Here is a 115,343-nt window from a genome sequence, read left to right as displayed (position 1 = left end):
GCAGCCTCGCCTCGCAATCGCGCGTCTACGCGCTGCCCGCCGGCAGTTTGAAGGCCGGGCGCAACGTCATCACCGTCAACGACGACGACGTCTACGCCTATGGCGGAATGACCGGCCCCGCGGATGCGATGCGGCTGTCGTTCGCCGACGGAACGAGCGTGCCGCTCGGCACCGGCTGGCGCTATGCGATCGCCAAGCGCCTCGCAGGCGCTGCACCGCGCGTACCGTGGGACGACATCAACGGCGCCGGCACGCTCTACAACGCGATGATCGCGCCGCTTGACGCCACGAAATTCGCCGGCATGGCCTGGTATCAGGGCGAGTCCGACACCGGCATCCCCGGTTACGATCGCCGGATGACGGCATTAATCGCCGACTGGCGCCGGCGTTTCGGCACACCCAAGACCGGCTTCGCGATCGTCCAGCTCGCCAATTACGGCAGCCCGGCGATTGCCCCGAGCGAAAGCGGCTGGGGCGACGTCCGCGATGCGCAGCGACGCGTAGCGGCGGCGGACCCGCATGCCGGCATCGCCGTCGCGCTCGATCTCGGCGATGCGCTCGACATCCATCCGGGCGAGAAGCACGAGGTCGGGCAGAGGCTCGCCCGGGTCATGCGCGCGGCGGTGTACGGCGAGAAGATCGCGCCCTCCGGCCCGGCGGTCGCCGATGCGCGGCGTGACCCGGATGGCAGCGTCGCGGTCCGGTTCAGCGGCGTCACGGGCGCATTGCACGCCCGCAGCTCTGCGCAGGCGATCGGCTTCGAGCTTTGCGGCCCCGCGGTCGGCACCTGCCGCTATGCCGCCGGCCGGATTTCTGGATCGACCGTAACCCTGCCGAGCGATGGCCAACCCGTAACACGCGTCCGCTACGCCTGGGCCGATGCGCCTGCGACTAATCTCGCCGACGACGCACCACTGCCGGTCGGTACGTTCGAAGTGCCGGTCTCGCCGGCTCGATAAGCCCCGAACGGGCGTAAAGAATAAAATTGGCAGCTCGCGCGTGCCGCAAATGGGGGGATAATGACGATGCGCAGGACCATGAAGGCGAGAGCGCTCGCGACGGTAGGGCTCGCGCTCGCATTTTCGCCGGCGCTCGCCCGCGAGCCTGCGGCCCCCCCAAGCCAGCAGACCGCAAGCGACCCCGCCGAGCAGATGGCCCGCGCCATCGTTGCGCGGATGACCCTCGACGAGAAGCTGCCACAGTTGCTCAACGTCGCGCCCGCCATCCCGCGGCTCGGCGTACCCGCGTATAACTGGTGGACGGAGTCGCTGCACGGCGCGCTCGGCCCGCTCGCGACCACCAATTTCCCCGAGCCGATCGGCCTTGCCGCGACCTTCGACGGTCCGATCGTCCACGATGTCGCGGGCGCGATCAGCAAAGAGGTGCGCGGGCTGCACACGCTTGGCCGCGAGACCGGCAGGAACGGGCATATCGGCACCGGGCTCGACACCTGGTCGCCCAACATCAACATCTTCCGCGATCCGCGCTGGGGCCGCGGGCAGGAGACGTATGGCGAGGATCCGTTCCTGACCGCGGCGATGGGCGTCGCCTTCGTCCGCGGGATGCAGGGTCCCAACCCCGATCGCCCGCAGGTGATCGCCACGCCCAAGCATTTCGCGGTGCACAGTGGCCCCGAGGGCACGCGGCATTCCGCCAACGTCTTCGTTTCCGCGCACGACCTGGAGGACACCTACCTCCCCGCCTTCCGCGCCGCCTTGGTCGACGGACGCGCGGCATCGGTGATGTGCGCCTACAACCGCATTGATGGTCAGCCCGCCTGCGCCAGCGACCTGCTGTTGAAGGAGCATCTGCGCGAGGCGTGGGGCTTCAAGGGCTATGTCGTGTCCGACTGCGATGCGGTGAAGGACATCGCCGACAACCATAAATACGCCCCCGACAGCGCCTCCGCGGTCGCTGCCGCGATGCGCGCAGGCGTCGACAACGAGTGCAACGGCGAGACGCTGGGTGATACTGCGGGCCTGGAGACCCGGTATCGCGAGGCACTCAGCCGCGACCTGATCACCGAGGCGGACGTCGATCGAAGCCTCGTCCGCCTGTTCGCCGCACGCTACCGGACCGGCGATCTTCCGGGGCTTGCCGGCGCACCCAAGGCACTGCCGACCAGCGTGGTCGGTGCTCCCGAGCATCGGCGGCTGGCGCTGGTTGCGGCCGAGCGATCGATGGTGCTGCTGAAGAACAACGGCGTCCTGCCGCTCAAGCCCGGCGTGAAGCTCGCCGTGATCGGCCCGCTCGGCGATGCGACGCGGGTGCTGCGCGGCAATTACTCGTCGCCACTGTCCGGCCAGCCGGTATCGATGCTGGAGGGTCTGAAAACCGCGCTCGGTGCCAGCCAGGTCACGCTCGTGCCGTTCGGGGAGTCCGTCACGGACGGCGACCGCGTGCCGACCTCCGCTTTGCTCACCCCCGACGGCAAGCCCGGCCTGCTCGCGCGCTATTTCAATCCGACGACGCCGATGCCCGCACAATACGCACCCGGCACGCGCGAGAAGCTGGTCGCTGCGGCCAAGTATCAGACCCAGCCGGTGGTCACCCGCATCGAGCCCGACGTCGGCGACCGCAACCTCGATCTCGCGCGCGTGACCGACGTCCACCGCACCGAATGGACCGGCTTCCTGGTGCCACCCGAAAGCGGCACCTACCGCGTCGGGCTGTCGGGTTCAGGCGGGACGCTGACGCTCGACGGCAAGATGATTTCCGACCGGCGCAAGGCGCGCTGGAACGACCTGCCCGGCATGACGACGCTGAAACTCGAAGGCGGCAGACGTTATGCGATCCGCGCCGAGGGCAGCGGGATCGACCTGGTATGGAAGCGCGTGTCGGATGCGCCCTCGGCCGAGCTTCGTCGCGCGGCTGCCGCCGCCGACGTGCTGGTCGCGGTCGTCGGCCTCACTTCCGATCTCGAAGCGGAGGAGACCGGCGTGACGGTGCCGGGCTTCTCGGGCGGCGACAAGACCACGCTGGACTTGCCCGCAGACCAGATCGCGATGCTCGAACAGGCCAAGGCCAGCGGCAAGCCGATCGTGCTGGTCGCGATGAATAGCAGCCCGATCAACCTTGCCTGGGCGAAGGACAACGCCGCCGCGGTACTGGAGGCCTGGTATCCGGGCGAGACCGGCGGCACGGCCGCTGCCAATATCCTTACCGGCCGCACCAACCCGTCGGGACGCCTGCCGCTCACCTTCTACCGCAGCGTCGCGGACCTGCCGCCGTTCGGCGATTACGCGATGAAGGGCCGCACCTATCGCTACTTTGCGGGCACGCCGGTCTATCCGTTCGGCCACGGGCTCAGCTACACACGGTTCGGCTATACGACGCCGACCGTGACGCCCGCACGCGACGGCGCGGAGGCCGGCATCCGTGTTACCACGCGACTGACCAATCAGGGCGATCGGCCGGGCGAAGAGGTGGCGCAACTTTACCTGAACTTCCCCAATCGGCCGGGCACGCCGCGGATCGCACTGCGCGGCTTCCAGCGTGTCGCGCTGCGTCCCGGCGAGACGCGCACCGTCACCTTCGACCTGTCGCCGCGCGATCTGAGTTCGGTGGCCGTCGATGGCACGCGCTCGGTCGCGGCGGGCAACTACCGCGTCACCGTGGGCTCGGGCCAGCCGGGAACCGGCGCGCCGGTCCAATCCGCGCGCTTCACCGCCCGCCAGTCGAAGGAATTGCCGAAGTGAAGCGTATGCCATGGATGATGATCGGCGTGGCGCTGGCCGCCCTGTGCGGTCCGCTCGCAGCCGCAACAGCAGCCGCCGCGGACCCACTGACGCCGACCGGCAAGTGGAGCGCCAACACCGACGGCTCCGCACCGGTGCCGCCGATGGGCTGGAACTCGTGGAACGCCTTCAACAGCGACGTCGACGAGGAGAAGGTGTTCGCCTCCGCACAGGCGCTGGTCGATACCAAGCTGCGCGACATCGGCTATCGCTACGTCAACATCGACGATGGCTGGTGGCTCAAGCGTCGCCAGCCCGACGGGCGGTTGCTGATCCGCACCAGCCATTTCCCGTCGGCTGCGACCGGCGCGAACACCAGCTTCCGCCCGCTCACCGACCGGCTGCACGCGATGGGGCTGAAAGCCGGCATCTATTCCGACATCGGCCGCAACAGCTGCGGCCAGATCTACACCCCCGATTTCAAGAACCAGCCCGAGGGCAGCGTCGCGGAGCGCGAGGTCGGGTTGTACGGCCATGTCGACCAGGACATCGCACTGTTCTTCGCCGAATGGAATTTCGACTTCATCAAGGTCGATGGCTGCGGCGCGCGCGGCCTTCCGGCTGACGCACCGCGGGTGAAGTCGGGTCTCTATCGCGCACTGACGCCGCTGGTCGACATGCAGTCGCTCGGCGGATCGGACGTCGCGGGCATCCGCGGCCTCTACGAACAGGTCCACACTGCGCTGCACACGCACGCCGGCGATCGCCCCTACGTCTATTCGCTGTGCCTGTGGGGCGCGGGCGACGTACGTGCGTGGGGCAAGGACGTCGGTAACACATCGCGTACCAGCGACGATATCCAGCCGGTCTGGCCGCGGATGCTCACCAACCTCGACACCGTCACGCACCGCGCGCTCTATGCGCATCCGGGATCGTGGAACGACCCCGACATGCTGTTCGTCGGCACCGGCGATTTCGACGCGGCGCATCTGACCGAGGCGCGGTCGCACTTCTCGCTATGGGCGATGGTCAATTCGCCGCTGATCATCGGCTACGACCTGCGCAAGCTTACGCCGGAACTGCTCGCGATCTTCGGCAACGCGGACATCGTCGCGCTGAACCAGGATCCGGCCGGCAACCAGGCGGTGCTCGCCTATGATTCCGGCGAGGTGCAGACCTTCGTCAAGACGCTCGCCGACGGCAACAAGGGCGTCGCGCTGTTCAACCGTACCGCCTCGCCCGCCAAGGCCGTGCTGACCGCCGAACAGCTCAAGATGCTGCCGACAGCCGACATCCGCCTGAAGGACCTCTGGACGAAGAAGGACCAGAGTTTTCGCAAGGAGGTGGCGGTGACGCTAGCGCCGCACGAAACGCTGATCTTCCGCGCGACCGGCACGCGGCGCCTGCCGGGCGGGCTGTACCTTTCGGAGCAGACCGGCCGCGTCAATCCGGCCGCCGACGGCGTGGTGGTGCCGCAGCCCGATCCGACGATCTACCAGTCGATCACGCCGTGGACGGGCACGCGAGGCCCCGGCGAGCACCCACAATATGGCGGCTGGGGCGGCGCCGAAGCCGACCGCGCGCCGTATGGCAAGCTGCTCCGGGTGGCCGGCACCGACTTCGACACCGGGATCGGCGTCCTGGCGAACTCCCGCCTCGAAGTCCGCAACCAGGGTTACGCTCGGTTCGCGGCCAACGTCGGCATCAACGATTCCGGCCAGCCACGCTCGGGCACGACCGTGTTCGAGGTCTGGGGCGACGGTCGCCTGCTCGCAAAATCGCGCCCGATGGCGTTCGGCGAGGCCGCCGTGCCGCTGGAGGCGAGGGTCGCGGGGGTGCGGATCGTGGAGTTGGTGGCGCGGGGGAGTGGCTCGGCTGCAAATGCTGCGACGCCGCAACCTGTGACTTGGGCGGAAGCCGCGCTCTACAAATAGTGACGGACTGGCCATCCCCCTCTTCCGTTCGCCCTGAGCGTAGTCGAAGGGTACCCCTCGACCTTGCGTACACGCCTGTTGAGAGCGGTGCTTCGACTACGCTCAGCACGAACGGAAAGGTTTGAAAACGACGCTAACGCACCCGTTCTGGCTTGGCCGGCGGCAAGGCCGACAGCGTAAACCGGTCGATATCCAGCCACCCCCGGCTCTCTGTCGGCGCGTAGCAAAACAGCGCGAGTTGCTCACCCTGAAACGTCCCCGTCCGCCAAGCGAACGCCAGCGGGAATTCGCCCCCGAGCCCGGTCCAGCGCCGCCCGTCCACACTATACGCCACCCGCGCAAGATCCGTCGTGAAGTCCATATCGGTCCGTAACCACAGCGCATCAGCCTTCGCGAGCGGCGCAGTGGCGCGAACCTCCGTCCGCGCACCATCGACCGTATCTTCGGTCACCTCCATCGCCAGCGTTGCCTTGCCACCCGGCGCGCCCTGCACCGTGATATTCCCGCTGAACTGCCCAAACGTCCCGAACCCGCAACGATCCCCCGCCGCCAGGTGGCGAATGTCGAGCTTCACCTCGCCCCGGCTCGCCGGCCCCTGTCCCTTCTGCACCAGCGTGTTGCGCGCGCTCCAGAAGCCGGTCGCGACCGTCGGTTTCAACCGCAACCACCCCGGTCGCTCGGTCAGCGACCAGCGCGAAGGCTCCGGATTGTGGTTCCACTGCCACTGCAATCCGAGCGTCCGCTTGCCGAAATCATCCGACGTCGCTGGCTCCGTAAAGGCGCCGCCGGGGATCGGCTTGGCCGCACGCCGCGGCACGCGACCGGGCGCCTCGCGCATGCCCCATACAGGCCAGTCATCCTGCCAGAACACCGGGCTGAGGTTCGTCATCCGCCCGATCGCGCCGCTATCCTCCATCACGAAACCGAACCAGCGGCCATCGGGCAGGTCGACCAGCGCACCCTGATGCCCCCCGGTCTTGTCGTCGATCTGGTCGCGCGTTTCCCACGGCCCGAACAGGCTGCGCGACCGCGACACGCTGAGCGCAAGCCGCGGCGGCAGCGCGTTGAACATGTAATAATACGCACCGCGCCGGATGATCTTCGACCCTTCCGCGCCCTTGATGTAATGCACTTTCTGCGACGCGGTGACGTGCGCCAGATCCTTGTCCAGCGTCAGCAGCGTGATCGTGCCGTCCGCGGTACTCGCGGTCGTCAGATACGCGCGCCCGTCCGGTTCGATGAACAGCCCCGGATCGAACGCCTCGCGCTCCAGTTCGTGAAAGCGCCACGGCCCGCGCACGTCCTTCGCGTACCAGATCCGCGTCTTCTGTCCGACCGGCGTATTGGCGAGATAATAGGTGCCCGCGTGGTAGCGTAAGGATGAGGCGTAGAGCCCGTGCCGGTACGCGTTGCCGCCCTTCAGATCATATTCGGGCTTGCCCTCCAGCCGATCGACGAGATGCGAGGCAAGCGTCCAGTTCACCAGATCGCGGCTGTGCAGGATCGTAATCCCGGGCGTATTCGCGAACGTCGTCGTCGCGAAATAATAGTCGCTGCCGACGCGGATGATGTCGGGGTCAGGATAATCCGCGAACAGTACCGGATTGCGAAAAGTCCCGTCGCCCCGGTCCGACCGCCACACCTGCGCCGATGCTACCGTCGCCATCAACTCCAGCGCGACCGCCAACGCGAGCCTCATTTGCCGGACGCCAAGGCGCGCGAGAAGAACGGCATCATCTTGTCCTGCACGCGCCCTGCGACGCCGCTGGTATGATCGCCCGGATACACCTCGAAGCTGTTGGCGATGCCGTAGCTATCAAGTGCCGCGTGGAGCTTGCCGGCATCGTCCTTCAGCCCGTCCCGATCACCGACGTCGATCCCGATCGCCGCATAACGCCGCAGATTGCCGACATATTGGTCGAGCATCGCCAGCGGCGCATTGGCGGCCCAGCGCGCCAGCACGTCGGGCTGCGGCACGCCGTCCTTGACCGGCAGATCGAGATACAGCGGCGGTGCCTTCGGGTTGGGCGACCACGCCGCCGCCGTCGCGAGTTGCGCGCGCTGCCCCCACGACAAGGTCGCGCTGTCCGCCGGCGAGCGCAGCGCGCGGATCGCCGCCTCGGTCGCCGCATCCGGCGTGCCGAGCGCGCGGGTCGAGAGGCAACACGGGCTCATCATGTAGAGCGCGCCGAACGTTTCGGGATGCTTCATGCCGATCCGCGCCGTGCCGTAACCGCCCATCGAATGCCCCGCGAGCCCGCGGCTGCGACGGTCCGCGATCGTCCGGTAATGGCCGTCGACATAGCCGACGAGATCGCGCGCGACGAACGTCTCGAAATCGCCGACCGTCACCGAACTCGAATAGAAGGACCCGTTATGCGCGGTCTTGCTGTCGGGCAGCACCACGATCATCTCGCGAGCACCCTTGGCGAACGCGCCCTCGATCGTCTGCGGCACGTGGATCTCGCCGATCCACTGTTCGACGCCGATCGAATAGCCGTGCAGCGCATAGACTACCGGATAGCGCCGCTTCGGATTGGCGCGATAGCTCGGTGGCAGGACCACCAGTACCGCGCGATCCGGGCTGTCACCTTCAAGATTACCCTCGATCGCGGGCGAGTGGACGGTAATGCGCTCGATCGTCACCGGCCGCGCACCCGCGACGGGCGGCGGTCCCGGCGTCTTGACCTGCGCCGAAGCGGGGCCGGTCGATAGCATCGCCAACGCGGTGCCGAGTGCGACGAAAACTCTGTTCACGGACATCCCCTTTTGCGTGTTCACCCGCACCTAGAACTCGACCAGCGCGACGCCTTGGCGCGGCAAGGACAGGTTGAGCCTGCCGTCTTTCAGGCGCACGTCTTGGGGCACCAGCATCGACGCACGCTTGAGCGCCGCGATCTGCGCGACAGTCGGCTTGGCTGGAGAGCCCATCGCCTGCCAAGCGCCGAATGCGTTGGCGTGCGCAGGATCGACGCGCCACATTCGCCCGGCAGCAGCGGGCGCTACCCCGGAAACGCGAAGGTCGATCCGCGCGTCGGGGCCCGGCACATCGTCGTCGTGGTAATTCCACAGCAGCACTTGGGCCCGCTGGTCGGCACCCCGCGTCGCGATCACGCCCACGTCGGCCGGTCCGCGCACACCGTCGCGCAGCACCGCATCGAGCGGTATCTGGCCATCACTGCTCGCCGCAACGCTGTCGGAACCTAGCCGCGCGAACAGCCGAAACACGTTCATCACGGCAAGATCGACACCGTTGGTGGCGAGCTGGCGATACCCAGCGAACCAGGGCTGGCCGACGAAGGTGTACGACCAGGACAGCGCGCCCTCCAGCCGGGTCCCGCGCCGCTGCGCCAGTTCCCACAGCCGCGCATAGCTGGCGGCGGTGTAGCTCGCGTACAGCGGCCCGTTGCGATACGCATTGGCGGGCCCCGGACATGCCGCGCACCCTTCCGGATCATTCTCGCCGATCACCACCGGCTTGCCGGCGAGCGCGGGTACCGCCGCGAACTTGCCGAACGCCTCATCGGCGGTGCGCAACTGGTTGGCGATCCCCATGCGGACATGACCGTCGACCAGCACAGGCTGACCCTTGGCATGAAACGACAGGAAGTCGGTCGGCGTACCGGTGCGACCGGTCGCGTAATTCGTGCCGGTCACGACGTGCTTCAGGAACCCGTCCATGAAGCTGCCTCCGGACCCGGCAAGATCCGGGCCGCCGACCCGCGCCGTCGGCAAGGCGCGGCGGATCGCGTCGACCGTGACGTCGTGCAGCCGGTAGAATTCCTCGGGACCCGCGCTCCAGTAGAAGCTGAGGTTCGGTTCGTTCCAGGTCTGGAAATACCAGCGCTCCACCTCGGCACGGCCGTATCGCTCCACATTATGCTGCGTCCAGCGATAGACGAGGTCCGCCCACCGGCGCTGATCACGTGGCGGATAGGTCCAACCGGCAGTCTTTCCCTTGTCGTCCACCCCCGGTGCCCAGGGCAGGCGATACGGCGTCCCATTAGGCGCGGCGCTCAGCGCCTCGGGCATGAAGCCGATCTCGAGATACGGGTGGATGCCGGCCGCGCGATACGTGTCGATGATCCGGTCGACGATCGTCCAGTCGTACACCGGCTGGCCGTCGCGCTCGGTATAGGCGTTCGTACTGCCCCATTTGAAATCAGGCGTGCCGTCGCCGGTGGTGAGCAGGTTATGCGCGCGGAAATATACGTTGTCGGGCCGCAACCGCCCCAGTTCGACGAGCAGCCGCCGCCCCTCCGACAAGGTCGCGTAATTGGGCTCGTCCGCACCGAAGAAGCGCCAGATCGGCGGCAACGGCGTGGTGACGCGCGCGGCGTCCACGGTGACATGCACGATCCGAGCCGCCGTGGGATCGGGCGGAGCCGCGCCTGATGATCCCGCAATCAGGAGCGCCATAGCCGCCGTGGCCATCATCGCACGTCGCGTCATGTCCGCACCATTCCTTCTCCGCTAAGACGGACGATCTTGCCCGGCACCAGATCGATCTCGACGCGCCGCGTACCCAGCCGGATCACGCGACGCCCCGATATCTCGCCACGGACCACCGCCTCGACCAGTTCGCCGCCTTGCCAGCGCAGATCGACCGAACACCTACCCCGCGCGCGCAGCCCGGTGACCGACCCCGCAGGCCATGCTCTCGGCAGTGCCGGCAACAGCAGGATCTCATCGCCCCGGCTCTGCATCAGCATCTCGGCGATAGCGCGCGTACCGCCGAAATTGCCATCGATCTGGAACGGCGGATGCGCGTCGAACAGATTGGGATAGGTCCGCTCGGGCCCCAGCAGGAAGGCGATTATACGGTGCGCGTGGTCGCCGTCGCGCAGCCGCGCCCACAGGTTCGCACGCCAAGCGGTCGCCCAGCCGGTGGATTCGTCGCCGCGCAGTTCGAGCGAACGCCGCGCCGCCTGCGCCAGTGCGGGCGTCCGGTCGAGATCGATCTGGTCGCTCGGGAACAGCCCATACAAATGCGAAACGTGGCGGTGATGCGGCTCGGGCGCAGCCGCGTCCCAGTCGCTTTGCCACTCCTGAAGCTGACCCTGAGCGCCCACGTGATCGGGTGCGAGCCGAGCACGCGCCGCCGCCACCTCCGCTGCAAACGGCGCATCGATCCTCAGCAAAGCCGCCGCCTGCCCGACCTGATCGAACAGATCGCGCAGGATCTGCATGTCCATTGCCGGCCCCGCGCAGATCGATGCGCCCGCCGGATGGATGTTCTCGGGCGACAGCGACGGGTTGGTCACCAGCGCACCGGTCGCCGGATCGGTCTGGAGCGTGTCGAGAAAGAACAACGCCGCCCCGCGCATCAGCGGATAGACTGACCGCAGATAGGCGAGGTCGCGCCCGTAATCGTAGCGATCCCACAAATGCGTGCACAACCACGCGCCGCCGGTAGGCCACAGCCCCTATTGCGCCCCGTCGATCGGCGCCGTCGCGCGCCACAGATCGGTGTTGTGATGACACACCCACCCGCGCGCACCGTACATTTTCCGCGCGGTCCGCGTCCCCGTTTCCGCCAGTTCGCGCACCATCTGCACCAGCGGCGTGGTGCACTCGGCCAGCGCCGTTACCTCCGCCGGCCAGTAATTCATCTCGGTATTGATGTTGACCGTGTATTTGGATTCCCACGGCGGCTTGATCGCGTCGTTCCAGATGCCCTGAAGGTTCGCGGGCTGCGTACCCGGCCGCGACGACGCGATCAGCAGATACCGGCCGTAATCGAAATACAGCGTCGCCAAAGCGGGATCGTCACCAGCGCGATTGGCACGTACCCGCTCGTCGGTAGGCTTGTCGGCCGCCGCCGTACGCCCGAGATCGAGCGTGACCCGACGGAACAGCGCGCGGTGCGCGGCGCTCGTCTCGGCACGGATACGATCGATGCCGCGCCGGCTGGCACGATCAAGCGTGGCAAGCGTCGCGGCTTCCGGGTTGCCGCTCACGTCGTCGAACCGGCGATAGCTGGTCGCCATCGCCACCAACACAGTGATCGCGCGTGCCCCCGTAACGCGAACCCGGCTTCCATCATTCGAGACGACACCGCCCACCGTCGAGACCCGCGCCCGCGCCGCAAAGCGCAGCTGTCCCGCAATTCCCGCCCGCTCGCCATTATGTCCGGCCAGCGTCACCGTCGCACCGTCGATCGAGACGATGGCGCCAATCTGCGGGGATTGGAGCCCCACCAGCAGGTCGAACGGCCGATCGCCGACCAAATGCACCGCGATCACCTGATCCCCCGGCGACGCGAACACGTCGCGACGAAACCGCGTGCCGCCCATCGTGAAACTGGTGGTCGCAACCGCCGCGTCAAGATCGAGCTGCCGGACATAGTCGCCGACGGCACCCGACACGCCGGGCATCTCCAGCAGCAGGTCGCCAACCGGCTGATACGCCATCTGCGTCTTGGGCAGTCCCATGACCTGCGCGTTCGCCAGCGCCTGCGCCTCCGCAAACTTGCCCGCGTCAATCAACCGCCGGACCTCGGGCAGTGCCGCGTGCGCTGCCGGGTTGACCGGATCATACGGCCCGCCCGTCCACAAGGTATCCTCATTCAGTTGCAACCGCTCGCTCGCGGTCCCACCGAACACCATCGCGCCGAGCCGGCCATTGCCGACCGGTAACGCCTCCGTCCAGGCAACCGCCGGCTGCCGATACCAGAGCCGAGGACCATCCGCCGGTGCCGCCGCCCACGCCTGTCCCGTCGCAGACCCGGCAAGGGCAGCGACGGCGACCGCCGCTGCCCCTTCCAGCATGTCGCGCCGCGTGGGTTCGACGGTCATCGCCCGATCAGCGCAGGTCGAGCACCAGAACGGACTTAGCCGGCACCGTGAGCGTCAGATTACCACCCGTCACCTGCGCGCCCGTGAACGGCTGCGGCACGACCGTGTCCGGCGCGTCGAAGCTGTTATGCGCGTCCATCGCCGTACCGGTGATGATCCGTCCGCTCGCCTGCGTCGCCTGCAATCCGGCGAGCGATACCGACACCGGCATCGCGCGGTTCGGATCGAGGTTGACGAGCGCGACATGCACCTGCCCCGCCGTGTCGCGCACCGCGGACGCACTGACCGCAGGCACCGCCACCTCGTCCTTGTGATACCAGGGCGAGGTCACCTGGATCGGCAACGACGTCGCGCCCTGCCACGGCTTGTAGAGGTCGAACACCCAGTAGGTCGGCGTCTTCACCATCCGCGCGCCGTCGGTGAGCAGCATCGCCTGCAACACGTTCACCATCTGCGCGATCGCCGCCATCTTCACCCGGTCTGCATGGTGCGCGAAGATATTGAGGTTGAGCCCCGCGACAACCGCATCGCGCAACGAATTCTGCTGCTCCAGAAAACCTGGATTGCTGCCCGGGGTCGGATCGTACCACGTGCCCCATTCGTCGACCGCGAGCATCACGCGCTTGGCGGGGTCGTATTTGTCCATGATCGCCGAATGCTTGGTGATGAACTCCTCCATCTCCAGCGTGTGCGACATGGTGCTCGCCCATTCGCGCTCCGGGAAGCCGATCGCCGCGCCCTTGTCCTTCCAGTCCTTGTCGCGCGGCCGCGTATAGTAGTGCAGCGCAAGCCCATCGATATTCTTGCCCGCGATCCGCATCATCGCCTCGGTCCACTCGTAGTTCGAGTCGCTCGGGCCGCTGGCGATCTTCAGCATCGTGCCGTTCGCGGACTTGGCGAACTGCGCATAACGGTTGGTCAGGTCGGCGGCATATTCGGCGCGCATGTTGCCGCCACAGCCCCATAGCTCGTTGCCGATGCCGAGATACTGGATCTTCCACGGCGCGGCATGGCCGTTGCGCTCGCGTTCCTTCGCCAGCACGGTCGTGCCCTTCGCCGCGGTCATGTACTCGACCCATTGCGCGGTCTCGGCGGGCGGTGCACTGCCGACGTTGGCGGAGACGTAGGTGCTCGCGCCGAGACGGTCCATCAGCCCGAAATATTCATGCGTGCCGAAGCTGTTATCCTCGTTGACGCCGCCCCAGTTGGTGTTGACCTTGGTCGGGCGGCTCTTGGTCGCGCCGATACCGTCCCTCCAATGATATTCGTCCGCGAAGCACCCACCGGGCCAGCGCACCATCGGCACGTTGATCGCCTTCAGCGCGTCCAGAACGTCACGGCGATAGCCGCCGTCATTGGGAATGCGCGAATTCTTGCCGACCCAGATCCCGCCATAGATGCCGTGTCCGAGATGCTCGGCGAACTGCCCGAACACGTCGCGGTGGACGACCGGACCCGGCTTGTCCGCCTGCAACGTCGCGGTCACGGTCGGTGCCGCCGTATCCTGCGCAACGGCCGGCGTCGCGAAGCCAGCACCCGCCAGCATCAGCGGCGCGAACGTCAGCGCCGCGAGCGCGCGCTTGAGGCCGCGCGTCTGGCCGGAACCCGACTGTGAAGTGCGTTGCGTGAACAGGTCCATACTCTCCCTTTCGGCCACCATGAGGCAGCCCCATCTTTTCGATACTTGTAGGAGTAGTTCAATCTCGGCCGGCGTCAACGTCGGCCGAGATCGACTACGGTCGCTTGAAGGTCCAGCGTCCGGCGGGGCTGGCCGGATCGAACTTGGCTAGCGTCGGCGTGCTGGCGCCGATCGCGACCAGCGCCAGACCTGCACGCCCACCCGGTACGGACTTCGGCATGATCCGATAGGTACCGTCGGTCAGCTGATCGATCCGCCACAATTGCTCGGTCGCGCCCGTTAATGCGGGCACGGTCTCGACCTCGCCCTGCCCGGTCGCCGCAAGCACCCGCGTCGTCCCAGCGATCATGATCGTGTAATAGGGCGCACCGAAATACCCGCCGGCCCCGGCCGCAGGCGCGATCGTCCACAATTGGTGTGGCCGGTTCATATAGTCGGCAAGATCGACGAGGATGCGGCCCTGCGGCCAGCCCGCCGAATCCTGTGCCAATGTCTGGTCGGGGATCGGGCTGACCGGGTCGGTCGGCTTGGCCATGAAGCTGCGGCGGGGGTCGAACGCGATCCTTACGACATCGGTCGCGAGGCCGAGCGCATAGCCGCTGCGTTCGGAGGCGACTTCATAGGTGCCGGGGACGACGTTCTCGCCCGCGACCGGCCAGCCGTCGGTCCAGCGGAGCGGTTCGATCCCCAGCACGCTGCGGCCGCTGCGATCCATGTCCGCCTCATAGTGCATCGAGAATTTCTCGACGCCGCCATCCAGCTCGATCAGCCCGAAATGACCGGGGCCGATGTTGCGGCCGCGGGCGCTCACGACCAGCTTGCCACCGCCCCGGAGCAGCGGCGTCCCCATGTGATCGACATACGGCCCGAGCGGGCTGCGCGATCGGCCGACGCGGATATGGTAGGTCGAATTGGGGCCGTCGCAGCAGGTCCCGTGCGTGCCGAGCAGGTAATACCAGCCGTCGCGGTGCATCATCGCGGTGGCTTCCATGTCGATCGCGACATCGACCGGCTGGTTGCCCGCGACCCGCAAGCCCGTCTTTGGATCGAGTTCGATGATGCGGATCGGCCCGAAATAGGTGCCGTAAGTCAGCCACAGACGGCCATCGACGTACAGGAATGCAGGGTCGATCGCGTCGACCGTCTCCACCCCGTCGCTCGACGCGACCACGCCGACGTCGTGATATTTGAACCGCGGCGATTTCGGATCTAGCGACAGCGTCCACATGATCTTGACCTGGCTCGCATGCCCGCCGGACATCCCGCCGCCACCGACCGCATAGGCGACGTAATAGCGTTCGCCGATCTTGATGACGTCGGGCGCGACACCGCCGCCGGGACGCTCCGGCCCGCTCCGCCAAGTCCAGCCGTCGTCGGAAACAAGCCCGCCGCCGCGCGTGCCGAACGTGTAATATTTGCCGTCGGACTCGGTGACCGTCGACGGGTCGTGGATGAACGTCTCGCCCTGCAACTGCGCGACGGCGGGCGACGCTCCGGCAGCAAGAAACACGGACAGCCCGAGAGTGGCGGCGGCAATACGCGTCATGAGGGTCTCCATGCTAGCGGACATCGGTCTTGAGATCGGTGATCGGTCGGCCACCCTCGTCGACGAAGCGCACACAGAAATCGCTCAGGCCGGGACCGTTGATCACTGCACCGCGCAAGACGTTGCGGCCCTTGCGCAGGGTCACGCGGTCCGACAGCACGTCGTCCATCACCATGCGGCGATCGTTGAACAGCCCGGCCGTCTCCTTGCCGTTCAGCCACCAGATCGACGCCGAATTCGACCCGACCGCCAGCCGCACGTCACGCATTTCGCGCGGGCTGTCGACGATCGTCACCGCCCAGAAGATCACGCCATAAGTCGGCTTGCCGAGGCCCTTGGCGAAGCTGAACAGCTTGACATTGAGCGCGCCTGAATCGAGCGCGTGCCAGCGTAGCGGTTGAGTTGCTTTCACCACCTGCCCGTCGCGCGGGATCGCGGTGAACTGGCCGGGGAAATACTGCGTGGTCAGAGCCTGCCGGACATACGTGGCGGTGAAGCCCGTATTGCTGCGGTTGGGCTTGTCGATCGGCTCGAGCAACAGCCAGCGGCGCAGGAACCCGTCACTGTCTGGCGTGGTAGCCCCTTGCGTCACCGGCTTGAAATACGGCGCGAGACCCGGCGCCGTCGCCGCATCCTGTCCGTTCGCGCCGGACGAAATTCCGGCCAGCGCCCCAAGCACCAACCCGATCGCCCTAACCCTCGTGAAGCGCGTCATACCCGTCTCCCCTGCATCCTATTCATCGCCGCACGAGCATGTCGTTCGCATCGAGCCAGTGCATGAAATCCTCGAACCAGCCGGTGCTGGTCGTGCCCTTCTTGCCGAGGCCAAAGCCGTGGCCGCCCGCCTGGTAAAGGTGGAACTCGACCGGCTTCCCGGCCTTCTGCCAGGACTCGATCAGGCCGAATCCCTTGTTCGCGAACAGCGGATCGTCGGCGGCGAGCACCGCGAACAGCGGCGGCGCGGCGGCCGGCACTTTCACCGCTTCCATCGATCCATAGATCGGCGCGATGAAGGCCAGATGCGTGTCGGGCGCAGCCAGCGCGGTCGCCATCGTCGTCATAGCGCCCGCCGAAAAACCGATCATCCCGACACGGGCGGGGTCAACCTTCCACTCGGTCGCGCGCGCCCTCACCAAAGCGACCGCAGCCCGCGCATCGGCGATCTGGTCGCCGAGCCCCGCGATTGCCTCGTCCGGCCTCATCCGTCGCTGCGGCTGCGCGGCACCGGCGAACATCGCCGTGACCGACCGCTCGAACCCGCCCATGTCCGCCGGCGTAGGCTTCAGCCGATATTTCAGCACGAACGCGGCGATGCCCCGGTCGGCGAGCGCCTTCGCCACGCGCCAGCCCTCATTCTCCATCGACAGCATCAGGAAGCCGCCACCCGGCGCGACGATCACCGCCGCCCCCGTTGCTTTGGCCGGATCGGGGAGGAACGGCGTCAGCGTCGCGGTCGTGACGTTGCGCGTCATCGCGACGCCGTACTGATTGAACCACGCCTCGGGCGCGACCTGCCCCTTCACACCACCCGTGTTGAGCGGGATCGCGGTTGGCTCGGCTGGAGACGCTGTGGCGGTCATCCGAGCGTCCTGTGCGAACGCAGGCGTCGCCAACGCCAGCGCGCTCGCAAATAACCCAAACCCGATCGACCAACGCATCGCCTTCTCCCCCTTGTTGTCCGTCAAACCAACGCTCACGACAGCAGGATACGACGCGCTGCGCCCTCGGGATCGTCGACCATGCGGCTCGTCGTATCGAAGACCATCGTCTGGCAGCGCTGCGGATCGGTCGGCGTCCAGCTCAGCCCCGACTGGCTTGGATTACCGGTCCGCGCGAAGTTCGCCCACGCGGTCGACATGGTCTGCGCGACGCGCTGCGCTTCGGGCGTATTGCCCGTGCCCTGATCGCAGAGCGCGGTGTTGTCGAAGCAGAAGGCGAGGTCGGCGGTGTGCCACGCGCCGGCCACGCCACCCAATTGCGGCGACTGCCACTGGAACAGATATTGGTACACCGGCGCGCCGTGCTGCGCATGTTTCAGCCGCACCATGTCCTGCACGCGGTTGCGGTTCTGCAGCCCCTGCACGCCGTACGCCAACGTCCGCACCGCCTTTTCAGGGTGCGCCTGTTTCATTGCCGCAATCAGCCGCCCCGCCTTGTCGCCACCGATCTGCGTGGTGAGATCGGTCCGCCACTGCGTCTCGCTCGGGTTATAGCCCCAGCGCATGCCCTCTTCACTGACGTTGCCGATCATCACCGGCACGTCGCGCGATACGTCGGGCGCGACGTCCGAGTACGAGCCGACGTCGATCACCTTGCCGTCGAGCGTCGGGTTCCAGCCCACGCGCGGCGTCAGCGAAGGGCCCATCGGCCCGCGCGGACCGTTGATCTCGGTCGCGACCTTGTTGCCTGCCTCGAACAGCGGCTTCCACGCGATCCGCTGGAGTGCGCCGATATCCTTCGGCCCGATGTTCAGTTCACGCAGCACGCGCCGCGAGAAATCGCGCGACTGTTCGGCGGTCGGCAGCGAGCCACCGCCACCCCGACTGCACCGCCGCGCGGTGGATCAGGCCCTTGCCGGTCGCCATGCCCAGCAACGTCGTCACCTTCGATCCGCCGCCCGACTGGCCGTAGATCATCACCGTGTCGGGATCGCCGCCGAACCGCGCGATGTTCTCATGCACCCAGCGCAACGCCGCGACGCAATCGGTCATGCTGACGTTGACCGACTCGTCATACGCCGCGCCGCCGACCTCGGTCAGGTCGAGGAACCCCAGCACGTTCAGCCGGTGGTTGATCGACACCTGCACCACGTCGTGATGCCGCGCCATCTGCGCGCCGTCGTGCGAAGCGAGTTCGTACGACGATCCGAACGCGAACCCGCCGCCGTGGAAATACACCATCACCGGCCGCTTGCCGGACAGCGACGGCGTCCAGACGTTCAGCTTGAGCATGTCCTCGCCAATGAACCCGTCGGTCCATTGCTGGAGGAACGTATGCTCGACCGCACTGAAATCGTGGAGCGTCTGCGGGCAATTCGCGCCATAGGAGAGCGTGTCGCGCGTTTCGGTCCAGCGCTGCGGCGGCTTGGCCGGCAGCCAGCGATTCTCGCCGCCGGTATCCGCACCGTAGGGAACGCCTTTGAACGTGTAGACGCCGTCCGAGACATAGCCGCGAACCGGCCCGTATTGCGTGCGCGCGATCGCCGATTGCGGCGTGGAACAAGTCCCGATGCCGGTGCGCGATGCGGATGACGCAGGAGCAGCACGCGCGCTACCGATCGCGGGCAGCATCAGCCCCGCTCCGGTGGCGATGGATGCAAGCATCGCACGACGACGATCGACGGTTGGCCCGGTCATCCTCTTCTCCCTATCGGACTGCGTGCAGGCTGTTCTCCGACGTTCCGAAACCGGATTCATCGAGTGCCCTTTGCGTCCTTGTATGAGTATTACGGTGATACCGCTACCCTGTCCATACGGGAACGGCGGCAACGGGTGGCGTCTGCCATTGTTAGCGCTATAGTCGCGGGAATAGCAGGCGAATCCAACGCTGCATGACGATACCGGAGAGGAAAAACCATGGCGGCCAAATCCGCATTCTGCCTGATCGCAACCCTGCTCGCGAGCGCCGCACCCGTGATCGCTCAGACAAACCCGCGCGCCGCGCCGACCGACCTGACGCTCAACGCCGCCGGGTATTACGAGGCGCCGGCTGCCAACGTGCTGGTCTTTTCCAACTGGTATGACGGTCTGTTCGCCGACTCGAAGATCAGCGGCGTGGAGATCATTCAGCAGGGCGAACGGATCGCCACCAATGGCGACGTCCGTCTTTCCTCGACACCCGGCCAATGGGACGCAATCGGACGCCTTATCGATCGCAAGGTCGACGCCACGACCGGTGCGATCACCGTCACGCTCGAATATCCCGATTACAAATGGCGCTACCGCGTCCGCTCGGAAAAGCGCGGCGGCGCGGTTGCCGTGTCGGTGATCCTCGACCAACCCGTGCCGGCCGCGCTCGCCGGCAAGGCCGGGTTCAATCTCGAATTCCTTCCCGCCGCCTATTTTCACCACAGCTTCATGGCGGACGGCGTCAGTGGTGCGTTCCCGGTCTATCCGGCCGATGCCATGATCCAGACGCCGCAGCGCAACGCGGCGAGCGGTCGCGCCGAGGGTCCCGGTGCAGAACCGACCGCGATCGCCAAGGGCAGCCGCTTCGTACTCGCACCCGAGGATCCGGCACGCCGCGTGACGATCCGCTCCACCGCCGAAGTGCAGCTGTTCGATGGTCGCAACCAGGCGCAGAATGGCTGGTTCGTGCTCCGCTCGATGCTGCCGGCCGGACGCACCGGCACCGTCCTCGAATGGACGATCCAGCCGAACAGCGTACCGGGCTGGCTTCGTGCCCCCGTGATCGCGCATTCGCAGCTCGGCTACACACCGGATGCGCGGAAGGTCGCGACGATCGAACTCGACCGCAACGATCGCCGCGCGCTGCCCGCGCGCCTCCTGCGCGTCGGCGAGGACGGCAGCATGACGCCAATGCCGACCGCCCCCGCCAAGCGCTGGGGCGACTATCTCCGCTACAGCTATCTGCAACTCGATTTCAGCGCGGTCCGCCAGCCCGGCACCTATGTGCTCGAATACGGCGCCACGCGCACCGCGCCCTTCCGGATCGCCGCCAATGCCTATGCCGGCGCCTGGCACCCGACGCTCGACGTCTATTTTCCGGTCGCGATGGACCATATGTTCGTCAACGAGGGCTACCGCGTCTGGCACGGCGACGCGCACCGCGACGATGCGCGTCAGGCGCCGGTGAACCACGAACATATCGATCTCTACGCGCAGGGGCCGACCACCGACACGAAGTTCAAGCCGGGCGAGCATATCCCCGGCCTCGCCGTCGGCGGCTGGTTCGACGCAGGCGACTACGACATCCGCACCCAGTCGCAATATCAGGTGATCCGCTCGCTGGTCGACAGCTGGGAGCGCTGGCACCCGATGCGCGACACCACCGCGATCGACTGGACGCGGCGCAAGACCGAAATGCACGTTCCCGACGGCACGCCCGATCTCGTCCAGCAGATCCGCCACGGCACGCTGCAACTCGTCGCGCAGTTCGATGCGGTCGGCCATGCGATCCACGGCATCGTCGAGCCCGATGTCGCGCAATACACGCATCTCGGCGACGGCTCGACCAAGACCGACGGCCTGGTCTACGACGCCGCCCTGAAGCTTGGTGAGGAAAAGAACGGACGCAGCGGGATGCCCGACGACCGCTGGGCGTTCACGACCAAGGCGTCGGCGCTGAACTACGGCTCGATCGCAGGGCTTGCGGCGGCATCGCGCGCGCTTGCGGAGGCCGATCCGGCACTGTCGAAGAAGGCGTTGGGGATCGCGACGCGGACCTGGGCCGAGGAACAGTCGCACGCGCCCGATACGTACCAGCACGGCAACACCACGGGCGGACCGCTGGATGCGGAGCGCTTCTCCGCTGCGGTCGAACTGCTGCGGACGACGCGTGACCCTCGCTACGTCACCGCGGTCCAGTCGCTTTGGCCGGCGATGGAAAAGACCTTCGCCTTCAATCTGCGTGATGCGGTGGCGGCGATCCCGTTCATGCCACCAGCTTACCGTGCAGCCATGGTCCCGGCGGTGCGCGCCTATGCCACCGCCACCGAGACTGCGGCCAAAGCCAATCCGTTCGGCGTGCCGATTACGACCGGCGGCTGGGCGGGCAGCGGCACCGTGCTCGGCACTGCGCTGAATGCGTACACGCTACACAAGGCGTTCCCGGAGATCATGCCCGCCGACGAGGTGTTCCGCGGACTCGAGTTCCTGGTCGGCCACCATCCCGGATCCGACATATCGTTCGTCTCCGCCGTCGGCACCGTCTCGAAGGAAGTCGCCTACGGCAACAACCGCGCCGACTTCTCGTTCATCGCCGGCGGCGTCGTCCCGGGCGTGCTGATCATCAAGCCGGACTTCCCCGAAAACCATGAGGACTGGCCCTTCTTCTGGGGTGAGAACGAATATGTCATACCCGAAGGCGCGATGTGGATCGAACTCGCGCAGGCCGCGCAGGAGCTTGCCGCGACGGCTGGGTCCAAGCCAACCCAGACAGCGAGCGCAACCAAGTGAGAATTGCCATGAAAATCCAGACGTTCGCACTGCTCGCCGGGCTCGCCTCAGGAACGCCCGCCTTCGCCAGCGACGCACCGCGGTTCAGCAGCTTCAGCTATGACGGCCAAACGCAGGAAAAGGTCGCCGTCGGCCCCGGCCAATATCGCAACCCGATCCTGTCGGGCTATTATCCCGACCCGTCGGTGACGCGCGTCGGCGACGACTATTACCTCGTCCTGTCCTCGTTCGCGCATTACCCCGGCCTGCCGATCTTCCGGTCGAAGGACCTGGTGAACTGGACGCAGATCGGCAACGCGATCGACCGGCCGGAGCAGCTCGACTTCACCGGCATGCGGACGTCGCAGGCGGTATTCGCACCCGACATCTCGTTCCACGACGGCGTGTTCTACATCGTCAACACCTGCGTCGAGTGCAAAGGCAATTTCGTCATCACCGCGAAGGACCCGGCGGGGCCGTGGTCGAACCCGATTTGGCTGCCGTTCGAAGGCATCGACCCGTCCATCTACTGGGAAGGCGAGAAGGCCTATATCGTCAACAACCGCGCGCCCGCCGAGCCGCCGCGCTATGAGGGTCACCGTGCGATCTGGATCCAGGAATACGACTGGCGCGCGGGGAAAATGGTCGGGGAGAGCACGCAGCTGATCAACGGCGGCGTGGACATCTCGAAGAAGCCGGTCTGGATCGAGGGCCCGCACATCTTCCGCAAGGACGGCTATTATTACCTGACCGCAGCCGAGGGCGGCACCAGCGTCAACCATTCGCAGGTCGCACTACGCTCGAAGTCACTCCGGGGGCCTTATATCCCGTTCGCCGGCAATCCGATCCTGACGCAGCGCGATCTCGATCCTGCGCGTCCCAACCCGATCACGTCGACCGGCCATGCCAAGCTGGTCCAGACGCCAGAACGGCGACTGGTACGCGACCTTCCTCGGCGTCCGTCCGTACGAGGGCGACTATTACAACATCGGCCGCGAAACGTTCTTGTTACCGGTAACATGGAAGGATGGCTGGCCGATCATCCTGCCGAAGGACCAGCCCGTCCCGTTCGCCGCCACGAAGCCGAAACTACCCGCAAGCCCGCCGAGCCGGATCCCGACCAGCGGCGATTTCCGTTATGTCGACAGCTTCGACGGCAGCAAACTGGCGATGCAATGGGTCGGCGTGCGCACGCCCAAGGCGCCCTTCTATCGGCTCGAAGGCGGTGACCTGGTCCTCGATCGTGGCGGACGTATCGGCGACCTGTCGCGCGTGCCTTCGTTCGTCGGACGGCGGCAGCAACATCACGTCGTCACCATGTCGACGACGGTCCGCTTCGCCCCCGACACCGATGGCGATCGCGCAGGCTTGGTCGCAATGCAGAGCGACGCCAACTTCCTGTTTTTCGGCATTACCCGGGTCGCCGGCAAGCCCGTCGTCGCACTTTATACCACCGACAAGGGCACGGAACGGTTGGTCGCCTCGGCACCCGTCACGGGCTCGGGTCCCGTCACGCTGACGATCCGTGCGGACGGGGGCACGATGGCGTTCGACTATGACGGTGCCGGCGACGGTGCGGGCGACAGTGCCGGCAGCAAGCGCACGCTGGCGCGCGACGTCGATGCCCGCTTCCTCAGCACCAAGACCGCTGGCGGCTTCGTCGGCACGCTGGTCGGTCCCTATGCGTGGATGAAATGAGCCACCCGGGCACGAAACACGGCGCATCCGACCGGGTGTTGTCGACAGTCGCATGCGCCGCGTGCTAAGTGTTGACACGTTTCCTACGGTAGCGCTACCGGGGCACATAGACGTTCGACACCACATCAGATGGTGAACATTAGGAAGGACCACGCACCGATGCGTTTTAGCCTCGCGCCCACGCTCGTCATTGCCGCACTTGCCGCAACGGGGACGATCGCCCTCGCCCAGACCAATGGCGCCAACGCCCCGTCCAAACCTGCGGCGAAACCGGCATCCGCCGGCAAGGAACCGCGCAGCCCCGACGGCAAGCGCTATCTGTCGCAGCCCCTGGTCACCAGCATCTACACCGCCGATCCGTCGGCGCATGTCTTCAACGGCAAGATCTACGTCTATCCGAGCCACGACATCGACGTGACGATCGCCGACGACGATCTCGGCAACCAATATGCGATGCGCGACTACCGCGTGCTGTCGATGGATCGCATCGGCGGCCCGGTGAAAATCAACGACGTCGCGCTCGACGTGAAGGACGTGCCCTGGGCGTCGCAGCAGATGTGGGCCCCCGACGCCGCGTACAAGAACGGGACCTATTATCTGTATTTCCCGGCGCGCGACAAACAGCTCGACAAGAACGGCCTCGGCACGTTCCGCATCGGCGTCGCCACCTCGAAGAGCCCGGTTGGCCCGTTCAAGGCCGATCCGAAGCCGATCGAGGGCAGCTTCTCGATGGACCCCGCGGTGTTCACCGACGCGAACGGCGCCAGCTACATGTATTTCGGCGGCATCTGGGGTGGCCAGCTCCAGCGCTGGAAGGACGGCAAGTTCGACCCCAACGGCTCGGACACCGATCTCGGCAAGGACGACCAGCCCGCGCTATCGGGCAAGATCGCCCGCATGAACCCCGACATGAAGAGCTTCGCCGAGACCCCGCGCGACGTCCAGATTCTCGACGAGGCCGGCAAGCCCGTGCTGGGCGGCGATCATGAACGGCGCTTTTTCGAGGCATCCTGGGTCTTCAAGCGCGGCGGCAAATATTACTACACCTACTCGACCGGCGACACGCACTTCCTGAACTATGCGACCGGCGACAACCCCTATGGTCCGTTCACGTACAAGGGGCATATCCTCAAGCCGGTACAGGGCTGGACGAGCCACCATTCGATCATCGAATGGAACAAGAGATGGTGGCTGTTCTATGCGGATACGCAGATGAGCAACAAGAACCACCTGCGCAACGTCAAGGTGACCGAACTGAAGTTTGCCGCCGACGGATCGATCCCGACCATCGATCCGTTCGTCAACTGATGTTCCTGGGAATCGATATCGGCACCTCGGGTGTCAAGGCCGTGGTGCTCGACGAGCATGGCAGCGTGGTGGGCCAAGGCACCGCCGCGCTGACCGTGCAGCGGCCGCATCCGCTCTGGTCCGAACAGGATCCCGATGCGTGGTGGAAGGCGACGATCGCCGCCGTCCAGGCGATCGACCCAAGCGTCCGCCGCTCCGTGCGCGGCGTCGGGCTCGCCGGTCAGATGCACGGCGCGACGTTGCTCGACGCCGACGACCGTCCGCTGCGCCCCGCGATCCTGTGGAACGACGGCCGCTGCTTTGCCGAATGCGAGGCACTGGAGCGCGCCGTCCCCGACCTGCGTAAGATCTCGGGCAACATCGCGATGCCCGGCTTCACCGCACCGAAACTGCTCTGGGTGCGCGAGCATGAGCCGGAGGTTTTCGCGAAGATCGCCACGGTGCTGCTGCCCAAGGACTATGTGCGGCTGCTGATGACCGGCGACAAGGCGTCCGACCTGTCGGACAGCGCCGGCACGCTGTGGCTCGACGTAGGCGGCCGCTGCTGGAGCGACGAGATCCTCGCCGCCTGCGGACTGACGCAGGCACAGATGCCGGCCCTGTTCGAAGGGTCGGCGATCACCGGCACGCTCACGGCCGAGGTCGCCGAACTTTGGGGCGTGCCGCAGGTTCCGGTCGCGGCAGGCGGCAGCGACAATGCGGCGGGTGCCGTCGGCGTCGGCGTCGTTAAGGACGGCGATGCGCTGCTGTCGCTCGGCACGTCGGGCGTCATCTTCGTTGCCACCAACGACTTCCGCCCCAACCCCGCGCGCGCGGTCCACGCCTTCTGTCACGCGCTTCCCGGCATGTGGCACCAGATGTCGGTCCACCTTTCGGCCGCATCGTGCATCGACTGGGTCGCGCGGATCACCGGAGCCGCCGGTGCCGCCGACCTGTTCGCGCGTGCCGAGGCTGCCGGTCCCGCCAGTGGCCCCGAGATTTTCCTCCCCTATCTCTCGGGCGAACGCACGCCGCACAACGATGCGGAGGTTCGCGGCGCGTTCCTGCGCCTCGACAACGACACCGACGCCCGCCGCCTCTCGCAGGCGGTGCTGGAGGGCGTAGCATTCGCGCTCGCCGACGGTCTCGACGTGTTGCGTGAGGCCGGTACGACGGTCGAACGCCTCGCGGTGATCGGCGGCGGTGCCCGCTCGCGCTATTGGGGCCAGGTGATCGCCGCCGCGATGGAGGTCGAACTCGTCTACCTTCAGGGCGGCGAAGTCGGCCCCGCGCTCGGTGCCGCCCGCCTTGCCCAGCTCGGCGTCGACGGCGGCGACCCCGCCGACATCTGCGTCGCGCCTCCCGTCTCGCACACCATCGTCCCCGACCCTGCCCTCGTCTCGGCGCTCGCCGAAAAGAAGGCCGCGTTCCGCCAAGCCTATTCCCGCATCACCCCCAAATCGTAGGAATCCCGATGTCCGACTTCTTCGCCGATATCCCCCAGATCAAATATGAGGGCCCCGACAGCACCAACGAGCTGGCGTACCGGTTCTACGACAAGGACAAGATGGTCCTCGGCAAGCGCATGGAGGATCACCTCCGCTTCGCCGCATGCTTCTGGCACACCTTCTGCTGGCCCGGCTCCGATGTGTTCGGCGGCGGCACGTTCGATCGTCCGTGGCACCGTGGCGCCAACGACAGCGCCGCCGCGGCGATGAAGCGCGAGGTCGCGTTCGAGTTCTTCAAGACGCTCGACGTGCCCTATTACTGCTTCCACGACGTCGACGTGATGGCCGACGCCAACGACATCACCGAGCATCGCAAGTTCTTTGCCGAAGCCGTCGATCATCTCGAACAGCTCCAGGCTGCATCGGGCCGCAAGCTCCTCTGGGGCACCGCCAACCTGTTCAGCCACCCGCGCTTCGCCGCCGGTGGCGCGACCAACCCCGATCCGGAAGTGTTCGCGTTCGGCGCGATGCAGGTCCGCGATGCGCTCGAGGCGACGCATCGTCTCGGCGGCCAGAACTACGTGCTCTGGGGCGGTCGCGAGGGTTACGAGACGCTGCTCAACACCGACATGAAGCGCGAGCTCGACAATTTCGGCCGCTTCCTGAGCCTCGTCGTCGAGCACAAGCACAAGATCGGCTTCACCGGCACGATCCTGATCGAGCCGAAGCCATTCGAGCCGACCAAGCACCAGTACGACTTCGACACCGCGACGGTGTACGGCTTCCTCAAGCGCTATGGCCTGGAGAACGAGGTCAAGGTCAACATCGAGGCGAACCATGCGACGCTCGCCAGCCACACGTTCGAGCATGAGATCGCGACCGCTGCGGCGCTCGGCATCTTCGGTTCGATCGACGCCAACCGCGGCGATCCACAGAACGGCTGGGATACCGATCAATTCCCGAATTCGGTCGAGGAACTGACGCTCGCCAATCTCGAGATCATTCGCGCAGGCGGGTTCACCACCGGCGGCTTCAACTTCGACGCCAAGGTTCGGCGTCAGAGCATGGACCCGGCCGACCTGTTCTACGGTCATGTCGGCGCGATCGACGTCGTCGCGAAGGGCCTGCTCAACGCGGCCAAGCTGATCGAAGACGGCCGCATCGATGCGATCAAGACCAAGCGCTATGCTGGTTGGGACGGCGAATTCGGTGGCGCAATCGGCGGGCTCGACCTTGCCGGCATCGCCGACCTCGCGATCGAGCGCGGCATCGATCCGAAGCCGGTCTCGGGCCAGCAGGAGCGGATCGAGAACCTCATCAACCGCGTCCTCTAATCGACGACCGCCCGATCCTGCGCTCCGGCGCGGGATCGGGCGTTTCCGACATCGGCACGCGTGCCGGCTACCGGCACTTGCAGAGCGATGTATCATTTGCTCACGGATTTAGGTCCCCTGATCGACCGCAGCTGTATTGTGATGCCGAGAGCAATGACTGGCCAGCCGCGCTTTATAGACCGCAGCGGCGTCGGGCCGAAAGGCAAGCAACCCTAACGATCACGGCCGCTGCCGCACGCGACATTCCTTTCCGCGCATCGTTTGCAACCCGTATCGGGGCGTTCCGAGCCCCAGGACCGAAAATCTCTTATCGTCTCGCGATTGTCACGCGGCTATCACCTTGCGATGGGAGCTTGCCAATGACGAACATCAATCCGGACCAGACGAGCACGTCGTCGGATACGCCCGCGGAATCGGCTCCTGCGACACAGTCGGATGCCGCCACCCCTTCGGATACCCCACCTTCGGATAGCCTACCTGTGGATACCCCGCCGGCTCCTCGCCTGCCGCGCGGTACGGGGCGACGCCTGCACGGTGCGATCGCGCACAAGCTGGGCACAGCGATCCTGTCGGGCGAATATCTGCCTGGCGACACGTTGTCGGGCGAAGTCGCGTTTTCGGAGGCGCTGGACGTGTCGCGGAGCGCCTACCGCGAGGCGGTACAGGTGCTGATGGCAAAGGGATTGGTCGAAAGTCGACCGAAAACCGGCACCCGAGTCCTGCCCCGCAGCCGCTGGAATCTGCTCGATCCCGACGTGCTCGCCTGGGCCTTTGCCGGCGAACCGGACATCGACTTCGTCCGCGGACTGTTCGAGTTGCGCGCCATCGTCGAGCCTGCCGCCGCAGCGTTGGCCGCCGAGCGTCGCGATCGTGCCGACCTGACCGTGATGAAGGAATCGCTCGCCGCGATGCGCCGCCATACGCTGGCCACCGAAGCCGGCCGCGCCGCCGACCGCGAGTTCCACAACGCGGTGTTGCAGGCGACTCGTAACGATGCGCTCGTCGTCCTCAGCGCGAGCATCGGCGCGGCGGTAAGCTGGACGACTCAGTTCAAGCAACGCACCCGTTCGTTGCCGCGCAACCCGATCCCCGATCACGTCCGCGTCTACGAGGCGATCGCCGCGGGCGATCCCGTCGCCGCCAACGCAGCGATGCGCAAGCTCGTGGACTTGGCGCTCGACGATACGCAAGTGGCGATGACGCGGTAGGCTTGGCTCTATGCCGTGGTCACACCGCACCCCGGCCGTGTGCGATACCCGTTTCCAGCCCGCGCAGTTCCGCCAGCCCGCGCAGCCGCCCGATCAGCGAATAGCCGGGGTTGGTGCGCTTGTTGAGGTCGTCCACCATCTGGTGGCCGTGATCGGGACGCATTGGCAGCGATCGCCCGGTGCGCGCCTGCAGCGCAACCAGCTCCGCCATGATCGCGGGCATGTTCGCATCGCCCTCCAGATGTGCCGCCTCGTAAAACGCGCCACCGGGCTCGCGCTGCACCGACCGCAGATGCACGAAGCCGATACGCTCGCCGAGCCGGCGGACCATCCCGGGCAGGTCGTTGTCCGCGCGCACGCCGAACGATCCGCTGCAAAAGCACAGCCCGTTGGCGGCCGACGGCACGGCGGCGAACAGCGCGCTCACGTCCGCCTCGGTGCTGACCACGCGTGGCAGGCCAAAGATCGGGAACGGCGGATCGTCGGGATGCACCACCAGCCGAATGCCCTCGGCCTCCGCGACCGGACACACCGCCTCCAGGAACGCGACGTGGTTCGCGCGCAACTGGCCTGCGTCGATGTCGGCATAGGTTCCGATCTGTTCGAGCAACTGTGGTGAGCTGAAGCTCTCCTCGCTCCCCGGCAGGCCGGCGATGATCGTCCGCTCCAGCGTCGCGCGCGCTGCGTTGTCCATCGCCGCGAACCGCTTGGCCGCGATCGCGACGACATCGGGCGCGTAATCCCGCTCGGCACCTGGGCGGCGCAGGATGTGGATGTCATAGGCCGCCAGCGCATGCAGCTCGAACCGCAGCGCCCGCGCACCGTCCGGCAACGCCCAGCTCAAATCGGTCCGCGTCCAGTCGAGCAACGGCATGAAATTATAGGTCACCACCTCGATGCCCTGACCCGCCAGATTCCGCAGGCTGGCGACATAGGCCTCGATCAGCCGATCCCAGTCGCCCGAGCGCCGCTTCAGGTCCTCGACGACCGGCAGGCTCTCGACCACCTTCCAGTCTAGCCCGGTCTCCTCGATCATGACGCGCCGCGCGGCGATGGCGTCTGCGGTCCAGACATCGCCATTGGCGACCTCGTGCAGCGCCGTGACGATCCCGGTCGCGCCGGCCTGGCGGATGGCGTTGAGCGGCACCGGGTCGTTCGGGCCAAACCAGCGCATGGTCTGGGTCATCTTCATCAACCGGTCATCCCCGTTTTAGCGCGGCGGTGCGGCCACGTGCTTTCAGTATCGATAGCAACGATCGAATTGGTCTGACAACCTAGAAGCGCCCGGTTTGCCGGTCCGGGTGCTGAATCGTTCAGGCGCTCGGCGGCCCACCGTAACGCTGACGAGTCGTCGCCAGCGCCAACCGCGCCTGCTCCATCGCCATCTCCTCGGTCTTGAACAGCAAATGGTCCATCACCGACGTCAGGTGCGCGCGCATCGCGCCACGCGCCGCCGCCGCGTCGCGCGCACGCAAAGCGTCAACGATTGCAGCATGTTCGGCGACGACCGGCCGCACCTTGGCGTTGCGCGCCTTGGCGTGGAGAAGCGCGCATTCGGGCGAGGTCGAGCGCAGATGCCACAGGTCCTCGATCGTCCGGACGACCCCGGCATTCCGCGTCGCCTTGGCGATCGCCATGTGGAAATCGCGATCCGCGTTCTCCGTCACCTCGGCGAGCAAATTCTCGGTGGTCATCGCTTCGACCAGTCCGTCGAGCAGTTCGATCTCGGCGTCGGTGACCTGTACCGCTGCGAGCGCCGCGGCCTCGCCTTCGAACATGATCCGCGCTTCGGTCAGTTCGAACGCGGTGATCGCGAACCCCGGCTCCTCGCCCTGCCCCGGCAATCGACAGACATAGGCCCCGGAGCCAACCCGAACCTCGATAAAACCCTGCACTTCCAGCGCGATGAGCGCTTCCCGCACGGCCGGCCGACTGGCGCCGTACTCGATCGCCAGTTCGCGTTCGGCGGGCAACCGATCACCTATTGCGTAGGTGCCCGCGACCAGTTCCTCGAACAGCCGCCGCGCCAACCGCTGGTACAAGCGATCGTTCGCGGGCGCGTCGTATCTACCGACCACGAACAACGCATTCTGGGAGGCGGGCTGGGATGCGGGCTTTGCCACTGGACTTACCAATCTAATGTCTGCGTATTGATGCTACTACGCACACGCCGGGAGGGAAACGGGTATCGACGATTAAGTTGCGGTGCCCCTCCCCCGGCAGGTCGCATCATACGGCGGGAACCGGCCCGAGATAGGACGGCGGTACCGGTATGGTGGCAAGTACCAGCTTCTGTAGCACCATGTTGTCGTCGAGCCGCCATATCTTGATCGTGTGACGCCCCGCAGCGATGCTGCCCAGGCCGACCGACATAGCTACGCCATTGTCGCGCACCGCATCCGCCCATCGCGCCTTGCCGGCATTGTCCGTATCGCCGCCGGTAGGCTCCAGCGCGGCACGCACGACCTGGACGGCACCGCCGTCGATCGACACGCCGATCCGCGACCCTTCATGGCCGAACGTGTCGAGCGTCGGGACGAGGTACAGCGTCGCCGTCGCCGGCCCCGCCTTCGCCACGGTGACGTCGTATTCCAGGCAGACGCCGTCCTCTGCCCGCGTTGCCGGTCGCCCCTGCGGCATCGCGATCATCGCGCCCGCGGTACGGCCGAGATGCGGGATCGTCGTCCAGCGCAACCCCTTGCCGTCGCGCGCACGACTGAACGCCGGTGCTTCGAGGGCAACGATACCCGCCTGCGTCGCGGGCGTCGGAACGAAGACCGGCTGCTGCCGGCGCTTTGCTTCGGGCGTATCTGCGCCGATACGGACGATGCTCGGCATGGTCTGTTTGGTGGGATCGTTCCAGATGACATAGCTCATATGGACCTGCCCCATCATGCCGTCCCACTTGCCGCCGTTGATACTATGGTACCGCTGCGTCAGTTCGCCATCGCGACGGAACGCAGTTTCGACTTGGTCGGCGAAGTAATTGGCGCGCGCGTCGTTCTTGGACGCCAGCCGCCGGTTCCACGCCGTGCCGTAATACATGCGGTACAGGTTCGCGACCGCCGCCACGGGAAACTCGATCAGCTGATAATAGGCGTCCCGCTGATCCGGCCGCAGCGTGGCGCGAACCGTGAGCATCCGTGCCTCCAGCGCGTCCCACTGCGCAACCATCGTACCGAACTCGCCGCCATCGAGGCCCTTGGGCGTGACACCGCCCAGCGGGAAACTGTCCTGGTCGATCAGCTCCGGCTTTCGGCGTGCGACATACTGACTGTACTGCGTGACGATCTCGCCGATCGCGCGCGCCTGTTCGGGCCCGAACGTCGCCGTCGCCCATGCGCGCGGATAGTCGGCAACCGCCGCCGGAGTCATCGCGTCAGGGTTCCAGGCCTGCGCCAGGAAGAAGCCGAGCGGATACTCCATCGGCTTGATATCGCCGACGTTGACGATCCAGATCTGCGCCGCACCCCGCCTGTACGCCAGGTCCATCTGCTGCCAGGTCTTCTCGATCTGGTTGGTATTGAGCCATTTGTAGTTGCGCGGCGCGCCGACGTAATCGAAGTGGTAATAGATGCCGTACCCACCTTTGCGCGGCGGTGCGGCGGGATCGGGCAAGCGCCTGATCTGGCCCCAATTATCGTCCGAGAACAGCAACGTGACGTCGTCCGGCACCTTCATGCCGTGATCGTAATAATCCTGCACTTCCTTGTAGAGCGCCCAGACCTGCGGCGTCTCGCTCGCGGGTTTGCCGGTGACGTCGGCGATGATCTTGCGCTGTTCCGCGACGACGCGTTCCAGCAGCCCGGTCGCGGTTCCCTCGGCCATCGCCTCGTCGCCGTCACCGCGCATACCGACGGTCACCACCGAATCGTAATGCCGGCCGCCGCCCTTGGCCATCATGCGCTCGATCCCGCCGCGCCAGAATTTCCGCAAATTGGCGCCGTTCTTGTCGTAATCCCATGCGCCCCCGGTCACGCCCTGGTCCGCATGCCGGTGCCATTCGGCCTGTGCGCGCAGCATCGGCTCGTGGTGAGAATTGCCCATCACGACGCCCATCGCGTCGGCCAGCACCATGCTCTTGGGATCGTCGTCGGCGAACGCCTTGCCCCACATCGCGGGCCACAGATAATTGCCCTTCATCCGCAGCAGCAGTTCGAAGACGTGCACGTACATCGCCGCGTTCACACCGCCGAACGCCTTCTTCGCCCAGCCGCTCAGGCACGGATCCTCGTCGTTGATGAAGAACCCGCGATAGCGGACCTTGGGCTGGTCGCGCCTGGAGCCGGCCGGGATCAGCACGTCGCGCTGGCGACGGACGGGCACGTCCGCGAACCAGTGCCAGGGCGAAACGCCGATGCGCTCGGATACGTCATAGGTGCCGAACACCGCGCCGCGCCGGTCCGACCCGACGATCACCAGCGCACGCGCCACGCCCGGCATCGGATCGTCGACGACGATCTGGCGAAACGCCTCCCATTCGCCGCGCAGGTCGGCCGCGGCGATCTTGCCCGCCGCGATAAGGCGATCGATCACGGCGCTGTGCCCCAGCACGCCGATGATCACCACCGGCCCCTGCACAACGCCGCTCGCGCCATCGATCAGTCGCGCCGAGGCACCACTGACCCGCTCCAGATCCTTGGCGAAATTGGTCGCGACGTGCCGGACCGCGCTGTCGGCGTCGGCATCGATCAGGACGGCGGCAGGAATAGCCTTCGCGATCAGGGGAAACGCAGTCCGCGGGTCGGGCGCCGTGCGCGGGTCGGCACCGAACAGCGGCGCGGGTAGAGTCGCAAGCGCAGCGCCACAGGCGGCACCGCCCATCAGCGTGCGGCGTGATACGGCGTGTGACATCGTCGTCTCTCCTGTGCTTGCAGCTTGCGAGCCACCCTAGGGTAAAGCTGCCCGGCTATGTTCGCCGACTCTGCGCCGGGGGTCGACCGCATCATATGCGACGCCATCGGCTCTCGTTCGAAGTCGAATAGTATCGTTGTATCGACTTGCCCGATCGTCACCGGGTACCGCCAAGTCGATTGACGTCGACCGCGACAGCTATCGTCCGCACGGTGGCGGGATCGGCTGGGTGCCTTACCGTGATTGCGGTTCGGCCTGCGTGGGCGTGCCCCAACCGGTCACGCCCACGTCTTCGCCCGATGCCGGCAGTGCGATCGCATCACGACCGCACTGCCGCGCCATACTAGAAGGTACCGCGCAGACCCACGAGGAACTGGCGACCCGGCTTGTACTGGGTAAAGGTCGCGTTCTCGAACTGGAAGTACGAGCGCAGCGTCGCGTCGGTGAAGTTCGCGACGTTGATCGTCAGCTGCGGTGCGCCGGCCAGACCGAAGATCTTGTCCAGGTCGAACGAGGACGAGAAATCGTACGTCGTATAATCCGTGCCGAACAATGCCGCCGCCGGAATGCCGTTCTGCGCTGCGCCGCTGTTCTGCGACCCTTCGCGCGAGGTGGTCGACACCCGCAGCATCACGCCGTGCTTTTCGTAATAGCCGGTGATGTTGTAGGTGAACGGTGCCACGCCGAACGCGGTTGCCGCACCCTTGCTGGTCTGATCGACGACCGTCGCATTGGCGTTGAAGCCGAACCCGGTGATGCCGATATTCTTGGTCAGGAAGTCGAGCGGCTGGACCCACTGGAATTCGAGCCCGTTGATGGTCAGCTTGTCGGGCACGTTGACCTGCGACGTGACTTGAACCTGCGCAGCGCTAGGTCCGCCACGCGAGTTGAGCGCGATCTGCTGCGTCGGGTTCAGCGTGTCGTAGGTGATGCCGTATTGCGCCAGCTCCCCGAACGCCACGGTGTTGATCGCGGTGTTCGTAAAGCCCTTGATCGACTTGCGGAACGCATTGAAGCTCACCACGCCTTCGCGGCCGGTATAATATTCGAAGCCCAGATCGATGTTCGTCGACATGTACGGCTCGAGCGCCGGGTTGCCGATCGACGCCTGATCCGCCGATGGCGCACCGAAGTTCACGCCCGGCAACTGCGCCGACGGATCGGGACGGGTCATCGTACGCGACCCGGCGACGCGGACCACTGCGTGCTCGCTGACGTCGTATGCGAACGTCGCCGCCGGCAGCCACTTCGAATAGACGTTGCGCGTCGACACGATGCTGACGAGGTTCGGATAGCGGCTGCCATCCGGCAGCGCGATGCCGGTCGCCGTCGTATTGCGGGGATCGGGCAACGAGACGCGACCCGTGATCGTCTGGATCGTGTTGACGTAGCGCATGCCGACGTTGAACCGCAGCATGTTGCCGCCGAGGTTCTGCTCGCCGTTGACCGTGGCGAACGCGGACTTCACCACTTCGCGGATCCCGCCGCCGCTTGCACCCGTGGTCGAAGCACCGCTCTCCGGCGAGGTGTCATGATAGAAATCATAATTGGTTGCGGCCGCGAACTTCGGCCAGTCGACGGTCACGAAGCCAGCCGGCCCCGGCGTCAGATAGCTCGGCGCCGCCGCATTGGGAACGAGCGAACCACCATAGGACGCTGGTCCGGCCATGCCGGCGGTCGATCCGGTGCCATAACCCGGATAGGTCGGGTAGCCTGCCGGTATCACGCCTGGAGCGTTCAGGCCTTCGCAGGGCGGCTGCGAATTCGGCGAGGGGACGAACACGCTGGGATTATTGCCGCAGACCGCATTCTGGTACGCCTGGCTGTTGTCGGTGCTGCTGATCCGACGCGACACGTCGTCGAACGCGCCGCCGATCTTCAGGTTGAGCGCGGTATTGCCCCAGGTCAGGTCGCCGCGTGCGCCCTTGCTCTTGTTGAGGCGCCGTTCGTCCGAGATGTTGACGCGGCTGCCCGCGTTCCAGCCGAAGTTCGCCGGGTCGTTCAGGTCCAGCGCGCTCTGGATCGTCGGGATGCCACTACCGTCGTTGGAATAGGTGACCGTGTTGCCGACGCCCAGCGGGGTCGTCATGCCGACCGACGGGTTCTCGCGGTGGAAGGTCGAGCGCGCGTAGTTACCCTGCAGGTTCAGCTTGAGCGTGTCGGAAATCTCCCACTCGCCGCCGGGGTTGACGCTGAACAGCTTCGTCGTCTCGGTATAGGGGCGGAATTCGTTGAAGAACTGCGCGTTGGCAAACGTACCGCCGGTGACGACGCAGCCGATCGTGCAATCCGCCTTGTCGAACGTCAGGTTGGTCGGGATGACCGCGCCGTTACGGACGATCCACGCCATGTTCTCGCGCGTCAGTTCGTTCTTCTTATAGCCGTACAGGCCATCCACGTAGAAATGCAGCGTGTCGGTCGGCTGCCACTCGGCGCTGACGATCGCGTTGATACGATCGCGCGGACCGCGAATGCTCGTGAAGCGCCCGAGCCGCGGCAGCAACGCATTGTCGATCTGCTGGATCGTCGCACCGGGATTGTTGGCGAGCAGGAACGCGCTGGTGATCGGCGTACCCGCCACCAGGCCCGCACCGGCGCCGACCGGCACCACGGCCGGGATCGTCCAGTTGCCGCCACCCGTCGTGTTGCAGCCCGAGGCAGCGCCGCACTGCGCCGCCGTCAGGGCTGGATTGGTATAGCCAATCGTCTCGAACCCACGCGTGTCGGTGAACAGGCGCTGGGCGGACACACCCGCCAGGATACCGACCTTGTCGCCACGCCAGCTGCCGATCAGCGAGCCGCGGGCACCGATCCGGTCTTCCGGCGACTGCTTCGTGCCCTGGACGTTATACGCCAGGAACGAGGTCGAGCGATCGAACGGCCGTGCCGAGCGGAGATCGATGTTACCGGCCGCACCACCTTCGAGAAGGTCGGCGGTATAGCTCTTATTGACCGTCAGCTTGGTGAACAGGTCGGTCGGGAAGAAGCTGAGATCGACCGAACGATCGGTGCCCTGCGCGTCGGTCGCGCCCGACGACGCCACTGCGATCGTCGCGCCGTTGAGCGTGACGTTCGTGAAGTTCGACCCCAGACCGCGGATCGCGACGTTCGTGCCTTCGCCGGTCACGTCGCGCGTGATCGTGATGCCGGGGATGCGGTTGAAGGATTCGGCGATGTTCGTATCGGGGAACTTGCCGATGTCTTCCGCGAAGATGGAATCGGTAAAGCCGGTCGACGCGCGCTTGGCGTTCGTCGACTTGGCGAGGCTCGAACGATAGCCGGTGACGACGATGTCGCCGGTATCGGCTGCGTCGATCGTGCCTGGGGTCTGGTCCGAATCCGGCAGGGCTGCGGCCGGCGAAGCGGGAGGAGCGGGAGGAGCGGCGGGATCAGCGGTGGCGGGGGCAGCCGTGGCGGGCGCAGCACTCTGCGGCGCGGCTGGTGCCGGGTCCTGCGTCGGCGGAATGGTTTGCGCTGCGGCCATGGTCGCGGACAGCGCTACCATCGTCGTCGCGCACAGAAGCGCAGCGCGCGTAAGACGAGGGGCCATTTTGAAAGGCGTCATGTTCAGGATCCTCTTGGAACCTCGCTGTCCGACTGGCGGCAGGAAGCGTCTCGTTGTTATGAATGCTTGAAGAAAGTCAGGTGTCAGGCGCTAGGTACTGCGCGAAGCAGTCCACAATCTCGACCGACCGGCCGATGGGCATGCGACATCAATAGCGTTAAAAGCCATCCCCGTTCCCCGTCACGCCTGTCTGATGCAGGTCAATTGATAGCGCTATCTCGCCGCTATTGGTCAGCGAGTCAACCCTGTTCGGTTAGGCCAATTTTGGTTACAACGTTCCGATGAAGCCGTGGTTTTGGTCTTTCGGCTATGATCGCGGAACGTTCTCGGTCGATACAGCCATCGTATCGACGCCCTCGGTAGCGCAAACTGCGAGCTCTTTCAGATGCTTAGGACAGTAGCACCGTGCTGGATCATCACGCCCCAGACTGCCGTACTTGGGAAGAACCGCATCACCGGGCAGGCCCCCGCGTGTCTGTCCACCGGAGATCACAGCCCGCAAAAGGCCAAGTCCTGGCAATCGATACAGAGAGTTCGTCGATCCTTCCCCCGCATTTCGCCGAACAGCGGGCAACGAACTCCACCGCAGAACGCGCACGCCTTGGCTATAATCGATTGTCGCGTCGTCGAACCTGGGATGAGTGGTGGCATCCACGTTTGGAAAGGTGAGTAAATGCGTCCCAATCTTCCTAAATATTGTACGGCAGCCCTGATCATCGTCGGCGCGACCGGCCTCGGCGGCTGCGCGACGAAGGGTTTCGTCCGCGAGCAGATCGCAACCGTGAATACCCGCATCGACGGCATGGACGGCCGGTTGCGCACCGTCGAAGGCACCTCCGGCCAGGCTCTCGCCCAGGCTCAAGCTGCCGCTGGTCAGGCCCAGCAGAACGGCCAGCGCATCGACCAGATCAACGGTCGCGTCGACGGCATGGAACAGCAGATGCAGCAGCGCCAGCGTAAGCCCCGCGGCTAAGCCCCGCGGCAATACATAGCGTTTACGCATTTCGATTGGCTGGCCGGACAACTCTGCTGAACAAGACCGCGATCATTCACCGGCCGTGCCGCCGTCACTTGCGCATGGGCACGGTCGCGGCATTGGCGTTAGGATTGCTCGCGCCGCAGCCAAGTCTGGCCACGCCTACGAATGCGCAGACGCGTGCCAAGTCGACCGTGCCTGCGCGCGCAGCTTCGAAAGCTTCCGCGCGCAAAGGCTCACCGGCGCGCAAACGCAAGACACCGGCGGCCGCGACCGTACGTCCGCCCGTAATCTCGGCCGCGGACGCCGCCGAGATTCTCGAACCCGTGCGATCGGAAGCGGCCAGCCGTATGATCGCATGGGTCGCGGCCGCGCACGACAATGGTGCGCTTCCCTATATCGTCATCGACAAACAGGCCGCGGCGCTTCTTCTCTTCAATGCGAAGGGCGACTTTCTGGGGCAGACACCCGTGCTGCTCGGCGTGGGCATCGGCGACGATTCGACCCCGGGCATCGGCGCCAAGAGCCTGGCGGAGATCGGACCGGCCGAGCGGACCACGCCGGCGGGTCGCTACATCGCCAAGTTCGGTCGTGCGGTAGGGCGCCAGCGCGTTCTATGGGTCGACTATACCAACTCGGTCGCGATCCATGCGGTGATCACCACCAACAAGGCCGAGCATCGTGTCCAGCGACTGCTCTCCCCGACACCGGACGACAACCGGATCAGCTTCGGCTGCATCAATGTCGGCACGAGTTTCTACAGCAAGAAGCTGCGCCCGCTGTTCCAGAAAAAGGGCGGCATGGTCTACATCCTGCCCGACACCAAATCGCTCGACGACGTGTTCCCACGTGTACGCCTGCTGCCGTATCTCCAAACGGTCGCGAGCAGATAGACCGATCCGCTGCTGCCGGTTCCGAAACCGGTAACGGATTTCGCGCGCATACCGACCTGAAGGGGGAAGCTTATGATGATGTTGATGGCCGCGCTACTCGCCGCAGCGGACCGGCCCGTCGTGGTGAGTTCCGTGACGACCGCGCAACTGCTTGAGCTGTGTCGTGGCAAGGATACGGATCCCACACCAAATTTCTGCACCGGCTATATCATCGCGGCATTCGACACCTTGTCGCTGTCCGGTCAGATCTGCCCGTCACAGACCCGCGCCTCCAACATCGAAGTGGTATCCTCCACGCGCAAATATCTGCGCAAACGTGCCAAGCCGACGGGCACCGGCGCGCCCTCGTTCGTCGTGCGCGATGCCCTGCAACAGGCCTTTCCCTGCAAGCGTAAATAGCACGCGCTTTTCGAAGACACGCGCTTTTCGAAGAATTGCCGACGTTGTTCGGCGGACGCTCGGGTATCATAGGGATCGTCGAGTGTTCGTTCGATGAAGCGGCAGGTTTATAAGTTGGTCGGGCCGCCCGCGTTGAAAACTCGTATCCGGTGACCATCACGATGGGCCATTCTCGCTACCTACAGCCAAGCGCTATTCGCCGCCGTTTCGATAGCCAGTCCTCGGCAGGTTTAATGCCGATCGACGCCGCGGGATCGGCTTTACGATGAGTATCTTCATCACCTTGCTGGCTTTCCCCGGTAGTCAGTCCTTAAAGGTCGAAGCCAAGTTGGGCGCCCTCGCCGACTCGTTCATCCTCGGCTACGCACTGCTTCGCAGCGCAAGGTCCGGCCGGACGCAGGCTGATCCCGGCCTCTGAACAACGGCCCGACATTGTTTCGATACTGGATACGGAGAACAAATTTTGAGGGCTGCCACTTTGCCTGCGCCGATCCGCGCATTGCCTTGGTCGATGCTCGTGACGGTAATGGCGATCACCACATTTGGTCTGGTGACGCTTTACTCGGCTGCCGGAGGGCATCTTTCGCCCTGGGCGACGAACCAGGCGGTGCGTTTTGCGGTGCTGTTCGCAGGGATGCTCGTGCTCTCGCGCGTTTCCGTCGCGACGTGGAAGCGCCATGCCTACACCTTCTACGCCGTCACGCTCGCGTTGCTCCTGCTCGTCGAATTGTTCGGGCATATCGGCATGGGTGCCCAACGCTGGATCGATCTGGGCATCATCCGCCTGCAGCCCTCCGAGTTCATGAAGCTCGCGGTCGTGCTGAGCGTGGCCCGCTTCTACGACACGGTACCGCCCGGTTTCATCAGCCGCCCCGGCGTATTGATCATCCCGGTTGCACTGGTCGCGGTTCCGGCCGGGCTGGTGATGCTGCAACCCGATCTCGGTACGGCGATGATGATCACCATCGCCGGGACGACGATGATCTTCCTCGCGGGTACGAAAATGCGGTGGTTTATCGGCGCCGGCGCGATCGTAGGCGCCCTGCTGCCGGTCGCATGGGGCTTGCTCCACGACTACCAGAAGAACCGCATCTTGATCTTTATGGATCCGGAGAGCGATCCGCTCGGCACAGGCTACCATTTGTCGCAGTCCAAGATCGCGATCGGATCCGGAGGCGTTTTCGGCAAGGGATTCCTCCAGGGCACGCAAAGCCACCTCGAATATCTGCCCGAAACGCATACCGACTTCATCTTCTCGACGATGATGGAGGAATGGGGGATGATGGGCGGCTTGTTCGTCCTTTTGGCCTATGGCTACCTCGTCAGGTGGGCCTTGAACCTGGGGTTCGACGGCAAGTCGATGTTTGCGCGTCTGGTCGCCGCCGGTCTTGCGATGACGCTGTTTCTGTACGTCAGCATCAACATCGCGATGGTCATGGGTCTGGCACCGGTCGTCGGTATCCCGCTGCCGCTGCTATCCTATGGCGGGTCGGCGATGATGACCGTCCTGATCCTGCTCGGGATACTCATGTCGATCCACCGGGAGCGGTTCCAGACACGCCATATCGGGGGGCTGTGACCCCGCCGAATGTCACCGCCTTGAGAGCCGCCCCCCGACCGGCCGACAGAGCTTCACAGCGGCGTCCCGGCGATGCAAGAGACGGCATGCACACCGACGATGCAGACACGGTGCACTATCGCCTGCGCCGCCAGAGCCGAACCCCGGCGTGGCTGGCCTTGTCCTGGCGGGCGCTGGTCGCGCTGGCGCTGATCGGCATCGCGCTCGCGGTCCACTGGTTCGATCGCGATGGCCTGCGGCAGAACTCGGGCGCGCCCGTGACGTTCGCCGACATCCTGTATTTCACGATGATTACCGTGACGACGGTCGGCTACGGCGACATCGTGCCTGTGACGCAGCAGGCGCGGATGTTCGATACCTTCGTCGTGACGCCGATCCGGCTCTTCGTATGGCTCATCTTTCTGGGAACCGCGTATGATTTTCTGCTCAAGGGCGTCTGGGAGAAATGGCGTATGTCGGTGATCCAGCGGCACCTCGAAGGCCATGTCGTCGTCGCCGGTTTCGGCACGAGCGGGTCCGAGGCGGTGAGCGAACTCATCCGTCGCGGTGCCGATCCGGGCACGATCGTGGTCGTCGACGAGCGCGCCGCGGCGTTACGCACGGCAGAGAGTTGCGGCACGACGGTGATGGAGGGGAACGCCACGCGCAACGCAGCGCTTGAGGCGGCCCGTCTTTCCAAGGCCCGCGCGCTCATCGTCTCCGCCGGTCGCGACGATACCTCGATCCTGATCGTGCTGACGGCGCGGCGGATCGCACCCGATCTACCGATCAGCGTGGTGATCCGATCGGAGGACAATGAAGCGATCGCGCATCAGGCCGGCGCCAACGTGGTCATCAACCCGGCCAGCTTTGCCGGTCTCCTGCTCGCCGGCTCCACGCACGGCGCGCATACCGCCGAATACATGGCCGATCTTGCCGCGTCCGGCGGGCGTGTCGTCCTGCGCGAACGCGAAGTCTCTGCGGACGAAGTGGGCAAGCCGCTCGCCGACATCGCCACCGGGCTCGGTCACCGCATCTATCGCGGGCATCAGGACTTTTGCTTCTGGGAACCCGAGGCCGCCCGACTGGAAGCGGGCGACATCATCGTCGAGGTCGTTCCCCGCACTGACGCCAGGAACTAACGCCCTCCGTTGAGGACAGGGCCTTCCTCGAGAAGCGATGACATCACAGCGCTGGTACAAGCATACCCGCGTCGAACCGGGTAGCCGAACGGCACTCCCGCCCCTTCACGATACGAGAAGGCACCAGGCTAGCCATCGCGATTATATCCGTTATGCTGGATATATGGATAACGATTCGGCAATCGCCGCGCTGGGTGCGCTCGCACAAGGCACGCGTCTCGACGTGTTCCGGCTACTCGTTCGCCACGAACCGGACGGACTGGCAGCAGGCGAAATCGCCCGCCAGCTCGACGTACCCCAGAACACGATGTCCGCGCACCTCGGTATCCTGTCTCGTGCCGGCATCGTCCGCTTCGAACGGCATAGCCGCTCGGTCATCTACCGCGCCGATATGAGCGGCCTGCGCGCGCTGACGCTGTTCCTGGTCAAGGATTGCTGCGCAGGCTCTCCCGAACTGTGCGCGCCGCTGCTCGCCGAACTCACCCCCTGCTGCTGAAAGGACGCGCAATGACCACCGAGAGCACGGCCGTCGATATGGTGATCTATCACAACCCCGAATGCGGCACGTCGCGCAACACGCTGGCGATGATCCGCAATGCCGGCATCGAGCCGCACGTCGTCGAATATCTGAAGACGCCGCCCTCGCGCGCGCTGCTGGTCGAACTGATCGACCGCGCCGGGATCACGCCCCGCAACCTTCTGCGCGAGAAGGGAACGCCCTTCGCAGACCTCGACCTTGGTGACGTTTCGCTCTCCGACGACGCACTCCTCGACGCGATGATGGCGCATCCGATCCTCATCAACCGCCCGCTCGTCGTCTCGCCGCTCGGCGTGAAGCTGTGCCGGCCATCCGAAGCCGTGCTCGATCTGCTGCCCGATCCGCAACAGGGCGCGTTTGCCAAGGAAGACGGCGAAAAGGTCGTGGACGCCTCGGGCCAGCGCATCGCCTGATGCTGCTCGCGCTTGCCATCTTCATCGTCACGATCGCGCTCGTCATCTGGCAGCCCAAGGGGCTCGGCATCGGGTGGAGCGCTCTGGGCGGCGCTGCGATCGCGCTGCTCGTCGGGGTCGTCTCGCTCTCCGACGTGCCGGTGGTGTGGGGCATCGTCTGGAATGCGACTGCGACCTTCGTCGCGATCATCATCGTCAGCCTGTTGCTCGACGAAGCCGGGTTCTTCGAATGGGCGGCGCTCCACGTCGCGCGCTGGGGCAACGGGCATGGCCGCCGGCTGTTCGTCCTGATCGTCCTGCTCGGCGCGGCGGTGTCGGCGCTGTTCGCCAACGACGGCGCAGCGCTGATCCTGACGCCGATCGTCATCGCGATGCTGCGCGCGCTGGGATACAAGGACAAGGCTACGCTGGCGTTCGTGATGGCTGCGGGGTTCATCGCCGATACCGCCAGCCTGCCCCTGATCGTGTCCAACCTCGTCAACATCGTGTCGGCCGACTTCTTCCAGATCGGTTTCGCCGAGTATGCGTCGGTGATGGTGCCGGTCGATCTGGCGTCGATCGCCACGACGCTGGTCGTGCTGCTGCTGTTCTTCCGCCGCGACATACCGACCAGTTATGACGTGGCGCAGCTCCGTGCGCCTGCGGAAGCGATCCGCGATCCTGCCACGTTCAAGGCGGGATGGGTCGTCCTCGCCCTGCTGCTCGCCGGTTTCTTTCTGCTCGAACCCATCGGCGTACCGGTCAGCGCCGTCGCCGCCGGCGGCGCAGTCCTCCTGCTGGTCATCGCCGCGCGCGGCCATGTCATCCAGACGCGCAAGGTACTGGCCGGCGCGCCGTGGCAAGTCGTGATCTTCTCGCTCGGTATGTACCTGGTCGTCTATGGCCTGCGGAATGCCGGGCTTACCGATTACCTTGCCGCCCTGCTCGATCGCACCGCGCAAGGCGGTGTATGGGGCGCGGCGTTCGGTACCGGCATCATCGCCGCGCTGCTGTCGTCGGTGATGAACAACATGCCGACCGTCCTGGTCGGCGCGCTGTCGATCGATGCGACGCATGCGACGGGCGCGGTCAGGGAAGCGATGATCTACGCCAACGTGATCGGTTGCGACCTCGGGCCGAAGATCACGCCGATCGGCTCGCTCGCGACGCTGCTGTGGCTGCACGTCCTCGGGCAAAAGGGCATCCGCATCGGCTGGGGTTATTACTTCAAGGTCGGTGCGACGCTGACGATCCCCGTACTGCTGGTGACGCTCGCGGCACTCGCGATCAGGATCGGCATGGCGTGACGGCACTCGTATATCTGGCGGCTGCGCTCGCGGAAATTGCAGGCTGCTTTGCCTTTTGGGCTTGGTTGCGGCTGGACAGATCGCCTCTGTGGCTAGCGCCGGGCGTTGTTTCGCTGATGCTGTTCGCTTGGCTGCTGACGCGTGTCGACAGCGACGCAGCGGGGCGGGCCTATGCTGCCTATGGCGGCGTCTACATCTACGCATCGCTGATCTGGCTCTGGGCCGTCGAAGGGGTGAGGCCGGATCGCTGGGACGCTGGCGGAGCGGCACTCTGCCTGATCGGTACCTGTATCATTCTACTTGGCCCAAGGACTGCCTGATGCCGCTCCGCACGCTATCCGATCCCGATTATCTGCCAGCGCTCGATCGACGCTATGCGCTCGGGCGGCCTGCCCTCGGGCTTGGCCCCGGTGATCCACCCCCGCGCATCCTGCTGCTCTACGGCTCCTTGCGCGAACGATCCTATTCGCGCCTGTGCGTCGAGGAAGCCGCTCGCCTGCTGCAATTCTTCGGCTGCGAGACGCGCATTTTCGACCCCGCCACGCTGCCGCTCCCCGACCAGGTGACCGCGGACGACCACCCGGCCGTCCACGAGTTGCGCGAACTGTCGATGTGGTCTGAGGGGCATGTGTGGTGCAGCCCCGAGCGGCATGGCCAGATTACCGGCATCATGAAGCTGCAAGTCGATCACCTGCCGCTGTCCCTGGGCGGAATGCGCCCGACGCAGGGGCGCACGCTCGCGGTCATGCAGGTGTCGGCCGGATCGCAGTCGTTCAACAGCGTCAACACGCTGCGCGTGCTGGGCCGCTGGATGCGGATGGTCACGATCCCCAATCAGTCGAGCGTCGCCAAGGCGTTCGACGAATTCGACGACGCCGGTCGGATGAAACCATCCAGCTATTATGACCGGATCGTCGATGTGATGGAGGAACTGGTCCGCTTCACGGTCCTGCTGCGACCGCACACCGCGCAACTCGTCGATCGCTACTCCGAGCGCAAGGAAGCGAAGACCCCGATCAACCCGGTCGACCTGTAGGTTGCAGGCGCGCCAAACCGGCGAGGCTTGGATTGGCGAACGCTAAGCTTCGCCGAATATCTCTCTCTGGGACTTGTCCAGTTCCTCGGCATAGCGTCGCCGGACATAGGATTCCGACAAGATCCCGAGCACCTTGCCGTCTGCGCCGACGACGGCCATTTCGTCTGCACCCGCGGCATCGAAAATAGCCATCACCGCCTTGATGTCGGCGTCGGGCGACAGCACCTGCTCCCGGTGGATCGCGAGCGTGCCGACGGCGTCGGTCGATGTAACCCCCTCGGCGAAGGCGCTGGCGGTCTGGACTATGCCGGCATAGCGATCCTGATCGTCGACCACGACGACCCGGCTGGTCGACCCCAGCGGAAACAGGCGGCGAAACTCGGCAACGGTGATCCGCCCGGGCGTTGCCCGTTCGACCTTCCGCATCATCCGTCCAGCCGTCAGCGTCCGAACCCAACCGACATCGCGCGCGCTCTTGATCGTTTCGCCACGAAGGTGAAGCCGCCATGTCGAGAACGAATATCCGAACGTCTCGCGGACGATGGTCGAGGACACCAGCGCGGCCGCGATCGTCGCGCCGGCAAGCGAGAAGTCGTGCGTCGCCTCGAGAACCAGCATGGCCATCGTCATCGGCCCGCCGACGACTGCGACGGCCAACGCCGCCATCCCTACCAGCGCCGCATTCTCGGGATCGATCACCGATTGTCCCGCGATCCAACCCAATCCACCCGCGTAGAGCTGGCCCAGCAGACTGCCCAGGAACAACGACGCGAAGAACAGGCCGCCTCGGAACCCGAAGCCGAGCGACACCACCGACGCGGCGCTCTTCACGATGAAGATGGCGGCAAGGACCGTGAGGGGCACGCCATATTCCAGGTCGAGGTGAAGCGCGGCGTGCCCCGCCGACAGAACCTGCGGCGTCAGCCAGGCCATGGGGATCAGCAGAGCGCCCCCGACGACCGGTCGCCACGACGTGCGGAGCGGCAGGCGGCGTGTCAGCGCCTCGACCTCGGCGACAGCGCGCATCAGCAGGATTCCGGTCCCCGCGGCGATCGCGCCCAACCCGGCATAGATCAGGTAATGATGCGTCTGCACCTGCTCGGCGATGGTGACATCGACCAGATACGGCTGCGCTCCGAATAGCTGGGCGACGAGCACGCCCGACAGCGATGCCGCGGCGACGGGCGCGATCGCGGCCGGTGTGTACGCACCGATGACGATCTCGAACGCATAGAATGCGCCTGCCAGCGGTGCACCGAACGCGCCCGCGATGGCGGCGCCCGTGCCTGCGCCGACCAGGACCCGCAGGTCGGCGCGCCGAAGCCTGAACCACCCGCCCGCGATCGAGGCGACGACCCCGCCGAGCTGCGCATAGGCCGCTTCGAGTCCGACCGACGCGCCAAACCCATTCGAGATGATCGTCTGTCCGGAGATGACGAGGCTGTCGCTCCACGACATGCGACCGCCGTGCAGCGCATTGGCTTCGACGGCATCGACCATATGTCGTACCCGCGCCTTCGTGATCCAGGAGAAGAGTGCCAGCACGAGCCCGCCGATCGGCAAGGCGATCAGCGCCAGCAACGGGACCGCCGGTGTCGCGCTAAGCCGCTGGCCGCTCGGCAGGGCGAACAGCAGATGTTGCATCGTCCGCGCAACCACGCCCTGCACGACGCTCAGCAAACCCGCAGCACCACCGATCGCGACGGCCAGCAGGATCAGGACCGCTTCGCTCGCGCGCAGGCGCTGGCGCACCCATGACGTGGCCGACCGTATGGCCCCGACGCCCCCGCTCACGCGCCCGTGGTCCGACACACGGCGCCGCGCTTCATTCGGGATCGCGCAGGCACGCGACGATGGGCACTGGGAGGGAGACAGGAGAGCAAGGCACGCGCATGCCGCCGGTTAAACCCAAGACCCCCTCCCGGCTATACCGATCTCGGCGGTAGCACATTGCGACTGCTATCATCACTGCGCCGAGCCGAGCGTGCCGCGGGGCGAAGGCGATGCGATCCGGTTCCGCTTCGGGAACGATCCGTTACAAGACATGAAAAGGGAAGCCTCGTTGCCATTCGAATTTCTGTCTCGTCGTATCCGCATCGTTGCCGGTCTGTCCGTCCTTGCGGCCTGCGTTCCTACGGCCTGCGTTCCTGCGGGACGACAGCCCGTGCCGCCCGCGCGGGTGCCGATCACCGTGCAGACGACGACACCCGCCCGAACGCCGCCAAGGCCGGTGCCGATGCCGGTGCGCGCCCAGCCATCGGCCGACCTGCTCAACGCCGTTCAGGCGCTGGGCGCCAGCTTCAAGGGCGACGCCGGCATCAGCGTCCGCGATATCGACGAGGGTTGGGTCGTTGCCTGGGAAGGCGATAGTCCCCGCCCGCAACAGAGCGTGAGCAAGTTCTGGGTCGCCATCGCGGTCATGGATGCGGTCGATCGCGGCCGGTTGTCGCTCAGCGATCCGGTGACGGTCACGCGATCCGATCTCACGTTGTTCCACCAACCCATCCGGGCGCTCGTCGGGAAAGACGGGTACAGGACGACGATCGGCGAGTTGCTGCGCGGCGCGATGACGCGCAGCGACAACACCTGCAACGACGTGCTTCTCTGGCGCGTCGGTGGCCCCGCCGCCATCAACCGCATGCTAAGCGAAAAGGGTGTCGCGGGCGTCAAGTTCGGCCCCGGAGAACGGCAGTTGCAGGCCCGTACCGCCGGGTTGGAATGGCGGCCGGAATGGGCGGGTGGCTGGGGATTCCTTCAGGCCCGTGCAGCCATGACCTACGAAGCGCGCGACAAGGCACTGCGCCGCTATCTCGCCGATCCGATCGACGGTGCCTCCGCCAATGGTGTGACGCTCGGGCTGTCCCTTCTCGCACAGGGCAAGCTCTTGAGCGCGCGCTCGACCGCGTCGCTGCTGACGTTGATGCGGTCCAGCAAGACCGGCCCGCTTCGCCTCAAGTCCGGTCTTCGGCCCGGTTGGACGCTCGCGCACAAGACGGGAACCGGCCAGGACCTCGGCACTCTATCGACCGGCTATAATGACGTAGGGTTGCTCGTCGCCCCTGACGGTCATCGCTATGCGGTCTCCGTGATGATCGCGAGCACCCGTCAACCGATTCCGGTACGCATGCGACTGATGGGCGATGTCACCCGTGCCGTCATAGCCGCGGCTGACCGGTAACAGGAGGCGCCGTCGGCCTGCCTGTCCTGAAACAGCCGATGCTTAGCGATCGGCAACCCGCGCGGTCGTGACGTCCCAGGTCGCCAGCGTCTTGCCCGTCACGGGATTGTCGATCGCCACATGGTCCATCGCGATGGCGACGATGCAGATCGGGCGTTGCTCGGCCCCGGCCGGCTGGCGGCAAGAAACCGGACCCTGCCCCGGTATGTCGGCGATCCGACCGTCGATCCGCAGCTGAAACCCTCGTTCGGCACGAACCTCTTCGGGTGCCATGCGGACGACCGTTTCATACGGCTTGCCGTTCCGCTGGCCCTGTCGCGCACCATCGCCGTCGAAGAACTGGGCGATCGCCAGCGTCTGCCCCGGCAGCGTCACGGGGTCCGCTCCAGCTGGCGCCGGACTGTCCTGCGCCGCAGGGCACGTCTCGCTGGCCGTCCAGGGTCGTGGGATCCAGAACCCCTCGACGACATTCCCGCCGGCATCCCCAGCGACATTCCCGCCGATCGCTTGGTCCGGAGCATCCAGGATATCGGCTCTGGTCCAGGCTACGGGGGAGACGTGCACGCGGAGGACCTTCGCCCCCTCGTCATAGCGCCACCGCATGGCGGCATCGCTTCCAGCCTCGGTCGGCCCCTGACACCCGAACGGCAGCCGCAATTCGAAGCGCTGTCCTGCGGCATCGCCTATCGTCTTGGGCAAGGCTTGCCCCGCCGCGACCGCATCTGCAGCCTGTGCGGCCAACGCGATCAGATCGGCACGGGTCATTACCGCGTTTCCTGGCGTGGAGGGGGCGGCTGGTGTCCGCGTATCGGCAGGAGCCGCCGCTATAGGTTTTGCGGCAACGCGCTCCACACTGCGCGGGGACGTCCCCCGCCCGATCAAAAACCCGGTTCCGCCGACCGCTAAAGCCGCTGCAATACCGCCAGCCAGGGCAAGACGACTTTTCCGCAAGGTTGGCTCGTTCATTCCGCACCGATAGCAAAACCAGTCAAATTCGCATACCCGGTGGCTATGACTACGCTCCCTACCGCGATGTCCATGTTGCTCGGCTGTTGCATCGTCCCCCGCCTGGTCCCTTGCATCGTCCCCGGCATCGTACCTGCCCCGCAGATGCAAGCATGACGATCGATCAAGTCCTGACGCTCGTCGTTCTGGTCGTGGTCGTCGCGGCGCTGATCTGGGACAAGGTTCGCTCGGACGTCGTAGCGCTAAGCGGGGCCGCCGTGCTCCTGATCACCGGGGTCGTCCGTCCGATCGAGGTGCAGGGCGCCTTTGCGAGTCCTGCGATCATCGCGCTCGCCTCGTTGTTCGTCATTGCCTACGCACTCGAACTGTCAGGCCTGCTCGATCGGGCGATCGAAGCCGCGGTAAAGATGTGCAAGCGACTGGGATCGATCGGCATATGGCTGATGCTGGGCGCGATCGGTGTGGTGTCCTGCTTTCTCAACAGCACGCCCATCGTGGTTCTCGGCGCACCGGTCGTGCGCGACGTCGCCACCGCGTTGAAGCTGCCACCCAAACGCTATTTGATGCCGCTGTCGTATATCACGGTCCTGACCGGCTGCTGCACCTTGATCGGCACGTCCACCAACCTGCTGGTCGATGACATGGCGCGCGTCGCGGGGCAGCCGCGCTTCGGCATGTTCGAAATCACGCCTGTCGGACTGCCGATGGCACTCGCCGGCGCGATCTACCTTTTCCTGTTCAGCGGCAAACTGATGCGCGGGAGCATCTCCGATCCGGCCCCCGTCACGGCCGCACGCGAGATCGAGATCGAGGTGCCGGGCGCGCAGATCGGGGACTCGTCGCTGTTCGAAAAGCACCGTCCGTTCCAACCCGTAAAGGCGGCCATCGCCTTCGCCGTGTTCGTCGCTGCGATCGCCGTCGCGGCAGCGGGGATCGCACCGATTGCCGCGTCTGCCTTTGCAGGGGCCGTGCTGCTGATCCTGTTGCGCGTCATCACCGCGGACGAGGCCTATGGCGGCCTGCGCCCGCAGATCCTTATCCTCATCGCCGGCATGGTCGTGATCGGCATGGCGATGGAACAAAGCGGTCTCGCAGCCGAGGCGACCGGCGCTCTCGTCGGATCGATGCAGGAGTTTGGCCCGCTGACCGCGCTGATCGTGCTCTACGGCATCACCATGGTGCTGACCGAATTGCTGTCGAATGCCACGGTCGCCGTACTGGTCACACCGATCGCGGTCGCCCTGGCGGAAAGCCTGGGCGTAAGCCCAAGGCCGTTCCTGGTCGCGGTCATGATGGCAGGCAGTGCCGCCTTCGCAACGCCGTTCGGCTATCAGACGAACGTGATCGTCTACCAAGATGGGCGGCTACCGCTACATGGACTTCGTAAAGGTCGGCCTACCCCTCAATCTCATCACCTATGCCGTCGCCATCCTGGCGATCCAGACCTTCTTCCCGTTTTGATCGAAGCAGATCGTAACGTGGTGAAGGATCGGGTACATCTTTAACGTCGACGACGCTCCCATCGGCGCGCCGAACATGCCAACCGCCGAGCTTTCACGAACCCCAGTTCGGCTTCGATCACCAAAATCCGGTCAGCCTCGATAATGCCATAGAGCGCCAACGCCCCCGCGCTCGGGAACACCCGCCTCGGCATGATATAGCGATAGGTCCAATCAGCGACCCGCCAGAGTGACCAGCGTTGCCCGGAACCGAGCCACACCCCCGTCATCAAGGCACCGCGACGCCCGACCGACGAATGAAATCTGAAGACGTCTTGTCCGCCTGAAACCACGGTGCTTGGACGAGGCATGCGAGGCGGCGTCAAACCTCCAAATTTAACAACGTCTTTTTTGGTCGGTTAACATAGTAAATGGCGGACGGATTATCCGCCCATTCCCTCGTTCAAAATCACTATTGATGATCGGTAGCGCTTCGCACTTCGCCCATCTTCCGTTCGAAATAGAAGGACGTTCGACCGATAACGCGCGCGATGGTGAAGACGACCTCAATCGAGATAACGTAAAATGCGAACATCGCACCGCCGCGAACGATGGCGCTAACCAATGTGGGCAGCTTCGACGTGCCAAGCCAATTCACATACGCTTCGACCGGCTGAAGGTCGCGAAGAAATCCCGGTACTTCCGGCGTTGGCAAAAGTAGCCCCGTCGCAACGATGATCGAAGTGACGGCGATCAAATTGAAGTAGGATACGTTGTAGAATAATTCGTGATACAGGTCGCGTAGGCGCTTTGAACGAAGCTTCGCCTCAATCGACGTGCCTTCCGGCGTTTCTTTCTCGCGGTTTCCGAGCAAAAAGAACATCACGTTGACGGTGAAACCGAGCAAAATGGACTGAACCGCCAGTACGCCAGCGAGAAGGTTGTCGGAAACTTTCGGGCACACGATAGCGGCAATGATCGAAACAGCGCACACGACGACGTAGCGCGGCGCTTGACTTTTTCTCTCCCGAGAATTGAAGTCATAAAACGTCGCGTCGTTATTACGTACAATGCGTCGTACGTTAAACATTCTCGCTTTTTTCGATGATCTGCTTTTCCAATAGCTTGAGCGTAGCTACCTTGCTCTTTTCCCGGTCAGGATGGCCTTTAACGTAGTCTTCGATTTCAAGTTGAAAACGCGTAGCAAAATGCCCCGCTTCAATAATATTGATCGTGCGGTTTTTGCCGTTCACTGTCGCTATGACAGTGCAATCTTCAATATCATCATCACTTATATCGAGTAATTCATTTCCAGAAAGCATATCCGCGATTGCTTGCTTCAGCACCGCATCCGACTGGCCAAGTTTAGCTAGCAACTTAGTGGAAACAGTCGTATTAAATTCTTCGTCTTTACTGGAGCTTTGCCTGAAGGACATAGCGCCGCGTTGACCGAACTTCGGAACGTCGGTTATTTCCGTAGGCTTGCGCGAAAAGTTGACCCGAATTTCCTTCGGCCTCGCACCCTTGTAGGACGTAGCGTCGTGCCTAAAAGAATGTGATACGGCGCCATCGGGCAAAAAGTCCCGAAGGGTGCGGTATAACGCGCTGTAACCGCCGAACTGACCAAGGTACTGACTGCCGATGTAGATGCGCCCGCTTTCCGACAGGTAGGCGAGGAAAAAGAATGGCCGAAGGCTCACGCTGCTATGGGGGACTTCGCCAACGTCAGTGTTGTCGTAGGAATGGCCGGAATAGAGCGAACGAAATCGACCAAAGACGGTTCGCTCGTTGACCTGCTCGCACTTCTCAACCGGGGCGTTGATCGTCGTCCTCAGGTTCTTGCATGTCACATCATCGGTCAAATCAATGTCGGGCTGGGCTACAAGATGCTCGCAGAACGATTTGAACTGCTCGTCGGTAAATGGCACGACTTCAGGCGCAACGCCTTCGGCGCGCTTCTCCCTCACGAGGTAATGAAAGCTGACCGTCGCTTCCTCACGCTTTCTTTTCGCCAACTTTCACCCCCTCACCAAATGACCGTCGCACAGCCCTAGGCTAACAGCCTATCGTAATGAGAATTGTATGCGAAGCGCGACGTTAATTGGCGACGCCCACACTGAGACCGCCGATATTTTCGACGTAGCATCGGCCGCAGATCAAGCCCAGCCTATAGCCGATCTCGCGAGGGGCAAATGTGGGACAGCAAGTGCCGTTCCCAGATTTCGCTTTGTTTTCATTTATTTTAAGAGGCTATTGGCGGAGACGGAGGGATTCGAACCCTCGGTACCAGTAAACCCGGTACGGCGGTTTAGCAAACCGCTGGTTTCAGCCACTCACCCACGTCTCCGGCTGCAGCAGATGCGGGGCTATAGCGAGGGTCGGCGCGAGGGGCAACGCCTGTAATCGCGTCCGGCGCTTTATTCGCGCCCGCCTGTATCGCAGTTCTGCCCGACGCGCTCCCGCCCCCGTCACACCCCGCGCCGCGCCCACGGCTCATCTAACGTCCGCCAACCCGTTCACCGCGAATTCGCCCGAATTCGACAGGCTCGGCGCGTTCGTTCATTGCGCGGCAAGCCCGACGCTGGTTAACTCGGGCCTCAGGGGTTAACTCGTGGCTCAGCGGTTGACCGCCCTGCTTCGGGGCGCCTCCCGTGTTTTCGACGAGTTTGGGGATCGACATGCGTAGCTTCTGGCTTGGCCTAGGTGCCATTGCGACTGCCCTCTGCGGGAGTGCCGTGGGTGGCGCGGCGCGTGCGTCGGCGCAGGTGCAGACGATCGACCCCAACCAGGCGATCGACGGGGATCTGTCCCCGCAGGCGTATTCCGCCCCGCCGCGCGCGCAGACGAACACCCAGCCGTCGCGCCCCGCCTATCCGGAGACGCCGGTCCAGGATGCGGCGCCCCCGCCCCCCGCCGCCACGACCAACACACCGACGCCCGAGACGCGGGCCGAGGCGACCATGCAGGCGGCGGACACGTACCAGCGCGACGATCTGCTCGCGGCTGGCGAAGGCGTGTTCGGCAAGGGCGCAGCGGGGCTTGGCGGCATTCTCGAGAACATCCTCAAGGACCAGGGCCAGCCCAACGCCTACATCGCCGGCCGCGAAGCCTCGGGCGCGTTCGTGCTCGGCGTCCGCTATGGCTCTGGGATCATGAGCCACAAGGTCGAGGGGCAACAGCCGGTCTATTGGACCGGGCCGTCGGTCGGTTTCGACATCGGCGGCGACGCGAACAAGGTCTTCGTGCTGGTCTACAACCTCTACGACACCGAGGAACTCTACAAACGCTTCCCCGCGGTAGAGGGCCGCCTGTACCTGGTCGGCGGTTTCGCCGCGACCTATCTCCGCCGCGGCAACGTCGTCCTTATCCCGATCCGGTTGGGCGTGGGCTGGCGCGCAGGCGTGAACGTTGGGTATATGAATATTACGCATAAATCGAGGTGGTTGCCGTTTTAGGCGCAGTCGGGCAGCCGGCCACGCCCGGCTGACTCCGACAAGCCCGGCCGGCGGGCTTCAGCCCGTCCGACGACGTGGGCTTCGCCCACGGCGCGCGCCCAAACCGCAACTCCAGCGTATACCCCCACCCTCAAAAACCCAGCACAAAAGTTGACGCCCCCACCCCAACCGCTACCCCCGGCAAATGGCAAAACCCGACCGCCTCGCCCGCTTAGACGCCCAGCGCGAAGACCTGGAAACCGACTACCGCGACACGCTCGTCGCCGCACTCGAGAAGACCGCAGCCGGTTCGCTGGGCCTGTTCGACCGCACCCAGGACCGCCGCGTCCGCGCCGCGATTGCGCCAACCATCGCCGCGCTCACCGAGATGGGCACCGACATCGACGCGATGCGCGACCGCCTGATGCTGGAACCCTTCGCGCTCCACCGCGACTTCTTCGCCGCGCGAGGCCCGGTCAGCGCGAGTGCTGTCGGCGAGCAGAAGGAAGCGCGGCTGTGGCTCGATCGGCTCAACCCCCCGTCACCCTGACGGAGAATACGAGCAGCCGATAAGCGCGCGCTACCCCTCGAACCGCCACCCCACATTGGTCCCCGCCAGAAACGGCACCACCGCCGTCTCCCCCGTACCGATCACCCCCGGCACCTCGACATCACCGCGCACCAGCGTCACGGTGTCCTCGTTCAGCGGCAACCCATAGAACCGCGCGCCATGCTCGGACGCGAACCCCTCGAACTTGTCGAGCGCGCCCTCCTCGTCGAACACGCGCAGATACGCCTCCAGCGCGAACGGCGCGTTGAAGATCCCGGCGCACCCGCACCCGGACTCCTTCGCCCCGACGACATGCGGCGCACTGTCGGTACCCAGGAAGAAACGCGGCGACCCCGATACCGCCGCCCGCCGCACCGCCACCCGGTGCGTCTCGCGCTTCAGCACCGGCAGGCAATAGGCATGCGGCCTGAGCCCCCCGTCGAACAGCGCGTTGCGGTTGATCAACAGATGCTGCGGCGTGATCGTCGCGGCGATCGGATGATCCACCTCCGCCACGAACGCGGCGGCCTCGGCCGTCGTGATATGCTCCAGCACGATCTTCAAGCCGGGGTAATCGCGCACTAGCGGCGTCAGCACGCGCTCGACGAACACCGCCTCGCGGTCGAAGATGTCGATCGACTTGTCGGTCACCTCGCCATGGATCAGCAGCGGCATGCCGATCCGCTGCAACGTCTCCAGCACAGCCGTCAGCGCGCGGATATCGGTGACGCCGTGCGCGGAGTTGGTCGTCGCATGCGCGGGGTACAGCTTGCACGCGGTGAACACGCCCTCGGCATAGCCGCGTTCGAGCTCCACCGGATCGGTCCCGTCGGTGAGGTAACACGTCATCAGCGGGGTGAAGTTAGCCCCTTCACCCAGCGCCGCCATGATCCGCCCCCGATACGCCTTGGCCGCCTCGATAGAGGTCACCGGCGGGGTCAGGTTCGGCATGATGATCGCCCGCGCGAACTGCCGCGCGGTATGCCCCGCCACCGCCTCCAGCATCGCGCCATCGCGCAGGTGGACGTGCCAGTCATCGGGGCGGCGGATCGTGAGGCGGTCGGTCATGCCGCCTTCCTATCGGCGCACGTCCCGCGACGCCAGACGGCCAAGCCCGGGTTTTTGGCGCATCGACGGATTCGGGCTTCGGTTGGAAATCGCCGCGCACGCACTAGGTGGTACGGATGGACACTGATCTCCCCGGAACGATGCTCGCCGACCGCAGCGTGATCCGCGTCGCCGGCGAAGACGTACGCGGCTTCCTGCAGGGGCTGGTCACCGCCGACACCGCCTTGCTCACGCCGGACGCACCCGCCTGGGCGGCGTTGCTGTCGCCGCAGGGCAAGGTGCTGTTCGACTTCATCCTGTGGGCGGACGGCACCGACGTATTGATCGACGTAGAGGCCGCGCAAGCCGAAGCGTTGACCAAGCGCCTCTCGCTCTACCGCCTGCGCCGCGCGATCACGCTCGTGCCCGACGATCTCGCCGTGCATTGGGCCGTTAAAGGCGACCGCGGCGTTCCCGATCCTCGGCTCGCGGAGCTGGGCCGCCGCTGGCTCGGACCCCAAGCCGAACCGGCAATCGGCTGGCACGCCCACCGCCTGTCGCTCGGCGTGACCGAGGGAGTCGGCGAACTCGGCGCCGGCGAGACGCTGTGGCTCGAATGCAACGCGCGCGAGTTGAACGGCGTGAGCTTCACCAAGGGGTGTTACGTCGGCCAGGAGAATACCGCGCGGATGCACCACCGCGCGAAGGTCAACCGCCGCCTGGTCGTCGCACCGTTCACCGAACCGAGCGGACGGACACGCGTCACCTATCCCGAACTTGGCCTGATGGTCGAACACCGCCGCATCGAAGCACTTGGCGACGCGCTCACGCCACCCTGGCTCGCCGCAGCACTAACGGAAACGCCGAACGACTGACTCACTCAGGGATGCGCACGAGCCCAGTCCGCAGCGTCCGTTACCTGAGCCGGTGACGGCGTCACGCGCGTATACAGCACGAACTGCTGCAACGCCTGGAGCGTGGCCACCTCCGCCCCGGTGATACACCGCTTTCCCGCCTCAGCCGCGGCACGTAGAAACGGCGTCGCGACCGGATATTGCACCACGTCGAACGCTACGGTGCAGGCGGCGATCATCTCCTGCGGAAACGCCAGCACATCGGCATCCGCTCCGGTCATCCCGCGCGGCGTGGCATTGACCAGCAATGCCGCCTCGCCCGCGGGTTCCGCCGCCCAGGCAAAGCCATACCGATCCGCGATCGCGCGTCCGGCCGCTTCGTTCCGCGCGACGATCGTCCCGTCCCGAAAACCGCTGTCGCCGAGTGCAGCCACCACCGCCTTCGCCATCCCGCCGGATCCTCGCACCGCGAACGGCATCGCCCGATCGAGATCCGCGACCAGATCGACGACCGCGCCATAATCGGTGTTGTGCCCGGTCAGCACGCCGCCGTCGTTGACGATCGTATTCACGCTGTCGATCGCGCTAGCCGACTGCGCCAACGCGTCGAGCAGCGGGATCACCGCCTCCTTGAACGGCATCGAGATCGCGCACCCGCGAATGTCGAGCGCCCTGATTCCACCGATCGCAGCATCTAAGTCGGTGGTCGAGAACGACTTGTAGACGAAATCGAGCCCGGTCAGCTCGTACAGCCGGTTATGAAACCGCGACCCGAAATTCCCCGGTCGCGCCGACAACGACATGCACAACCGCGTGTCTCGTCCAATCAGCGGTTTCATCGACATCTCCTCGTTCGCTCCGTCCCAGTATAGCGTGGATACGCTTGGGTGAAGGCGCGAGCGTCGCAACGACGCTCGCTCACGGTATCCAGGCAGCAGATATGCTCACGCGAAGGCGCAAAGGCGCGAAGATGCCCGACTCCGGGCGAGGCGCTGCGACCTGACGGCACAGGCGCGATAGCACTGAAAAGATTCAAGAAGCAGGAAACCCCGCCCCACGCAAAACCCTCTTCGCGCCTTTGCGCCTTCGCGTGAACACATCGGCGTTCCGCCAAACGCCGCCGTCGCGAAAGGCCCGAACGTTGATTTTGTTCGCGCGGAGGCGCGGAGCCGCGGAGAGTAAGAAGAAGGTTTGGACAGCCTTCCCGCCATGGCCCCGCCCCGGCGAAGCCAATCGTCAAAAGCTGCATTCGCGGACGACCTTCGCCAAGAAAGATCCATCTCCGCTCTTACTCTCCGCGCCTCCGCGTGAACTAAATCAACGCCAGCCGAAGCCGCCGCCCTCGCGACCGGCCAGCCCCGCGCAAAAAGCACAAAAGAAAAGGGAGGCCAGCTTGCGCTGACCTCCCCGATCTTCATTCCGTAACCGACCCGAGAGTCGGTTGGCGAAAGTCTTACTGGCCCGAACCCGGACCGTAGGTGACTTCCACGCGACGGTTCTGCACTTCGCGAACGCCATCGGCGGTCTCGACGCGCGGACGGCTCTCGCCGAATGCTTCCGTCGAGATGACGCTGTCCGGGATGGCATGCGAAGACAGATATGCCTTCACGCCATCTGCGCGGCGCTGCGACAGACCGACGTTGTACGATGCCGAACCCGACTTATCGGCGTGACCTGCCAGCATGACCTGTGCGTTGCCGCACGACTGGTACTGCGTGACGGCGTTGTCGAGGATCGACGCTGCCTCAGGCGTGATGTCCGACTTATCCCATTCGAAGAACACGATGAACGGACCAGGCGAGCAGACGACTTCAACCGGAGCTGGCGGCGGCGGCGGTGCCATCGGCTCAGGCGGCGGCGGCGGCGGCGGCGGCGGCGGAGCAGCAGGCTCGCCGAAGTTGTACGTCACACCACCAAGGATGCTGTGCGAACGGAAGCGACCGTCGAACACGCGGTTCGAGTTGTCGACCAGCTTGACGTTCTCGGCGTTGAAGAAACGATACTTCAGCGTCGCGTCGATGTGGTCGGTCAGTGGTGCACGGATACCGGCCAGGCCCTGATACGCGAACACGGTGTCCGAGTCGTTCAGGAAGTCTGCGTTGGTGATGCCGTACTGCGCCTTGACGCGAGCGACACCGACGCCGCCGCCGACGAAGCCCTGGATGCCATCGTCCGGACCGAAGTCCAGAAGGCCGTTCAGCATGAAGCTGAGAGCCGACGACGAACCACCAGCACCGCTGTAGTTGCCGGCTGCAAAGCCGCCAACCGGCGTGGTCGACGAGAAGCCGTCCACGGTTGCCTTACGGTAGCCGACTTCGGTTTCGAGGCGGAAACCGCCAAAGTCGTAGCCCATTACGGCGTCGACATCGTAACCATAGTCATGATCGACCGAACCGGCATTGTTCAATGCGCCGATATCATAGTCGATGTCTTCAACGATCATCGCACCGCCTTCGACGCCTACGTACCACGACTTGTCGCGGGCGAGGGCGGGAGTGGCGAGTGCGGTGGAGGCGAGTGCCAGAACGACGGCAAGCTTCCGCATATAAATCCCCTTTCATGAGTGTCACACGGACATCGCAAACTCCCTATCCTCGGGCTTGTTTCCACGCAAGCTGACAAAAGTTAGAAGTGTTGCTGGAACGACACAGTTTTATGGATGTTTTAGACGGAAATGAGTCCGTGGCCTCGCAACACGGCCAATATGGCACCAATCGTCGCTCTCGACTGGCCGTCGACGACGGTTCCGCCCGTCGGGTCCGGAACCGCTGCGCGACGTGCGCCCACGACGTCGACCCCGCCGATCGAAACCTTGCTCTCCGGCCAGTACGCCCAGCGTCCAGGTCCCCGCACCGAACCGAGCCGGCTGGCCGTCGGCGATGCTCCACACGGTCATGCCCTCCCGACCGGCTAGGAACCGCCAGCCGCTGCTCGTCCACCCGGCGATCGCCCGCGCCTGCTCGGCCCAGCCGCCGGTCGGTGCGGTACCGACGATCCACGTGCTTCCAGGCGTCGGCGCTACCGGCGGCACGTTGGTTCCCACCGCCACCACGCTCGCCTGCACCGCGAGATCGAGCAACGTCAGCGCTTCATTATGCGTCGTTTCCTTCTGTGCCTGTCCCGGTTGCAGCAACGGCAATGCCAGCCGCGAAGTGCTGTCGTCGCTCATCATTCGTTCTCCCGTTCGATTATCAGGCCGGTACGATCAGTTCCGTCGCCAGGGACTCGCCGAAGATCCCGCGTTGCCGGACGACGACGCTGACGGGCCCGACGCGCTCGACCGCAAGCACCGACACCGAAGGTTCCGCCACCTCGACGTCTCGCGCGGTTGCGCCGGCCGTAATCGTCACGCGGTACGCTTCGGTTTCCTCGGCCAGCGGCGCGTCGACCCCGTCGATCCACCGCCACCCTGCCCGGCTCCGTCGCGTCCACCGCACCGTCGCGCCGCCATCGGCTTCGCTGGAGAACCGCAGATGCACCGGCGAAGGCGGAACCACCGAAGCACCGCGCATCACGCACCGCGTCTCCACCGGCGTATCGTCGCCCACGCCCGACGCGATCACGCGCACCTCGCGTCCCAGCACTGACACCGGCAGGTCGAGCGCCCGCGCCGTATCCGCCTCGATCGTCACGAACCGATCCCCGACCACTTGTATGCCCGCCGCAGCCTCGGTGCCCCGCCGCCCACGCAGCAACTGGCTCAACCGCCACCGCGCGCCACCCAGCGGTTCCGCCCGTCCGAACTGCAACAGCTCGTCCCCCAGCAAAGCCAGGTTAACGCCCCGATCGAGCGCCGCCGCATCCGCATCGCCGAGGTCCATATCCGCATGCGCCAGCGTAACCTCGAACGCCCCCCGCAGATCGGCCAGCGCAGCCGGAGCCCCCGGCGCAACGACCGCGATCGTCCCCAGCACCGCCGGCGCCGCCGTCGCGCCGGCCGCCACCCAACTCACCCCGTCATCGAGGCTGTAGAGCAAGGCCGCCTGCCGCCACGCCGCGCCCGTACCGGCCGCGACGACCAGCATCCGCGGCGCGGACAACGGCGCGTCCTCCAGCCCGGGAACCTCGAACGCCCGCACGATCGTCGCCCCCACGACCGCATCCACCGCCCCCGAAACCCGCCCGCTGGTGGCACTCGCCGGCAAAGACGCTGCCACCAACGGCACCAGCCCCAACGTCGTCACCATCCCCTCGATGCTGACGTCGGCCACCCGCCAGACGCCGCCCTCCCCGGAAATCGTCACGCAAGCGCCCGGCGCGAGTCCCATCGCCCCGAACCCGGCGGCAACGGTTCGCCGAACCCGCCCGGCCTCGGCCCGCGCCAGCATAGCCTCCGCCATCGTCTTAGCCGCGCCCGCCTCCAGCACCGCCGGCACCTCGACCCGCTCATCGCGCATACCAGCCCCCGGCCGCCGAGCCCGCTGCACCCCCGCCTGGTAATCCCGCGCCGCGTCATAATAGCCGACCGTCACGGTCCGAGGCACAGTCTCGATCGCCGCGACCGCCCGAGCCCGCCGCACGCCCTTCCCCTCAACCGCAAACCCCTCGTCGGCGACGACAACGGTCACCCCAGCCGCATCGCGCATCACCAACCCGGCTCCGGAGGGCGCAAACCAGGCCCCGCCAGCCTGCCCCAACATCTCCAGCAACGCCCGAACGCTCCCGCCCGACGCCGCAAACCCGCCCACCGCCAGCGCAGCAGTCCCAGAAACCTCCCCCGCCAGCGCCTTCGCGATCGTCGAAACCAGCACCAGCCCCTCGTCCGCAATCACCTCGAACGTCAGCGAAGGAATGCGATTCCCGAAATCCGCCAGCTGCAACATCTCGAACACGGCGTAGGCGCACCCGCGATACGCCGGCGACGCCCCCTCCGCAGACGCGATCAAAGGATCCACCGCCTGGTCCTCACCCCCCAGATGCAGCCGAAACCCGGTCGCCGTCTTGAAGTCCCCTGCGGCCCCCCGCAGCAGCTTCCCCTCAGCCCAGATCCGCCCCACGCCGCGAATAGCCCGAGCCGACAGCAACACCGCAAAAGACGCCGCATAGGAATAGGTCGAGGTGCTAGGTTGCCCCTTCACACTCCGAGACGAGGCCCGCGTCTCGATCAGGTCGGTCGCCCAGATCACCGTCCCCGCCACGCGCATCGTCCCGAACAGCTTCGGAATCTGCGCCCCATAAGACGAAGTCTGCACTGCCAGCTCGACCAGCCTAGGCCCCTCCCGCCGCTGCGGCCCGAACACCGCGCCGTCCACCGATCGCCCGATCAAGGCGCCGATCGCGCCCCCGATCGGCCCGCCCACCGCGCTCCCCACGGCCGTCAATACCAAGGTCGCCATGTCACCCCTCCATCCGCCAAACCCCAAGGATCGGCCAAGGCGGCATCCCCGGCCGCTCCACCACGCGCCGCAACCCAGCGTCCGCATGCACGAAGCCGCCCGCCGTCCTGATCCCCAAATGAACCTGCCCCGGCCCCGCCGCCATCAACAGCACGTCGCCCGCCACCACCTCGGCAACCCGCACCAGCACCCGATCGAGCAAACCCCAATCGCCACCTCGCAGCGAATACCCGCTCGGAACTTCGCCAGAATACCCCCCAGCCCGCAAAGCCAGCGCAACCAGCCCGACACAATCGAGCCCATCCACACCCCGCCCATGCAACCGAAACCGCGTCCCCACCGCCGCAAGCGCAGCGTCCGCAACGGCGCTCAAGCCCCCGGATACCGCGTGAGAAGATCGATCCCCGGCAAATACGGCTCCCCCCGAAAGTTCACCGCATTCCCAAACCGCCCCGCACACGTGGCGAGACTCTTGTCACACCCCTCCACGACCTCGACCAGCACCCCCGCCTCCACGGTGAACGCCGGCACCGCCCGCAAAGTAACCGCCATCCCGACACCCCGAGCGACAGCATTCTCCAACCCACAATTCGCGCCGCCGAACCACCGCAACAGCCCACCCCCAAGCCCGTCAGCGCCAGCATCCAGCGTCACTACCGCCCCCACGCACGCAACAACCCGAGCAAACCGCCGCCGCCCCGCCATCGCCACCCGGCACCGCCGATCCCCGAGCTCCGCCCGACACTCCGGCGACGTCTCCTCCACCACCGCCCGATCCAGCGCAGCACTCGCCCCCCGCAACTCCGCGGTGAACCCGCCATTCCCCAACTCGACCGCGCCAATAAGGCCCTCGCCCAGTTCCACCCGAGCAGTCGGATCGGTCCAGTCCACCGCAAACAGCACAACCCGAGCCCCATCCCAGCGCCCCGCCAACAAATCCCGCTCCCCAATCGCGGCACTCGTCAAAGCCCCCGCCACATCCATGGTATCCGCCTCCAGGCCATCGGCGCGCTGGATCGCCGAAGGCGTCATCCCCGGCGCCGCCCGGTGCACCAGCCCATCCACCACCAGATCCCGATCATGCGCGGTCAAGCCCACCGCCACCCCATCCCGCCGCTCGATCCGCCAGCACAGCGCGATCGTAGCCAGCTCCACATCCAGAAACATGAGCGTCTCCTCCAAAACCCCCTCTCCCTTCAGGGGAGAGGGAGGGGCCCGCGCGAAGCGCGGGAGGGTGAGGGCACGCACACCAAAACGCGTGCCCTCACCCTCCCGTCGCCTACGGCTCCTCCTTCCCTCTCCCCTGAAGGGAGAGGGTTATTCCCGCACCTCGACCAGCGGCACACTAGCCGCCACCCCAGCCAGAAACGTAGCCCGAGCCACGCTCAACCGATCCTCCGCAAACCGAACCGGCACATCGAACGCAAACCCCGCCGTCACCACCGCCCCCGGAGCAGGCGCCACATCCAGCACCACCCACCCCCCAGCCTCCACCGAGAACGCCGCAGTCCCAACGCCCCCCAAAGCCACCGAAACACTGCCAGCAACCGGCCGAGTAATCCGCCGCTCCATCGCACCATACGACTTCACCAGAGCAAACCGCCGCAAGACCCCATCGCCAACCCCAACCACCTCCCCCACAGCCTCAAAGTCGAAAGGATCCCGCAACCGAAACCCCCGCGCGGCCCCCATCCGCGCCCGAAAGAACGCGAGCAGCACGCCGATATCCGCCTCGCTCCGCAACCCAGGCCCCACATCATACGACGTCCGAGCCTCGGCCCACGCAGCATTGCGAGCCTCCCGCCCCCCGGCACTCGTCAGGATCGCAGTAGAAAACCCAGGCGCCACCTCGGCCTCGCGCCCCAGCTCCAACGGAAACAGCACGTCATCGAACGCATCCACGGCCTCGTCTCCCCCGGAATTATCGAAATGCACGAACCCATCCCGCATCACCTGCGGCAGCGCCCAGAGGAACGTCTCCGCCACCCCCCGAGCCCGAGCCACCTCGGCCGCAGCCTCGATCAGCCCCCACTCCGCCGCCTGGTCAGGACGCAACACGAACCCCGACAGATAATGCTGCCTCTCCACCGGATACCCCAGCCGCGCGAACGCCACCGCCACGCCCTCCGCAGACGACACGCTATCCCCCGCCGTCACCCAGTCGTAATCCTCCAGCTGCAGCACATCGAAAGCAGGACTGGCCCACCCCACCGGCATGTTCGCGCGCTTCGCCTCCGGTGCCTTCGCATCCAGCACGGTCGGCAAATACGTCAGCAGATGCGACACGCACCCCCCCGCCCCCAGCGAAAGCGCGACCGTCTTGACCGCCGCCACAAGCGCCGCCGTAGACGCCGCCAGGCAAACCCCCGCCGCATCCAGCGTCACGATCTGTGCAGGCGTCTTCGACCGCCGGATATTCGCGATCGCCACCGGTGCAAACGCCGCCACCGCGCTAGCGTCATAGAAGCACGGCCGCCCATCCGGCATCACCCACCACCAGGGCTCGCCGACCTGGAACTTCGCCGCCAACCCCGCCGCCACCGCGATCCCGATAAAAGCCCGCGCGACCGCCTGAAGATACCCCATCGCCCCGTCATGCGCTGGCGACAGCAACGTAGACGGCGGCTCCCACCCGGTCAGCGCCGGCGACCCATCGGCGGTCCGCTGCTTCCAGTCGCCCCAGCAATGCGCGTCGAACAGCTCGTAACTCAGCGACCAGATGACATCGAAGCCCAGCGCCTTGGCCCGCCCCGCAAAGTCCCGATGCCAAGCCGCACAAGCCGCGTTCAAGACGCCCCCCGCCGCCGAAACGTAAAACCCGCCGCCTGCCCCCTCAAGCCGGAAATAATGGCTCATCCCGACATAATGCGTGATGCTCCCCCGATACCCCAGATGCAGCGCATTCCGCAGCGCCCTTGCCGGCGTCAGGTTATAACTATCGTCATACCCGCCAGCGATCCGAACCCCCTGCTCCGGCACCACGGCATCGCCGATCGCCAGCACCGCCCCCGGCCCGTCGCAGACGAGATCGGTCCACTCGACCCACCCCTCGCGCGGCGCAGCCAGGGCCACATCCGCCCCCGAATAGTCCGACGGCACTACCGACACGAACATCCGGTCGACATCCCCCGCCCAGACCGGATCGCTATCCTCGGGCAGTTCATACCCGCCGACCATCGCCGCGAAATCGAGCGAGACCACCGCATCCTCCGGCGCCCCCACCGCATAATTCCACAACCGCACATACCAGGACCGAGCCACCCCCGCCGCATCCCGCCCCTCGATCGTGAGTGTCGGGCCATTGATCGCATCCAGCACCATCACCCCCGAAGACCGCCACCGAAACCGCAGCCGACAGTCCCGAAAATCCCGCGACGTCTCATACTTCAACAAAGGATGATCGAAGCGATCCACCGCCTCCCAGATCACCCCCGCCAGATCGTCCGCCTTATAAAACACCGCATCCACTCGCAGCGCGTCAGGACCGGTAGTCACTACGCAAGCCATCATCGGCCGAGGAAAATCCACCGTCCAAAACCGAGGATCGAACCGAGACACACCTCCCTCGACCTGCACAGTCCGAGCCGAGCAAAGCCAATGCGCCATAAATGTTCTCCTACTGTCCCTCGCCCCTACGGGGAGAGGGAGGGGCCCGCGCGCCCTTGCGCGTGGGAGGGAGAGGGGAGTGAGGCTAGGAACGCCCACCCACAGCTCTCCGTCATCCCCGCGGAAGCGGGGACCCATAACCTCGAACGCCAGCGGTCATTCCCGTCGGCCAGCCAGTATGGCTTCCCGCCTGCGCGGGAATGACGGATCGGAGGACGGCTATCCGCCGCAGCCCTACGCCGCTGCCGCCTCACTCCACCGCCAAAGCCGCCTTAACCGCCCTCGCCACCTGCCGCCCCGACTGCGCCAGCACCCCCGCAGCACTCCCCCCAACAGCATTCACCGTAATAGCCACCCTAACCTCCCGAACCCCGCCCCCCGGCGCCCCAACCTCAACCCGCCCGCTGGAGGTAGGCACGAAAACCTCCGCCCCCCGCTCCCCCACGACATAAGCCCGCCCCGGAGAAACCGGCCCGCCGGTCGCCCGCCCAGGCAACCCACCAACCAACCCTGCCAACGCCCCACTCACCCCCCCACCGCCAAGAACAGACTGCACCCCAGCCTTCAAAGCCGCCGAAGCAATCGCATCCAGCGCCGACAGAGCCACCCCCTTCAGCTCCTCGAACCCCAGCTTCCCCGACCGAACCGCCCGCAACAGCCCCACCTCCAGCCGAAGCGCGGCCCGCTCCGCCCCGCTCCCGAGCACCCCCTCCAACTCCCCCCGCATCGCCTCGACATCACGCGAAAATCCAGCGGTGTCCGCCCGCACACTCACCAAAGCCGCATCAAGATCATCCATCAGGAAAAGCCCCCCTCAGCCGCGCGATCGTCGAAGCATCCGGCGGCGCCGTAACGTCGCCCACCAAAGCCCCCACGACCCCCGCCAATTCCGCCGGCGTAGCCCGCCAGAACACCTCCGGCCCCCACCCCAACACCGCCCCCGCAAACCCGGCGAGCCGCCCAGCGCTGTCGGAAAACGTCACTTCCCCGCCAGGATCTGCCGCAACAGCACCCGCAACACCGGCGTGACCGCCGCCAGCCCCGCCTCGACGACAGCCTCCCCCAACCGCTCCCGAGTAACCCCCTCGGGACACTCGCGCAGGCAATGCCAGAACAGCCCCACCATCTCCCCAATCCCAAGCTTTCCGTCGGCGGCGCGCTCGACCAGCGCAAACAAGGACCCCAACTCGCTTTCGGCGGCCACCAAAGCCGCAAAGCTAGGCCGCAAAACAAGAGTCTCCCCCCCAACCCGAAGAGCCCCCTCCCCCCGAACCGAATTCGCCAAATCCGTCATGATAGAATCCTTCCAAATTCCCTCGCCCCTCCGGGGAGAGGGAGGGGCCCGCGCGCCCTTGCGCGTGGGAGGGAGAGGGGAGTGAGGCTCAGGACGCTAATCCCAAAACCCCTCACCCTCCCGTCGCCAAGCGGCTCCTCCTTCCCTCTCCCCGAGAGGGAGAGGGAAAAGGGACAAACCTAACCCACAACAACAGCCCCAGAACTCTCCAGGCTGAGCGTATAAGACCGCTCCCCATTGAAATCCCCGGCATAGTCCAGCCGAGAAACCAGGAACTTCCCCGTCATCGTATCCCCGCCCTCGAACGCCAGCCGATAATCATCCAGCACGCCCGACAGCGCGCTGGCCTTCACCCGCAACTCCGCCACCGACCCGGTAAAAACCCCAGCCCCCGAAACCGAAACGCTCCGAACCCCAGCCCCCGACAGCAACTGCCGCCACCCCCCGGAATCCTTCGTGGTGACAACGATAGCCTCCCCATTCACCGACATCTGCGTCGTCCGCAGCCCCGCGACCGTCGCGTAGACCACCGGCGCCGCCCCGTTCCCCACCTTCAGCAGGAACGCACTCCCCTTCTCCACCGCCATGTCAGCTCCCCTCCATGTTTCCCCGCGAAGGCGGGGACCCAGCCTGCACCGCGCCTTCGCGGTGCATCTCCCAAGTCTCGAAGCTCAACTCTCCCGGTACATCCGCACCAGAAACTCCGACGTCCCCCGCCACCGATCCCCAACCCGCAGCACCCGAGACCGAACCAGCGCCAACCGAACCACCCGCCACCCCTCACCAAGATCGGCCGGAAGCGCCTCCAACCCCTCCTCCGCCGCGGCCAGCAGAGCGCGCACCCGAACCGGCCGCTCCCCACCATCGAACAGCGTCAGCAGAACGCGCCCTTCCCGCCCGACCCAGGTCTTCGTGCTCCAGTCCGACAGCACCGGCTCGTCGACCACCGCGTAAGGCAGCCCCCCACGCACCGGCGGCGCATCGAACACGCTGACATCCAACACCGCGTTCAGCCGAGCCACGACGGCAGTCTGCAAGACCCCCCGCGCACTCACGCCAAGGTTCCGGGCTGCACCCCAAGACCCAACCGCATCCGCCGATACGGCCGCCACAAAGCCGCCACCGCCGCCGGCGGCGCCACATCGCTCTCCCGGTGATCGAACAGATGCGCCACCAGCATCGCCACCCCCTGCGCGATCGGGGCGGGCACCGCCTCGAAGCTCACTGCAAGCCCGGCCGAATACGCGACAGCCACGCGACCAGCAGACCCCGCCGCCAGGACACGAACCCAACCAACCCCATCCGCATCGATATCGACCGCATAAGCCCCGACCGCCAACACGAACGGAGCCCCCTCGCCAGGCAACCCAGTAACCCCAGCAATCACGGTAACCGGCGCAACCAACAACCGCCGCCACCCCGCCGCACTGGTCACCACATCCTCGAACGGCCGCCCAATCACCGCCGCCCCCAGAAAAGCCTCCCCCAGCAGCAAAGCCGTCTGCGCCAACCGCGAGAGCACCGCATCCTCCCCCGTCTCCACCCGCAACAAAGCCCTAGCCGCGACGACCACCTCAGCGATCACCCCGGCAGAAATCGCCGACCCCGTCATAACGATGTCTCCTATCTTCCCTCGCCCCTCCGGGGAGAGGGAGGGGCCCGCGCGCCCTTTGCGCGTGGGAGGGAGAGGGGCGTTGGAACGAGCACTCCTCGACCCAAACCCCTCCCCGTCCCTCAAGCCACCGAGAACTTCATCAACTTGATCGCCTCGGAATTCGTCACGCACCCACCGACCCGCTTGGTCGCGTAGAAATTGACGAAAGGCTTGTTGGTATAAGGATCACGCAGGATCCCAGTCTCGGTCCGCTCGGCGATAATATACCCAGCCCGGAAATTCCCGAACGCGATCGCCAGCGCATTCGCCGCAATGTCCGGCATGTCCTCGGCCTCCACCACCGGATAGCCGAGCAGCGTAGCCGGCACCCCAGCCGCCAGGCTCGGCGCCCAGACGAACGCGCCATCCGTCGTCTTGAACTTCCGAATCCGCGCCAAGGTCGCCGCATTCATGACGAAGCTGGCCCCCTGCCGATAAGGCCCCCGCAAGGACTGAACCAGATCGATCAACCGCTCCTGCGGGTTCGCCGAAAAGTCCCCCGCCGTACCGCTAGCCAGATACTGCAAGGTCCCGAAAGCCCGCACCCCATCCGCAGTCGCAGCAGTAGCCGACGTCAGAAACCCCTTGGGCCGCGACACGCCCGACCCGGACACGAAAGCCGCCCCCTCGGCCTTCGCAAACTCCATAGCGATCTCGCCCGCCAGCCACTCCTCGACATCGAACGCGGCATCGTCGAGCATCGCCTGGCTCGCCGAGGGATTGGCATACAGCTCCCCCGTAGGCGGCGCGATCTCGACGAACACCGGCGAAGCCGTCTGCGGCCGCGCCGCATCCTCCGCCGCCCACCCCGAAGGCGTACCGCTCGCCGTCACCAGCTTGCGATACCCGGCCGAGCCAACCTTCACCACGTTCGCGATCGACCGGATCGGCGACACCGCCTTCAGCAAAGTATCGATCTGAGCATCGATCTCCCGCGGCACCGCAAACCCGCCAGAGTCCCCAGTAACCCCGGTAAAAGCCTTCATCTCCAACGTAGCGCCAGTCCGAACGAACCCCGCAAACGCCGCACTGACACCCAGAGGCGCCGCCCCCTCCAGAACCGGCCGGTCAACAACACCCATGTCCATCTCCTCGCATGAAACGAAAAAAGGCGCCCCGCAGGACGCCCAATGAAACTTCGAAATTCCCTCGCCCCTACGGGGAGAGGGAGGGGCCCGCGCGCCCTTGCGCGTGGGAGGGAGAGGGGCGTGAGGCTAGGAACACCCACCCCAAAGCCCCTCACCCTCCCGTCGCCTACGGCTCCTCCGTCCCTCTCCCCGACGGGGAGAGGGTTTTAGGACACGTCGCTAAGCCACCACCTCGACCCGAGCCAAAGCCTGCATAGGAACCGCCACCAAACTAACCTCCACCAGCGTCACTTCCAGCAACTCCCGCCGCACCCCCTGCCGCACAGACAAAGCCCGATACCCGACAGACAGCCCAGCCACCGCCCCACCCCGCACCAACCGAGCCAGCTCCGGATCCTCAACCACCCCCTCGACCCGCAACCCCCGCGCATCCTCTCGAACCGACGCGAGCAAACCAACCGCCCCCCCATGATGCTGCCACAACAAAGGCACCACCCCAGCCCCAGCGAACGCCCCCCGCCGCACCACATCCCCCGCCCGATCGACGACATCGAACACCGCCGCATACCCAGCGAACGCCACCTCGCCGGGGATCACTTCAACCACGCGGCAAACCCCAGCTTCACCGCCAGCCCCGCAAGCATCAGCGCCATCGCCAGCCGAGCGATCCACCCCACCACCGCCTTCCAAACCGACCGCTTCGCATCCCGCCACGCCGCCAGCAGCTCGCGCAACTCCGCCACGTCCTCCCGAGCCCGCTCGTCACTCAAAGCAACCCGCGCCAAGGCCCGAGCCGCCCCCAACTCCCCAGCCTCCTCCACGATCGCCCGCAACGTCACGAGGTCCACGCCCCGCTCAGCCCCCTGCCGCATCAACTGCGCCAAAACCACCCCATCCATCAGACCACCTCCTGAATTTCCAGCAGCGCCCGCTTCTCCGCATCGCTAAGAAACGAAGCCGCAGACACCATCCCCCAAAGCCGCTCCCGATCCTCGACCAGCGCCGGCACCCGATCGAGATCGACCGAGATCGCCGCCCCCTCGAACCACCCGGCCAACCCCTGAGCGATCCCCGTCAAAACCGAAGACGCCAACGGCAAAACCCCCAGCCGCCAAAGCGCGCGGTTAGCCTCCCGGTAATTCGCGTAAGAGTTATCCCCCGGCAGCCCGAGCAACATCGGCGGCACCCCGAACGCCAGCGCGATCTCCCGCGCCGCCGCCGCCTTCGTCCCCACGAAATCCATATCGGCAGGGGACAGACTCAACGCCTGCCACCTCAGGCCCCCCTCCAGCAGCATCGGCCGCCCCGCATTCCCCGCCCCCGAGAACGACGCCTCCAGCTCCCCCCGCAACCGCTCGAACTGCTCCGTCGACAGCACCGCGCCATCCTTCGGATCGTACATCAGCGCCCCCGAAGGCCGCGCCGCGTTATCCAGCAAAGCCTTGTTCCACCGCGCCGCCGCATTGTGGATCGCCACCGCGCCCGAAGCCGCCCCCAAACACCCCAACCCATAATGATCATCGACCGGATTGAAGCTCTTCAGGTGGATCACCTCCGGCCGAACCGCATCCGCGTGCAGCCGAGTAACCCGCTCCCCGACCCGATACCGATACGCCGCCGGCCACCCACTGGAGTCCGCTTCAACGGCTACCCGCTCGGGCCGAAGCGCAAACAACTCCGCCGCGCCCCCATCGACGTCGCGCAGCACCTGCACATACGCATTCCCATGCAACAGCATCTGCGCCGCCACCGTCTCGATCAGCGACTGCCCCCCGGACCGCGCCGTCACCAACGCGACCAGAGCCGGATCCGAAGCCACCAAAGGCGCCGACCCGACGCACTCCACCACCAGCTTCACCGCCCGCTGGACGATCGCATTCCCCAGATACCCCGCCCGCACCTGCGCCTCGTAAGAGTACGGCACATCCCCAAACGCGCCCTGAAACCCAGGCGCGCTGAGCGCACGCGACAACACCGGCCGCGACTCATCGCGCCCGGATTTCCACCCGAACAATTTCATGGATGATCTCCTGTAAATTCCCTCGCCCCTCCGGGGAGAGGGAGGGGCCCACGCGCCCTTGCGCGTGGGAGGGAGAGGGGAGTGAGGCTAGGAACGCCAATCCCAACCACCCCTCACCCTCCCGTCGCCTACGGCTCCTCCTTCCCTCTCCCCATCAGGGAGAGGGCAAAAACCCCTTTCCCCCCCTCCCTGGAAGGGAGGGGTAGGGGGTGGGTCGGCTTCCGCATATCCAGACCCCCGCGGCAAAAACCGGCCGACCCACCCCCAGCCCCTCCCTTCCAGGGAGGGGAGGAAACAACCCGTTACCCCTCACCACCAAGACGGGAGCAAACCTAAAGCACCCGAACCGAAACCCGCGCCCGCGGCCCCAGCATCACCTCCGTCATAGCCCAAACCAGCGCATCCGCCCGATCAGGCGACCGTCCCGGCCCCTCATACCCGCCGCCCGCAATCAGCCCGCAAAGCTCGTCCTCAAGATCCGGAAACGCCCCCACATGCCAGGCCCGCCCGGACTCATACAAAGCCACCACCGGCTCCGCCCGCGCCACCTTCCCCAGCGCCGCATGCACCAACTTCACCGGCATCGCCCGGTCCGCGCCAGAGAGAACGCTCCCCACCATCTTCCCCCCCTGGTTGGCCTCCGCGATCACCCGGTCGGCCCCGTGCCGCTCGGCACACTCGGCAACAGCCCGAGCCCATCCCTCCGGACTAGCCCCCGACACCCTCGCATCCTCCAGCACATACGCAAACCCATCGACCCCGAGCGCCACGACCACGATCCCGCAGGCATCCCCAGGCCCCCCGGAAACACTCCCGGCGGGAGGATCGACCCCGACGACCACCCGCGTCACCTCGGGCGCAAAGGCCTTCCGCCGCGACTCCACCAACGCCCGCGTCCAAAGCGCCCCCACGACATCCTCGATCAGCTCGCCATCCAGCTCCTGCCGCCCCAACCGCGTCCCCGCGTAAGACGCCGTCATCGACTCCACGAAGCTCACCGGCAGATGCAGGTTATCCGCGGTCCGCCCCTGCGACCGCACCACCCCCGGCAAAGCCAGGATCCGCCGCAACAGCGCCACCGGCCGAGGCGTCGTCGTCACCACGATCCGCGGCAGCGTCCCCAGCCGAAGCCCCATCATCAGATTGTCCCAGGTCGCATTCCCGTTGCGCCATTTCGCCACCTCGTCGCACCACGCCATGTGATGCTCCGGCCCGCGCAACCCCTCCGGCGCCTCCGCGGAATAGGCCGAAGCCAACGCCCCGTTCGCAAACCGCAGCTCCCCCAGCCCGGCCCGCCAGACCGGCTCCTCGTCATCGCGCGCCACCGCGAGCAGCCCGCTCTCCCCCTCGATCATGACCCGCCGCACGTCCTCGATCGTCGCCCCGACCAGAGCGATGCGGGCCCCCGGATTGTCCCGAGCCACCTGACTGACCCACTCCGCCCCGGCGCGGGTCTTGCCGAACCCGCGCCCCGCCAGGATCACCCAGACCCGCCAGTCGTCGCGCGCATCCCCCGCCGCGAGATGCTGCCCCGGATGCGCCCAGATCGCCCACCGGTCATGCAGTTCGTGCCGCTCCGCCGACGTCAGCCGCCCGAGCAGCGTAGCCCGCCGCGCCGCCGGCAACACCGCCAGTTCCGCAATGACATCGCGAGGCGCGTCACCCTCCACCTCGGCCCCCTCGCCCAACGTCTCATCGAATCTCTCGTCGAGCTCATCATCGAGCTCATCGTCGATTCTCTCGTCGAGCGCATCACCGACTGGGGCATCGACTGAAGCATCGATCGCCACCGCGCCCTCCAGATCGTCGCTCATGCCTCGCCCTCGACCGAAGACGCGCGCAACCGCTGCGCCAGCGAATCCAGCTTCTTCGCGATCGAAGCGTTGGTCTCCGACACCGTCGCCCGCCGATGCTGCGGCCGCTTGCCGCCACTGCCGCCCGCCTGCGCCGCCCGAAAGCGCGCCAGCATCGACATCCCGACCTGCACCGCCTGCAACCCTGACAGGTGCATCGCCCCGAACCCCGGCATCGGCCCTGCAACAAACTGCCGGCTCGCCCCGCAGCCCCGCCAGCGTAATCATCAGCAAAGCCTCCTCCAGCCGATCATACCCGCTGACTAGGGCCTCCGCCCAAAGCGCCGCGAACGCCGGCTCCCGCCGCCGCAGCGCATGCGCCCCCGAGGGCGTGATCCCGACACCGATCGCCGCCGTCGTCACGTTCGCCGTCATCGACAGCGCTAGCAGGAACCCCTCGCGTCGTGCCGCGGTCCACCCGTCCTTGCGCACCGTCCGCGCCTGCGTGACGCGATTTCGGCCCCCGTTCAGGACCACACCCACCCCGATCGCCATGCTGAGCCCCCACTTCCCGAACCGCCCGATCCAACCGCAGAACGCAAAAAGGCCGGCGACCCCCGAGGCTCTCACCCCGACCGTCCCGACCTTCCCGGCCAAGCCGTCAGCCCGACCTACAATTCTTCAGCGTTCCTGTTATGTACCAAACGAGCGTGACGATGTCAAGCGCTTTTAACCGATATGGTTCGCAGTTGATGGCGACGATGGGATTACCCGAGCGTCGCGTCTCGATCGGCGGACGACCCCCACCCCGTCCACCGGCTTCGCGCCTCGCCCCGAATGCGCCAGCGACGCATTAGGCTTGGTCCTCAAAGGTTTAAACGCAGACGTTTGGTGCGACGGCGACTTGCCTAAATCCGGTCGTTCGGTCAGGTTCGGGACAAGATTGCGTCGTCAGCAGGTGCCATGATCCGCCCGCCCCTCTAACGCTGCTCGGTAGTCGGGTTCGCCATACTGGCAAGCAACGGGGCAATGGATCGAAACCCCTGATCGCAGTCGGCCGTTCGAATATAAATCAAATCGAGAGAGCCAGGGATGAGGACTATTTCCGTTGCAATGGCGACCTACAATGGTGCGAAGCACCTTGGGGAACAGCTCGCAAGCATCGAGTCTCAAACCAGATTGCCCGATGAAATAGTCATCACCGACGACATGTCGTCCGACGGCACGTGGGACATTCTCGTCGAATTCAAGAACCGATCCAGCCTCGATGTTCATCTTCATAAGAATGAAGCACGGTTGGGTTACGGCGCGAATTTCATGAAGGCCGCGTCCTTGTGCACCTCGGACCTGATTTCATTCTGCGACCAGGACGACATCTGGGCGGCCGACAAGATCGAGCGATGTATTGCGGTATTCGACGATCCGAGCATCCTGCTGTGTCACCACGACGCGTTCATCATGCGGGGGGAGCCCGTCGAGGCCGACTCGATCGGCAACGAACGCCTCGAGCGCAACCCGGTTCAATCGAACATGATGCGACGGCTATGGGGGTGCCCGCGAGGCTTCACCCAGGTCTTCAGATCGTCGCTGAACCACTTCTCGTCGTTACGCGAGGGAACGATAGACCATAATTCCGCGTCGCATGCGCCGATGGCACATGACCAGTGGATGTATTTCCTTGCGACCAGTCTTGGCGCGACGAAGTTCCTGGATGAGAAACTGGCATATTATCGGCAGCATTCCGAAAACGTCTTCGGCTTGGACAAGGCGAGTGAAAGACGACATCTCACGAGCCAGGCAGGGAACGGTCTGTCCGAGTTCTCGCGCAGGAGCAACGCCGCCGTGGCGCGGTCTTCGGCACTGCAGCGCATCACGGAAACGCTCGATACGACCGATCCGCGTTTCGACGTGAAGCAGGCAGCTTCGATAGCGGACCTATACCACAAAGTTGCCACCTTATACTCGCGCCGGGCAATGGCATACGGAGACGCCGACAAGGCAACTGCCTTGAAAGCGCTGACGAAGAAATTTGGTCGAAGGCTGGTACATCGGCTGGAAAACACCCCGACTAGGTCCCGCACCAATGATGAAGGACATCCTTTTCGCAGCCCGGCGTGCGATAAGTTATCGGTGACGTCTACAAGCCAAGGATGTGGAGCGCTGATAACTCTCGTAGTTAGGCGTTCCAGCGGAGGCGGGGCGCCATGTCCTCGCATCGTCGAGGTAGTCAGAAACCCCGCAACCCCGTCCGCGCCGGGCGAATGCGCGGACAGTTCGTAGCGCGATACTTAAGGCGCCGGCCGCTCCACCTGAGCCTCGGCCAGATACACGCCGAACAGCCCGTCGGGATCGGTCCACGCCGCCACCGGCGTCCAGCCGCCCGACCGCAACAGGATCCGCGCATCCCGCGCGCCGTATTTGTGGCTGTTCTCGGTGTGGATCGTCTCGCCCGCGGTCATCTCGAACGACCGCCCGTCCACGGCGAACGCGACGTCGCGCATCGCCTCCAGGTGCATCTCGATCCGCGCGCGATCGTCGTTCCACACCGCCTTGTGCCGAAACGCCTCGACCGGGATATCGCCGCCGAGTTCGCGGTTGATCCGCTCGAGCAAATTCAGGTTGAACGCCGCGGTCACGCCCTGCGCGTCGTCATACGCCGGCACCAGCACGTCTTCGCCCTTGATCCGGTCCATCCCGATCAACAGCATCGCGCCGACGCCGAGCGACGCCCGCATCGCGCGCAGCAGGTCGACCGCCATCAACGGAATCATGTTGCCGATCGTCGAGCCGGGGAAGAACCCCAGTTTCGGCGTGTCCGCAATCGTCTTCGGCAGGCTCAGCGGCCGCATGAAATCGGCTTCGAACGGCAGCACCAGCAGGTCTGGGAACTGCTCGGCCAGCACCTTCGAGGACTCGCGCAGGAAGTCGCCCGAGATGTCGATTGGCACATAGACAGACGGCGCGACCGCATCGAGCAGGATCGGCGTCTTGGTCGACGAGCCCGAGCCGAACTCGACCACCGCGCGCCCGGCGCCCGCGAGCGTCGCGACTTCGGGGCATGCGGTCTCCAGGATCGATCGCTCGGTCCGGGTCGGGTAATATTCGGGAAGGTCGGTGATCTTCTCGAACAGTTCCGATCCGTGCCGGTCGTAGAACCACCGCGCCGGGATCGCTCGAGGGCGGCGGGACAGGCCGTCGAGCACGTCCGCACGGAATTGCGGATCGGCGAGCGTCTGCTGGCCGTCCTCGATCTCAGGCTTCAACATCAAAGGTCTTTCGCAAGGCGCACGCCGGTGAACTGCCACCGCTGGTGTGGATAGAAGAAATTCCGGTAACTCGCCCGAACATGCCCCCGCGGCGTGGCACAGCTCCCGCCCCGCAAAACAAACTGCGAACTCATGAACTTACCATTATATTCCTCAACAGCCCCCCCCACAGTCGCGAACTTCGGATAAGGCCGGTACGCACTGCCGGTCCATTCCCAGACATCGCCGAAGAACGCCGGACCATTTGCCGCCGGCCGGGGCTTCGACTGGCCCCGCCAAGTCCATCTGGTTGCCGCCGTTCGCGCCGTATGAGGCCGCGGCGGCTTCCCATTCGAACTCGGTCGGCAACCGCGCGCCGGCCCAGCTTGCATACGCATCAGCCTCGAAAAAGCTCACATGCGTCACCGGCGCCGCCGGATCGATCGCGCGCCGCCCGTCGAGTCCGAACCGGGTCCAGCCCGCCTCGCCTTGTTCCCAATACAGCGGCGCGACGATGCCTTCGGCCTTTACCCACGCCCAACCATCCGCCAGCCAATGCCGCGCCTCGGTATAGCCGCCGTCAGCGATGAACGCGGCCCATTCACCGTTCGTTACGGTCCGGTCGGCGATCGCATGCGGTGCGAGCAACGCGGCGTGACGCGGTCCTTCGCAATCAAACGCGAATCCATCGCCATAATGCCCGACTTCGACAATCCCGCCCTCATGCGAAACCCAGCCGATTGGCGCTGGCATTTCGACCGGCACCTTCCGTGCTGCAGGCCACATCGCGGGTTCCAGCGGGTTTTCCGAAAACATGTGGAGAATGTCGGTCACCAACAATTCCTGGTGCTGCTCCTCGTGATGGCAACCGAGCGCTACGAGCGTCTGCGCATCCTTCGACAAGCCCGGCAGCGCATCGAGCATCGCCGCGTCGACATGCGCGCGGTACGCCCGCACCTCGTCCAACGAAGGCCGGGTCACCATGCCGCGCCGGTCACGTGCGTGGCGCCGCCCCTCGGCCTCGTAATAGCTGTTGAACAGGAACGGGAACCGCTCGTCGTGCAGCGCATAGCCTGCGACATGATCGCGCAGGACGAACGTCTCGAAGAACCACGTCGTGTGCGCCATGTGCCATTTGGTCGGCGATGCGTCGGCCATCGACTGCACCGTCGCATCGGCATCCGATAGCGGCGCGGCAAGTGCGAGCGTCAAATCGCGAACCGCGGCAAACCGCTCGGCTAGATGGGAGGTCTCCGGCGCCGTGGCGCGATCGGGACGGACGGGACTCGGCATCGATCTCTCCTCAGTTCTACGTCGACCGATGCGACGTTGGAACGCGAGCGACGATACGCGCCTAGTCGCGCGTAGCCCCCGGTCGCCATAGAACGTCGCCGGCCCCGTTTTGGTTCACCGCCCGCGACGCCACGAACAGGAAATCCGATAACCGGTTAACATACGCTAATGCGGCCGGATTAAGCCGCTGCGTCTCGCTCGCGCCGACTGCGGATCGCTCCGCCCGCCGGCTGATCGCGCGCGCCAGATGCAGCGCGGCGGCTTCGGCGGAACCACCCGGCAGGATGAAACTCCGCAACGGGGCGAGGTGCGCATTCATCGCGTCGATCTCGCGCTCCAGCCGCTCGACCTGCGATGGCACGATCCGCAACACCATCTCCGACGGCGTGAAATCGTCCGCGCCGGCTTCGTCCGCGCCCGCGGGTGTGGCCAGGTCCGCGCCGAGATCGAACAGGTCGTTCTGGATCCGGGTCAGCGCCGCCGCCAGCGGCTGATCGCCAAGCGCGATCACCGCAAGCCCGATCGCCGAGTTCGCCTCGTCGACATCGCCGATCGCCTGCATCAGCGCGCTCGACTTCGACACGCGCGATCCATCGACCAGGCCGGTCGTTCCGTCGTCGCCGGTCCGCGTATAAATCTTGTTCAGCTTGACCATGAATGTTCCAGGTTGAAGCGCAGTAAAGCCCCCTCGCCGTGCCAATAAACCCCCGCCCCAGCGACCAAATCCCGTCACCCCAGCGAAAGCTGGGGTATCCCTCGTGGCTCGCGACATCCGCCAACCGGTGAGATCCCAGCGTCCGCTGGAACGACGCAAGTTGCGAGCGAAATAGCCCCAACTACAAACCCGCTTACGTCCGCCCCGCCGCGAACAGGATGACGACGACCATCAGGATCGCCAGCGCCTGGAAGAAGATACGCTGCTGCATCATCCGATTCGATTTCAGCGACGCGGCACTCGGCCCGTTCCCATCGCGCACCTGCGCGCTGCCCTCCTGCAGGAACGACACGACGCCCCGCACCAGAGCCACGACGGTCGCGATCATCGCCGCGATCAGGAGGATGACGAGGAATGTGTTCATGACCCGAATGTAAGCGCGCACCGGCGGGGTAGCAATGGCGTACCCGAAGCCGAAAATGACCCATGTTGCCGATAAGCAATGTTGCGGACTGCCGCGCCTCGTCAAAGGCAAAATCACCGCCACCCAAGAGAAACACCACCCAGGACAAACACCGCGCGGGACGAACACCACCCCGGCGGAGGCCGGGGCCCAATTGGGAAAGCCGAGGTAACGAAGCGATGCGTCACGCCAGCATCGTCCCCCAATTGGGCCCCGGCCTCCGCCGGGGTGGTGGCATTTTAAGGGCGTCACACCTCCCTCGTTGTTTCCCCGCGAAGGCGGGGACCCAGTCTGGGCTCCCGCCTTCTCGGGAGAACAAGCAAGTGCAGATTGCGAGCCGTTAAGGCCACCGTGGCCGGAGGATATTCGCACCACCTTAGCTCAGGTCCTCACCTGGAAATCGCGAGCCGATCCCCCGCCGCAACCGGGCCGCCAGTGTCGCCCCATCCTCTCCACCCGCCCGCATCTCCGCCAGCGACAACGCCCCATCGCGCTTCGCCAACCGCCGCCCCGCCGCATCCACCACCAATGGATGATGATGATACGAAGGCACCGGCAACTCCAGCAAAGCCTGCAACACCCGGTGCACATCCGTCGCCGCGAACAGATCCACCCCCCGCACGACATCGGTTACCCCCTGTGCGGCATCGTCCAGCGTCACTGCCAGATGATAGCTCGCCGGCGCATCCTTCCGCGCCAGCACCACATCCCCCTGCGCCAGAGGATCGGCCACGATCCACCCCGCCGCCGCATCATGCCACGTCAGCGCACCGGTTTCCGCAAGAGCCTTGGGCATATCCAGCCGCCAGCAGCACGCCCCGGTCCGCGACGCAATCTCCGCCGCCGACAGCCCTCGACACGTCCCCGGATACGCCGGCCCGACGTCCCCTTGGGGCGCAGACGCACTCGCCGCGATCTCCGCCCGCGTACAGAAACACGGATAGACCAGCCCGCGCGCTTTCAACCGATCGAGCGCCGCTTCATATGTTGCCAGCCGCTCCGACTGAAACGCCAGCGCGTCCCACCGCAACCCGAGCCACGCCAGATCCTCGAGGATTCCCGCGACGAACTCGGGCCGGCTCCTCGTCCCGTCGATATCCTCGATCCGCAGCACGAACCGTCCGCCCCGCTCACGCGCAAAGTCATGCGCGCGGATCGCCGATACCGCATGCCCGAGATGCAACCGCCCGGTCGGGCTCGGCGCGAACCGTGTAACAACCGTCTCGCCGCTCACCGCGCTTGACCTGACGATACGCGCCGTGCTGTCATGTCGTTGTCATCGCTGTCGTCCATAGCGCGGCCAGCGAAGCCTGAGTGGGAGGAGCCGTGTTTCACCCCGACCTGATACGCCACCCGGATGGTTGTCCGGCGCTTCGTGCTGAATGCCGATTATACGCCGCTTTCTTACTATCCGCTCAGCGTCTGGCCGTGGCAAACCGCGGTCAAGGCTGTGTTCCTCGATCGTGTCGACATCGTCGCCACCTATGAGCGCGAAGTCCGCAGCGCCAATTTCGCGCTGAAACTGCCCTCGGTGATCGCGCTGAAGCAGTTCGTCCGACCCTCGCAATTTCCCGCCTTCACCCGTTTCAACCTGTTCCTGCGCGACCGCTTCACCTGCCAATATTGCGGCAAGCTGCGCGATCTCACCTTCGACCATGTCGTCCCCCGCGCGCAAGGCGGTCGTACCACATGGGAGAACGTCGTTACCGCCTGCTCGCCCTGCAACCTCAAGAAAGGCGGACGCACACCGAAACAGGCAGCGATGCCGCTCCACCTAGAGCCGATCCGCCCGACCAATTGGCATCTCCAGGAACACGGCCGCAGCTTCCCGCCCAACTACCTGCACGACACATGGCACGACTGGCTCTATTGGGATGTCGAGCTCGAGGCCTGACGGCGTCGAAACGACGGGAGATTTTATGCAGGTAAAGCTGGTAGCGGCACTGGCCGTGTCGGGAATTCTAGTGTCCGCATGCGGTAACAAGGACGAGCAGCGCGCGCAGGCTGACGCCAACGCAGTCGGTTTCGTCCCGCCCTCGGTGACGTCGCGGCTGGATTTCGGCGCCAGCATGGAACGCCGTTTCCGTACACTAGATCGCAACGCCGACGACCGCGTTACGAAGGACGAGCTCCCTGCGCCCAACGCCCGGATCAAGGCGTTCGACCGCAACAAGGACGGCGTCATCACCGCGATCGAATGGAGCGAGGGCACGCTTGCCTGGTTCGACAGGATGGACCTCAACCGCGACGGTACCGTCACATCGGAAGAGCGTGCTGAGTCGCGGAAGCGCCAATAAGCGAAATTATGTTTCGCACGGCGTCTCCCCCGCATGACAAATCCACCGTACGAGGTTGACCTGATCCCTGCCGCAGCGCAGCAGGGAATTATGGCTAGCCTCCCCGCAATCGCGAACAATTCCGACATCCGTTTCCTGGGCAAACTGCTCGGCGACGTCATCCGCGCCTACGGCGGCGAGCGTCTGTTCGAAGCCACCGAGACGATCCGCAAGGCATCCGTCGAGCGCCACCGCGACGCCTCCGAAGGCAAAGCCGGCGACGATCGCGCCGTCGATCTCAGCCTCGAAAAGCTCAGCCTCGACGAGACGCTCGATTTCGTCCGCGGCTTCATGCTGTTCTCGATGCTCGCCAATCTCGCCGAGGACCGCCAGGGCATCGCTGCGGAAGATGGCGCCGACCTCGCCTCCGCAATCGTCCAGCTCGAATCCGAAGGCGTCGACCGTCCCCAAATTCGCGCGCTGCTCGACCACGCGCTGATCGCCCCGGTTCTCACCGCGCACCCGACCGAAGTGCGGCGCAAGAGCATGATCGACCACCGCAACCGGATCGCCGAGTTGATGGCGTTGCGCGATCTCGGCCGCGACACCACGCCCGACGGCGACGATGTCGACGACGCGATCCTCCGCCAGATCGCGCTGCTCTGGCAAACCCGCGTCCTCCGCCGCGACCGTCTCTACGTCACCGACGAGGTCGACAACGCGCTCAGCTACCTCCGCGACGTGTTCCTCCCCGCATTGCCCGCACTCTACCAGCGCTGGGACCGCGCCCTCGGCGAACGCACGCCCAGCTTCCTCCGCCCCGGCAGCTGGATCGGCGGCGACCGCGACGGCAACCCCTACGTCACCGCCGACTCGCTCAATACCGCGCTGTCGAAGGCAAGCGAGGCCGTCCTCGGCTATTATTGCGACGCGGTGCACGCGCTCGGCGCCGAGCTCTCGATCTCGACCGAACACGCACCAGCGGAAGCGGCAGTCCAAGCGCTAGCCGACGCCAGCGGCGACGACGCCGCCAGCCGCAGCGACGAGCCCTATCGCCGCGCGCTCTCCGGCATCTACGCGCGCCTGTCCGCGACACACGACGCGCTCACCGGCAAGCACGCCCCCCTCCCCGGTCGCCTCACCGGCGAACCCTATGCGAGCCCCAGCGACTTCCGCGCCGACCTCGTCACGCTCGCGCACGGCCTCGGCTCGGCCCTGAAGACGGGAGGCGCGCTCGGCCGGCTGATCCGCGCGGTCGAGACGTTCGGCTTCCACCTCGCTACCTTGGATCTTCGCCAGAACAGCGCCGTCCACGAACGCGTCGTCGCCGAACTGCTCAAGGTCGCGGGCGTAGAAGACGATTACCTCGCGCTCGACGAAGACGCGCGCGTCGCGCTCCTTAGACGTGAACTGGCAAACGCCCGTCCGCTCACCTCGCGCTTCGCCGCCTACACCGAAGAAACCGCCGGCGAACTCGCGATCGTCCAGGCCGCCGCCGATGCGCATGCCGCCTATGGCCCAGCGTGCATCACCAACTACATCGTCTCGATGGCGCAGTCGGTCAGCGACCTGCTCGAAGTGAACCTGCTTCTGAAGGAAGTCGGCCTCTATCGCCCCGGCGACACGCCCACGGCGGCGATCATGGCCGTCCCCCTGTTCGAGACGATCGGCGATCTAGAAGCCGCCCCCGGCGTCATGTCCGCGTGGCTCGCGCTCCCTGAAATCGTGACGATCGCCAAGACGCGCGGTCACCAGGAAGTGATGATCGGCTATTCTGACAGCAACAAGGACGGTGGCTATCTCACCTCCACCTGGCAGCTCTCGAAGGCCTCGACCGCACTGAAGCCGGTCTTCGCAAAGGCTGGCGTCGGCATGCAGCTCTTCCACGGCCGAGGCGGCGCGGTCGGGCGCGGCGGCGGCTCGGCCTTCCGCGCGATCCGCGCACAGCCGCCCGGCACCGTCCAGGGCCGCATCCGCATCACCGAACAGGGCGAAGTCATCGCCGCCAAATACGGCACGCGCGACGCCGCGATGACCAACCTCGAGGCGATCGCGTCGGCCACGTTGCTCGCAAGCCTCGAACCCGAACGCCTGTCCAACGCGGATAACGCGAGCTTCTCCGCCGCAATGGACACGCTCAGCGACACCGCGTTCCACAGCTACCGCGACCTCGTCTACGGCACCGAAGGCTTCCGCACCTTCTTCCGCCAGATGACCCCGATCGCCGAGATCGCCGGCCTCAAGATCGGCAGCCGCCCCGCCAGCCGCACCAAGTCCGACCGGATCGAAGACCTCCGCGCGATCCCCTGGGTGTTCAGCTGGGCACAGGCGCGCGTCATGCTCCCCGGCTGGTACGGGGTGGGCCGTGCGATCGCCGATTTCGAGGACAAGGCGCTGCTGAAGGACATGGCGCAAGGCTGGCCGCTATTCGCCTCCGCGCTCGCCAACCTCGAAATGGTCCTTGCCAAGTCCGACATCGGCATCGCCGAACGCTATGCCGGACTCGTCGAGGACGATAAGCTCCGCGAGATCTTCACGACGATCCGCGACGGCTGGCACCAGACGCACGACGGGCTTTTGCAGGTAACAGGCCAGTCCCGCCTCCTGGAAAAGCACCCCACCCTGGACGCCTCGATCCGCCTCCGCCTCCCCTATATCGAGCCGCTCAACCTCCTCCAGATCGAACTGATCAAACGCCGCCGTGCAGGCGAAGACGACTCGAGGATCGGCGAAGGCATCCTCCTGTCGATCAACGCCATCGCCACCGCCCTGCGAAACAGCGGCTGACAAAACTCCCCTCCCGCCTGCGGGAGAGGTCGGGGGAGGGGCGTGCCCCACCAACCGGACGCCAGTACGTACGTCGCGCCCTCCCCTAACCCCTCCCGCAAGCGGGAGGGGAATTACGAATAAAATGGCGCCGCGACATCCTCGCGCACCCGCATCAACCGCCCCGTCCCGCGGTCGAGCAAAGCCCAGGTCGTCACCGCCTCCAGCTTAACCTTCCCATCATCGCCAACAAACCGAACATGCCGATCGAACCGAGCCCCCTTCGGCGCCCCCTCGACCCAGGTCTCGCCGACGACGGTCTCCCCGGCGAACACACTTCCGCGGTAATCGATCTCATGCCGCGTCACGACCCACACATACGCCAGCTTGTGCTCCACCGGCGCCACAGCCTCCCAATGCGCGGTGGCGATCCGCTGGATCCACTGCACCCAGACCGCATTGTTCACATGCCCAAGCTCGTCGATATCCGCGTCCTGCGCAGTGATCGAGAGCGTGAACCGGCTCACCCCGCCACGCCTAATTGCCACAGCACGAACGCATGCTCCTCCGCACTCTCACGCAACGATTCGAACCGCCCCGACTTGCCGCCATGCCCCGCGCCCATATTGGTCTTGAGCAGCAGCACGTTGTCGTCGGTCTTCATCAACCGCAGCTTCGCCGCCCACTTCGCCGGCTCCCAATAGGTCACGCGCGGATCGTTCAGCCCGCCAGAAATGAACATCGGCGGATAAGCCTGCGCCTTGACGTTATCGTACGGCGAATAGGACCGGATCAGCTCGAACGCCGCCTTGTCCTCGATCGGATTGCCCCATTCGGGCCACTCACCCGGCGTCAGCGGCAGGCTTTCGTCGAGCATCGTATTCAGCACGTCGACGAACGGCACGTCCGCAATCACCGCCCCCCAAAGCTCAGGATCGGAATTCACAACCGCGCCCATCAGCTCGCCACCAGCAGACCGCCCCGCGATCGCGATCTTCCCCGCCGACGTCCACTGCGCGTCAACCAGCGCCTTCGCCACATCGACGAAATCGTTGAACGTGTTCGCGCGCTTCTCCAGCTTGCCGTCCAGATACCATTGCTGGCCAAGATCATCGCCGCCCCGGATATGCGCAATCGCGTACGCAAACCCGCGATCGAGCAAACTCATCCGCCCGGTCGAGAACCCTGGCGGGATCGCATAGCCATACGCCCCATACGCATAGAGGAACAAAGGCGCCGACCCGTCGCGCACGAACCCGGCTGGATACACGATCGACACCGGGATCTCGGTTCCATCCCGCGCCGTGATCTTCAGCCGCTCGGTCGCATACTTCGCCGGATCATAGCCGCTCGGGATCTCCTGCACCTTGAGCATCGTCCGCTCGCCGGTATCCACGTCGTAATCATACACCGTCCCCGGCGTGACCATCGACTCATACCCGAGCCGCAGCACGGTCATGTCGTATTCGGGATTGTCGCCCAGCCCCGCGACATAGCTCGCCTCGGGAAAGTCGATCCGCTTGCCCTCGGTCGGCGTCTCGTACCGATGGATAGCAATCTGATCCAAGCCGTCCTCGCGCCCGTCGACCACGAAGAAGTCCTGATAGCACTCCACCCCGGTCATGTAGAAATGTGGGCTCGCCGGGATCAGTTCGCTCCAAGCATCCGGCTCCTCGACCAGCGCGGTGCAAAGCCTAAAATTCGGATCGACATCGTTGGTGTGGATGAACAGCGTCCCGTCATGCTCGTCCACATCATATTCGCGGCCCACCTTCCGCGCCGAAACGAGGATCGGCACCGCCAGCGGTTCGTGCGCAGGCAGCAGATACAGTTCGCTCGTCACATGGTCGCTCGTCGCAATCACGATCCACTTGCGCGAACTCGTCTCGCCCACGCCGACGCGGAAACCCTCGTCCTCCTCATGGAAAAGCACGACGTCCTCGGAGATCGGCGTCCCCAACCGGTGGAACCGCGCATTGTCCGTCCGCCACTGCTCGTTCGCCAGCCCGTACAGGAAGCCCGCATCGTCCGCGGTCCAGACGATCTCGCTCAGCATCCCCGGAATCACATCGGGCAGATGCTTGCCGGTGTTCAGATCCTTGACCCGAACCTCGAACCGCTCGCTCCCATTATCGTCGATCGCGTAGGCCAGATACCGCCCATCATTGCTGATCGAGAACGCGCCAAGCCGGAAATACTCATGCCCCTCCGCCAGCGCCGGCTCGTCGAGCAACAGCTCGTCGTCACCGCCCGCAACAGGTTTCCGCCACCATTTCTTGTACTGCCCGCCGGTCTCGTACGCGGTCCAGTACAGCCAATCACCATCCTTCTGCGGCACCGAGGATTCATCCTCCTTGATGCGCGCCTTCATCTCTTCGTAGATCGTGTCGACCAGCGCGGTATGCGGCGCCATCTGCTCCTCGAAATACGCGTTTTCGCCTTCGAGATACGCAAGCACGTCGGCGTCATCGACCTCCGGATAGTTCGGATCCTTCAGCCACGCATAGGGATCCTCGATCGTCACGCCATGCGTGGTGAAGCTGTGCGGGCGCTGTTCGGCAATGGGGGGCGTGGTCATGCAGCGGTGTTAGCGGGGCCGCGGGTGGAAGCCAAACGCTGTGGCATTGGGGAGGCCGCTGAAGAAGGGTGCGCGCCGCGCGCAAGCCCCCACGCGCAAGCCACCACCCGCAATGCCACCACCCGCAATGCCACCACCCCGGCGAAGGCCGGGGTCCAGTTGGGAAGGTCGATGTAACGACGCGCTGCGCTTAGTTAGCGACGTCCCCCAAACTAGGCCCCGGCCCCCGCCGGGGAGGTGAGGAAAGTTCGCCGTCGACACAGCAACGGTGTCGAGTCCCGCTCCAGCCCGCTGTCCTACACATCCCCTTTCTGCCACAACGCCCGGCATGGCCCGTCCCCGCTCGATCCGCCCCCGCGCCTCCGCCGCAGCACCCGCTACCGCGGGCATATCGAGCGTCGATAGAACCCGCGCCAGCGTCTATACTTTCTATACTTCACTTTCGACGAGAGACTGAACCGATGACCCCGACCGTCCGCTTAGCCGCCCTCCGTGCCCAGCTAACCACCGATAATCTCGACGGTTTCGTCATCCCCCTCACCGATGAGCACATGAGCGAATATGTCGGCGGCTACGCCCAGCGCCTCGGCTGGCTTACCGGCTTCGGCGGCTCGGCCGGCACCGCCGTCGTCCTCGCCGATCGCGCCGCGATCTTCACCGACGGCCGCTACACGATCCAGGTCCGCGAACAGGTCGACGGCACCCAATGGGCGTACGAACCCGTGCCACAGACCAGTCCCGCCGCCTGGCTCGCTAAGCACGCCCCCGAAAGCGGCCGGATCGGCTACGACGCATGGCTCCACACCGGAACCTGGGTCGCCGACGCCACCACCGCCCTCGCCGAGCGCGGTGCCACGCTGATCCCAGTCGAAACCAACCCCATCGACGCGATCTGGACCGACCGACCGCTGCCCTCGCCCGCAAAGCTCACCGTCCAGCCCGACCAATTCACCGGCGCCTCCTCAGCCGAGAAGCGCGCGAAAATCGCCGACTGGCTGTCCGAGCACAACGCCGACGCGGTCGTCCTCACCGCGCTCGATTCGATCGCCTGGGCGCTCAACATCCGCGGCGGCGACGTCGACCACACGCCCGTCGCGCTCTCCTATGCGATCGTCGGCGCCGACGGCACCACCGACCTGTTCGTCGCCCCCGACAAGCTCGACGACACCGTCCGCCAGCATCTCGGCAACGCCGTCCGCCTGCACGACCGCACCGCCTTCGCCCCTGCTCTCGCCGCCTACGCCGGCAAGCGCGTCGCCGCCGATCCCGAACGCGCCGTCGCCGCAATCACGCAAGCCCTACAAGCCGGCGGCGCCAAGATCCTCCCCCTCCGCGACCCCGTCGTCCTCGCCAAAGCCATCAAGAACCCCGTCGAGATCGCCGGCCACCGCGCCGCCTCCGCCCGCGACGGCGCCGCGCTCGCGCGCTTCCTCCGCTGGGTCGAAACCGAATGCGTGAAGGGCGGCCAGACCGAACTCAGCGCCGCCGCCAAGCTGCTCGCCTTCCGCGAACAGACCGGCGTCCTCAAGGACACGTCGTTCGACACGATCTCGGCCACCGGCCCCCACGGCGCGATCCCGCACTACCACGTCACCGAGGAATCGAGCGCCCCGATCGAGCCCGGCCAGCTCTACCTGATCGACTCCGGCGGCCAATATTCGGACGGTACCACCGACGTGACCCGCGTGATGCCGATTGGCGAACCCACTGCGGAGATGCGCGACCGCTTCACCCGCGTCCTGAAGGGCCATATCGGCATCGCCACGGCGGTCTTCCCCGACGGCACGATGGGCGGCCAGATCGACGCCTTCGCCCGCCGCCCGCTATGGGAAGCAGGCTTGGATTTCGGCCACGGCACCGGCCACGGCATCGGCGCCTACCTCGCGGTCCACGAGGGTCCGCAACGCATCGCCGCACCCAACTACCCTGGTGGCGCAGCGATGGAGCCCCTGCGCGCCGGCATGATGCTCTCCAACGAGCCCGGCTATTACAAGGCCGGCGAATACGGCATCCGCATCGAAAATTTGATCCTGATCGAGCCGCGCACCATTCCCGGCGCCGACCGCGAGATGCTCGGCTTCGAGACGCTCACCTTCTGCCCGATCGAACGCACGCTGATCGAGCCGGCGCTACTGACGACCGAAGAGCGCCACTGGGTCGACGACTATCATGCCAAGGTATTGGCGGTCCTCACCCCGGAAATGACCGACGCAGAGGATCGCACATGGCTCGCGGCCCAATGCGCGCCTCTCAGCTAGAAGGCTCGTCCCCAGGCGCAGGCGCAGCCCCGACGGCCCGCGCCTGCGCCTTCCGGCGGCGCAGATTCTCGCGCAGCGCGGCGGCCATGCGCTCGGCCTTCTCCGCCGCCTTTCGATCCCGATCGTCCATAAATACGCCCTACATCTTGGCGGGACCGCTTGACAATCGCCCCGCCCTCGTCTCTTAGCCCCACTCCGCCGGCAGCGATGCCAGCGAGTGCTGCCGTAGCTCAGTGGTAGAGCGCATCCTTGGTAAGGCTGAGGTCGTGAGTTCAATCCTCACCGGCAGCACCATTTTTTCCTGATATTAGCGACACTTAGATCATTCCCCTCGGGGTCCCAAACGCGTGCGGGGGGTCCCGGGAACCCGGCGGGGAACTTCAAGAATTTCCGGAAGAATAATTTTCGAACCGCCGGTCGGTGGTGGACCGCACGAAAGAGCGGAGTAGGTTGCCCGCCAATAAATGGGGTGCGGCAATGAATGAAGGCTTCCAGCCACCGCTTGGGCGGCTCTCGGATATTTTTGCTCTGATTGAGCATCGGTATCTCCCGACGGAAAAATTCGCGGCGTTCTCGCGATTTGGCCGTCAAAGCGGGACGCCGCTGGGTACGGCGATAGCGATCGAACAACTCACTGCGATGCCGGCACAGGCGGCTGACGCCCATGTCATCACGGTGACCCTAGATAAGGCAATCAAGCGGAATAGAACTCAGGCGGAGATCCGTTTCGTGTTTGTCACGGAAACGGATCACCCGGCCGCAGCGCTCCATTTCGATAGCATTTACTGCATTCTGCTCGACACCAGCGGACCGAACGCCAACAGCCGCCGCCCAGCGCCGGGATAACGATGTAGATGCGTAGCGTGGCGCGCCCGCGGACGTGCGCCGGCTGCGCCTCAGCCCACACGTCGTCCCCGGGGCCGTCGTCGTAGATGTCGAACGAGTAGACGCCGTGAGGCGCGATGGCGACGAGCTCCCGCTCATTGTCCGGTTGGTACGCTCGGTTAAGTTCCAGTCGGCCGAGCGGCGTTGTGATGAACCACGACAGCACGAGGCCGCGGAAAGACAGTGACAGGTCCGACCGGTTCGCGATGGTGATCGTGTGCCATGACCGCCGCTGGTCATTGGTCTGCGTGACCCCTACGATCAGCCGAAGGCGACGGCGCGCGAAGACGGCTAAGCCCGAGACGATCCCGACGGAGCCGCCGACCGCACCGATGATGCTCGGTCCGTGGGCGATTATGTTGGCGAGGGTGAGTGGCATAAGCCAATTGTGGCCGAAACGTCGGTCGGGACCAAGAGGCAGCTCGGGCTCGGCCCCTAACGTCGTCTCAGTCCTTCCAGCTGGCCGTCGCGTCGATAATCGCACGTAGCGCGACCGACTGTTCCTCGGTCGGCGCAGTGGTCTGTAGGTAAGTCGCCAGCCAACCGACGTGATGTAGGATGCCCGCGACCATCTCCTCGGCCGCTCGGCCCTCATCGGCTATGACCGCAATGTTCAGTCCGGCGCTCGCCGCGGCGAAGCCCCCTAGCTGCTCGCCCTCGTCTTCCCGGTGTCCCCGGGCGAGCTCCCGCATGATATGGATCGCGGCCGGCCGGGTGACGTTCCAGTCTTCAAAGCGCCCCAGCGGGGCAGTCGGGTCTATCGGTTCATGTGCTTTGCTCCTTCGTCGGCCCGGCGGATCGTCGGGTCGGTGAAAGAGCGTTGGCAGGGCGTGGCCTCGGTGCCGATGCGGTTAGTGAAGGGGCGGGCTTACGCACCTTTGCTAGTTCCCCGGCAGTTCCCCGACGCCGGGGCCGAACTGCAAAACGCCCGGAACTGATGGGCGCGTCTGGTAGCGGACCTCGCCTATCATAGGCTCAGCTCCGGTCCGGATGTCGCGCGCCCGCGCGCGAAGGCACACCGGTTTGGACGGTTGACGCCGTTCGCCCAAGAGGGGCGGTCGGGGTGCCGGTCGGGGCGAAAGCCCACCAAATCCAAGGGCGGTCGGGGCGGTCGGGGTCGCCGTCCTATTGTGCCCGCGTCCCTCCTTCCGCTTGCCCCCTTCCTTCTTCCTTCCTTGGGCTTTCTAAGAAAGTCGAGAACGACCCCGACCGCCCCGACCGGGCCAGCTTTCCTGTGGGCTTCGACCCCGACCGGGACCCCGACCGCGCCCAGCCCCGACCCCGACCGCGGGCTAGTACGGCTCGAACAGGTCGCTGGCTGGTGCCCTCTCGGCCTCATCGCCCTCGACCAAGGCGATGCCGATATAGACGTTCACCCGTCCGGCTCCGTCGCGGAGCCTTGACCCCTTCACGGTTTGGCTGGTCGCAGCGCGCAGATTGCTGGCGAAATGGCTCTCTCCGGCGGTGCGCTCGCCCTTAATCTCGCACCATTGCCGCCAAGCTGCGAACAGCCGATCCTTCTCGACGCCGAGCGTCGGTCCGAGAACACAACAATCGCTGATGAAGCGCGCCGTCGGCGATCCCAGCTCCATTATCTCCGTCACGGCCTTGATCGAGACCGCGGGAAGCTTGAAATGCCCTCGCTCGCGCAGGGATCGCCAGCCCGCCAGGGACCAACTCAGGACGCCCGGCAGTTCCGCTATCAGTCGGTCGGCAAGACCGTGGTCCTCGCGACCGAGGTGACTCTGTTCGAGGATCAGGGGCACGAAGCGATTGGCAAGAGCGGGACTGTTGTCGCTCAGGCTCGGCAGCTCATTCGTCGAGATGACGAAGCGCACGGCAAGATGCCCAGTCCACTGATCTTTGTGCTTGCGATCGGCAGTGACGGGGTCGCGTCCGGTTATGCGAAGCAGCGTCTCGGTGATCGCCGCACGGTCGGAGCTGCTGCCAAGACGGATGTCCGACAAGAAAGCCACCTGCTTGCCGATCATCGGCTGGAGCCCAAAGTCGCCGCCGAGGCTCTTGATTGACGGCGCACATATGTTTGAGCGACCGACGAGCTCCGTCAGCACCTTCTGGATTGTGCCTTTGCCGGATCGGGGCGGGCCGACCATGAGCAGCATCTTCTCTTGCGACATGTCCGGCAGCAGGAGGTAGCCGAACCACTCCTGCAACAGCGTCGCAGCGTCGGCGTCCGGGAAGGCCTGCCGCACGAAGGCGAGCCACTCTCTAGGCTCCGGCGCGGCGGGATCGAAGTCTATGTCGAGCGCATTGCGGGTGAAAAAACGTGGTGTCGGTGGTAACAACTCGCCGGTCGGGACGTGCAGCAGGCCATTCCGACAGGAGATTATCTCACCCGGCGGCGGGCCGTCGCCGTCGAGCCATACCGGCGGCGCCATTTTGTCCGCTGGTTGATGGGCCACCGCCTCAAGCGCGTCGAGCACGCCGCTCACCTGCCCGGGTCCCGGCTTGAACGGGGCAAACGCGACCACGTCCTCCTTCACCTTCCGAACGGTCGCCGCGTCCAGCGCTTCCCACATTGCGCGGCGCATCGTGGCGTCCTCGGAGCCGCGGTACGCGCCGCGGTCGTATTCGAGCCAGTCATCGTTTGTGTGGATAGCCGTTGAGAAAAGCTCGCCGTGCAGGCGCTTTGCGATCGCGAAGGGCGCCGCCGGATCAAGAACGCGCTTACGGTTGGGGTCCAATGCGGCATTCGCCACCTCCTCCCGCGCCCGCTCAATCTGGCGCGCAACATACTCGACGCCGCCCTTCTGTCAGAGTGGGTGATCGGAAACTCCGTAGTCGGGATCGAGGAGGACCGCCGCAATTTGATCGTCGGTGCAGTTCGCACGCACCATCTCGCACGCGACCGCCCACATCACTTCGCTCTTCGAGCCGTACTTCGTCGGGTCGTCGGGGTCATCGCCCTGGACGATGAGCATCCGGGTCCGCTGGGTCACCGCCTCGGGGAGCTCGTCGAGGTCCTTCAGCCGGGGAAGGTTGCCGCTGATCTGGACCTTCACGCCCGAGCCGCCCGACGACGACTGGACCTCGGCGGCCGGCGTGAAGTCAGCGAACACGTAGGCGGAGTCATCAAGCCAGACGATCGCCGTCGGTCGATCGACGCGCCCCCGGGCGCGCTTCTTCTCGTCGGGCAGATTAACAAGATTAGGCAAACGCAGGATGCGCGACACGTCGTGCGTGCTGTCGCCTTTCAGGTCGATCGCAATTTGGCGATTGAATGACTCCAATCTCGCCCAGTCGCCAGCCCCTGTCATTGGCTCTGGATCCCGCAAGCGCCACAGCGCCTGAAAGCCGTTGCCGCTGTCGATCACCGCCGAGGGTCGAGGGGTATAGCATTGCAGCGACGCGAGGATGCGCTCGCGCGCCGTCTGCCAATCCTCATCTTTGCCGGGGTCTATGTCGACGTGCAGGAAGGCGAGCGCCGAGACCTCTGGCTTCGCGGCCTTCTTGCTCAGCACGCCGAGCGGCGGATTGACCATGTAATAACAGTTCTGGCGTCCGGCGAAGGCTGCAATCCAGCCGGCACCACTCCGCGCGTCGAAGTGCGTTGCCGTGGTGGTTCGGCCGCCGCCGACCGGGATTGCGGTCAGCGCAATCCCGGGAAAAGCGCTCCCGGGTGGCCGGAGCCAATCGAGAAACGGGGCAACACTCGGGTCAGTTTCGAGCTTATCGCTCATATTTAAATACTCACTCTGGCCCGGGAGCCGGAGCGGTCCGATCAGGACTGCGGCAATTCGATCAATGGAAGGGCCTCGGCCCAGCCACGCCGGGCGGCTATCCTACGCCCGGCCCCATTGATTGGTCTCTGTGGTGCCGCCAGTCGGAACTCGGTCCCGCCCCATCGTCTCCCGGGGTGGGACCACTTTCAGGCTGCTTCACGGCTCGCGGCGCGCTCTTCCAGCCAGCTCTGGACCTCGGCGCGACGCCAAACGACCCAGTTCGGTCCGCTGCGGACTTGCCGCGGGAAGATGCCGTCACGGACGTAGGTGTAGATGGTGGGCTTGCTGAGCGTGGTCAGGGCCACGACCTCCGGCAGGGTCAGTACCGTCTTATCATCGTTGCGCATGTTCGTCTCCACTAGCCGCGTCTTGGCGGGGTCGAGGAGGTCTTCGTGGACTACCGCACGAGCGGGTATATCGTCGGCGAAGGGGGCAATCCCTCACCCTTCGCTAGGGCTTGGAAAGGCGGCGTCTCCCCGCGATCGGGCGATCACGGCCCTTAGCCCTGTTCCGACCGGCGATGACCGTCTGGAAGCGCTTCTCAGCATCGGCCTCAGTGAGGCCGAAGCGATCAGCTAACAGCGGACCAACCGCCCGTCGCGCGTCGGCATCATTGGGCACGTCGCGGCTCAGAGGCACCTCGACGCCGTGGCGCTCAGCGACCCAGAGGCTCCATAGGTACTCGGCCGCCTTGCCGAAGCCGGGGTAATCTTCTTCCGCGTGGGCATCCGGACGCTGCATCGCCTGCTCCAGTAGATCAGCGACCTGCCCGACATCGGGAAGCGAGCGGTCGTCGTCGTACTCGTCCCACATCCTGAGGAGATGCGCGATGACGTCCTCCTTCGTCTGGGGCCGGAGGCGATCCCAGGCCTTGCCCAACGCCACCAGAGCGGCCCGTCCTGTTTCCGGCGCTCCTTCGCCTCGTCACCGCGGTCCGCGGGATCACGCCCGTCGCGCTCGTAAGGCCGGGCGTGACGCGCATGGATCGCGTCGAGCTCGGCGCGCTGATCGGCAGTCAGGATCAAGCCCATAGCTTCCCCCACATCTCAAGCGCGGTGCGCTTCTCGTCGAGGTAGCTGTAGCGGTTGTAGGTTCCAGCGACGCCCTGCACGACGTGGCCGAGGACGCGTTCGATGTGCTCCTGCGGGACGCCGAGCCGCGCCATCTGGGTAGCGACCGAGCGGCGAATGTCGTGGACCGTCCAGTCCGCCAGCGGCGGTAGGCCCTTCACCGCGCCGAGTTCGGTGATCTTCGCATCCAGCAGCCTTCGCCTTGGAGAATCCGCTGACCGGGCGGGCGCCGCTGGTCGTCGTGAACATGCACTCGCCGACGTTCCATTTGGGCAGGGACTGGATAAATGCCCAAGCCGACGCGGACAGGGGGTAAACATGCGGCTGCTTCGTCTTGTAGCGCGACGCCGGTATCTCGACCGCGCGGTGTTGAGCATCGACCCAACCCCGCTCAAGCTCGGCAATCTCGGACCGCCGCTGTCCCGTCAGTATGAGCAGGCGGTACATGGGGCCGAACGGGTAGCCAAGCTCGCCCGCGGCGTCCCAGACCCGCCTCAGCTCTTCCATCGACAGGTCACGCTCCCGGGGAACGTAGCCCAATTCGGGTCGCCGCATACCCGCGAGCGGGCTGGCGGCTATGTGCCCTCGCTCGTCGGCCCAATTGAATGCTTTCGTGAGGTGCTTCCGCAATTCACGCGCGAGGGCCTCGCCCTTGGCCGATACGATGTCGTCGAGCAGGTCGTGGACCTCCGCGCGGGTGATCGTCTCGATCAGCCGGCCGCGCCAAACCGGCAGAGCGTGGTCGGCGATGATGCGCTCGGCGGCGACGCGTCCGATCTTGCCGGTGGGCCCCTTGGGGGGCACCGCCGCCTTGCCCGCCCGGGCGGCCTCGATGGCAGTCGCGCGTTCCCTGGCGAAGCGACCCTCCTTCGCGTTCTGTTTCACGTGCAGGTCCACGAAGCGCTCGAAGATGACTTCGAAGGTCCGGGTCTGCCGCGCCTCAAGCTCGGCAACCCGCTGGACCGCGGCGTCGACACCCTTCGCGGCGGCTTCGAGTGCATCGCGAGCCTTCTGCCGCGCTTTCTCAAGGCCCACCAGCGGATAGCCGCCGAGGGTCATCCGCTGCATCTTGCCGCGCTTTCGGCCGTCCCCGGCGCCCGCGACGTGGTAGGCTACAGACCATCCCTTCGCGCCCTTGTCGCTGACGCGGAGGTACATGGCGGTCACGATCTCGTCGCGGTACGTCGCCCGGGTGCTGGGCGGGGTCGAGACCTTCTCGACCCACTTGTCCGTCATTCGCACTTTTCGGGTTGGCAGCTCCGCGATCTTGCGCGAGCCGCCTCCAGCGTCGGGCACCGCCTCGACCTCCCTCAACACCGTCGCCATCGAGCCGTCTCGTCAAACCGGGGAACCGCCGGGGAACCGATCAAGCCGCGCTGCGGCCAGACCAAGGGATACCCGGCTAGACGCCTTATCGAGCCAAACTCCCGGAAAAGCTAGCGTTTCGGGGCCCTATCAATACTCCGCCATACTGCGCGAGATGAGGTCGTTGGGTCTTGGTAAGGCTGAGGTCGTGAGTTCAATCCTCACCGGCAGCACCATTTTCTTCGACATTCGTGATTGTGACACGCATCCCCTGCGGGGACCCCAAGGGGCCGCGTCAGATCGCAATGATAGCCTTCATCAGGCTTCGGCGATCAGGGAACCCATGATCGAGGCGCGGAATCTACCTCTGCGCGATTTCGTTGCGGCTGATCCGGGCCGTCGAGCGACAAGCCCCTGTAATTGCGGCGCCATGTAGTACGCACATCCTTCCTATCGACCGCGTTTTACCACATGGTGGCCGCATGCCGACGATACCCGCCGTCTCGACGATCGCCCAGACGATCCAGCTTTCGCTAGCGCCCGTATTCATGCTGGCGGGCATCGGCCAGTTGCTGAACGTGCTTGCCGGCCGCTTGTCGCGGGTGATTGACCGCGCGCGGAAACTCGAACATCTCCACGCGAGCAGCACCGGACCCGAGCATGTCCGCTTCGTCTGGGAACTGCGCCTGCTCGACCGCCGGATGACGATCATCAACGCTGCGCTGTTCCTCGCGGTCTCCAGTGCGATCATGACGTGTATCCTGATCGCGCTGCTGTTCATCGCCGAACTCGCGAAGCTGCATTTCGGGACCTACGTCGCGGTATGCTTCATCCTGGCGATGATCCTGCTGATCGCGGCGCTGATCTCGTTTATCTTCGAGGTGCGGATTTCGCTCCGCGCATTTCGTATCCGCCCCGAATTGCTGAGGCCCCTGCCATGAGCGGCTCGATCGAGAAGCGCCTGTTGCAGGCCGTGATTGCGGTGGCGTGCCTGTTGCCGCTGATCGTCGGCGGCCAGGGTATCCTGCACGGCCCTGCGCCGTTCGGGCATCTGGCCGACGTGCCGAGGGATCTCGACAGTCATTTCCGGTATATCTCGGGGATATTCTTCGCGACTGGTCTCGGGTTCGTGAGTTGCATCCCGCATATCGAGCGTAAGGGACCGCGGTTCCGGCTGCTCGGCGGGCTGATCTTCGTCGGGGGCGTGTCGCGGCTGATATCGTTGATTGCTGTCGGCGTGCCGTCACGGGGCCATGTGCTCGGCCTGGGCATGGAGACGATCGTCGTGCCGTTGCTGATGCTGTGGCAATGGAATTTTGGGTGGCGGAATTTCGCGCGGCGGACCGCGTTGCGCGGTTGATCTGAACGATGATCGCCAGCGTGCGTTAGGGCGACATCCAATCCCATGCAGACAGGAACGCCGTGACGAGACTATTGAAGATCGTCGGCGGTGCGATCCTGTTGCTGGTCGTGATCGGTGCGTTGATCGTGACGATCGTGCCGCAATTCCTCGACCGGATCTATTATCACGGGTTCGCATCGAGCCATTTCGACGGTGCGCGGTTCTTCAATCCCGACGGCGACGCGGATACGAAACAGATACAGCCCAAGGGCAGTGGCGGTGGCCGGGCGAGCTTCTTCTGGAAGTATTTCACCGGCAGCGATGGTCGATCTGCATGGCCGAAGTCGGTTGCGGTCGAACGGATCGCACCGCCCGCCCGCGTCGAGGGCGAGCGGATGGTCGTGACGTGGGTCGGTCATGCCAGCGTACTGATCCAGACGCAGGGGCTCAACATCCTCACCGATCCGGTCTGGGCGGAGAAGGCCGGGCCGCTGGGCACGGGGCCGCGCCGTGTCGCCGCGCCGGGGATCGCGTTCGATGCGTTGCCGAAGATCGACCTCGTGCTGGTCAGCCACAATCACTACGATCATCTCGACAAGGCGACGCTGAAGCGGCTGTGGCAGCGCGATCGGCCGCGGATCATTACCAGTCTGGGCAACGACAGCGTCATCGGCCAGACCGGCGCGCAGGCGACCGCGCTCGATTGGGGGCAGCGGGTGGCGATCAAGCCCGGCGTCGCGATCACCGTGACCCGCAACCATCACTGGGGCAGCCGCTGGTTCACCGACCGTAACCGCGCGCTGTGGTCGAGCTTCGTCGTGACGCTGCCGGGCGGGAACGTGTTCTTTGCGGGTGATACCGGCATGGGCGACGGCAAGTGGCCGGATGAGGCGGCGGCGCTGGGGCCAATCCGGCTGGCGCTGATCCCGATCGGTGCGTTCCGGTTCGTCGACGGGCAGATGGAGTCGGGGAGCCATATCGGGCCGGTCGATGCGGTTGAGGTGTATCGGCGGTTGGGCGCCGCGCACGCGATCCCGATCCACTGGGGGACGTTCCGGCTGTCGTTCGAGGGGTATGATACGCCGCCGAAGCTGCTGGCGGCGGCGATGCGCTGTACGGGGCAAAATGGGTTTGCGCCGGTCGCGATCGGGCGGCCAATGGAGATTGCTGGGTATGTGAAGCCGGCGGCGGTTACGCCGATGGCTCGGGCAGCTTTGTTGAAGTGTCTCGATACGCCGACGGTTCAGGCTTTGCGCTAAATTCTCCGTCACCCCTGAGCTGTTCGGCGGGTATTCTCTTCGAACAAGTAAGCCAGTTTCCCCGCGAAGGCGGGGACCCAGACTGGGCTCCCGGCTTCGCAGGAGAACAACGAGAGAGAAGCGTAACGCCGCCCCCCATCCTACCACCCCGGCGAAGGCCGGGGCCCAGTTGGAAAGGTCGCAGTAATGGAAGACCGCGTTAAGTTAGCGACGTTACCCAACTGGGCCCCGGCCTTCGCCGGGGAGGTGTACCCGCTCGGACGCGATAGGCGCCGAACACAGCTCGCACCTCACCCCATCTTGAACACGCAGAGCTTGTTGCCGTCGGGATCGCGGAAATACGCGCCGTAGAAGGCCATTTCCTCGGGTCCACGCGTGCCAGCAGCGCCTTCGTCCGCGCCGCCGAGTTCGATCGCCTTGGCATAGACCTGATCGACCTGCTCGCGCGAGTCCGCTGCCAGCGCGACCATCGTGCCGTTGCCCGCGGTCGCAGCCGCGCCGTCATAGGGCTTGCCGATTACGAGCATCGGCTTGTCGGGGCCCGCGCCGTAGAAGGTCAACTGGCGGGCGTCGGGCATCTGCATGAGGCGCTTGCCGCCGACCGTCGCGAACAGCGCGTCGTAGAAGGTGAGCGCGGTATCGATATCGTTGGTGCCGAGCGTCGCGTAACCGATCATGGGGCTCTCCTCTTATAATTGAAGAGCGATATCGGCGGGTTACGCGGAGGACGCAACTGGCCGTTCCCCCGCGAAGGCGAGGGTCCAGGCCCGAACCCTCTCGACATGCGACGGTGATGTAATCCCTGGGCCCCCGCGTTCGCGGGGGAACCCAAAGCTTAGGCCGTCAGCCGACGAACGCGCGCTCGATCACGAACGTACCGGGCTTCGAATTCGCGCCCTCCTCGAAGCCCTGCGCCTCGAGCATCACCGCGAATTCCTTGATCATCTCGGTCGAGCCACACAGCATCGCGCGGTCGGTTTCGGGGTTAAGCTTCTGCTCGCCGCGGACCGGGTGGCCGAACAGCGATGCGTCCTCGATCAGCGCACCGATCCGCCGCGTGGTGCGGAACGGCTCGCGCGTCACGGTCGGGATGTAGTGGAACTGCGTCTGCGCTTCGTCGGCGATCAGCGGATCCTCCGCCAGCAGCCGGACCATCTCGTCATGATAGGCGAGATCGCTCACGCGGCGCACGCTGTGCACGACGATCACCTGCTCATACGCAGCATAGACGTCGGGATCGCGCATCAGGCTGAGGAACGGCGCGAGGCCGGTGCCGGTCGAGAACATGAACAGGCGCTTCCCCGGCAGCAACGCGTCGAGCACCAGCGTGCCCGTCGGCTTCTTGCCGAGATACACTTCGTCGCCCGGCTGGATCAGCTGGAGCTTCGAGGTCAGCGGGCCATCCTCGACCTTGATCGACAGGAACTCGAGCTCTTCCGAATAATGCGGGGATGCGATCGAATAGGCGCGCATGATCGGCTTGCCGCCTTCCTGCGGCAAGCCGATCATCACGAACTCGCCCGAGCGGAAGCGGAAAGTCGAGGGCCGCTCGATCGCGAAGCTGAACAGATGTTCGTTCCAGTGGCGCACCCACAGCACCTTGGCGTTCAGGAACGCAGGGGTCTCGGGGATCAGCGCGGGCGCGCGCGTTGCTTCGACGGTCGGGGCGGTCATGCGTCTATTCCTTGGCCTACGCGCGAGCGCGGGCGGATCGATGGCTTGCGAAACGGTCGCATTATTGGGGTCAGGGGAATGGGTCAACAACAGCTAATCTTGGCCTCGCCCAAACCCGGCCCTTCTTAATGCGGTTCTCCTGCGAACGCAGGAGCCTAGGGTTGCGAACGGCGTCCCTCTGCAATCATGGACTCCTGCGTTCGCAGGAGAACGGGATGGCCATCGCCACGATGACTGGCCGTTGCCGACTCACCGCATGTTCCCCATATTTCCCCTCGATGGCCATTCAGATCCGCACCAGCCTCGCCGAGCCCGAAACCGGCGACACCTTCGTCCCGCACCGCCCGACCGCGCGCCCCGACAAGGTCGAGGGCGGCAAGCGGTTCAATCTCGTCAGCGAGTATGAACCCGCGGGCGACCAACCGACTGCGATCGCCGAACTCGTCTCTGCGATTGGCGACGGCGAGAAGGACCAGGTGCTGCTCGGCGTCACCGGCTCGGGCAAGACGTTTACGATGGCGAGCGTCATCAACCGCGTCCAGCGCCCCGCGCTGATCCTTGCACCGAACAAGATCCTGGCGGCGCAGTTGTACGGCGAGATGAAGTCGTTCTTCCCCGACAACGCGGTCGAATATTTCGTCAGCTATTACGATTATTACCAGCCCGAAGCGTATGTCGCGCGGTCGGACACCTACATCGAGAAGGAATCCTCGACCAACGAATCGATCGACCGGATGCGGCATTCCGCCACCCGCGCGCTGCTCGAACGCGACGACGTCATCATCGTCGCGTCGGTGTCGTGCCTGTATGGCATCGGCTCGGTCGAAACCTATTCGGCGATGATCTTCGACCTCAAGAAGGGCACGACGGTCGATCAGCGCGAGATCGTACGGAAGCTCGTCGCGCTCCAGTACAAGCGCAACGACGCGGCGTTCCAGCGCGGCAATTTCCGCGTGAAGGGCGACACGCTCGAAATCTTCCCGTCGCATTACGAGGACAGCGCGTGGCGCATCTCGTTCTTCGGCGACGATATCGAGGAGATCACCGAATTCGATCCGCTGACCGGCAAGAAGGTCGCGTCGCTCAACTCGGTGCGGGTGTACGCGAACTCGCATTACGTCACCCCCGGCCCGACGCTGAAACAGGCGGGCGAGGCGATCAAGCATGAACTGGCCGAGCGGCTGAAAGAGCTGGTGCTAGAGGGCAAGTTGCTGGAGGCGCAGCGGCTGGAGCAGCGCACCAACTTCGACCTGGAGATGATCGCCGCGACCGGCTCCTGCGCGGGGATCGAGAATTACAGCCGCTTCCTCACCGGCCGCATGCCGGGCGAGCCGCCACCCACGCTGTTCGAATATCTCCCTGACAACGCGCTTCTGTTCGTCGACGAGAGCCACGTCACCATCGGCCAGATCAACGGCATGTCGCGCGGCGATCACCGTCGCAAACTGACGCTCGCCGAATACGGCTTCCGCCTGCCGAGTGCGATCGACAACCGCCCGCTGCGCTTCAACGAATGGGACGCGATGCGCCCGCCGACGACGTATGTCTCGGCGACCCCGGGCAGCTGGGAAATGGAGCAAACCGACGGCGTGTTCGCCGAGCAGGTCATTCGTCCGACCGGGCTGATCGATCCGCCCGTCGAGATCAAGCCGGTCGAGGAGCAGGTTCAGGACCTGATCGTCGAAGTCGGCAAAACGACGGCGTTAGGGTATCGCACGCTCGTCACCACACTCACCAAGCGGATGGCCGAAGATCTGACCGAATACATGCACGAGGCGGGGATCAAGGTCCGCTACATGCACAGCGACGTCGAGACGCTCGAACGCATCGAGCTGATCCGCGACCTGCGGCTCGGCGTGTACGACGTGCTGATCGGCATCAACCTGTTGCGCGAGGGGTTGGACATCCCCGAATGCGGGCTGGTAGCGATCCTCGATGCGGACAAGGAGGGCTTCCTGCGCTCCGAGACGTCGCTGATCCAGACGATCGGCCGCGCGGCGCGCAACGTCGACGGCCGCGTGATCCTGTACGCCGACCGCGTCACCGGATCGATGGAGCGCGCGATGAACGAAACCGCGCGCCGCCGCGAGAAGCAGGTCGCGTACAACACCGAGCACGGCATCACCCCGACGACGATCCGCCGCAACATCGGCGACATCATCGCACACGTCGCGAGCCAGGATCAGGTGACGATCCCAATCGACGAGGATCGCCCGCACATGGTCGGCCACAACCTGCGCGCGTATATCGAGGATCTGGAAAAGCAGATGCGCAAAGCGGCGAGCGATCTGGAGTTCGAGACTGCCGGGCGACTGCGCGACGAGATCCGGCAGTTGGAGAACGAGGAACTGGGGCTGCCGGTCGACCAACAGAAGGCGCCGGTCATGGGACGGTCGAATGAGGGCAAGCCGGGCACGCGGAAGACGCGCTACGGGAAGAGCCAGAAGATGCGGATGGGCGGTTCGCGGTCGCGGTGACCGATCGAGGCGATGCGGGTTATACCCTGCATCGCCTCGTATGGGTCAGCCGACGACGAGGTCTTCGCTGCTAGACCCGTAATAGCTAGCGACGCGGTCGGCATAAGCCTGGTCGAAGACGGGGGCGTTGTTCGACCAGCTCGGACCGCCTTCGAGGACGCGCTTGTCGATCGTGACGACGTAGAGGTCGCGGACCGCGTCGAATTGGAGCAGCGCGAACGGCAGCGGGTAGAAGCTCTTGCCCATGCCGAGGAAGCCACCGAGGCTGAGCACGGCGTGCGTGACGCGGCCGGTGCCCTTGTGGACCATGAACGCGTGGACCGAGCCGACAGCGTCGCCATCGCGGCTCTCGACTTTCATCGTGCCCGAGATGTTCGACTGGACGAGCAACTGGGTCGGGGTCTGGGCGGCGGTATCGGACATGAGCGTTCTCCTGATTTCTTTCGTCGCTGAACCGGTACCACCGTGCGGCGGTTCCCGCCTAGAGCGCTTCGTCGTACTTGAGCGACCGCCGGGCGTGCCGCATAGCGATGCGATGCGCACTCGGTCTCCTTATCTCGTCGGCTTGCGATCGCTTGCCAGCCCCCTCGCCCTGGCGCGCCTTGCCGGCCTGGCGACGCTCGCGTCGATTGCCGGCTGCGTTCCGCCACCGCGTGCCGAAGCGCCGCCGCCGCCGCGCACGGTGGCGCCGCCTCCTGCTCCGGCCCCGCGCCCGGTACCGATCGCCGCGGACTGGCGCGACTGGCCGTATTCGCCGGGCACCTGGGTCTATCGCCGCGACGCCCGCGGCTCGATCGCGCTGTTCGGTCCGGCGAATGCCGACGCGTCGCTGACGCTGCGCTGCGATACCTCGGCGCGCCAGGTCTATCTGTCGCGTGCGGGCACAACGGCGACCCCGCTGACGATCCGCACGTCGAGCGTGACGCGCGCCGTGTCCGTACAGCCGACCGGGGGCACACCGCCTTATGTCGCGGCCGCACTGATGCCGAACGATTCCTTGCTGGAGGCGATGGGGTTCAGTCGGGGGCGGTTCGTCGTCCAGCAGGCCGGAATGCCACCGCTCGTGGTGCCATCCTGGGCCGAGATCGAGCGCGTGACCGAGGATTGTCGTAGCTCATATCGGCCAAGCGACAGTCCGGGTAGGATCGGCCGAAAATTTCCATAAAACAAGACTTGTATCGCATGCGCGGTCGGCACACATTGCGGGTGCGGTCGGGCTTGGCCGCGTTGTTTCAACAAGCGAAAGGAGGTGATCCGATGTCTCATGGTTCAGCAGTGAGTTCGGTTCGGTTCGTTCGGGGGACGCACCGCTAACGTCGCCGGTCCGCGTGGGGAGTATCCTCTCCCAGTCAACATGTGGTCCACAGGCTAAGCGGTACGCATGGTCCTCCGGGCTGGAGCTCTCCGGCCGCTGACCATGTTAGGAGGTTGTCGGGTCGTCGGGAGACGATCCGGCAGCCTCTTTTCATTTGTGACGTGTTTGGTTGCCGTGATGGTTATTCGAACGCTGTCCGAAAAGACATTGCTTGCGACGACGTGTGCTGTCGTCGAGGCTGTCCCGGCTGAGGATATTGGCAGGCGCAGGCTAATTGGACGATTAGTTTCCGCGCCACGCCTTCATTTCAAGTGAGCCTCTTTAAGCAGAGGACCTGAAAATCGAGTGTGCATTTAGGCAAACGCTGAAGCAGTCGGGGGGGGGGCAAATGAACGCCCCCCGGCCTACCGTCACCCTGACGAAAGTCATGATCCAGGATCGCGCAGGACAGTACCGGGTTACTCTGGATCCTGACTTTCGTCAGGATGACGTGAAATAGACTGCGCGAGGTGACATGCTGATGCATTAGCCCGACCTGCGGCGAGTGTCGCACTGAAGCTATCGGTATCCCGCGATTGCCCCTTTTACAGGAACGCCTTCGCCCGATTGAGCACGACGCTGCACATCCGCGTTTTCACCTGCCCGCCCAGATCGTCGAGCGAGAACGCCTGCCCGTTCGGCGCCTGCACCTCGCCTTCTTGGCCCGCCGCGTAGCCCGGCGACGTTCGTATGCCCTGCCGCCCGGTCAGACGCTGGAGGATTGACTGCGCGCCGGTAGCCGGCGCATTCGTCGAGCCGCCTGCTCGTGCCGCGCCATTTCGTCCACCCGTCAGTGCGCCGAGCGCCCCACCCTGCCCGAGCAAATTGTTCTTCAGGCAATAGCCTAGCAGTCCAGCAGCATTGCCGGCGCCGATCCATCCGACGCTCGGCAGCGCACCACCGAGCAAGCCACCAAGTCCGCCGAGACCATTTTGCGTCGACGCCGATTGCGGTGCGCTGGACTGGGCCGATGCGGAGGTCGCGAGGGCCAAGGCGGCCACGAGGGCGATTGCGGTCTTGGGCATGATAGGGTGCTCCGATAGGGTTGTGGCACCAACGGGACTGGCCGAGGTGCGTTCCGAAAAGTTTCGTTCAGCGACCGGCGAACAACGCGTCGACCGATCCGCCATTGGCTCGCAATGACGCCTCGACCCTCCGACGAGCGTCGTAATATACGAGGGACGATGCGCCCGGGCCGGTCGTGCGAAGACTTTCAGCATCCGCGTCCGTCAGGCTGCTCTCGCGCGCAACATGATCCGCATATCCCTCGGACTGCCAGGTCGGCAGCATCGCGCTGCGCAGTTCGCCGACGTGGTTGGCGATCATGATATGCGTCGTCTCGTGCGCGATCACGCCGGACAGCGTGCGGCTGCCGCCGATCGCGCGACCGTTCGTCACGCGGTCGGCACCGATGTCGCTGCGATTGAACACGATCGCCAAGCTGAACGGCCGACGGAACGCGAAGGCGCCGGGCGACTGGATCGCAAGGAGCCGCCAGCGCCAGCCGCCGTCCGTGAGGAACAGCGATCGATCGAGCGGACCGGTGTAGATCGGACTGGCGCGCAGCAATCCCTCCGCACGCGCCAGTTCGCTGCCGATCCGCGGATCGATCGGGCGCTCCGCATAGACGGTGACGGTGCCGATCCGCTGCTCGTACGGAAACGCCAGCAACTGCGGTGCGTAAACGACCGCAACGGCAAGCAAAAGGAGGACGGAGGCTATCCATCGGACGGGCCCCTGCCCCCTTCTGCGAACCCGCGTCGTCATGCGGGCGTCAGCAACCCTTCGCGCGCGATCTTCTCACGCCAGACCAGCGGAGCGAGCTGGTGGACGTTCTCGCCGGCGGAATCGACTGCGACGGTGACGGGGAAGTCGCTGACTTCGAACTCGTAGATCGCCTCCATGCCGAGATCCTCGAACCCGACGACCTTCGAACCCTTGATCGCGCGCGCGACGAGATACGCCGCGCCCCCGACCGCCATCAGATACGCCGACTTGGCCTCGGCGATCGCCTTGGTCGCGTCGGCGCCGCGCTCGGCCTTGCCGACCATCGCGAGCAGGCCCTGGTCGAGCATCATGCGGGTGAACTTGTCCATGCGGGTCGCGGTCGTCGGGCCGGCGGGGCCGACCACCTCGTCGCCGACCGGATCGACCGGGCCGACATAATAGATGACGCGCCCTGCGAAATCGACGGGGAGCGGTTCGCCCTTGGCGAGCATGTCGGCGATCCGCTTGTGCGCCGCATCGCGCCCGGTGAGCATCTTGCCGTTGAGCAGCAAGCGGTCGCCATGCTTCCACGTCTGCACGACTTCGGGCGTCAGCGTGTCGAGATCGACGCGGATCGCGGCCTTGTCGGGCGTCCAGTTGACGTCGGGCCACTCCTCCAGCTTCGGCGCTTCCAGATAGACCGGGCCCGAACCGTCGAGCACGAAATGCGCGTGGCGGGTGGCGGCGCAGTTCGGGATCATCGCCACCGGCTTCGACGCGGCGTGCGTCGGCCAGTCGAAAATCTTCACGTCGAGGATGGTCGAAAGTCCGCCCAGCCCCTGCGCGCCGATGCCGAGCGCGTTGACCTTGTCGTAGATCTCGATCCGCAGCGCCTCGATGTCGTTCTTCGGCCCGCGCGCCTTCAGCTGCGCCATGTCGATCGCGCCCATCAGGCTTTCCTTTGCGAGGATCATCGACTTCTCGGCAGTACCACCGATGCCGATCCCGAGCATCCCCGGCGGGCACCAGCCCGCGCCCATCTGCGGGATCATCTCGAGCACCCAGTCGACGATCGAATCCGACGGGTTCATCATCTTGAACTTCGACTTGTTCTCGCTGCCACCACCCTTCGCCGCGACGTCGATCGAGACGGTGTTGCCGGGCACCATCTCGACATGCATGACGCTGGGCGTGTTGTCCTTGGTGTTGCGACGGGTGAAGGCGGGATCCGCGAGGATCGACGCGCGCAACTTGTTCTCGGGGTTGAGATAGGCCTTTCGCACACCCTCATCGACGACTTCCTGCAAGGAGCGGGTCGAATCGAGTCGGCAGTCCTGGCCCCATTTGACGAAGATCGTGACGATCCCGGTATCCTGGCAGATCGGGCGATGGCCCTCGGCGCACATCCGGCTGTTGGTCAGGATCTGCGCGATCGCGTCCTTGGCGGCGGGGCTCTGCTCGGCCTCGTACGCGACGCCGAGCGCGCGGATGTAATCCATCGGGTGGTAGTAGCTGATGAACTGGAGCGCGTCGGCGACGCTTTCGATCAGGTCGGCTTCGGTGATGACGGTCATGCAGCGCCTTTGCGGATGCGGGGATGCGCGCGTCTTAGCCGCGTTCGGGCGATTTATGAAGACCGAGGGGGCGTCGGCACGCCATCAGTACGGGCCCGGCTGCAAAAGAAGGTTAGGGTGGGTTAGGCCAACGCGCGCTCTTTCGTGGAGCTGGCAAAGAGCCGCGCGGTGTGCAAAGCATGACCGACTTTGCACCAGGGCTGTGATCGACGATTTGAAAGAGCCGAGGACCGAGCGTGACACCAAGGCCCCGTGTAGGACATCGAAAACTGGCGGGCCTTGGCGACGGTGTTTTTGGTGGGTTTACGCCCACTTGCGGACGTTGGCAGCAGCAGTATCGGCACTGCCACGGGATCTTGCCGAGGTCCTGATCCTGCGGCAATAGGCGGGCCGATCGGCGGCCCTTGTTCGGGGTTGCAGCGACGATCAGGGGCGGTGCCGTATCGCCTACAGCGTCGACGATCCGTGAGTATGATCCGTGCAACGACGACTTTTATCGGCCTCGTTCGGCGCAATCTTCGCGATCCTCCCCGCAGAAGGCGCGCAGGCGCAGACGGTGCAGGAATTGCAGGCGCAGATCGATGAACTGAAGGCGACGATCGCCGAGATGAAAGCCGCGCAAAAGGGTAAGGCGTCGCCCGGCCCCGCGCCGACGCCGCCCGCGAGTGTGGCCGTCGCAGCGGCGCCGACGACCGCGCCGGCCGCACCGACCGCGCCGGCCGCACCGCGTGCGGAACAACCGACGGTCGCGATTGCTGCCGTCGAGAAACCCGCCAAACAGCAATGGTACGACCGCATCGCCATTCGCGGCTATACGCAATTGCGCTTCAACGAGATCATCAGCGGCGACCGCCGCGCGCCGGACGGAATCTCGCGGTTGCGCTCGGTCGGGGACGGCGGGATCGGCGACGATACCAACTTAACCTTCCGCCGAATTCGCCTGATCCTGCAGGGCGATCTGAGCGACCGCGTCTCCTTCTACTTCCAGCCTGACTTCGCAAACAGCGTCGCCAATCAGTCGGGCGGTGAACGCCGGGAAGGGTTTGTCCAGCTCCGCGACGCGTACGTCGATACCTTCCTCGACCGCGACAAGCGGTTCCGGCTGCGCTTCGGTCAGTCGAAGGTGCCGTTCGGGTGGGAGAACATGCAATCCTCGTCCAACCGCCTGACGCTCGATCGCAGCGACGGCATCAATAGTGCGGTGCCGGGGGAGCGTGATATCGGCGTGATCGCCTATTACACCCCACGCCAGGTCGAACGCATCTGGCAGAGGCTGGAGGAGGACGGGCAGAAGCTGTTCGGCAATTACGGCGCGTTCGGCGTTGGCGTCTTCAACGGGCAAGGCATCAACCGGACCGAAACCAACGACGGCGTGATGACGGTCGCGATGGCTACCTGGCCGTTCGCGCTCGACGGGCTGGGCGGGGCGTTCGACGGGCAGGTGCTCGAACTGGGCGGTGCCCTGTTGCGCAATGGCGTACAGCCTGAAATCCGCAGCGGCGGGACGAGCGACACCGTCTACCGCGAGGAACGCGGCGGGATCCATGCGGTGCTCTACCCGCAACCGTTGGGCTTCCAGGCGGAATGGAACTGGGGGCGTGGTCCCGAATTTGACGTGTCCCGCCAGGCGATCCGCTCTCTTCCGCTGAACGGCGGCTACGTCCAGACGATGGCACGAGTGCGGCGCTCGCCGGTCGGGCCGTTCATGCCCTATGCGCGCTGGCAATATTACCGCGGCGGCTGGAAGGCACTGACCAACGCGCCCCGGCTCGAGACCGACGAGATCGAATTGGGGATTGAGTTCCAGCCGAACCCCGCGCTCGAGCTGACGCTTGCCTATGCCCATATGCAGCGGCGCGAAGGCGACGAACGGCTGGCGGGGCGTGCCGAAGGCGACGTGATCCGTACGCAATTGCAGTGGAATTACTGAGCCGGGGAGGCGCCGTGCGCCGCACCTGGAGCGGGGTGGTTACCTTCCGTTCACTTGACCGCGCGCAACGGCATTCGACACGGTCTATCGCAGGCTGCGGCCCACTTGAGCCAAGGTTAGACGGCGTGACGCCATTGAGTTTGAGCATCTTTTTCTCACTTGCTGCTTGAAAGCGGGCCGGCCGCTATCAACCCGAAGCGGTCCTTTGGCCCCTGCCCGCGACCTGAACGAACTGCTGTTTACGGTGATCGCTACTCGAAAGCGGACCGGCCGCTTTCCTCTCCCAACCCGGTCATTCCGCTCACCGCTTATTCCTCGTGCGAAGTCCACAGCGTGGCGGCACCCGCGAGCAGCAGCGCCAGCGCGACTGCGATCCACAGCGCCTTCAGATCCAGGATGGGGAACACTGCGGCGCCCGCGGTCGCTCCCGCGATCAACCCCAGCCACAGGAGGAGATAGGGCACCCAGGCAAAGCGGGGACCGCCGGCGAGAGCGGCCGTGAGGTGCTGGCCGATCTTGACGAGCGTGCCGGTCATGTAGGTGACCCCCACGCTGACCTCGCCGTCGCGCTGGAACACCGCGTTCGCCGCTCCCATCGCCACCGCCATCAGCAGCGGCGCCAGGACGAGGTCGCCATCGTGCGTCGCCGTCGCAGAGGCGATCGCCAGCGCGACCAGTACGAACGCCAGTACCGCCTGCTTCCGCCGTCGTCCCGCGAGCCGCCCGACGGTTTCGCCTGCGATGACCCCGCCGACGAACGCCGCGATCAGGGCACCCGCGAACAGGCTGCCCGGCACGACGCCGGTGAGCCCCGCCGCGAGACGCGTCGAATTGCCGCTCATGAACGATACGAACAGGCCGCCGAGCTTCAGAAACCCCAGCGCATCGACGAATCCCGCCAGCGCGGCGAGCCCGATTGCCAGCAGACGCTGGCGTTTTTCATAACGGCGCATGGCCCATCATAGGCTTGGCGGACTGAAATGGGAGGTGGCGTTTCGTCGGTGTATTGGGCGACGGGTTCCGACTGCATTGCGCGCCCTTCCGGACTGCAAGAACGCGGTTTATCCTGTGGCGATGCAGGACATCAGAAACATCGTCGTTCTTACCGGGGCCGGGATTTCGGCGGAGAGCGGGATTGCGACGTTTCGGGGGCCGGGCGGTCTTTGGGAGGGGCACCGGGTCGAGGATGTCTGCACGCCCGAGGCACTCGCGGCGGATCCTGCGTTGGTGCACCGGTTTTACGATCTGCGGCGGGCGGCTTTGGCGGGGGTGGAGCCCAATCCGGCGCACCGGGCGCTGGCGCGGCTGGATGCGGCCTGGGAGGGCGAGTTGCTGATCGTTACCCAGAATGTCGACGACCTGCATGAGCGCGCGGGGGCGATGCGGATGCTGCATATGCATGGGGAGTTGTTGTCAGCGCTGTGTGCTGTTTGTGGAGCGCACGAGGCTTGGACGGGGGCTTTGCCCGAGGGTTCGGCGTGTGGCGCTTGCGGTGCGGCGACGCTTCGGCCCGACATCGTGTTTTTTGGGGAGATGCCGTACCAGATGGAGCGGATCGAGGCGGCGTTGGCGAAGGCCGATCTGTTCGTGTCGATCGGGACTTCGGGCGCGGTGTATCCGGCGGCGGGGTTCGTGCAGACCGCGGCGTATCATGGCGCGCGGACGCTGGAGTTGAATCTGGAGCCTTCGATGGGGAGCGTGTTCTTTGGGGAGACGCGGATCGGGGCGGCTGGGGTGCTGGTGCCGGTTTGGGTGGAAGAGGTTTTGTCTTCCACCCCGGCGGAGCCCGGGGGCCAAGTGGGACGGCCTGAGTAACGGAGCGCAGTCCGCTATTAAAACCGTTCCCCAATTGGGCCCCGGCCTTCGCCGGGGTGGTGGTGCGTGAGGTGAGCGTGGGTTGCGGTTTACTGCGGACAGCAAGCTTGTTCCCCCGCGAAGGCGGGAGCCCAGGCTGGGCCCCCGCCTTCGCGGGGGAACAAGTTGTTACGGGAAATGGATTGTGGGTCAATCGACCCAGTCGAGGCCGAGGTCGCGGTAGATTTCGCGGTCTTCGTCCCAGCCGGGTTTTACCTTTACGTGCAGGTACAGGTGGACGGGCTTGCCGGTGATCGAGGCGAGTTCGATGCGGGCTCGCGCGCCGATTTCCTTGATCCGGACGCCGCCCTTGCCCAGCACGATCGCGCGCTGCGTCGGCCGCTCGACGAGGATCTGCTGGTGGATCTCGAGGCTACCGTCCTGGCGCTCGATATACTGCTCGGTCTCGATCGTGCTCGCATACGGAAGTTCGGCGTGGAGCTGGAGATAGAGCTGCTCGCGCGTGACCTCGGACGCCAGTGCGCGCTCGGTCGAGTCGGAGACTTGGTCCTCGGGGTAGTGCCACGGGCCTTTGGGCATCGCCTTGGCGAGCTGCGTCTTGAAGTGCGCGAGGCCGTCGCCGGTGCCGGCGCTGATGAAGAACGTCTCGGCGAAGGGGAGCAGCGCGTTCAGTTTCTCGGCGTGGATCAGCAGCTTGGTCTTGTCGGCGAGGTCGACCTTGTTGAGGATCAGCCAGATCGGCTCGGTGCGACCGACCAGCGATTCGACGATCGTGGTGACCTTGCCGCCGATGCCGCCCTTGGCGTCGACCACCAGCGCGATGATGTCGGAGCCCTCCGCGCCACCCCAGGCGGCGGCGACCATCGCGCGGTCGAAGCGGCGCTTGGGCTCGAAGATGCCGGGGGTGTCGACGAGCAGAATCTGCGTGTCGCCTTCGATCGCGACGCCCATCAGCTTGGCGCGGGTGGTCTGCGCCTTGGGGCTGACGATCGCGACCTTCTGGCCGACGAGCGCGTTGACGAGCGTCGACTTGCCCGCGTTGGGGGCGCCGACGATCGCGACTAGGCCGCAATGCTTGGTATCGGGCTTGGTATTCGTTTCAGTCACATATGCTCTTTTCGAACTGGTGTTGCTTGCGGCTGTATAGAAAAAACGGCCGGCCGTCATCGTCGCGAGAAGGCAGTTTGGTTTACGCGAAGGCGCAAAGGCGCGAAGATGGGGTTCGGAAGGGCCTTAATCATGCGCCGCCGAATATCTCGGAGCCGTTTGGGGCGAAACCTGATTACCTGAGCGCAACAGCTTCGCGCCTTTGCGCCTTTGCGTGAACAAAACTTCTTTCTAGCCTAGCTTCTCCAGCAACGCCTTAGCCGCTGCGGTTTCGGCTTCCTGTTTGCTGGAGCCTGTCGCGGTGGCTTCGGCGAGTTTCCCGACTGACACCAGCATCGTGAATTTTGGGGCGTGGCCGGGGCCGGTGCGTTCGACGATGGTGTATTCGGGGGGCTTGCGGTTGTGGGCGGCGGCCCATTCCTGGAGGGCGGATTTGGGGTGTTGTGGGGCTTTTGCGCCGGCTTGGACGCGGTAGCCCCATGCGCCGCGGACGAAGGTGCGGGCGGCGTCGAGGCCGGCTTCCTGGTACCACGCGCCGATCAGTGCCTCCATCACGTCGCCGAGGACGTTGTCGCTGTCGCTGGCGCCGTCGTCGCGGGCTTGCTTACCGAGTTTGAGATGCGGGCGGACGCCGAGTTCGCGGGCGACGTCGGCGCAGACCGGGCCGGTGACCAGCGCGTTGAGGCGTTTCGACAGCGAGCCCTCGGGGTCTGTGGCGAACAGTTCGTACAGCCACTCGGCGATGATCAGGCCGAGGACGCGGTCGCCGAGAAACTCGAGCCGCTCGTAGTTCGCTGCAGCCTGGCTGCCGTGCGTCAGCGCGCGCTCATAGGGGGCGAGGTTGGTGGGTACGCGGCCGAAGAGCGTCTTCAGCCAGCCGGCGAGGTCGCTCAAAAGCCTTCCCCGATGCGGCTCCACCGCGCGGCACTGACCCAGGTCCAGGGCTTCAACCATTCGGCGTTGCCGTCGGTCGAGAAGAAGTTGACGACCGCCTTGCCCTCGACGTTCTCCAGCGGGACGTAGCCCATGCCGTTCGGTGCGGGGAACCGGCTGTCGCCGCTGTCGTCGCGGTTGTCGCCCATCACGAAGATGTGGCCGGCAGGAATCGTGTAGAGCCCGGTGTCGTCGCGGTCGGGGAGTTGAGCCTGATCTAGGACCTCGTAGCTGCGGCCATTGGGCAGCGCTTCGCGGAAGCGGGGGTAGCGACAGATTTGCACGTTCGCGATGACGTCGACGAACGGCGCGCCGCATTTCTCGGCGTTGAAATTAGCGGTGAGCGGGATCGTGAAGTCGGCGATGCGCTGCTTCGGGATCGCCTTGCCGTTGAGGTAGACGGTGCCCTGGCGCATCTGGATCGTCTCGCCGGGGAGGCCGATCACGCGCTTGATGACGTCGTGGTCCAGCACTTCGGGCGCGCGGAAGACGACGACGTCGCCGCGCGTCGGCGTGCTGCCGAAGATGCGGCCGGGGATCAGCGGTATGCCGGCGGGGAGCGACCAGCGGGAGTAGCCGTAGTTCCACTTCGAGACGAACAGATAGTCGCCGATCAGCAGCCGCGGGAGCATCGATTCGGACGGGATGCTGAACGGCGCGAAGATGAAGCTGCGCAGGATCAGCACGACCAGCGCGAGCTTCAGCAGGAAGCGGAAGGTCTCGCTGGTTTCCGAACGTACGGGTTTGGTCTTCACGTCATTTGCCATGCTCGCGGGTTTGCGCAGACCGCGCGTGTCGTCAAGCGTATGCGGGATACCTGTCACCGAAAGAGCGTTGTCGCGGTCTCGCGCTTGCAGCATGACCGGCGCGCACGTCTATTCGGAGAAGTAGCATGACCGCCGACTGGTCCAAGATCGAAGCCCTGCCCGCCACCAAGCTGACCGACCTGTTCGCGCAGGATTCGGAGCGCCTCTCGAAGCTGAGCCTCGACGTTGCTGGCATCCATTTCGACTGGTCGAAGACGCACCTGACGACGGATGCGATCGCGGCGTTCGAGGAGATGGCGCAGGCGCAGGATCTCGCGGGCAAGCGCCAGGCGATGTTCAGCGGCGAGATCGTCAACGTCACCGAGGGTCGCGCGGTCGAGCACACCGCCGAGCGCGGCGAGGGCAAGCCCGAGAGCGTCGCGATCGCGCAGGCGAGCCACGCGCGGATGCGAACGCTGATCGACGCGATCGAGGCGGACGCGCTGGGTCCGGTCCGGCATATCCTGCATGTCGGGATCGGCGGGTCGGCGCTGGGGCCGCAATTGCTGGTCGACGCGCTGGGGCGTGACGACAAGCGCTACGACGTCGGGATCGTCGCCAATGTCGACGGCGTCGCCCTGGAGGACATGTTCGCGAAGTTCGATCCGGCAGCCACGTTGCTGGTGGTCGCGTCGAAGACGTTCACCACGACCGAGACGCTGATGAACGCCGAAAGCGTGCTGCAGTGGATGACCGAGCATAATGTCGAGGATCCGTATGGCCGCGTGATCGCGCTGACCGCGGCGCCGGAGAAGGCGATGGAATGGGGCGTCGACGAGACGCGCATCCTGCCGTTCGCGGAGAGCGTCGGCGGGCGGTATTCGCTATGGTCGACGATCGGATTCCCGGCGGCGATCGGGCTGGGCTGGGACAAGTTCGAGGAGCTGCTGGAGGGTGCCGCGGAGATGGACCGCCATTTCCGGCTTTCGGCGCTGCACGAGAACGCGCCGGCGCTCGCCGCGTTCGCCGACCTGTATTATACGCAGGTCCGCGGGGCAGAGACGCGCGCGACGTTCGCCTATGACGAGCGGTTGCGGTTGCTGCCGAGCTATCTCCAGCAGCTGGAGATGGAGTCGAACGGCAAGTCGGTGACCGCGGACGGCGAGCCGCTCGGGCGGCCGTCCGCGGCGATCACCTGGGGCGGGGTCGGCACCGAGGCGCAGCATGCGGTGTTCCAGTTGCTCCATCAGGGCACGCATCTGGTGCCGGTCGAGTTCGTCGCGGC

General features: G+C 65.5%; 97 protein-coding genes, 2 tRNA genes and 5 pseudogenes (2 of these 104 running past the window's edge). 39 read left to right on the top strand and 65 right to left on the bottom strand.

Going from position 1 to position 115,343, the window contains the following annotated elements:
• The 3 genes from QFZ54_RS16890 to QFZ54_RS16880 all read left to right on the top strand — a co-directional run.
• Positions 1 to 959, top strand: partial view of a sialate O-acetylesterase gene (locus QFZ54_RS16890; protein ID WP_307089005.1) — the end only. Its footprint begins 994 nt before the window's first position; 959 of the gene's 1,953 nt are visible here — the last part of the coding sequence; its start codon lies beyond the left edge, outside the window; its stop codon occupies positions 957 to 959.
• A gap of 66 nt (positions 960 to 1,025) precedes the next feature.
• Entirely contained in the window at positions 1,026 to 3,698 is a 2,673-nt protein-coding gene (locus QFZ54_RS16885) for a glycoside hydrolase family 3 C-terminal domain-containing protein (protein ID WP_307089003.1), read from the top strand.
• A 5-nt stretch (positions 3,699 to 3,703) separates the two neighbouring features.
• Positions 3,704 to 5,611: an NPCBM/NEW2 domain-containing protein gene (locus QFZ54_RS16880; RefSeq protein WP_307089522.1), complete on the top strand. Its 1,908-nt coding sequence runs from the start codon at positions 3,704 to 3,706 to the stop codon at positions 5,609 to 5,611.
• 133 nt (positions 5,612 to 5,744) lie between these two features.
• On the opposite strand, the gene QFZ54_RS16875 is transcribed toward QFZ54_RS16880, so the two are convergent.
• The 11 genes and pseudogenes from QFZ54_RS16875 to QFZ54_RS16825 all read right to left on the bottom strand — a co-directional run bounded on the left by QFZ54_RS16875 (position 5,745) and on the right by QFZ54_RS16825 (position 18,949).
• Positions 5,745 to 7,310, bottom strand: coding sequence for a glycoside hydrolase family 43 protein (locus tag QFZ54_RS16875; RefSeq protein WP_307089001.1), 1,566 nt, complete (start codon positions 7,308 to 7,310; stop codon positions 5,745 to 5,747).
• A complete protein-coding gene (locus QFZ54_RS16870) occupies positions 7,307 to 8,329 on the bottom strand; it encodes an alpha/beta hydrolase (RefSeq protein WP_373458611.1) in 1,023 nt (340 codons plus the stop codon). Before QFZ54_RS16870 ends, QFZ54_RS16875 begins: the two co-directional genes overlap by 4 nt.
• Before the next feature lie 69 nt (positions 8,330 to 8,398).
• On the bottom strand, positions 8,399 to 10,063 hold the full coding sequence (locus QFZ54_RS16865) for a GH39 family glycosyl hydrolase (protein WP_307088998.1): 1,665 nt from the start codon (positions 10,061 to 10,063) through the stop codon (positions 8,399 to 8,401).
• The gene (locus tag QFZ54_RS20505; RefSeq protein ID WP_373458610.1) at positions 10,060 to 10,317 is read right to left on the bottom strand and encodes a glycoside hydrolase family 95-like protein; all 258 of its coding nucleotides are present in this window, start codon (positions 10,315 to 10,317) and stop codon (positions 10,060 to 10,062) included. Before QFZ54_RS20505 ends, QFZ54_RS16865 begins: the two co-directional genes overlap by 4 nt.
• Before the next feature lie 12 nt (positions 10,318 to 10,329).
• Positions 10,330 to 12,381 (bottom strand): annotated as a pseudogene (locus QFZ54_RS16855) (glycoside hydrolase family 95 protein); the annotation flags it as partial.
• Between the two features lie 34 nt (positions 12,382 to 12,415).
• Positions 12,416 to 13,954 (bottom strand): alpha-N-arabinofuranosidase, encoded by a 1,539-nt coding sequence (locus tag QFZ54_RS16850; protein WP_307089520.1) that lies wholly within the window; start codon positions 13,952 to 13,954, stop codon positions 12,416 to 12,418.
• Positions 13,955 to 14,141: 187 nt separating this feature from the next.
• Positions 14,142 to 15,593, bottom strand: a complete 1,452-nt coding sequence (locus QFZ54_RS16845; RefSeq protein ID WP_307088992.1) for a family 43 glycosylhydrolase — start codon at positions 15,591 to 15,593, stop codon at positions 14,142 to 14,144.
• Between the two features lie 13 nt (positions 15,594 to 15,606).
• The gene (locus tag QFZ54_RS16840) at positions 15,607 to 16,308 is read right to left on the bottom strand and encodes an acetylxylan esterase (protein ID WP_307088990.1); all 702 of its coding nucleotides are present in this window, start codon (positions 16,306 to 16,308) and stop codon (positions 15,607 to 15,609) included.
• A gap of 22 nt (positions 16,309 to 16,330) precedes the next feature.
• Positions 16,331 to 17,251 (bottom strand): alpha/beta hydrolase, encoded by a 921-nt coding sequence (locus tag QFZ54_RS16835; protein ID WP_307088989.1) that lies wholly within the window; start codon positions 17,249 to 17,251, stop codon positions 16,331 to 16,333.
• A 35-nt stretch (positions 17,252 to 17,286) separates the two neighbouring features.
• Entirely contained in the window at positions 17,287 to 18,078 is a 792-nt protein-coding gene (locus QFZ54_RS16830) for a carboxylesterase family protein (RefSeq protein ID WP_307088987.1), read from the bottom strand.
• Positions 18,068 to 18,949, bottom strand: a complete 882-nt coding sequence (locus tag QFZ54_RS16825) for a carboxylesterase family protein (protein WP_307088986.1) — start codon at positions 18,947 to 18,949, stop codon at positions 18,068 to 18,070. The genes QFZ54_RS16830 and QFZ54_RS16825 overlap by 11 nt, the downstream gene beginning before the upstream one ends.
• Before the next feature lie 219 nt (positions 18,950 to 19,168).
• Here QFZ54_RS16825 and QFZ54_RS16820 point away from each other — a divergent pair, with 219 nt between their 5' ends.
• The 6 genes and pseudogenes from QFZ54_RS16820 (at position 19,169) to QFZ54_RS16795 (ending at position 28,684) form a co-directional block, all read left to right on the top strand.
• On the top strand, positions 19,169 to 21,730 hold the full coding sequence (locus tag QFZ54_RS16820; RefSeq protein ID WP_307088984.1) for a glycoside hydrolase family 9 protein: 2,562 nt from the start codon (positions 19,169 to 19,171) through the stop codon (positions 21,728 to 21,730).
• Between the two features lie 8 nt (positions 21,731 to 21,738).
• Positions 21,739 to 23,407: pseudogene (locus tag QFZ54_RS16815) on the top strand (glycoside hydrolase family 43 protein).
• A 159-nt stretch (positions 23,408 to 23,566) separates the two neighbouring features.
• Positions 23,567 to 24,715 carry a glycoside hydrolase family 43 protein gene (locus QFZ54_RS16810; RefSeq protein WP_307088983.1) on the top strand — a complete coding sequence of 383 codons (1,149 nt, stop codon included), beginning with the start codon at positions 23,567 to 23,569 and terminating at the stop codon, positions 24,713 to 24,715.
• Positions 24,715 to 26,160: a xylulokinase gene (xylB, locus tag QFZ54_RS16805; RefSeq protein WP_307088982.1), complete on the top strand. Its 1,446-nt coding sequence runs from the start codon at positions 24,715 to 24,717 to the stop codon at positions 26,158 to 26,160. The genes QFZ54_RS16810 and xylB overlap by 1 nt, the downstream gene beginning before the upstream one ends.
• 8 nt (positions 26,161 to 26,168) lie before the next feature.
• The gene (gene xylA / locus QFZ54_RS16800; RefSeq protein ID WP_307088980.1) at positions 26,169 to 27,476 is read left to right on the top strand and encodes a xylose isomerase; all 1,308 of its coding nucleotides are present in this window, start codon (positions 26,169 to 26,171) and stop codon (positions 27,474 to 27,476) included.
• A 359-nt stretch (positions 27,477 to 27,835) separates the two neighbouring features.
• Positions 27,836 to 28,684, top strand: a complete 849-nt coding sequence (locus QFZ54_RS16795; RefSeq protein ID WP_307088978.1) for a FadR/GntR family transcriptional regulator — start codon at positions 27,836 to 27,838, stop codon at positions 28,682 to 28,684.
• Between the two features lie 19 nt (positions 28,685 to 28,703).
• On the opposite strand, the gene uxuA is transcribed toward QFZ54_RS16795, so the two are convergent.
• The 4 genes from uxuA to QFZ54_RS16775 all read right to left on the bottom strand — a co-directional run bounded on the left by uxuA (position 28,704) and on the right by QFZ54_RS16775 (position 37,103).
• Positions 28,704 to 29,876 (bottom strand): mannonate dehydratase, encoded by a 1,173-nt coding sequence (gene uxuA / locus QFZ54_RS16790; RefSeq protein ID WP_307088976.1) that lies wholly within the window; start codon positions 29,874 to 29,876, stop codon positions 28,704 to 28,706.
• Positions 29,877 to 29,997: 121 nt separating this feature from the next.
• Positions 29,998 to 30,768, bottom strand: a complete 771-nt coding sequence (locus tag QFZ54_RS16785) for a FadR/GntR family transcriptional regulator (protein ID WP_307089518.1) — start codon at positions 30,766 to 30,768, stop codon at positions 29,998 to 30,000.
• A gap of 145 nt (positions 30,769 to 30,913) precedes the next feature.
• The gene (locus QFZ54_RS16780) at positions 30,914 to 33,538 is read right to left on the bottom strand and encodes a glycosyl hydrolase 115 family protein (protein ID WP_307088974.1); all 2,625 of its coding nucleotides are present in this window, start codon (positions 33,536 to 33,538) and stop codon (positions 30,914 to 30,916) included.
• A 343-nt stretch (positions 33,539 to 33,881) separates the two neighbouring features.
• A complete protein-coding gene (locus QFZ54_RS16775; RefSeq protein WP_307088973.1) occupies positions 33,882 to 37,103 on the bottom strand; it encodes a TonB-dependent receptor in 3,222 nt (1,073 codons plus the stop codon).
• Between the two features lie 673 nt (positions 37,104 to 37,776).
• On the opposite strand from QFZ54_RS16775, the gene QFZ54_RS16770 reads away from it, so the two are divergent.
• The 11 genes from QFZ54_RS16770 to arsH all read left to right on the top strand — a co-directional run bounded on the left by QFZ54_RS16770 (position 37,777) and on the right by arsH (position 45,344).
• Positions 37,777 to 38,076: a hypothetical protein gene (locus QFZ54_RS16770; protein WP_307088970.1), complete on the top strand. Its 300-nt coding sequence runs from the start codon at positions 37,777 to 37,779 to the stop codon at positions 38,074 to 38,076.
• A 35-nt stretch (positions 38,077 to 38,111) separates the two neighbouring features.
• A complete protein-coding gene (locus QFZ54_RS16765) occupies positions 38,112 to 38,972 on the top strand; it encodes a hypothetical protein (protein ID WP_307088969.1) in 861 nt (286 codons plus the stop codon).
• A gap of 72 nt (positions 38,973 to 39,044) precedes the next feature.
• Entirely contained in the window at positions 39,045 to 39,371 is a 327-nt protein-coding gene (locus tag QFZ54_RS16760) for a Rap1a/Tai family immunity protein (RefSeq protein ID WP_307088968.1), read from the top strand.
• 253 nt (positions 39,372 to 39,624) lie between these two features.
• A complete protein-coding gene (locus QFZ54_RS16755; protein WP_373458609.1) occupies positions 39,625 to 39,789 on the top strand; it encodes a Na+/H+ antiporter NhaA in 165 nt (54 codons plus the stop codon).
• Between the two features lie 93 nt (positions 39,790 to 39,882).
• On the top strand, positions 39,883 to 40,950 hold the full coding sequence (gene rodA / locus QFZ54_RS16750; protein ID WP_307089517.1) for a rod shape-determining protein RodA: 1,068 nt from the start codon (positions 39,883 to 39,885) through the stop codon (positions 40,948 to 40,950).
• An 86-nt stretch (positions 40,951 to 41,036) separates the two neighbouring features.
• Positions 41,037 to 42,071, top strand: a complete 1,035-nt coding sequence (locus QFZ54_RS16745) for a potassium channel family protein (protein WP_307088967.1) — start codon at positions 41,037 to 41,039, stop codon at positions 42,069 to 42,071.
• A gap of 163 nt (positions 42,072 to 42,234) precedes the next feature.
• Positions 42,235 to 42,567, top strand: a complete 333-nt coding sequence (locus tag QFZ54_RS16740) for an ArsR/SmtB family transcription factor (protein WP_307088964.1) — start codon at positions 42,235 to 42,237, stop codon at positions 42,565 to 42,567.
• An 11-nt stretch (positions 42,568 to 42,578) separates the two neighbouring features.
• A complete protein-coding gene (gene arsC, locus QFZ54_RS16735) occupies positions 42,579 to 43,022 on the top strand; it encodes an arsenate reductase (glutaredoxin) (RefSeq protein WP_307088962.1) in 444 nt (147 codons plus the stop codon).
• A complete protein-coding gene (locus QFZ54_RS16730) occupies positions 43,022 to 44,308 on the top strand; it encodes an arsenic transporter (RefSeq protein WP_307088960.1) in 1,287 nt (428 codons plus the stop codon). Before arsC ends, QFZ54_RS16730 begins: the two co-directional genes overlap by 1 nt.
• Entirely contained in the window at positions 44,305 to 44,628 is a 324-nt protein-coding gene (locus tag QFZ54_RS16725; protein ID WP_307088958.1) for a YnfA family protein, read from the top strand. The genes QFZ54_RS16730 and QFZ54_RS16725 overlap by 4 nt, the downstream gene beginning before the upstream one ends.
• Positions 44,628 to 45,344, top strand: a complete 717-nt coding sequence (gene arsH, locus QFZ54_RS16720; protein ID WP_307088956.1) for an arsenical resistance protein ArsH — start codon at positions 44,628 to 44,630, stop codon at positions 45,342 to 45,344. Before QFZ54_RS16725 ends, arsH begins: the two co-directional genes overlap by 1 nt.
• A 42-nt stretch (positions 45,345 to 45,386) precedes the next feature.
• Here the strand turns inward: arsH and QFZ54_RS16715 are convergent, their stop codons facing one another.
• The gene (locus tag QFZ54_RS16715; protein WP_307088955.1) at positions 45,387 to 47,096 is read right to left on the bottom strand and encodes a chloride channel protein; all 1,710 of its coding nucleotides are present in this window, start codon (positions 47,094 to 47,096) and stop codon (positions 45,387 to 45,389) included.
• Positions 47,097 to 47,580: 484 nt separating this feature from the next.
• Between QFZ54_RS16715 and QFZ54_RS16710 the strand changes: the two genes are divergently transcribed.
• The gene (locus tag QFZ54_RS16710; RefSeq protein ID WP_373458608.1) at positions 47,581 to 48,522 is read left to right on the top strand and encodes a serine hydrolase; all 942 of its coding nucleotides are present in this window, start codon (positions 47,581 to 47,583) and stop codon (positions 48,520 to 48,522) included.
• A gap of 42 nt (positions 48,523 to 48,564) precedes the next feature.
• Here the strand turns inward: QFZ54_RS16710 and QFZ54_RS16705 are convergent, their stop codons facing one another.
• Positions 48,565 to 49,287, bottom strand: a complete 723-nt coding sequence (locus tag QFZ54_RS16705; RefSeq protein ID WP_307088951.1) for a hypothetical protein — start codon at positions 49,285 to 49,287, stop codon at positions 48,565 to 48,567.
• Positions 49,288 to 49,640: 353 nt separating this feature from the next.
• Here QFZ54_RS16705 and QFZ54_RS16700 point away from each other — a divergent pair, with 353 nt between their 5' ends.
• A complete protein-coding gene (locus QFZ54_RS16700) occupies positions 49,641 to 50,993 on the top strand; it encodes an SLC13 family permease (protein WP_373458564.1) in 1,353 nt (450 codons plus the stop codon).
• A gap of 406 nt (positions 50,994 to 51,399) precedes the next feature.
• On the opposite strand, the gene QFZ54_RS16695 is transcribed toward QFZ54_RS16700, so the two are convergent.
• From QFZ54_RS16695 to QFZ54_RS16685, 3 genes are all read right to left on the bottom strand, one after another.
• Complete coding sequence (locus QFZ54_RS16695) at positions 51,400 to 52,017, bottom strand: hypothetical protein (RefSeq protein WP_307088950.1); 618 nt, start codon at positions 52,015 to 52,017, stop codon at positions 51,400 to 51,402.
• Entirely contained in the window at positions 52,010 to 52,942 is a 933-nt protein-coding gene (locus QFZ54_RS16690) for a hypothetical protein (protein WP_307088949.1), read from the bottom strand. The genes QFZ54_RS16695 and QFZ54_RS16690 overlap by 8 nt, the downstream gene beginning before the upstream one ends.
• 239 nt (positions 52,943 to 53,181) lie before the next feature.
• Positions 53,182 to 53,274: transfer RNA gene (locus QFZ54_RS16685), tRNA-Ser, on the bottom strand.
• Positions 53,275 to 53,605: 331 nt separating this feature from the next.
• Between QFZ54_RS16685 and QFZ54_RS16680 the strand changes: the two genes are divergently transcribed.
• Positions 53,606 to 54,382 (top strand): DUF1134 domain-containing protein, encoded by a 777-nt coding sequence (locus tag QFZ54_RS16680; RefSeq protein WP_307088947.1) that lies wholly within the window; start codon positions 53,606 to 53,608, stop codon positions 54,380 to 54,382.
• 184 nt (positions 54,383 to 54,566) lie between these two features.
• A complete protein-coding gene (locus QFZ54_RS16675) occupies positions 54,567 to 54,911 on the top strand; it encodes a hypothetical protein (RefSeq protein WP_307088945.1) in 345 nt (114 codons plus the stop codon).
• A 30-nt stretch (positions 54,912 to 54,941) separates the two neighbouring features.
• On the opposite strand, the gene pyrC is transcribed toward QFZ54_RS16675, so the two are convergent.
• Entirely contained in the window at positions 54,942 to 55,979 is a 1,038-nt protein-coding gene (gene pyrC, locus QFZ54_RS16670; protein ID WP_307088944.1) for a dihydroorotase, read from the bottom strand.
• A 116-nt stretch (positions 55,980 to 56,095) separates the two neighbouring features.
• Here pyrC and ygfZ point away from each other — a divergent pair, with 116 nt between their 5' ends.
• Positions 56,096 to 56,833 carry a CAF17-like 4Fe-4S cluster assembly/insertion protein YgfZ gene (ygfZ, locus tag QFZ54_RS16665; RefSeq protein WP_307088942.1) on the top strand — a complete coding sequence of 246 codons (738 nt, stop codon included), beginning with the start codon at positions 56,096 to 56,098 and terminating at the stop codon, positions 56,831 to 56,833.
• A gap of 5 nt (positions 56,834 to 56,838) precedes the next feature.
• Here ygfZ and QFZ54_RS16660 read toward each other — a convergent pair whose 3' ends face one another.
• The 18 genes from QFZ54_RS16660 to QFZ54_RS16575 all read right to left on the bottom strand — a co-directional run bounded on the left by QFZ54_RS16660 (position 56,839) and on the right by QFZ54_RS16575 (position 74,158).
• The gene (locus QFZ54_RS16660; RefSeq protein WP_307088940.1) at positions 56,839 to 57,657 is read right to left on the bottom strand and encodes a shikimate 5-dehydrogenase; all 819 of its coding nucleotides are present in this window, start codon (positions 57,655 to 57,657) and stop codon (positions 56,839 to 56,841) included.
• A 608-nt stretch (positions 57,658 to 58,265) separates the two neighbouring features.
• Entirely contained in the window at positions 58,266 to 59,357 is a 1,092-nt protein-coding gene (locus QFZ54_RS16655) for an OmpA family protein (RefSeq protein WP_307088938.1), read from the bottom strand.
• A gap of 108 nt (positions 59,358 to 59,465) precedes the next feature.
• Positions 59,466 to 59,981, bottom strand: a complete 516-nt coding sequence (locus tag QFZ54_RS16650) for a DUF2793 domain-containing protein (protein WP_307088936.1) — start codon at positions 59,979 to 59,981, stop codon at positions 59,466 to 59,468.
• Positions 59,982 to 60,003: 22 nt separating this feature from the next.
• The gene (locus tag QFZ54_RS16645) at positions 60,004 to 62,148 is read right to left on the bottom strand and encodes a phage tail protein (RefSeq protein ID WP_307088935.1); all 2,145 of its coding nucleotides are present in this window, start codon (positions 62,146 to 62,148) and stop codon (positions 60,004 to 60,006) included.
• 1 nt (position 62,149) lies between these two features.
• Positions 62,150 to 62,521: a peptidoglycan endopeptidase gene (locus QFZ54_RS16640; RefSeq protein WP_307088933.1), complete on the bottom strand. Its 372-nt coding sequence runs from the start codon at positions 62,519 to 62,521 to the stop codon at positions 62,150 to 62,152.
• The gene (locus QFZ54_RS16635) at positions 62,518 to 63,315 is read right to left on the bottom strand and encodes a DUF2163 domain-containing protein (protein ID WP_307088931.1); all 798 of its coding nucleotides are present in this window, start codon (positions 63,313 to 63,315) and stop codon (positions 62,518 to 62,520) included. Before QFZ54_RS16635 ends, QFZ54_RS16640 begins: the two co-directional genes overlap by 4 nt.
• A 150-nt stretch (positions 63,316 to 63,465) precedes the next feature.
• Positions 63,466 to 65,754: a DUF2460 domain-containing protein gene (locus QFZ54_RS16630; protein WP_307088930.1), complete on the bottom strand. Its 2,289-nt coding sequence runs from the start codon at positions 65,752 to 65,754 to the stop codon at positions 63,466 to 63,468.
• A 250-nt stretch (positions 65,755 to 66,004) separates the two neighbouring features.
• Entirely contained in the window at positions 66,005 to 66,553 is a 549-nt protein-coding gene (locus QFZ54_RS16625) for a tail tape measure protein (RefSeq protein WP_373458563.1), read from the bottom strand.
• Complete coding sequence (locus tag QFZ54_RS20500; protein WP_373458607.1) at positions 66,546 to 66,668, bottom strand: phage tail assembly chaperone; 123 nt, start codon at positions 66,666 to 66,668, stop codon at positions 66,546 to 66,548. Before QFZ54_RS20500 ends, QFZ54_RS16625 begins: the two co-directional genes overlap by 8 nt.
• A 65-nt stretch (positions 66,669 to 66,733) precedes the next feature.
• Positions 66,734 to 67,048 carry a gene transfer agent family protein gene (locus QFZ54_RS16615; protein WP_307088926.1) on the bottom strand — a complete coding sequence of 105 codons (315 nt, stop codon included), beginning with the start codon at positions 67,046 to 67,048 and terminating at the stop codon, positions 66,734 to 66,736.
• A 179-nt stretch (positions 67,049 to 67,227) separates the two neighbouring features.
• Positions 67,228 to 67,635 carry a phage major tail protein, TP901-1 family gene (locus QFZ54_RS16610; protein ID WP_128453819.1) on the bottom strand — a complete coding sequence of 136 codons (408 nt, stop codon included), beginning with the start codon at positions 67,633 to 67,635 and terminating at the stop codon, positions 67,228 to 67,230.
• Positions 67,636 to 67,719: 84 nt separating this feature from the next.
• The gene (locus tag QFZ54_RS16605) at positions 67,720 to 68,085 is read right to left on the bottom strand and encodes a DUF3168 domain-containing protein (protein WP_307088924.1); all 366 of its coding nucleotides are present in this window, start codon (positions 68,083 to 68,085) and stop codon (positions 67,720 to 67,722) included.
• Positions 68,086 to 68,099: 14 nt separating this feature from the next.
• Positions 68,100 to 68,660: a head-tail connector protein gene (locus QFZ54_RS16600; protein WP_307088921.1), complete on the bottom strand. Its 561-nt coding sequence runs from the start codon at positions 68,658 to 68,660 to the stop codon at positions 68,100 to 68,102.
• Positions 68,661 to 68,782: 122 nt separating this feature from the next.
• On the bottom strand, positions 68,783 to 69,784 hold the full coding sequence (locus tag QFZ54_RS16595) for a phage major capsid protein (RefSeq protein WP_307088920.1): 1,002 nt from the start codon (positions 69,782 to 69,784) through the stop codon (positions 68,783 to 68,785).
• A 225-nt stretch (positions 69,785 to 70,009) separates the two neighbouring features.
• Entirely contained in the window at positions 70,010 to 70,396 is a 387-nt protein-coding gene (locus QFZ54_RS16590; protein ID WP_307088918.1) for an HK97 family phage prohead protease, read from the bottom strand.
• On the bottom strand, positions 70,384 to 70,689 hold the full coding sequence (locus QFZ54_RS16585) for a DUF6127 family protein (protein WP_307088916.1): 306 nt from the start codon (positions 70,687 to 70,689) through the stop codon (positions 70,384 to 70,386). Before QFZ54_RS16585 ends, QFZ54_RS16590 begins: the two co-directional genes overlap by 13 nt.
• Positions 70,689 to 71,810, bottom strand: coding sequence for a phage portal protein (locus QFZ54_RS16580; RefSeq protein ID WP_307088914.1), 1,122 nt, complete (start codon positions 71,808 to 71,810; stop codon positions 70,689 to 70,691). Before QFZ54_RS16580 ends, QFZ54_RS16585 begins: the two co-directional genes overlap by 1 nt.
• Positions 71,811 to 72,142: 332 nt before the next feature.
• Complete coding sequence (locus QFZ54_RS16575; protein WP_373458562.1) at positions 72,143 to 74,158, bottom strand: DNA-packaging protein; 2,016 nt, start codon at positions 74,156 to 74,158, stop codon at positions 72,143 to 72,145.
• Positions 74,159 to 74,716: 558 nt separating this feature from the next.
• On the opposite strand from QFZ54_RS16575, the gene QFZ54_RS16570 reads away from it, so the two are divergent.
• A complete protein-coding gene (locus QFZ54_RS16570; protein WP_373458561.1) occupies positions 74,717 to 75,883 on the top strand; it encodes a glycosyltransferase in 1,167 nt (388 codons plus the stop codon).
• Between the two features lie 8 nt (positions 75,884 to 75,891).
• Here the strand turns inward: QFZ54_RS16570 and egtD are convergent, their stop codons facing one another.
• The 5 genes and pseudogenes from egtD to gluQRS form a co-directional block, all read right to left on the bottom strand.
• A complete protein-coding gene (gene egtD / locus QFZ54_RS16565; protein ID WP_307088910.1) occupies positions 75,892 to 76,869 on the bottom strand; it encodes an L-histidine N(alpha)-methyltransferase in 978 nt (325 codons plus the stop codon).
• Positions 76,869 to 78,141, bottom strand: a pseudogene (gene egtB, locus QFZ54_RS16560) (ergothioneine biosynthesis protein EgtB). Before egtB ends, egtD begins: the two are co-directional and overlap by 1 nt.
• Positions 78,142 to 78,202: 61 nt before the next feature.
• A complete protein-coding gene (locus tag QFZ54_RS16555; protein WP_307088908.1) occupies positions 78,203 to 78,796 on the bottom strand; it encodes a cob(I)yrinic acid a,c-diamide adenosyltransferase in 594 nt (197 codons plus the stop codon).
• 193 nt (positions 78,797 to 78,989) lie between these two features.
• The gene (locus tag QFZ54_RS16550) at positions 78,990 to 79,220 is read right to left on the bottom strand and encodes a twin transmembrane helix small protein (protein ID WP_307088906.1); all 231 of its coding nucleotides are present in this window, start codon (positions 79,218 to 79,220) and stop codon (positions 78,990 to 78,992) included.
• A 415-nt stretch (positions 79,221 to 79,635) separates the two neighbouring features.
• Positions 79,636 to 80,493, bottom strand: coding sequence for a tRNA glutamyl-Q(34) synthetase GluQRS (gluQRS, locus tag QFZ54_RS16545; protein ID WP_307088905.1), 858 nt, complete (start codon positions 80,491 to 80,493; stop codon positions 79,636 to 79,638).
• 92 nt (positions 80,494 to 80,585) lie between these two features.
• Between gluQRS and QFZ54_RS16540 the strand changes: the two are divergent.
• The 3 genes and pseudogenes from QFZ54_RS16540 (at position 80,586) to ppc (ending at position 84,322) form a co-directional block, all read left to right on the top strand.
• Positions 80,586 to 81,153, top strand: a pseudogene (locus QFZ54_RS16540) (HNH endonuclease).
• A 25-nt stretch (positions 81,154 to 81,178) separates the two neighbouring features.
• Positions 81,179 to 81,556 carry a hypothetical protein gene (locus QFZ54_RS16535; RefSeq protein ID WP_307088904.1) on the top strand — a complete coding sequence of 126 codons (378 nt, stop codon included), beginning with the start codon at positions 81,179 to 81,181 and terminating at the stop codon, positions 81,554 to 81,556.
• Between the two features lie 90 nt (positions 81,557 to 81,646).
• Positions 81,647 to 84,322 carry a phosphoenolpyruvate carboxylase gene (ppc, locus tag QFZ54_RS16530; protein ID WP_307088903.1) on the top strand — a complete coding sequence of 892 codons (2,676 nt, stop codon included), beginning with the start codon at positions 81,647 to 81,649 and terminating at the stop codon, positions 84,320 to 84,322.
• Between the two features lie 113 nt (positions 84,323 to 84,435).
• On the opposite strand, the gene QFZ54_RS16525 is transcribed toward ppc, so the two are convergent.
• Together QFZ54_RS16525 and QFZ54_RS16520 are read right to left on the bottom strand one after the other, a co-directional pair.
• A complete protein-coding gene (locus QFZ54_RS16525; protein ID WP_307088901.1) occupies positions 84,436 to 84,828 on the bottom strand; it encodes an acyl-CoA thioesterase in 393 nt (130 codons plus the stop codon).
• Positions 84,825 to 86,879 (bottom strand): S9 family peptidase, encoded by a 2,055-nt coding sequence (locus tag QFZ54_RS16520; protein WP_307088899.1) that lies wholly within the window; start codon positions 86,877 to 86,879, stop codon positions 84,825 to 84,827. The genes QFZ54_RS16525 and QFZ54_RS16520 overlap by 4 nt, the downstream gene beginning before the upstream one ends.
• A 461-nt stretch (positions 86,880 to 87,340) precedes the next feature.
• Between QFZ54_RS16520 and QFZ54_RS16515 the strand changes: the two genes are divergently transcribed.
• Positions 87,341 to 89,137, top strand: coding sequence for an aminopeptidase P family protein (locus QFZ54_RS16515; RefSeq protein WP_307088898.1), 1,797 nt, complete (start codon positions 87,341 to 87,343; stop codon positions 89,135 to 89,137).
• Here the strand turns inward: QFZ54_RS16515 and QFZ54_RS16510 are convergent.
• The gene (locus tag QFZ54_RS16510) at positions 89,130 to 89,267 is read right to left on the bottom strand and encodes a hypothetical protein (RefSeq protein ID WP_248523718.1); all 138 of its coding nucleotides are present in this window, start codon (positions 89,265 to 89,267) and stop codon (positions 89,130 to 89,132) included. The two genes, QFZ54_RS16515 and QFZ54_RS16510, sit on opposite strands and share 8 nt — an antisense overlap.
• An 89-nt stretch (positions 89,268 to 89,356) precedes the next feature.
• Between QFZ54_RS16510 and QFZ54_RS16505 the strand changes: the two genes are divergently transcribed.
• Positions 89,357 to 89,431 (top strand) — tRNA-Thr (locus QFZ54_RS16505).
• Between the two features lie 442 nt (positions 89,432 to 89,873).
• Here QFZ54_RS16505 and QFZ54_RS16500 read toward each other — a convergent pair.
• The 8 genes and pseudogenes from QFZ54_RS16500 to QFZ54_RS20490 all read right to left on the bottom strand — a co-directional run.
• Complete coding sequence (locus QFZ54_RS16500) at positions 89,874 to 90,401, bottom strand: hypothetical protein (protein WP_307088895.1); 528 nt, start codon at positions 90,399 to 90,401, stop codon at positions 89,874 to 89,876.
• A gap of 67 nt (positions 90,402 to 90,468) precedes the next feature.
• Positions 90,469 to 90,714 carry a hypothetical protein gene (locus tag QFZ54_RS16495; protein ID WP_307088894.1) on the bottom strand — a complete coding sequence of 82 codons (246 nt, stop codon included), beginning with the start codon at positions 90,712 to 90,714 and terminating at the stop codon, positions 90,469 to 90,471.
• Positions 90,715 to 91,314: 600 nt separating this feature from the next.
• Positions 91,315 to 92,742 (bottom strand): DNA primase family protein, encoded by a 1,428-nt coding sequence (locus tag QFZ54_RS16490; RefSeq protein WP_307088893.1) that lies wholly within the window; start codon positions 92,740 to 92,742, stop codon positions 91,315 to 91,317.
• 54 nt (positions 92,743 to 92,796) lie between these two features.
• Positions 92,797 to 93,723 carry a hypothetical protein gene (locus QFZ54_RS16485; RefSeq protein WP_307088890.1) on the bottom strand — a complete coding sequence of 309 codons (927 nt, stop codon included), beginning with the start codon at positions 93,721 to 93,723 and terminating at the stop codon, positions 92,797 to 92,799.
• A gap of 188 nt (positions 93,724 to 93,911) precedes the next feature.
• Positions 93,912 to 94,112, bottom strand: a complete 201-nt coding sequence (locus QFZ54_RS16480; protein ID WP_307088888.1) for a helix-turn-helix transcriptional regulator — start codon at positions 94,110 to 94,112, stop codon at positions 93,912 to 93,914.
• A 103-nt stretch (positions 94,113 to 94,215) separates the two neighbouring features.
• Positions 94,216 to 94,650, bottom strand: coding sequence for a hypothetical protein (locus tag QFZ54_RS16475; protein ID WP_307088886.1), 435 nt, complete (start codon positions 94,648 to 94,650; stop codon positions 94,216 to 94,218).
• Positions 94,651 to 94,786: 136 nt separating this feature from the next.
• Positions 94,787 to 95,155 (bottom strand): tyrosine-type recombinase/integrase, encoded by a 369-nt coding sequence (locus tag QFZ54_RS20495; RefSeq protein ID WP_373458606.1) that lies wholly within the window; start codon positions 95,153 to 95,155, stop codon positions 94,787 to 94,789.
• A 640-nt stretch (positions 95,156 to 95,795) separates the two neighbouring features.
• Positions 95,796 to 96,071 (bottom strand): annotated as a pseudogene (locus tag QFZ54_RS20490) (Arm DNA-binding domain-containing protein); the annotation flags it as partial.
• A gap of 551 nt (positions 96,072 to 96,622) precedes the next feature.
• On the opposite strand from QFZ54_RS20490, the gene QFZ54_RS16465 reads away from it, so the two are divergent.
• The 3 genes from QFZ54_RS16465 to QFZ54_RS16455 all read left to right on the top strand — a co-directional run bounded on the left by QFZ54_RS16465 (position 96,623) and on the right by QFZ54_RS16455 (position 98,741).
• Entirely contained in the window at positions 96,623 to 97,081 is a 459-nt protein-coding gene (locus tag QFZ54_RS16465; RefSeq protein ID WP_056065567.1) for a DUF2721 domain-containing protein, read from the top strand.
• Positions 97,078 to 97,500 (top strand): DUF4345 domain-containing protein, encoded by a 423-nt coding sequence (locus tag QFZ54_RS16460; protein ID WP_307088882.1) that lies wholly within the window; start codon positions 97,078 to 97,080, stop codon positions 97,498 to 97,500. Before QFZ54_RS16465 ends, QFZ54_RS16460 begins: the two co-directional genes overlap by 4 nt.
• 62 nt (positions 97,501 to 97,562) lie before the next feature.
• A complete protein-coding gene (locus QFZ54_RS16455) occupies positions 97,563 to 98,741 on the top strand; it encodes an MBL fold metallo-hydrolase (protein ID WP_307088881.1) in 1,179 nt (392 codons plus the stop codon).
• Positions 98,742 to 99,031: 290 nt separating this feature from the next.
• Here the strand turns inward: QFZ54_RS16455 and QFZ54_RS16450 are convergent, their stop codons facing one another.
• Both QFZ54_RS16450 and QFZ54_RS16445 read right to left on the bottom strand, forming a co-directional pair.
• Complete coding sequence (locus tag QFZ54_RS16450) at positions 99,032 to 99,418, bottom strand: VOC family protein (RefSeq protein ID WP_307088880.1); 387 nt, start codon at positions 99,416 to 99,418, stop codon at positions 99,032 to 99,034.
• A 166-nt stretch (positions 99,419 to 99,584) separates the two neighbouring features.
• The gene (locus QFZ54_RS16445; RefSeq protein ID WP_307088878.1) at positions 99,585 to 100,415 is read right to left on the bottom strand and encodes a ferredoxin--NADP reductase; all 831 of its coding nucleotides are present in this window, start codon (positions 100,413 to 100,415) and stop codon (positions 99,585 to 99,587) included.
• Positions 100,416 to 100,693: 278 nt separating this feature from the next.
• Between QFZ54_RS16445 and uvrB the strand changes: the two genes are divergently transcribed.
• Positions 100,694 to 102,892 carry an excinuclease ABC subunit UvrB gene (uvrB, locus tag QFZ54_RS16440; protein WP_307088876.1) on the top strand — a complete coding sequence of 733 codons (2,199 nt, stop codon included), beginning with the start codon at positions 100,694 to 100,696 and terminating at the stop codon, positions 102,890 to 102,892.
• 45 nt (positions 102,893 to 102,937) lie between these two features.
• Here the strand turns inward: uvrB and QFZ54_RS16435 are convergent, their stop codons facing one another.
• Positions 102,938 to 103,315 carry a PRC-barrel domain-containing protein gene (locus QFZ54_RS16435; protein ID WP_254687519.1) on the bottom strand — a complete coding sequence of 126 codons (378 nt, stop codon included), beginning with the start codon at positions 103,313 to 103,315 and terminating at the stop codon, positions 102,938 to 102,940.
• A 112-nt stretch (positions 103,316 to 103,427) separates the two neighbouring features.
• Here QFZ54_RS16435 and QFZ54_RS16430 point away from each other — a divergent pair, with 112 nt between their 5' ends.
• Entirely contained in the window at positions 103,428 to 104,057 is a 630-nt protein-coding gene (locus QFZ54_RS16430) for a hypothetical protein (RefSeq protein ID WP_307088874.1), read from the top strand.
• Positions 104,058 to 104,791: 734 nt separating this feature from the next.
• Here QFZ54_RS16430 and QFZ54_RS16425 read toward each other — a convergent pair.
• The 3 genes from QFZ54_RS16425 to QFZ54_RS16415 form a co-directional block, all read right to left on the bottom strand.
• Entirely contained in the window at positions 104,792 to 105,271 is a 480-nt protein-coding gene (locus tag QFZ54_RS16425) for a DUF2501 domain-containing protein (RefSeq protein ID WP_307088871.1), read from the bottom strand.
• Between the two features lie 67 nt (positions 105,272 to 105,338).
• Positions 105,339 to 105,917, bottom strand: a complete 579-nt coding sequence (locus QFZ54_RS16420) for a hypothetical protein (protein WP_307088869.1) — start codon at positions 105,915 to 105,917, stop codon at positions 105,339 to 105,341.
• Positions 105,918 to 106,009: 92 nt separating this feature from the next.
• Entirely contained in the window at positions 106,010 to 107,527 is a 1,518-nt protein-coding gene (locus QFZ54_RS16415) for a fumarate hydratase (RefSeq protein ID WP_307088867.1), read from the bottom strand.
• A gap of 478 nt (positions 107,528 to 108,005) precedes the next feature.
• Here QFZ54_RS16415 and QFZ54_RS16410 point away from each other — a divergent pair, with 478 nt between their 5' ends.
• The gene (locus QFZ54_RS16410; RefSeq protein ID WP_307088866.1) at positions 108,006 to 109,457 is read left to right on the top strand and encodes a porin; all 1,452 of its coding nucleotides are present in this window, start codon (positions 108,006 to 108,008) and stop codon (positions 109,455 to 109,457) included.
• A 308-nt stretch (positions 109,458 to 109,765) separates the two neighbouring features.
• On the opposite strand, the gene QFZ54_RS16405 is transcribed toward QFZ54_RS16410, so the two are convergent.
• Positions 109,766 to 110,410 (bottom strand): YoaK family protein, encoded by a 645-nt coding sequence (locus tag QFZ54_RS16405; protein WP_307088864.1) that lies wholly within the window; start codon positions 110,408 to 110,410, stop codon positions 109,766 to 109,768.
• 121 nt (positions 110,411 to 110,531) lie between these two features.
• On the opposite strand from QFZ54_RS16405, the gene QFZ54_RS16400 reads away from it, so the two are divergent.
• Positions 110,532 to 111,272 carry an NAD-dependent deacylase gene (locus tag QFZ54_RS16400; RefSeq protein ID WP_307088862.1) on the top strand — a complete coding sequence of 247 codons (741 nt, stop codon included), beginning with the start codon at positions 110,532 to 110,534 and terminating at the stop codon, positions 111,270 to 111,272.
• Positions 111,273 to 111,461: 189 nt separating this feature from the next.
• On the opposite strand, the gene era is transcribed toward QFZ54_RS16400, so the two are convergent.
• The 3 genes from era to lepB form a co-directional block, all read right to left on the bottom strand.
• The gene (gene era, locus QFZ54_RS16395; RefSeq protein ID WP_307088861.1) at positions 111,462 to 112,379 is read right to left on the bottom strand and encodes a GTPase Era; all 918 of its coding nucleotides are present in this window, start codon (positions 112,377 to 112,379) and stop codon (positions 111,462 to 111,464) included.
• A 231-nt stretch (positions 112,380 to 112,610) separates the two neighbouring features.
• The gene (gene rnc / locus QFZ54_RS16390) at positions 112,611 to 113,273 is read right to left on the bottom strand and encodes a ribonuclease III (RefSeq protein WP_307088859.1); all 663 of its coding nucleotides are present in this window, start codon (positions 113,271 to 113,273) and stop codon (positions 112,611 to 112,613) included.
• Positions 113,270 to 114,079, bottom strand: coding sequence for a signal peptidase I (lepB, locus tag QFZ54_RS16385; protein ID WP_307089511.1), 810 nt, complete (start codon positions 114,077 to 114,079; stop codon positions 113,270 to 113,272). Before lepB ends, rnc begins: the two co-directional genes overlap by 4 nt.
• Positions 114,080 to 114,204: 125 nt before the next feature.
• Here lepB and pgi point away from each other — a divergent pair, with 125 nt between their 5' ends.
• Positions 114,205 to 115,343, top strand: the 5' portion of a protein-coding gene (gene pgi / locus QFZ54_RS16380; RefSeq protein WP_307088857.1) for a glucose-6-phosphate isomerase. The gene runs 352 nt beyond the window's last position; the window shows 1,139 of its 1,491 coding nt (coding positions 1-1,139); its start codon is at positions 114,205 to 114,207; the stop codon falls past the right edge of the window.

It is taken from the genome of Sphingomonas faeni, assembly GCF_030817315.1.
Taxonomy (GTDB): Bacteria; Pseudomonadota; Alphaproteobacteria; order Sphingomonadales; family Sphingomonadaceae; genus Sphingomonas; species Sphingomonas faeni_C.
The sequence above is the reverse complement of the archived record's forward strand: the minus strand, read 5'-3'. Positions and strand labels throughout refer to the sequence as shown.

Coding starts and splice junctions, on each gene's coding strand:
- QFZ54_RS16885 (WP_307089003.1), top strand. CDS start 1,026: ATGCGCAGGACCATGAAGGCGAGAGCGCTCGCGACGGTAGGGCTCGCG.
- QFZ54_RS16880 (WP_307089522.1), top strand. CDS start 3,704: ATGCCATGGATGATGATCGGCGTGGCGCTGGCCGCCCTGTGCGGTCCG.
- QFZ54_RS16875 (WP_307089001.1), bottom strand. CDS start 7,310: ATGAGGCTCGCGTTGGCGGTCGCGCTGGAGTTGATGGCGACGGTAGCA.
- QFZ54_RS16870 (WP_373458611.1), bottom strand. CDS start 8,329: ATGCTATCGACCGGCCCCGCTTCGGCGCAGGTCAAGACGCCGGGACCG.
- QFZ54_RS16865 (WP_307088998.1), bottom strand. CDS start 10,063: ATGACGCGACGTGCGATGATGGCCACGGCGGCTATGGCGCTCCTGATT.
- QFZ54_RS20505 (WP_373458610.1), bottom strand. CDS start 10,317: ATGCAGAGCCGGGGCGATGAGATCCTGCTGTTGCCGGCACTGCCGAGA.
- QFZ54_RS16850 (WP_307089520.1), bottom strand. CDS start 13,954: ATGCTGGCGGGTGCTGGCTTCGCGACGCCGGCCGTTGCGCAGGATACG.
- QFZ54_RS16845 (WP_307088992.1), bottom strand. CDS start 15,593: ATGACGCGTATTGCCGCCGCCACTCTCGGGCTGTCCGTGTTTCTTGCT.
- QFZ54_RS16840 (WP_307088990.1), bottom strand. CDS start 16,308: ATGACGCGCTTCACGAGGGTTAGGGCGATCGGGTTGGTGCTTGGGGCG.
- QFZ54_RS16835 (WP_307088989.1), bottom strand. CDS start 17,251: ATGCGTTGGTCGATCGGGTTTGGGTTATTTGCGAGCGCGCTGGCGTTG.
- QFZ54_RS16825 (WP_307088986.1), bottom strand. CDS start 18,949: ATGACCGGGCCAACCGTCGATCGTCGTCGTGCGATGCTTGCATCCATC.
- QFZ54_RS16820 (WP_307088984.1), top strand. CDS start 19,169: ATGGCGGCCAAATCCGCATTCTGCCTGATCGCAACCCTGCTCGCGAGC.
- QFZ54_RS16810 (WP_307088983.1), top strand. CDS start 23,567: ATGCGTTTTAGCCTCGCGCCCACGCTCGTCATTGCCGCACTTGCCGCA.
- xylB (WP_307088982.1), top strand. CDS start 24,715: ATGTTCCTGGGAATCGATATCGGCACCTCGGGTGTCAAGGCCGTGGTG.
- xylA (WP_307088980.1), top strand. CDS start 26,169: ATGTCCGACTTCTTCGCCGATATCCCCCAGATCAAATATGAGGGCCCC.
- QFZ54_RS16795 (WP_307088978.1), top strand. CDS start 27,836: ATGACGAACATCAATCCGGACCAGACGAGCACGTCGTCGGATACGCCC.
- uxuA (WP_307088976.1), bottom strand. CDS start 29,876: ATGAAGATGACCCAGACCATGCGCTGGTTTGGCCCGAACGACCCGGTG.
- QFZ54_RS16780 (WP_307088974.1), bottom strand. CDS start 33,538: ATGTCACACGCCGTATCACGCCGCACGCTGATGGGCGGTGCCGCCTGT.
- QFZ54_RS16775 (WP_307088973.1), bottom strand. CDS start 37,103: ATGACGCCTTTCAAAATGGCCCCTCGTCTTACGCGCGCTGCGCTTCTG.
- QFZ54_RS16770 (WP_307088970.1), top strand. CDS start 37,777: ATGCGTCCCAATCTTCCTAAATATTGTACGGCAGCCCTGATCATCGTC.
- QFZ54_RS16760 (WP_307088968.1), top strand. CDS start 39,045: ATGATGATGTTGATGGCCGCGCTACTCGCCGCAGCGGACCGGCCCGTC.
- rodA (WP_307089517.1), top strand. CDS start 39,883: ATGCTCGTGACGGTAATGGCGATCACCACATTTGGTCTGGTGACGCTT.
- QFZ54_RS16745 (WP_307088967.1), top strand. CDS start 41,037: ATGCACACCGACGATGCAGACACGGTGCACTATCGCCTGCGCCGCCAG.
- QFZ54_RS16740 (WP_307088964.1), top strand. CDS start 42,235: ATGGATAACGATTCGGCAATCGCCGCGCTGGGTGCGCTCGCACAAGGC.
- arsC (WP_307088962.1), top strand. CDS start 42,579: ATGACCACCGAGAGCACGGCCGTCGATATGGTGATCTATCACAACCCC.
- QFZ54_RS16730 (WP_307088960.1), top strand. CDS start 43,022: ATGCTGCTCGCGCTTGCCATCTTCATCGTCACGATCGCGCTCGTCATC.
- arsH (WP_307088956.1), top strand. CDS start 44,628: ATGCCGCTCCGCACGCTATCCGATCCCGATTATCTGCCAGCGCTCGAT.
- QFZ54_RS16710 (WP_373458608.1), top strand. CDS start 47,581: ATGCCGGTGCGCGCCCAGCCATCGGCCGACCTGCTCAACGCCGTTCAG.
- QFZ54_RS16705 (WP_307088951.1), bottom strand. CDS start 49,287: ATGACCCGTGCCGATCTGATCGCGTTGGCCGCACAGGCTGCAGATGCG.
- QFZ54_RS16700 (WP_373458564.1), top strand. CDS start 49,641: ATGACGATCGATCAAGTCCTGACGCTCGTCGTTCTGGTCGTGGTCGTC.
- QFZ54_RS16695 (WP_307088950.1), bottom strand. CDS start 52,017: ATGTTTAACGTACGACGCATTGTACGTAATAACGACGCGACGTTTTAT.
- QFZ54_RS16680 (WP_307088947.1), top strand. CDS start 53,606: ATGCGTAGCTTCTGGCTTGGCCTAGGTGCCATTGCGACTGCCCTCTGC.
- QFZ54_RS16675 (WP_307088945.1), top strand. CDS start 54,567: ATGGCAAAACCCGACCGCCTCGCCCGCTTAGACGCCCAGCGCGAAGAC.
- pyrC (WP_307088944.1), bottom strand. CDS start 55,979: ATGACCGACCGCCTCACGATCCGCCGCCCCGATGACTGGCACGTCCAC.
- ygfZ (WP_307088942.1), top strand. CDS start 56,096: ATGGACACTGATCTCCCCGGAACGATGCTCGCCGACCGCAGCGTGATC.
- QFZ54_RS16660 (WP_307088940.1), bottom strand. CDS start 57,657: ATGTCGATGAAACCGCTGATTGGACGAGACACGCGGTTGTGCATGTCG.
- QFZ54_RS16655 (WP_307088938.1), bottom strand. CDS start 59,357: ATGCGGAAGCTTGCCGTCGTTCTGGCACTCGCCTCCACCGCACTCGCC.
- QFZ54_RS16650 (WP_307088936.1), bottom strand. CDS start 59,981: ATGAGCGACGACAGCACTTCGCGGCTGGCATTGCCGTTGCTGCAACCG.
- QFZ54_RS16645 (WP_307088935.1), bottom strand. CDS start 62,148: ATGGCGACCTTGGTATTGACGGCCGTGGGGAGCGCGGTGGGCGGGCCG.
- QFZ54_RS16635 (WP_307088931.1), bottom strand. CDS start 63,315: ATGTTTCTGGATGTGGAGCTGGCTACGATCGCGCTGTGCTGGCGGATC.
- QFZ54_RS16630 (WP_307088930.1), bottom strand. CDS start 65,754: ATGGCGCATTGGCTTTGCTCGGCTCGGACTGTGCAGGTCGAGGGAGGT.
- QFZ54_RS16625 (WP_373458563.1), bottom strand. CDS start 66,553: ATGGATGATCTTGATGCGGCTTTGGTGAGTGTGCGGGCGGACACCGCT.
- QFZ54_RS16615 (WP_307088926.1), bottom strand. CDS start 67,048: ATGACGGATTTGGCGAATTCGGTTCGGGGGGAGGGGGCTCTTCGGGTT.
- QFZ54_RS16610 (WP_128453819.1), bottom strand. CDS start 67,635: ATGGCGGTGGAGAAGGGGAGTGCGTTCCTGCTGAAGGTGGGGAACGGG.
- QFZ54_RS16600 (WP_307088921.1), bottom strand. CDS start 68,660: ATGACGGGGTCGGCGATTTCTGCCGGGGTGATCGCTGAGGTGGTCGTC.
- QFZ54_RS16595 (WP_307088920.1), bottom strand. CDS start 69,784: ATGGGTGTTGTTGACCGGCCGGTTCTGGAGGGGGCGGCGCCTCTGGGT.
- QFZ54_RS16585 (WP_307088916.1), bottom strand. CDS start 70,689: ATGGATGGGGTGGTTTTGGCGCAGTTGATGCGGCAGGGGGCTGAGCGG.
- QFZ54_RS16580 (WP_307088914.1), bottom strand. CDS start 71,810: ATGAAATTGTTCGGGTGGAAATCCGGGCGCGATGAGTCGCGGCCGGTG.
- QFZ54_RS16575 (WP_373458562.1), bottom strand. CDS start 74,158: ATGGCGATCGGGGTGGGTGTGGTCCTGAACGGGGGCCGAAATCGCGTC.
- QFZ54_RS16570 (WP_373458561.1), top strand. CDS start 74,717: ATGGCGACCTACAATGGTGCGAAGCACCTTGGGGAACAGCTCGCAAGC.
- egtD (WP_307088910.1), bottom strand. CDS start 76,869: ATGTTGAAGCCTGAGATCGAGGACGGCCAGCAGACGCTCGCCGATCCG.
- QFZ54_RS16555 (WP_307088908.1), bottom strand. CDS start 78,796: ATGGTCAAGCTGAACAAGATTTATACGCGGACCGGCGACGACGGAACG.
- QFZ54_RS16550 (WP_307088906.1), bottom strand. CDS start 79,220: ATGAACACATTCCTCGTCATCCTCCTGATCGCGGCGATGATCGCGACC.
- QFZ54_RS16535 (WP_307088904.1), top strand. CDS start 81,179: ATGCAGGTAAAGCTGGTAGCGGCACTGGCCGTGTCGGGAATTCTAGTG.
- ppc (WP_307088903.1), top strand. CDS start 81,647: ATGGCTAGCCTCCCCGCAATCGCGAACAATTCCGACATCCGTTTCCTG.
- QFZ54_RS16520 (WP_307088899.1), bottom strand. CDS start 86,879: ATGACCACGCCCCCCATTGCCGAACAGCGCCCGCACAGCTTCACCACG.
- QFZ54_RS16515 (WP_307088898.1), top strand. CDS start 87,341: ATGACCCCGACCGTCCGCTTAGCCGCCCTCCGTGCCCAGCTAACCACC.
- QFZ54_RS16510 (WP_248523718.1), bottom strand. CDS start 89,267: ATGGACGATCGGGATCGAAAGGCGGCGGAGAAGGCCGAGCGCATGGCC.
- QFZ54_RS16500 (WP_307088895.1), bottom strand. CDS start 90,401: ATGCCACTCACCCTCGCCAACATAATCGCCCACGGACCGAGCATCATC.
- QFZ54_RS16495 (WP_307088894.1), bottom strand. CDS start 90,714: ATGCGGGAGCTCGCCCGGGGACACCGGGAAGACGAGGGCGAGCAGCTA.
- QFZ54_RS16485 (WP_307088890.1), bottom strand. CDS start 93,723: ATGAGCGATAAGCTCGAAACTGACCCGAGTGTTGCCCCGTTTCTCGAT.
- QFZ54_RS16480 (WP_307088888.1), bottom strand. CDS start 94,112: ATGCGCAACGATGATAAGACGGTACTGACCCTGCCGGAGGTCGTGGCC.
- QFZ54_RS20495 (WP_373458606.1), bottom strand. CDS start 95,155: ATGTTTACCCCCTGTCCGCGTCGGCTTGGGCATTTATCCAGTCCCTGC.
- QFZ54_RS16465 (WP_056065567.1), top strand. CDS start 96,623: ATGCCGACGATACCCGCCGTCTCGACGATCGCCCAGACGATCCAGCTT.
- QFZ54_RS16460 (WP_307088882.1), top strand. CDS start 97,078: ATGAGCGGCTCGATCGAGAAGCGCCTGTTGCAGGCCGTGATTGCGGTG.
- QFZ54_RS16450 (WP_307088880.1), bottom strand. CDS start 99,418: ATGATCGGTTACGCGACGCTCGGCACCAACGATATCGATACCGCGCTC.
- QFZ54_RS16445 (WP_307088878.1), bottom strand. CDS start 100,415: ATGACCGCCCCGACCGTCGAAGCAACGCGCGCGCCCGCGCTGATCCCC.
- uvrB (WP_307088876.1), top strand. CDS start 100,694: ATGGCCATTCAGATCCGCACCAGCCTCGCCGAGCCCGAAACCGGCGAC.
- QFZ54_RS16435 (WP_254687519.1), bottom strand. CDS start 103,315: ATGTCCGATACCGCCGCCCAGACCCCGACCCAGTTGCTCGTCCAGTCG.
- QFZ54_RS16430 (WP_307088874.1), top strand. CDS start 103,428: ATGCGCACTCGGTCTCCTTATCTCGTCGGCTTGCGATCGCTTGCCAGC.
- QFZ54_RS16425 (WP_307088871.1), bottom strand. CDS start 105,271: ATGCCCAAGACCGCAATCGCCCTCGTGGCCGCCTTGGCCCTCGCGACC.
- QFZ54_RS16415 (WP_307088867.1), bottom strand. CDS start 107,527: ATGACCGTCATCACCGAAGCCGACCTGATCGAAAGCGTCGCCGACGCG.
- QFZ54_RS16405 (WP_307088864.1), bottom strand. CDS start 110,410: ATGCGCCGTTATGAAAAACGCCAGCGTCTGCTGGCAATCGGGCTCGCC.
- QFZ54_RS16400 (WP_307088862.1), top strand. CDS start 110,532: ATGCAGGACATCAGAAACATCGTCGTTCTTACCGGGGCCGGGATTTCG.
- lepB (WP_307089511.1), bottom strand. CDS start 114,079: ATGGCAAATGACGTGAAGACCAAACCCGTACGTTCGGAAACCAGCGAG.